The sequence below is a fragment of the Rhodopseudomonas palustris genome (assembly GCF_003591005.1).
Classification (GTDB): domain Bacteria; phylum Pseudomonadota; class Alphaproteobacteria; order Rhizobiales; family Xanthobacteraceae; genus Rhodopseudomonas; species Rhodopseudomonas palustris_K.
The window spans coordinates 112,294-203,882 of sequence record NZ_QYYD01000010.1 but is presented as its reverse complement, the minus strand read 5'-3'; the positions used below and the strand labels follow the sequence as shown (position 1 = coordinate 203,882).

Below are 91,589 nucleotides of genomic sequence, written 5' to 3'. Positions count from 1 at the left end.
GCGGCGGCGCCCCCACACCCCCCGCGCATCTGACGATGCGCGTCGACCTCTCCCCGCGCGCGGGGAGAGGTGACATCCGTGCACGCCGCGTGGGCGATCGGATCATTTCTCCTCCGGCCAATACAACCGCATCGGGTTGTCGACCAGTAGTTTGCGTTGCAGTTCCTCTGTGATCGCGATGTGCGGGATGAAGTCGACCAGGAGGCCGTCGTCGGGCATGTGGTCCTTCAGGTTCGGGTGCGGCCAATCGGTGCCCCATAGCACACGGTCCGGGAAAGTCTCGACGATGCGGCGGGCGAACGGGATGACGTCGCGATAGGCATTCTGCTCGCCGTTCAGCGCCGGCGGGCCGGACACCGACAGCCGCTCCGGGCAGCTGACCTTCGACCAGACATTGCCGTGCTCGCGCATGAACTTCACGAACAGCTCGAACTCGGGGCCGTCGACCGGCTTGGTGACGTCCGGCCGGCCCATATGGTCCACCACCACGGTGGTCGGCAGCGCGGTGAAGAAGTCCCACAGCTCCGGCAGGTCGACCGCCTCGAAATAGATCACCACGTGCCAGCCGAGCTTGGCGATGCGCTCGGCGATCTCGACCAGTTCGTCCTTCGGGGTGAAATCGACCAGGCGCTTGACGAAATTGAAGCGCACGCCGCGGACGCCGGCGTCGTGCATCGCTTTCAACTCGTCGTCGGTGACGCTGCGGCGCACCGTCGCGACGCCGCGAGCCTTGCCGTTCGAGTTCACCAGCGCATCGACCATCGCGCGGTTGTCGGCGCCGTGGCAGGTCGCCTGCACCACGACGTTACGGGCGAAGCCGAGATGATCGCGCAGCGCATACAGCTGCTGCTTCGACGCGTCACACGGCGTGTATTTGCGCTCCGGCGCGAACGGAAACTCGTCGCCCGGCCCGAACACATGGCAATGCGCATCGACGGCGCCGGCGGGCACCTTGAAGGTCGGCTTCGACGGGCCTTGGTACCAGTCGAGCCAGCCGGGGGTCTTTTCGAATTTCATTCCGTTACTCGTCTCAAGTCAGCGCCCGTTCAAGGCGCTCGTTGAAGTCATCGTATTTGACTCGCCTCGGCCTCTCGCTCCCCTCCCCCTTGCGGGGAGGGGTCGGGGGTGGGGGTCCCCAGGCACAGTGCCCGTGAACGCCCACCCCGGCCTCCGCTTCGCTCGGCCGACCCTCCCCGCAAGGGGGTGGGGGACCAACAGCGCTTCGGGTCAAAATTCGGATCAGGGCTTTCGCTCTTGGTCGGCCTTCACCCTCACCAGAATCCGATCAGCCTCTGTCCGCCAGTCCGCACTCCGCGCAAACGCCTTGTCGCCGCGCGTCCCGAACAGCCCCTCATCCGCCAGATCCGCCACCCACGCCTGCCGCTCCGCCGTGCCTTGCGCCGACCACGGCTTGAGCCCCACGTCGCGCACCGTTTCGGCGACTTCGCGGACTTCCTCGGCGCGGCGGCGGCCGTGTTCGATCACGCGCTGGAAGAAGTAGGCGCCTTGCTTCTCCCAATCGATCGACGGAAACGTCTCCTGCAGCGAGGCGATCACCGCGTCCTCGACGCCATAGGCGCGGGCGGTGGTGAAGCTCTCGATCACCATCGCCTCGAGGCCCTTGATCATGATGCTGCGGCACATCTTGGTGGCGGAAGCGACGCCGAGCTGATCGCTGGCCGGCTTGGCGGCAAAGCCGAGCGCATTGATCAGAGGCGCAAGCTCGGCCGCGTGCGGCCCGCCAAGCAGCAGCGGCACCTTGATGCGATAGGGCGGCACCGAGGTCATCACCGCGCCCTCGACATAGCGGCCCTGTTCGCCGTCAATCAAAGCTGCGGCGCGCTGCTTGGCGCCAGGTGAGGCCGAGTTGAAGTCGAGAAACCAGGTGCCTTGATTCAGCGCCGCGGCGCAGGCTTCCGCCACCGCGACGGTCTGGCTCGCCGTCACGGCGGAGATCAGGAAGTCGCTACGCGCCGCCAGATTGGCGTGCGACGACGTCAGCGTCACGCTGTGGCGAGCGGCGTGCTCGCGCAGCGGTCCGCCGCGGTCGTCGCTGAGCTTGACGTCATAGGCCGCCACCTTGACGCCCTGCGCGCGCAGATCCTCGGCGAGAATCTTGCCGACCTCGCCATAGCCGACGATCCCGACCAGCCACTGTTTCGGGTCGCTGCTCATCAGTCGATGTACTTCAGGCCGGCTTTTTCCAGCGGCTCGCGCATCTTGTACATGTCGAGGCCGAGCACGCCGGACGCCAGCTTGGCGCGCTTGTCGGCTTCGTTGGCCTCGCGGGCTTCGGCGGCGTCGGCCGCCATCTGTGCCACCGCAGCCGGCACGATCACCACGCCGTCGTCGTCGGCGATCACCACGTCGCCGGGCGTCACATGCGCGCCGGCGGCCACCACCGGAATGTTGACCGAGCCGAGCGTCGCCTTGACGGTGCCCTTGGCGTGGATCGCCTTCGACCATACCGGAAACTTCATCTGCGTGAGATCGCGGACGTCGCGGACGCCGGCGTCGATGATCAGGCCGAGCGCGCCGCGGGCGTGGAAGCTGGTGGCCAAGAGATCACCGAAGAAGCCGTCGGTCGAATCCGCCGTGCAGGCCGCCACCACGACGTCGCCGGGCTGCAGCTGTTCGGCGACCACATGCATCATCCAGTTGTCGCCGGGCTGCAGCAGCACGGTAACGGCGGTGCCGCAGATCTGCGCGCCCGGATAGATCGGCCGCATGTAAGGATGCATCAGGCCGACGCGGCCCATCGCCTCGTGCACGGTGGCGACGCCGAAGCGCGACAATTTCTCGACCGCCGCCTTGTCGGCGCGGCTGATGTTGCGCTTGACGATGCCGAGATCGTTCATCCGCACGGTCATTGTTACTTACCCTTCGCTTTCAGCGCCGCATCGAGCCGCGGATAGACGCGGCGCGCGTTGCCTTCATAGATCTGCTGCTTCTCGTCCGGCGTCAGAATCTTGGAGGCCTCGATGTAGCGCTTGGTGTCGTCGTAGTAGAAGCCGGTCTGCGGATCGATGCCGCGCACCGCGCCGATCATCTCCGAGGCAAACAGCACATTGTCGACCGGGATCACGGTGTTGAGGAGATCGATGCCGGGCTGGTGATACACGCAGGTGTCGAAGAAGATGTTGTTGAGGACGTGATCCTCGAGCAGCGGCTTCTTCATCTCCTGCGCCAGACCGCGGAAGCGGCCCCAGTGATACGGCACCGCGCCGCCGCCGTGCGGAATGACGAATTTCAGCTCGGGGAAGTCCTTGAACAGATCGCCGGCGACGCACTGCATGAAGGCAGTGGTGTCGGCGTTGAGATAGTGCGCACCGGTGGTGTGGAAGCAGGCGTTGCAGCTGGTCGAGACGTGGATCATCGCCGGGATCTGCAGCTCGACCATCTTCTCGTAGATCGGGTACCACTGCCGGTCGGTGAGCGGCGGCGAGGTCCAGTGGCCGCCGGACGGATCGGGATTGAGGTTGATGGCGACGAAGCCGTACTCCTTGACGCACTTCTCCAGCTCGGGAATGCAGGTCGCAGGGTCAACGCCCGGCGATTGCGGCAGCATCGCGGCGCCGATGAAATTGTCGGGAAACAGCTGCGAGACGCGGTAGCACAGCTCGTTGCAGATCGCCGCCCAGGTCGAGGACACGTTGAAGTCGCCGATGTGGTGCGCCATGAACGAGGCGCGCGGCGAGAACACGGTGAGATCGCTGCCTCGCTCCTGCATCTTCTTGAGCTGGTTGTCGATGATCGAGGCGCGCAGTTCGTCGTCCGAGATCTTCAGCTCGGACACTTTCGGCATCACGGACGGATCCTTGATGCCGGCGATCTGCCGGTTGCGCCAATCCTCCAGCGCCTTCGGCGCGGTGGTGTAGTGGCCGTGAATGTCGATGATCATCGGGTGTCCTCGTCGGTCTATCGGTTCGTCATTGCGAGGAGCGAAGCGACGAAGCAATCCAGCTCAGTGCACGGGGCCCTGGATTGCTTCGCTTCGCTCGCAATGACGGATGTTCATATCTCAGCCCGCCCGCCGCAGCGTTGCATCCGCGGTCTGTTTGCCGCCCCACACCGCCGCCGGCACCATCGCGTCGCCGCGCATCAGCAGCCGGGCGGTGCGCAGCAGTGCGGCGCGGGTGACGTCCTGCGGGTTGGCCGGGTCGACCTCGATCTCGACCGAGAATTCGCCGGTCGGATGCTCGACCGAAATCTGCTTCACTTGGCCGTCCGGCACGATCGCGATGCCTTCGGTGACGCTGCCCTTGAGCACGCAGGCGGTCGCCACCGTCACGGCCGCGAGCACCCCGATGGCGTCGTGGCAGACATGCGGGATGAAGCTGCGGGTGGTGATGCTGCCGCCGGCGCGCGGCGCGGCGATCAGCGTCATCTTCGGATAGTTCTTCTTGGTGACGTCGCCAAGTTGCATCGCATGGCCGCAGGCGATCCGCAGCGTTTCCAGCCGCGCCTTCAGCTCGGTGTCGGCATTGAGTTCTTCGACGCTCTCATAGCCGGTGCGGCCGACGGCTTCGGCCTTGAACATCACCAGCGGCATGCCGTTGTCGATGCAGGTCACTTCGACGCCGTCGATCACGTCGCGGACATTGCCGGTCGGCAGCAGGCTCGGCGCGACCGAGCCGGCGGTGTCGAGGAAGTTGATCTTGATCGGCGCCGAGGTGCCGGGTGCGCCGTCGATGCGCGCGTCGCCGTCATAGGAGACGTGGCCGCCCGGCGTCTGCACCGTGATGTCGCACTGCATGTCGGTGTTGAGCGTCAACACGCGCAATGTCGTGGTGTCGCCCTGCGGCTTGATCATGCCGGTCTCGAGCGCGAACGGCACCACGGCGGCCAGCATATTGCCGCAGTTCGGCGTGGTATCGACCGTGTCCTTGTCGGGCTGCAACTGGGCGAACAGGAAATCGAGATCTACGCCGGGCTTAGAGCCTTTCGACACAATACCGACCTTGCTGGTCAGCGGATGCGCGCCGCCGAGGCCGTCGATCTGGCGCCGGTCGGGCGAACCCATCACCGCGAGCAGCACTTTGTCGCGCGTCGCGATGTCCTGCGGCAGATCGGCAGCGTTGAAGAACGGGCCACGCGAGGTGCCGCCGCGCATGAACAGGCATGGGATCGCGGTTTGCATCCGTTTCCTTCCCGGAATTGTTCTTTGTATTTTGGCCCCGGCGGCCCGCAGGCGCCACCGTGCCGTATCTATAACAGCTATCGGCTTAAGGCATGGCGACAGCATGACGCCATGCCGATTTGGCAGATGAGCGATGCGTCAGTTCGGCAGGCTGCGCGCCAGCTCGGTCAGCAATCCCATCGTGTACTGTGCCAGCGGCGTCGGCCGCTTGGTGGCGGACACTGCCAGGCACAGCGCACTCGTGGCTTCCGGCGATACCAGCCGGCGCAGGCTAAGCTCGGCGCCGCGTGGTGAGGCAGCGACGCCGCTCGCGGTCAGCACCGCGTGGCCGTAGCCGGCACAGACGAGTTCGATGATCGATGGCACGCTGCTGACTTCCCAGGCGATGTCGAGCTTGACGCCCGCCAGCGCCGCCTGGGTCTCCAGCAGCCGGCGCATCGCGTGGACGCGCTCGGGCACAATCAACGGGTAGTTCGCCAGCTCTTTGAACGGCAGCGGTGGTGCCGCCTGGCCGCGCTGCCGCGGCGGCACGTAGCTGACAAGGCCGAGCGGCTCCTGCAGCAATGGCGTGATCTCGATGCCGGACTGCGCATCCGGATTGTACACCAGCCCGACGTCGGCGCGGCCGGTTGTGACCCATTCGACGATGTGGCTCGACAGCCCCTCGACGATCGCCAGCCGCGCGTCCGGCAGTTCGCGCTTGAAGCGGTCGATCAGCGGCAGCGTGAGCTGCCGGCCGATCGAGGGTGGCAGCCCGATGGTCACGCGGCCGACCGGCGCGCCGCGGCTGGCGCCGAGGTCCTCGCGCGCATGCGCCACCATCTGCATGATGCCGACGCTGTGGTCGAACAGCCGGCGTCCGGCCTCGGTCAGCGCGACGCCGCGGCCGTTGCGCAAGAACAGCTGCTGATTGAGTTCGGTCTCCAGGCCGCGAACCTGCCGGCTCAGTGCCGGCTGCGCGATGTCCAGCATCATCGCCGCCTTGCTGAACGAGCCGAGCTCGGCCACGCGCATGAAATATTCGAGCTGCTTCAGATTCATCGGAACGCCCTGGCCAAGCTGGCCGTCACTGTTTCTCGATCCCGGAGGCGTCGATCACGGCTTTCCATTTGTCGATATCCGATTTCAGCCGTACGGCGAGTTGATCCGGTGTCGAGCCGCGGGCGTCGACGCCGAGATCGAGCAGCTGCTTCTTGAGCGCCGGATCGGCGAGGATCTCCTGCAGCGCGCCGTTCAGCGTGCTGATCACCGCGGGCGGCGTGCCGGCCGGCGCGAACAGTGCGTTCCAGGATTCGATGCTGACTTCCAACCCGTTCTCTCGCAGCGTCGGGACGTCGGGCGTGATCTTCGAGCGCAGCGGTCCGGAGGCGGCGAGCGCGCGGATCTTCCTGTCGACGAGACTGCCCTTCAGGGCCGAATAGCTGTCGATCGCCAGGTCGACATTGCCCTGCAGCAGCGACACCAGCACTTCGGGCGTGCCCCGATGCGGGATGGTGACGGCGTCGATCCCGGCCGCGGTCTTGAACATGCCGGCCGCGAGGTTCTGCGTGCTGCCGAGATTGATGGTGCCGATGTTGTAGCGGCCGGGGCTCTGCTTGGCGGCCTTGACGAAGTCTTCCATCGTCTTGAACGGCGCGTCGGCGCGGACCACGAACAGGAAGTCGAACACGCCGAGGCTGGAGATCGGGGTGAAGTCCTTGACCGGATCGAACGGCAGCGTCTTGAACAGCGACACGCTGATCGCGGTGCCGTTGGACAGCAGCGCCAGCGTCGAGCCGTCGGGCTGCGACGAGATCACCGTGCGGGCCGCCGCGATGCCGCCGGCGCCGGGCTGGTTCTCAATGTAGAAGCGGCTGCCGAGCTTGGCTCCAAGCTTTTCTGCCACCAGGCGCGCGGTGATATCGGCGACGCCGCCGGCGGCGAACGGCACCACGATCCGCACCGGCCGCGACGGGTACAGGCTCTGCGCTGCGGCGCTGCGCACCGGCTGAAGTGCGCCGGGCAGGGCGAGAGACGCCGTCAGGGCGGCGAGACGGAGGATGCGGCGTCGGCTGATCATGGGCATCTTCTGACGATAGTCCAAAGCGGGCCGATTTCACAATAACTGCAAGCAATTGGCCGAAGCCGGCGAACGCATGGCGCGGCGCAGCAGCGGCGCCCGGGCTGCGGCGCCCGATTGACGCTATGGCCGGCACAGTGCAGACCCTGATGCCTCTTCGTTCGTCAGGTCATCAGAGCTGTGGAGTGTCCGATGTCGCAGCCGCCGCTGTTTCGCCCGTTCACCCTGCGGGGCATCACCGCCAAGAACCGCATCCTGATCTCGCCGATGTGCCAGTACTCGGCGGTCGACGGCATCGCCAGCGATTGGCACCTGGTGCATCTCGGCAAGTTCGCCCAGGGCGGCGCCGGCATCGTGATGGTGGAAGCGACCGCGGTGACGGCGAACGGCCGCATCACCCATGGCGACCTCGGGCTGTGGCACGACGGCCAGATCAAGCCGCTGGAGCGGATCGCGGCGTTCCTGCGCGATAACGGCGCGGTGCCGGCGATCCAGCTCGCGCATGCCGGCCGCAAGGCCAGCATGCAGCGGCCTTGGTACGGCAACGCCGCGCTGACCGCGGAAGATCGCGCGCGAGGCGACCAGCCGTGGCCGATCGTCGCGCCGAGCCCGATCCCGATGGAGGAGGGCTGGCTGACGCCGCAGGAATTGTCCGAGGACGAGCTCGAGCGGTTGCTGGACGCCTGGCGCGCCGCGACGCTGCGCGCCGTCGAGGCCGGCTTCGAGATGCTCGAAGTGCACTGCGCCCACGGCTATCTGCTGCACTCGTTCTTGTCACCGCTGTCCAACATGCGGACCGACCAATACGGCGGCGACCGCGCCGGCCGGATGCGATTTCCGCTGCAGGTGATCGAGACGGTGCGGGCGGCCTGGCCCGACACGCTACCGCTGTCGGTGCGGGTGTCGTCGGTCGACGGCGTCGAGGGCGGCATCGAACTCGCCGACTCGGTGGCGTTCGCCCGCGAGGCCAAGGCGCGCGGCGCCGATATCATCGATTGCTCTTCGGGCGGGCTGCTCGGCTCGGCGACGGCAGCGCGCATCCCGCGCGGCTACGGCTTCCAGGTGCCGTTCGCCGAATCCATTCGCCGGGAGGCCGACGTTCCGACCATCGCGGTCGGGCTGATCCTGCATCCCGATCAGGCCGAGAAGGTCGTGGAGCAGGGCCAGGCCGATCTGGTCGGCATCGGCCGCGAGGCGCTGTTCGATCCGAACTGGCCGCTGCACGCGCAGCTCGAACTCACCGAAGCCGACGACCAGCTGTTCGCCGATTGGCCCAAGCAATACGGCTGGTGGCTGGAGCGCCGCGAACCCGGCCTGCGCAAGCTCGACGGCTGGAAGCTGCCGTATCGGCGGGGGTGATTTTCGTCATTGCGGGAGAATGACTTATAGCCGCGGCTCGTAGGATGGGTTGAGCGCTCGCGAAACCCATCGCGCCGCGCCGTGACGCCTGATGGGTTTCGCTACGCTCAACCCATCCTACAAGTCGTGGTGCTCGCTCATTCGTAGGATGGGTTGAGCCCTTGCGAAACCCATCGCGCCGCGCTGTGACGCCTGATGGGTTTCGCTGGCGCTCAACCCATCCTACGACTCGTTACTTACCAGCCGCAGCTGTTGCAGCGCGGGCGGACTGGGGCGTAAGTGGTGTAGCCCGGCGAGACCATTTCGACGCGCTCGCGGGTGGCGTATTGCGGCGGGACGCGCTCGTACTCGACGCCGCCGGGCGAGACCATCACGGTCTTCGGCACCATCACGGTGCGGTACTCTGGCGGCGTTCGATGCGCGACGACGCGGCCGGGCGCGACCATCACGGTTTCCTGCACCGACTGATACTGCGGCGGCACATATTGCTGCTGATAACACGTCTGGCACGGCGGCGGCGTGTAGCAGCCGTAACAGGCGGATGCGGCGGTCGGCGCCAAAACGGCCGCGGTTGCGGCGGAAGCGATCAAGGCGAGTGCAGTGCGGGTCATCATGAGCGTCCTCGTGGGCGTGGATAATTCGGACGCGATCATTGGGTTCGCGGCTTCGCGCCGTCAACGACTGAGCAAAATCAACCTTTACGGAGATCATTAACGGCCGCTTGTCACGAGGCGTGAGGTCGTCACGATGCCGTTGGCGAGTTGTTAGTAATCAGTCGGCGCAGCGGCTGTCCGTTGACTACGCCAGGGCCTTCGCGGCGGCGCGGCCGGCGCTGCGTCCCGAGAACAGGCAGCCGCCCAGGAACGTGCCCTCCAGCGAACGATAGCCGTGCATGCCGCCGCCGCCGAAGCCGGCGGCCTCGCCGGCCGCGTAGAGCCCGGGAATGATCACGCCGGCGGTGCCGAACACGCGGCCGTCGAGATCGGTCTCGAAGCCGCCGAGCGTCTTGCGGGTCAGGATGTTGAGGCGCACGGCGATCAGCGGACCGTAAGCGGGATCGAGGATCTTGTGCGGGTTGGCGGTGCGGATCAGCCGGTCGCCGATGTAGCGGCGCGCATTGTGGATGTTCATCACCTGCGCATCCTTGACGAACGGATTGTCGATCTCGCGGTCGCGCGCCTCGATCTGCGTGCGCAGGTCGTCGAGCCTCAGCAGGTTGTCGCCGCTGAGTTCGTTCATGGCGCTCACCAGATTGGGCAGGTTGTCGCGCACCACGAAGTCGGCGCCCTGCGCCTTGAAGGCCTCGACCGGCGCGGGCGCACCCTTGTTGGTGGCGCGGCGCGCGGTCATCAGCCAGCTCTTGCCGGTCAGGTCCGGGTTCTGCTCGGAGCCCGACAGCGCGAACTCCTTCTTGATGATCGCCTGGGTCAGCACGAACCAGGAGTAATCGTAACCGGTCGCCATGATGGCGTGGAGCTGGCCGAGCGTGTCGGAGCCGGGGAACAGCGGGGCCGGCAGCCGCCTGCCGGTGGCGTCGAACCACATCGACGACGGGCCGGGCAGGATGCGGATGCCGTGGCGCGGCCAGATCGGCGCGAAGTTCTGCAGGCCTTCGACATAGTGCCACATCCGGTCGCGGTTGATCAGCCGCGCGCCGGCCGCTTCGGTGATACCGATCATGCGGCCGTCGACGTGTTCGGGCACGCCCGAGATCATTCGGCGCGGCGGCTTGCCGAGCCGCGGCGGCCAGTTCTGCCGCACCAGCTCGTGATTGCCGCCGATCCCGCCCGACGCCACGATCACCGCCTGCGCCCGCAGGCTGAACGCGCCGACGATTTTGCGCGAACTGCTGGCGCCGCGCTCGACCTGCGTCGGCTCCAATATGGCGCCGCTGACGCCTCCGATCACGCCGTTGGTCACCGTCAGCGCGTCGACCCGGTGGCGGAAGCGGAAGCTTAGCCGGCCGGCCGCCTGCGCGGCGTAAGCGCGGCGCACGAACGGTTCGATCAGGCCGGGGCCGGTGCCCCAGGTGACGTGAAAGCGCGGCACCGAATTGCCGTGGCTCATCGCGTCGTAGCCGCCGCGTTCGGCCCAGCCGACCACGGGGAAGATGCGATGCCCCATCGCGCGCAACCAGCCACGCTTCTCGCCGGCCGCGAACCCCAGATAGGCTTCGGCCCAGCGCCGCGGCCAGCGGTCCTCGTCGCGATCGAAGCCGGCGGCGCCGAGCCAGTCCTGCAGCGCCAGGTCGTAACTGTCGCGGATGCCGAGCCGGCGCTGCTCCGGCGAATCGACCAGGAACAGTCCGCCGAACGACCAGAATGCCTGGCCGCCGCAATTCTGTTCGCCTTCCTGATCGAGCACGATCACCTTGCGACCGGCGTCGGCGATTTCGGTTGGGCGACGAGGCCGGCCAGACCGGCGCCGACCACGATCACATCGGCATCTGTTGGCATCAGCGTTCCCCCGGCACCGATTGAAGCGTGCGCGATGAGCAACGGTCAATTGCTTTCGGCGTCGCGCATGTTTCAGTTTGGGACCTCGCCGCCGAACGGGTGCAGCCCGCCGGCAACACTCGATTTGAATTTAAGTCGAGCCGTCGTTGCGATCTGGACAAAAACCCGATCCGAAATCACGCTGACGATGTGCTGAATCAGCGACGCTGCATCACCGGGCTGATCGGACGCGGGACGCGATTTGGAAGCGAACTAATCGGGGCGGGCCATGAGATTGCTGACGGGGTTGATTGCGGCTGTGCTCCTGGTCGCGGGCGTGGGGTCGAGCCACGCGGTGGTGCGGATCGCCGACGATCGCGGCGGCCGGATCGGAACCTACGTCGACAAGTATCAGGGCCTGCGCAGCTCGGGCGAGACCGTGGTGATCGACGGGCTGTGCGCCTCGGCCTGCACCATCGTGCTCGGTGCCGTGCCGCACGACAAGATCTGCGTGACCTCGCGGGCCAATCTCGGCTTCCACGCCGCCTGGGACATGGGCCAGAACGGCCGGGCGATCACCAATCCCGAAGCCACCCACATGTTGTACACGATGTATCCGGCGGAAATCCGCCGCTGGATCGCCAAGCGCGGCGGTCTGACGCGGCAGATGATCTTCCTGCGCGGCAAGCAGCTGATGTCGATGTATCGCCCGTGCTATATGGACGCCCGCGCTTCAGCGGACCGCTGAAGCCCGCGGTCTTCGCCACGCTCCGCATGACGTGATCTGCCGCGGCGGCGTGGCGCTTGCCGCCCGCGGCGCCGCACTCTATGGCTGCGGCATTCGCGGCCGCGCGCCGCGTGCCCTGCCGGGCGCGAACGTCTCGCTTCGTCGACCGGTGTCCGACGCGAGGATCCTGCCATGGCCGCTGAAGCCCGATCGACCCGCCCGCTCGTCATCATCGCGGCGTTCGCCGGCAGTCTGGTGGTCGGCCTCGTGGTGGTGCTGTGGCTGCTCGGCGGCCTGAACAAGGTCGCGGCGCCGTCGTCGATCGGCGGCCCGTTCCAGCTCACCGACCAGAACGGCCAGACCGTCACCGAACAAAGCCTGAAGGGCAAGCCGACGCTGATGTTCTTCGGCTTCACCCATTGCCCCGACGTCTGCCCGACCGCGCTGTTCGAGATCTCGCAGGTGCTGCAGGCGATGGGTAAGGACGCCGACCGGGTCAACGCCTATTTCATCTCGGTCGATCCGGAGCGCGACACCCCGGCGGCCATGAAGGATTATCTGTCGAGCTTCGATCCGCATTTGAAGGGCCTGACCGGCACGCGCGAAGCCACCGACAAGATCGAGAAGTCCTACCGGGTCTACGCCAAGAAGGTCGAGACCAAGGACGGCGACTACACCATGGACCACACCGCGCTGATCTATCTGATGGACAAGGACGGCAACTTCGTCGCGCCGTTCAATCTCAAACGGAAGTCCGACGAGGCCGTCGCCGATCTGAAGCGCTATCTGTAGCCGACGCTTGACGCGACCCCGGCGATTGGGCTCGCCGGGCAACCCCATGGGTGGTCTTTTCCCAGTAGTGCGGCGACCACACGAATTGCCAGACCGCGCGCCAGGCCGCGGCCGACAGGCACAGCCAATACAGCGGCGTCAACAGCAGCACCGGCGCCAGCCGCAGCCGCCGACGGCGTGCCAGACCGGCGAGGCCGACCACGATGGTGGCGACGTAGCCGGTCAGGAATGCGAGATGGTGCAGCGCTGCTGGTCGTTCCGGTTGCAGCCAGTCCGGCAGCGGCACGACCTGTCCCGCGGCGGCGATAGCCACGATGCCCAGCAGCACCGGATAGGCCAACGCCGTGACCACATTGCCGGCGACCAGCAGATTGAGCGTCGCAATGCCACGGCCGCCGATCTCGCGCCACAGCCGCAGCGGATGCCGCATGTGCACCAGCCAGGTCTGGATGAAGCCCTTCATCCATCGGGTCCGCTGCGGCAGCCAGTTGCGCAGCGTGATCGGCGCCTCTTCGAAGGTGGTCGACGCGAACGCCGCCGCGCCATAGCCGAACCGGGCCAGACGAAAGCCGAGGTCGGCGTCCTCGGTGACGTTGAACGGATCCCATCCACCGACCGCGCGCAGTACGGACACCCGGAAATGATTCGAAGTGCCGCCAAGCGGCAGCGGCATGCGCAGCGCGGTCATCCCGCGCAGCACCAGGTCGAACTGCCCGGCATATTCGGCCAGGAAGGTGCGCGACAGCCAGCTGTGGGTGAGGTTGTCGATGCTGAGGCTGGCCTGCACGCAGCCGGTGGCCGGGCCGTGCTGATCGAAGGCGTCGAGCGCGGCGCGCAGCTGCCCCGGTTCCGGCCGATCCTCGGCGTCATAGACCGCCAGAATCTCGCCGCGCGCGAAGGCAAGTGCGTAGTTCAGTGCCTTCGGCTTGGTCTGCGGGCCGAACGGCGGCGCGATCAGCACGCGCAGATGCGGCCGCGGCTTCAGCCGCGCCAAGGCGGCGCGGGTGGCGAGATCGTTCGGCTCCAGAACCAGGATGATGTCGAGCTTTTCGTGCGGATAGTCGAGCGCCTCCAGCGCCGCGACCAGGTCGGCGACCGTCCCGGCTTCGCGGTAGAGCGCCGCCACCAGCGTGTAGACCGGCAGCGTCTCGTCGAGACGGCGCAGCCGGCGGCGCGGTGGTCGGATCGGCCACAAGCCTGCGATGAGCCGTAGCCCCGCGAAGCCGATGAACCACAGCGCCAGCAGCGTAGCGGTCGCCGCAGGCGCAAACCACGGTACGCCGGCCAGCCCTCCAGTCACCAGCGCACAGCGCAGCAGACGCTGTCGCCACAACGTCGCCGAGCGCTCGCCTGTGCTCGCCGAAAGCATCGGCCAGCGCCGCCGCAGACCAAATGCCGCCGACCGTCCGATGGCGACCCGGCCGTGCTGCTCGAGAAAATGTTGCAGCGCCGCCGCGGATGTCAGCCGCAGCGGCGCCGTCGGCCATTTCGCCCGCCGTCGGCATAATGCCCGCGCCGGGAACCGAACCGTCGGCGCGACGACGTGGCTCAGCTCGCCGTGCTGCCGCAGCGGGATCACGCCGGCCCTCGCAGCGGCTGCGATCTGGTGGTCGGGCAGCGGGCAGTCCGCACGCGGTATCAGTGTCAGATCGATCAGCGGAATGCCGAGATGGCCGGCCAGCCGCGACAGATACGCATCCTCGTCGATCACGCCCCATTGGATCAGGACCCGCTCGGCGCTGATGCCGAGATCCTCGGCCCGGCGAGCCGCGGCGTTCAGCAGCCCCGCCGCAAGCACGCCGCGCAGGCAGGCCAGCTCGGGAGCTGCATCATCATCAATCCGTCGGCCGCAATCACCACGCTGATGCTCTGACTTGCCGACGGTCGGCGGGGCCGGCATCCAGTAGCGCAAGAAGCGTGGCCGCTCGACCCAGCGTGCCGCCGCACCGTCGGCAACCTGATCGTCTTCGGGCCGGTCGCGATCGACCATGGGGCGCTCTTACGCAAACACAACGTGCGGCCAGAGTAGTCACAGCAGATCGAGGAGAATGATACTAAGCAATCACGGATCGAGCTGATCGACAATTCCGGGTGTGCCCGGACGCGGCGTGCTGAGCTACGCCGGCCGCCAAAGCATGTTCAGCACCGGCCGGCCGGAGCTGTTCGTCTCTTCGCCGGTCACTGCGAAGCCATGCCGGCGGTAGAATTTGATAGCGCGGTAATTATCGGCGTTGACCTTCAGGGTGATTTCATCCGGCGAGCGTAGTTTCACTTCGTCGACCAGCGCCTCGGCGACGCCCCAACCCCAATGCTCCGGTTCGACGACCAGCTGATCGAGATACCCGGCCTTGTCGATCGTCACGAATCCGATCATGCCGCCGCTGGTCTCGGCAACGATGATCTCTGCGCTGGGCACGAGCTCGCCGCGCCAGCGTTCGCGCCACCAGTCGACGCGTTTGTCGAAGTCGATCGCCGGATAGGCCAGCCGCCAAGTCCGCAGCCACAGCCCGATCGCGGCGTCTTCGTCGTCGGCACGGTAGGGGCGGAGGGTGAAGGCCGTGGTCATGTGGCTGCTCCACTCCTCACCGGAGTCACTCCGGGGCGGGCGCAGCGCAGCTGCGTACGCACCCGGAATCTGAGAACGGCACAGCATTCGAGATTCCGGGTTCGCGCTTCGCGCGCCGCGGAATGACGACCGTGGGAGCTGGGTGCAGCCATCATCACCGCTCCGTCAGCTTCAGCTCGATGCGCCGGTTGCGTTTGAAGGCGTCTTCGGTGTTGGCGGTGTCGAGCGGCTGGAATTCGGCGAAGCCGGCGGCGAGCAGACGCTGCGCGGGCACGCCGAGCGTGATCATGTATTGCACAACCGCAATGGCACGCGCGCTCGCCAATTCCCAATTCGACTTGAAGGCGCCGGTGATCGGCCGTTTGTCGGTGTGGCCGTCGACGCGGATCACCCACGGGATTTCGTCCGGGATCTTCTTGCCGATATCGAGCAGCGCCTGCGCCACTTTGTCGAGTTCGGCGCGGCCCTTGGGCAGCAGCACTGCCTGGCCGGTGTCGAAGAAGACTTCGGACTGGAACACGAAGCGGTCGCCGACGATGCGGATGTCGGGCCGATCGCCAAGAATGGCGCGTAGCCGCCCGAAGAATTCCGAGCGGTAGCGCGACAGCTCCTGCACCCGCTGCGCCAGCGCGACGTTGAGCCGCGTGCCGAGATCGGCGATGCGGCCCTGGGATTCCTTGTCGCGCTTCTCCGAAGCGTCGAGCGCCTCCTCAAGCGCCGCGAGCTGCCGGCGCAGCGCGGCGATCTGCTGGTTCAGCACCTCGACCTGTGCCAGCGCGCGCGCCGAAATCTGCTTCTCCGAATCCAGCGCCTTGCCGAGTTCGCCGGCGCGTCCGGCGGCGTCGCTGCCGGCGCCGGCGAGGCCGTCATACAGGCTCTTGACCCGGTCGCGCTCGCCTTCCGCGGCGGTGAGGCCGGCGCGAACCTGCGAGAGCTGATCCTCCAGGTTCAGCTTGCCGAGCTTCTCCAGCGACAACAGTTCGTTGAGCTGGGAGATCCTGGCGTTGAGCTCCTGCAGCGCCTTGTCCTTGCCGGTGACCTCCTGCGACAGGAAGAACTGCACCACCAGGAACACCGACAGCAGAAACACGATGCCGAGGATCAGCGTCGACAGCGCGTCGACAAATCCCGGCCAGTAGTTGAACCCGACCTCCTGCCGCCGCCCGCGTCCGAGCGCCATCAGCGCTCTCCTGCTGATCGCAGCGCCGCCGCAGGCAGCGCGCGCTCCCTCGCCCCGCTCTTGCGGGGAGAGGGGTGGGGTGAGGGGCGACGCGGGCACGGAGTCTCTTCGGCGCGGAGGCGCCCCCTCACCCGGATCGCTGACGCGATCCGACCTCTCCCCGCGCGCGGGGAGAGGTTGCGCAGTGCTTGGGGCTGATGCAGTGAGAAGACCATCAGCTCTTCTCCCGCTGGCGCACCATGATGGTCAGCAGTTCCTTGATCTCGCGGTTCTGCTCGCCCTGGGCATCGGCCCATTCGCGGATCATCTGCTGCTCGTTGCGCATATGGGCGACGAGGTTCTGGATCGCGTCGGCGAGGTTGGCCATCGCGGCCGTGGTGGCGCGGTTGGCGCCGCCGTCTTCCATGGTCAGCCGCAGCCGTTCGATCGCGGTCTGCAGTTCGGCACTGCCGGTCATCCCGCCCTCGGGCGCGGCGCCGCGCACCGTCGAGGCCAGCCAGTCTTCGAGATCGGTGTAGAAGCGATTCTGCGCCTGGCTCGACTGCAGGTCGAGAAAGCCGAGGATCAGCGAGCCGGCAAGGCCGAACAGCGACGACGAAAACGAGATGCCCATGCCGCCGAGCGGCGCGGCGAGGCCTTCCTTCAGCGTATCGAACAACGAGCCGGCGTCGCCCGTCACCTTCAGCCCGCTGATCACGCCGCCGATCGAGCCGACGGTTTCGATCAGGCCCCAGAACGTGCCGAGCAGGCCGAGGAACACCAGCAGGCCGGTCATGTAGCGTGAGATGTCGCGCGCTTCGTCGAGCCGGGTTGCGATCGAATCGAGCAGATGCCGCATGATCTGCGGCGAGACCGAGATGCGGCCGTTGCGCTCGCCGCCGAGCATCGCCGCCATCGGGGCCAGCAGCGTCGGCCGGCGGTCGAGCGCGAGGCCCGGATCGCTACGGCGGAAATTGTTGACCCAGGCGACTTCGGGATACAGCCGGATCACCTGCCGGAACGCCAGAACGATGCCGATCGCCAGCACTGCGAGAATCAGTGCGTTGAGCCCGGGATTGGCCAGGAACGCCGCCAGCGCCTGCTTGTACAGCACCACCGCGATCAGCCCGCACAGCACCAGAAAGACCAGCATCCGCACCAGGAAAATCCGCGGCGACGACAGCTTGGTGAGTTCGATCTCCATCGTCGAGCGGGAAGAGGGGCTAGATGCCATCGCGCGTTCGTTCTCCGGTTTGCCGGAAGCGGCTGTTTCAACCAATATGGCACAGTGCGACGCGGAAGGAAGTGTCAGCAGAGGTTTTCCGCTACTGCTCACCCGTCACCAGACGCTGGGTCCGACCGGTGAAACTCGCCGTTCCGCGCGACCGTATGTCGGCTGCATGGCGCGGGCATGAAGGACTGACGATGACGGTTTTGTATCTCGAAGCTCTGGTGGCGATCGCGATCGCGCTGGGCCTGCTGATGGCGGGCGCCTGGCTGGTGCAACAAAAGACCGGAAATTCAGGCTGGGTCGACACCATCTGGACATTCTCGCTCGGCCTTACTGGCGCCGCCGCGGCGCTGTGGCCGGTGGCTGGCGCAGCGCCGAATGCGCGACAATGGCTGGTCGCGGCGCTGGTGGTCGCCTGGTCGGTGCGGCTCGGCTCGCACATCGCGGCGCGCACCCGGCACATCACCGACGATCCGCGCTACGCCGCCTTCGCCAAGGATTGGGGCGCAGATGCGCCCAAGAAGATGTTCGTGTTCCTGCAGCAGCAGGCCTACGGCTCGGTGCCGCTGGTGTTCGCGATTTTCGTCGCCGCTCGCGCGCCGGCTGGGGAGTTGCGGCTGCAGGACTGGCTCGGGCTCCTGATCCTCGCGATCGGCATCGCCGGCGAGGGGCTGGCCGATTCGCAGCTCAAGGCGTTCCGGGAGAATCCCGCCAACAAGGGCAAGGTCTGCGACGCAGGTCTGTGGCGCTGGTCGCGGCATCCCAACTACTTCTTCCAGTGGTTCGGCTGGCTGAGCTATCCGGTGATTGCGATACCGTTCAGCGATCCGTTGTCCTATCCATGGGGCTACGCGGCGCTGCTGGCGCCGCTGTTCATGTACTGGATCCTGGTCCACGTCACCGGCATTCCGCCGCTGGAAGAGCAGATGCTCAAATCACGTGGCGAGCGCTATAAAGCGTATCAGGCGCGAACCAGCAAGTTCTTCCCGCTGCCGCCCGGAGGCTGAGCCGGACTATGAGCTTTGTATCTTCGATCATCGGCGTCGCCGAGCGCGTAGCACTGCCGGACGCGGTGATCCGCGCCGGCATCAACCGGCTGTGCGCCCGCACCGCCGCGAAGCTGGCCCACGGCAACGAGGCCGCCGACGCCGCCTTCGCCCGCGAGATGGCGTCGCGCGCGGTCGCCGAACACACCGACGAGGCGAACGCCCAGCACTACGAAGTGCCGGCCGCGTTCTTCGGCAAGGTGCTGGGGCCGAACCGCAAGTATTCGTCCTGCTTCTATCGCGAGGCCGACACCAGGCTGGCGCAGGCCGAAGACGAAGCGCTGCGCATCACCATGGAACACGCCGATCTGCGCGACGGCCACTCGATCCTCGAACTCGGCTGCGGCTGGGGCTCACTGTCGCTGGCGATGGCGCGGCATCTGCCGAACTCGCGCATCGTCGCGGTGTCGAACTCGGCGTCGCAGCGGCTCTACATCGAGAGCGAAGCCGCGGCGCGCGGGCTGCTGAACCTGCGCGTCGTGACGTGTGACATGAACGCGTTCGATCCGGGCGAAAAATTCGACCGCGTGGTTTCGGTCGAGATGTTCGAGCACATGATGAACTGGCGCGCGCTGCTCGGCCGCATCCGTGGCTGGCTCGCTCCGGGCGGATCGCTCTTCATCCACATCTTCACGCACCGCAGCGGCGCCTATCTGTTCGATCGCGCCGACCGCGACGATTGGATCGCGCAGCATTTCTTCACCGGCGGCGTGATGCCGAGCCACAAGCTGATCCGGCAATACGCCGATGTTTTCCGCATCGACGAGCAATGGCGCTGGAGCGGCCGGCACTATCAGCGAACTGCCGAAGACTGGCTGGCGAATTTTGACAAGCACGAGACCGAGATCGAGTCGATCCTGCGCCCGGTCTATGGCGACGACACCGCTCTGTGGATGCGGCGCTGGCGCTGGTTCTTCCTCGCGACCTCGGGACTGTTCGGCTATGCCGACGGCGACGAATGGGGCGTCAGTCACTATCGACTGAAGCCGGTGTGACGAGCCTGACCAGAAATCTCACTTGATTTGCTAACACACTCCGTCATGGCCGGGCTTGTCCCGACCATCCACGCCTTTTCGGCGTCACCGTCAGCAAGGCGTGGATGCCCGGCACAAGGCCGGGCATGACGCGTGGAGACGGAGGCGCCCAAACTAGAGGGTGGTGTGAACTCGACCTCGATTTTGCGGTCAGCCCTAAGGAGCGCGCTGGGTTGGCGTATGTTAGCGCTCCGGTTCACTTTCACGACTTGTTGAAGGGCGGCTAAGCGGCCGCGCCGCCCGCGGAAATTGTTTAACGATCAGATAACTACACAAGACTAATGATGCGGAACCGGCTAGTATGCCGGTTTGGAATTGATCCGGCGCAATGCAGCCGGCGGTACTCGCGTCTAGTTTTCCGGCTCAACAACAGCAGGAGATTGGCGTGTATTTAGCTTCGCTTGGTTCACTTGTGTTGTTCCTGGCCTGTGCGGTTCCAGCCGCCCTGATCGCGTATCTGGTTCTCGACGACATCCGGCAGAGAGTATTCCGGCGCGCGCAGGTGCGGCATCCGGAGCCCGTGATTGTGACTGCTCCGGTGCAGTCGTCCAGGTCCGGCTGGTTCGCCTGGGCGAACTCCTGATCTCGCACAACGCGGCGCACCCGCCGCGCTCCAACGGGTGCATTCGATCAACCACCACAGTGAGGATGAAGCCTTGACCATTGTTGTATTGATCGCTGCGATCTACGTGCTGGTCGGCCTGATCGGCCTCGTTGCGCTGGTCTATGGCGGACGCGAAATGGTGTCCGAGACCGCGCGCTGGAAGCGCTTCGACGAAGCGCACTATTGGGACGACGCCGCCGAAGACTGGCGCCCGCACGACCATCTCGCGGGCCATGCGCGCTGAGGCAGCGCGTCCGGCTGCTGCTCGATCTGCTCCGCTCAAGATCTGCCGGCATCCACCTGATCGGGTGGGTGCCGGCTTTTTATTGGGCGGCGTCCGGCGACGCGTGAGACTATCGCTTTCGACAACAGCCTCTCCACTGTCATTGCGAGCGAAGCGAAGCAATCCAGCCCGGTGCACGGCGCTGGATTGCTTCGTCGCTCCGCTCCTCGCAATGACGGGGAGGTTCCGTACCCGACCATGACAGCGCAGATACTCAGCCCTACGGACACGTCGGCGGCGTATCGTCCGACCATTCCGGGGCGGCGAGGTCGAGGTCGTCGAGGCCGAGCAGGCCGATGGCGCGCAGCGCGAGGTGGTCGATCATCTCGGTGATCGAACGCGGCCGCTGATAGAACGCCGGTGAGATCGGGGCGACGATGCCGCCGATCTCGGTAACCTGCGCCATGCTGCGGATATGGCCCAAATGCAGCGGCGTCTCGCGGAGCATCAGCACCAGCCGTCGTCGCTCCTTGAGTTGTACATCGGCGGCGCGGACCAAGAGATTGTCGAGATTGCCGGTGGCGATCGCCGACAGGGTGCGGATCGAACACGGCGCCACGATCATGCCGGCGGTGCGGAACGAGCCCGAGGCGATGCTGGCGCCGACGTCATTGATCTCGTGATGGCGATCGACGATCTCGATGGTGTGCTCGAGCGCCTTCGGCCCGACCTCATAGGCGATGGTGCGCTCCGCCGCCGACGACACCACGAGGTGGATCTCGCAGTCGGTGGTCGCGAGCAGTTCGACGATTCGCAGGCCGACCGCGGCACCTGACGCGCCGCTGATGCCGACGATGATGCGGCGCGGCGCGCTCATCGCAGCAGCCGGCGCGGCGCCGCGCCAGGTGTCGGCGCCGGGCTCAGCCCGAGGCTGGTCCACATCGCGTCGACCCGCGCGATCACGTCCTTGTCCATTTCAAGCACCTTGCCCCACTCGCGCTCGGTCTCGGTGCCGATCTTGTTGGTGGCGTCGATCCCCAATTTGCCGCCGAGGCCGGATTTCGGAGAGGCGAAGTCGAGATAATCGATCGGGGTGTCGCTGATCGACACCATGTCGCGCGAGGTATCGCTGCGAGTCGACACCGCCCACATCACGTCGGCCCAGTCGCGGACGTCGACGTCGTCGTCGACGATGATGAGTAGTTTGGTGTAGCTGAACTGCGGCAGCATCGACCATAGCCCCATCATCAGCCGCCGCGCCTGGCCTGGATAGCGCTTCCTGATCGACGCCACCGCGATCCGGTAGGAGCAGGCCTCCGGCGGCAGCCACAGATCGACGATTTCCGGAAATTGCCGCCGCGCCACCGGCAGGAATACGTCGTTGAACGCTTCGCCCAGCCGCGACGGCTCGTCCGGCGGGCGGCCGGTGTAGGTCGACAGATAGATCGGATTGCGCCGCATGGTGATCGCGGTGATCCGCATCACCGGGAATTCCTCGACCGCATTGTAGTAGCCGGTGTGATCGCCATACGGCCCTTCCGGCGCGGTCTCGGCCGGCGACACATAACCTTCCAGCACGATCTCCGCATCGGCCGGCACGCTCAGCGGGATCGACACGCACGACGTCAGGCTCGGCCGCTCGCCGCTCAAGAGGCCGGCGAACTTGATCTCCGACACCGTCTCCGGCAGCGGCAGCACCGCGGACAGGATCATCGACGGATCGGCGCCGATCACGATCGCCACCGGCATCTCGCGGCCCTCGGTCTTCCATTGATGATGATGCTTAGCGCCGCCGCGATGCGCCAGCCAGCGCATGATTAGGCGATCCTTGCCCAGCACCTGCATCCGGTAGACGCCGACATTGTCGGTGCCGTGCACCCCCGGCGCCGGCTTGGTGAACACCAGCCCCCAGGTGATCAGCGGCGCCGGCTCGCCCGGCCATGGGATCTGCACCGGCAGCCGCCCGAGATCGATCGCGTCGCCGGTCAGCACCACGTCTTGCACGGGTGCGGACTTCGCGGTCTTGGGCCGCATCGCGAGCGCCGCGCGCGCCATCGGCAGTTTGCTCAGCGCATCGGTCAGACTCTGCGGCGGCGCCGGTTCGCGCATTTCGGCGAGCGCCTCGCCGAGCCGCGACAGATTCTCCGGCAAGATGCCGAGCCCCCACGCGACCCGCTCGACGGTGCCGAACAGATTGACCAGCATCGGCATCGCCGACGGCGTGCCGTCGGCCTTGACCGGATGTTCGATCAGCAGCGCCGGCCCGCCGGCGTGCAGCACGCGGCGATGAATTTCGGTGAGGTCGTGGACCACCGACACCGGCTTGTGGATCCGGTGCAACTGCCCGCGGGATTCCAGATAGGCGGTGAAAGCGCGGAGGTCCGGAAAAGGCGGTTTGACGCGGCTGAGCATGGTGTCTCCGTGCGGACACCCTGTGGTCAGCACCTGCGATCGGAGCTGTCTTTGATCAGGCGCAAAGAAGTACCGGCGGGACTCGCTAAACGAATGGTTCCTCATAAGGTGGCTCATGTCGGTATCCAGTTCGTCCGTCTCCAGGATGCCCGCGCCGCTTGCCCTCGCAACGCGGGTTCTGCCGCTGTTGCCCCTGCAGGTGTTGCTCGGCATTTGCCTGCGGGAGATCCGCAGTCGGCATCCCCGCATCTTCGATCGCCTCGGCACCCACACCGGCAAGCGCTACGGCCTGGCGCCGACCGATCTGCCGCTCGCCTTCGTGCTCGAGCCGCGGCGGATGAATCCGCGCGTCACCGTGGTGCGCACGCTGCCGCCCAACATCGACGCCCGGATCGCCGGCCCGCTGTCGGCGCTGATCGGCATGACCGACGGCTCCTATGACGGCGATGCGCTGTTCTTCTCGCGCGACATCGAAATCGATGGCGACATGGAAGCCGTGGTGGCGCTGCGCAACGCGATCGACGACTCCCGCGTCGATTTCCTGAAAGAGTCGGTGGCGTGGTTCGGCCCGCTGGCGGCGCCGATCGAACGGATTCTGCGCAGCCTGGTCGGCGCGCAGCCGAATTATCGTGAAGAGCTGGGCGCCAGCGGCGGAGGTTAGCGCATGGAATTGATCTGTCCGGCCGGCACGCCCGCCGCATTGCACGACGCCGTTGCCGCGGGCGCCGACGCGATCTATTGCGGCTTCAACGACGAAACTAACGCGCGAAATTTTCCGGGGCTGAATTTCAGCCGGCAGGAAATGCGCGAGTCGATCGCCCACGCGCATCGCTACGGCGTCAGCGTGTTGGTGGCGATCAACACCTTCGCGCGCGCCGGCAATGTCGAACTGTGGCAGCGTGCGGTCGACGATGCGGTCGAGGCCGGCGCCGACGCCGTGATCCTCGCCGACGTCGGCGTGATGGATTACTGCGCGCGCAATCATCCGCAGCAGCGCCTGCACGTCTCGGTGCAGGCCGCCGCCGCTAACGCCGATTCGATCAGGTTCTACATCGACAGCTTCAACGCCAAGCGCGTGGTGCTGCCGCGCGTGCTCAGCGTGCAGGAGATCGCGGCGATCACCAAAGAGGTGGATTGCGAGACCGAAGTCTTCATCTTCGGCGGGCTGTGCGTGATGGAGGAGGGCCGCTGCTCGCTGTCGTCCTACGCGACCGGCAAGTCGCCCAATATGGACGGCGTCTGCTCGCCCGCCGGCGCGATCCAGTATCGCGAGGAGAAGGGCGCGCTGGTGTCGCGGCTCGGCGAGTTCACCATCAACAAATTCGCCAAGGGCGAGGCGGCGGCCTATCCGACCCTGTGCAAGGGCCGCTACCAGACCGATGAGGGCTGCGGCTATCTGTTCGAGGATCCGGCCTCGCTCGACGCCACCACGATGCTGCCGGACCTGCGCGCCGCCGGCGTCGCAGCGCTGAAGATCGAGGGCCGCCAGCGCGGCCGCGCCTATATCGAGCGCGTGGTGAAGACCTTCAAGGACGTCCTCGGCGCGATGGACGAAGGCCGTCCGCTGCCGGTCGACGCGCTGCGCGGCCTCACCGAGGGCCAATCCACCACCACCGGCGCTTACAAGAAGACCTGGCGCTGATTCTCGAACGCTGATCGCGTCCCGCGCATCGCGCCGGCGATCGACCACCCGATGCACAACGAGGCGACCCCCATGCAACTCACGCTCGGACCGGTGCTGTATAACTGGAAGCCCGAGGAGTGGCGCGACTTCTACTTCCGCATCGCCGACGAAGCGCCGGTCGACAATGTGGTGGTCGGCGAGGTGGTGTGCTCGAAGCGCCAGCCGTTCCTGGAGCCGCATATCCCGGCGGTGGTCGAACGCCTCGCCGGCGCCGGCAAGACCGTGCTGATGGGCTCGCTGACGCTGATGTCGCTGCCGCGCGAGCGCAAGGCGATGGCCGAGCTTGCGGGCGACGACAGCTTCCCGATGGAAGTCAACGATCTCACCTGCCTGGGCATGCTCGGCGGCAGGCCGCATGCTATCGGCCCGTTCGTTAACATCTACAACGAGGCGACCGCCGGTTACTTCGCAGCACGCGGCGCGACGCGGATCTGCCTGCCGCCGGAGCTGCCGCTGTCGGCGATCCGCGCCATCGCGCGCTCGCAGCCGGAGGTGACGTTCGAGGTGTTCGCATTCGGCCGTGTGCCGCTGGCGATCTCGGCGCGCTGCTATCACGCAAGGCTCAACAAGCTGTCCAAGGACAACTGCAAATTCGTCTGCGACCAGGACCCCGACGGCCTCGCGGTGACGACGCTCGACGACGAGCCGTTTCTGGCGATGAACGGCGTGCAGACGCTGTCCTACACCTGCGCCAGCCTGCTCGGCGACATCGACAAGCTGAAGGACGCCGGCGCCCGCTCTCTACGTCTGTCACCGCAGCAATGCGACATAGTGGCGGTAGCCAGGCTGTTCCACGAGGTGATCGACGGCAAGCTGAGCGCCGCCGACGGCGCGCTCCAGCTGGAGCAGCTCTATCCGCTGCGCAAGTCGAACGGTTTCCTGTTCTCCAAGCCCGGCGCCGCCTTCATCACCGACAGCGGCGATGTGCGCAGGATCGTGCCGGCGGCGTAGCAATGGGTCCTGCGCCAGACGTAGCGCACAGCATCGCACCAACCGCCACCGTCATCCTCCGCGAAAGCGGAGGATCCAGTACGGCGGTGCGCCGATTGTAAAGCAACGCTCTGGAATACTGGGTCGCCCGCCTGCGCAGGCGATGACGGCTTACGATGTTGAGCCGCTCCGTATCATCGCTCTCTATCACCGCTCTCGGCCGTCATGCGCGGGCTTGACCCGCGCATCCATCGCGTGTGAGCGCGTGCCCTCAGCTCAGCGGCTTCAGCACGCGTGCCAGCATCGCGTGGATCACTTCGTTTCCGCAAACGATGTCGCCGGTCTTCAGCACGTCGCCGCCGTTGATGTCACCGACGGTGCCGCCCGCTTCGCGGATCATCACGATGCCGGCCGCAATGTCCCAGGGCGACAGATTGCGCTCCCAGAAGCCATCGAAGCGGCCGGCCGCGACCGCGGCGAGGTCGAGCGAGGCGGTGCCGAAGCGGCGCAGGCCGGCGACCTTGGGCTGCAGCGCCGCCATCTCGCGCTGGTTCTGGCCGAAATCGCCGCGGCCGAGATGCGGCAGGCCGCAGCCGATCACGCAGTCATGAAGCTGGTTACGCCCGGCGACGCGCAGCCGGGTGTCGTTGAGGAACGCGCCCTTGCCGCGCTCGGCGATGTACAGCTCTTCGTTGGCCGGATTGTAGATCACGCCGGCGATCGGCGTGTCGTCGCGTACCAGGCCGATCGAGATGGCGAAATGCGGGATGCCGTGCAGGAAGTTGGTGGTGCCGTCGAGCGGATCGACGATCCAGGTGTGGCTCTTGTCGCTGCCCTCGCGGTTGCCGCCTTCCTCGCCGATGAAGCCGTAGCCGGGCCGGGCCTTGGCGAGGTCGTCATACAGCATCTCCTCGGCGCGCTTGTCGGCGAGCGAGACGAAATTCGCCGGGCCCTTGAGCGACACCTGCAGGTTTTCGATTTCGCCGAAGTCGCGCTTGAGGCTGCGGCCGGCGCGGCGCGCGGCTTTGACCATGACGTTGATGAGAGCGGAAGAAATCATGGCGGTCTCGCGGCGACCTGCGACAGGTCTGACAGAGGGATTTGCGGGGATTTGGTTGGGCCGAAGGGGTGCCCTGCGCAAGTCGCGGCGTCAAGCCTCGATCGGCTGCCGGCGCGCGGCCGTCACTTCGCGCCGAGCCATTTGCGGGCGGCCTCCTGGGCCTTGGCGCGATCCTCGGCGCTGAGTTGCGCCTGCGCCTCGTCCAGCATCAGATCGCCCTTGCCGGACGTCTTGGCGATCAGGTGCCATTTGATCGCCTCGACCGGGTCGCGCGGCGCGCCCTGGCCGTTGAGCAGCACATGGGCCAGCCGGTTCTGGGCGATCGGGTTGTTGGCCCGGGCCGCCTTGCGCAGCAGCGCCACCGCCGCATACTCGTTCTTCGGAGTCCCGGTGCCGTTGTAGAGTGCGATGGCGTATTCGACCTCAGCGGCGACATTGCCGGCGACTGAAGCGCCCTGCAGCAGCCGCACCGATTGCTCGAGATTCTTCTCGACCCCGGTGCCCTCCTTGTAGAAGGTCGCCAGCGCATACTGGGCCTCGGGATTGCCGGCGTCGGCCGCCACCCGCAGCAGCTCCGCGGCGCGCTTGACGTCCTGCGGGAAGGTCTGGCCGTCGAGATATAGCAGCGCCAGATTATACGCCGCCTTCGGCTCGCCGAGCTTGGCGGAGGAGGCCAGCCATTTGGCCGCTTCCTCGCGATTGGCCGGGCCGCCGCCGCGGCCGGCCATGCGGGCCATCGCCAAGGCAAACATCGCTTCGCGATCGCCGAGATCGGCCGCGCGACGATACCACTCGACGGCCTTGTTGTAGTCACGCTTGGTGCCGAGCGCGTTGCCGTAGAGTTCGCCCAGCATGGTCATCGCCTTGGGGTCGCCCTGCTCCTGGGCGCGCTTCATCGCCAGGTCGAACGCGGTCTTGTAGAAGCCGCGCTGATACGCGCCGTACACCAGATCGACATTCGGATCGTCAGGCGCAGCCGCGGCGTCCGGCGCCGGCGTTTCGGTTCCGGCTTTGGCGGTCGGCTTCGCCGCCTTGTCCTTCTCGGCCGGTTTGGCGGCGGCCTTCGGAGTGGGCTTCGGCTTCTCCGGCTCGAGCGGCTTCGGGAACGGATTGGGTGGAGCCGGGGTGAGCGACATCTGCGCCGACGCGCCGGTGGCGAGCAGCAACAGGGCCGCAGCGAGCGAGATCGGGCGCAGCGAAGGCATCGATTATCCTTGGGCCGTAGTCGGCGCGGCGCCGGCGGTGGTGAAGCCGCGCTTCAGGGCCGCTTCGGCTTCGGTCAAAGCGGTCGTCTCTTCGCCGGCCGCCGCCCAGACGAATTCGCCGACCAGCACGAAATCGGCGCCCGCCGCTGCAAAAACCTCGACTTCGTCCAGCGACGTCGCATAGCCGACGCAGGGCGGCTCGAACAGCTCCGCCCACCAGTTCAGCCGCTCGGCGATTGCTTCTGTCGACGGCCGCGTGCCGTCGTCGGCCGGTTCGCCGAACAGTACGTAGTCGGCACCGGCTTCACCGGCGGTCATCGAGTCGTGCCGCGTCTCCAGGCGTCCAACCCCGGCGATGCGGGACGGCTGCAACTGCGGCAGCCATTCCTGCATCTCGGCGATGCCGCCGAGATGCGCCCCGTCGGCGCCGCCGCGTGCGACCAGATCGGCATGGCCGTCCAGCAGCAGCGCGGCGCCGGCCGCTTGCACCACGCCTGCCGCCGCCTTGATCCGGCCGATCAGCGTCCGCGGATCCGACGGCGCCAGCCGCAGCAGCACGGCCGCGACATCGGCGGCTTCGAGCAGACGCGGCAGCACCGCCAGCAGCGGCGCGGGATCATCCAGAACCGGCGTCGCCAGATACAGGCGCGGCGCCGGGCGGGGCGGGGCAGACTTGGCCATTGCGCTTAGGCGGCCTTCTTGCTCTCGAGCGACGAACTCCACTCGCCCTTGCTGGCGAGCGAGTTCATCTTGGCCCGATGGGTGAACGCAGCCTGGCCAGCCGCGACGTTGTCGACCTTGCCGGACCACGCCTTCTGCGGCGCGGCCTGCAGGGCGCGGCCGTAGGAGAAGGTCAGACCCCAGGGCAGGCCGCCGATCTTGTTCATGGCGTCGAGATGCGCGGTGGCTTCCTCGTCGGACTGGCCGCCGGACAGGAACGCGATGCCCGGCACCGCCGACGGCACGCAGGCCTTCAGCAGCTTGACGGTCTTCTCGGCGACTTCCTGCACGGAGGCCTGCTTGGCCGACTTCTTGCCGGGGACCACCATGTTGGGCTTCAGGATCATGCCCTCGAGCGCGACCTTCTGGTAGTACAGCTCCTGGAAGGTCTCCTTGAGCACGAACTCGGTGACCTCGTAGCAGCGGTCGATGTCGTGATCGCCGTCCATCAGCACTTCGGGTTCGACGATCGGCACGATCTGCGCCTGCTGGCACAGCGCCGCGTAGCGCGCCAGCGCATGCGCGTTGGTGCGGACCGCAGTGTAGCTCGGAATGCCGGCGCCAATATCGATCACCGCGCGCCATTTCGCGAAGCGGGCGCCCTGCTTGTAGTATTTGGCCAGCCGCTCGGCGAGCTTGTCGAGGCCGGCGGTGATCAATTCGCCGGGGCAGCCCGGCAGCGGCTGCGTGCCTTCGTCGACCTTGATGCCGGGGATCGAGCCGGCCTGTTCGATCAGCTTGACCAGCGGTGTGCCGTCGGCGGCGTTCTGCCAGATGGTCTCGTCGTACAGGATGACGCCAGAGATGTACTGGCTCATCGCTTCCTGGGAGCGGAACATCATCTCGCGATAATCACGGCGGTTATTCTCGGTGGATTCGACGCCGATCACGTCGAAGCGCTTCTTGATGGTTCCGGAGGATTCGTCGGCCGCGAGGATGCCCTTACCGGGGGCGACCATCGCCCGGGCGATCTTGTTGAGGTCGGCGAGGTTCATCAATGTCTCTCCTTTGGGGTGTTTTTTGGGTTTTGTTCGCGCAGCAAGTTGGTCGCTAGGTCTTAGACAATGCCCAGGAAAATGGCGAGGGCGCGATTAACCGCGGAGATATCTTCGGGAGACAGGCGGCCGATCACGGGGCCCGTCTTCTCCCGCAGAACGGTCGCCGCCTTGTCGACCATAACGAGGGATCGCTCTCGCAAACCATTCGTCGGCGACGGTGCGATCATGACGCGACATGGCTCACTGTCGGTCAGGTGACTGGTGAGCGGCAGCACTGTCACCGAATTCAGATGCGCGTACCTGTTTGACTGAACGATCAAAGCCGGCCGGGGCTTACCATATTCGCCGCGGAGTGCGACCGTTATCAGATCGCCATACATCATTGCCAATCGCTGAAGTCACCGAGTTCCAGCATTCCCTCGAGAACTCGACGGCTCTCTTCGTCGGCATTGATCACCGCAACGGCCCGCGCGATTTGCTCCTTGAATTCCGGGGTGTCGACGTCTGGAACCCAGATGGTCACCGGCTTCAGCCCCAACGCCTTCATCTTGTCGCGGTGGCGGCGAACACGTTCGGCGCTGGCGCTGCGTGGCTTCGCTGCCCTGCCGGCGGCGGCACGCTTGCCCTTGGCGGGCTTGTCGACTTTCCTGTCCACCGGAATGCCTCCGTCCGGAGCGTTACATGTAACGCAACATAAGCTCGGGACGGCGGGGTCGCAAGCCGGCGCGGTTGTGGCGCCGGCCGAGTCGCTTCACTTCGCCCGCAGCACCTCGACGCCCGGTAGCGGCTTGCCTTCCATCCACTCCAGGAAGGCACCGCCGGCGGTCGAGATGTAGGTGAAGTCGCCCGCCACGCCTGCGTGGTTGAGCGCCGCGACGGTGTCGCCGCCGCCCGCCACCGAGATCAGCTTGCCGGCCTTGGTGCGCTTGGCGGCGTGCCTGGCGGCCTCCACCGTACCCTTGTCGAACGGCGTCAGCTCGAACGCCCCGACCGGGCCATTCCAGACCAGTGTGGCGGCGTCGTCGATCGCCGCGTGGATGCGCTCGATCGAGCGCGGGCCGACGTCGAGGATCATGGCGTCCGGCGGAATCGCGTCGAGCCCGTAGGCGAACGACGGCGCGTTGGCCTCGAAGTGATAGGCCACGGTGGCGTCGACCGGCAGGATGATGGCGCAGTTCGCCGCTTCGGCCTTCGCAAGGATGCGTAGCGCGGTGGGGGCGAGATCCTTCTCGCACAGCGACTTGCCGACCTTGACGCCCTGGGCGTGCAGGAAGGTGTTGGCCATGCCGCCGCCGATCACCAGCGCCTGCACCTTGGTGACGAGGTTTTCCAGCAGGTCGATCTTGCTCGACACCTTGGCGCCGCCGACGATCGCGATCACCGGCTTGGTTGGCGCTTCCAACGCCTTCTCGAGCGCGACCAGTTCGGCCTGCATGGTGCGGCCCGCATAGGCCGGCAGCTTGTGGCCCAGGCCTTCAGTCGAAGCATGGGCGCGGTGCGCGGCCGAGAACGCGTCGTTGACCCAGATGTCGCCGAGCTCGGCGAGCTTGGCCACGAAGGCGGGGTCGTTCTTCTCTTCCTCGGGGTGGAAGCGGGTGTTTTCCAGGCACAGGATGTCGCCGTCCTTCATCGCGGCGATCGCCTTCGCAGCGGGCTCGCCGACACAATCCTCGGCGAACGCGACCGGCTTCTTGATCACCTCGGCGAGGGCAGCGGCGACCGGCTTCAGCGAGTTCTTGTCGTCGCGCCCCTTCGGCCGGCCGAAATGCGCCAGCAGGATCACCTTGCCGCCCTTGCCGGCGATCTCGGTGATGGTCGGCGCCACGCGCTCCAGCCGGGTGGCGTCGGTCACCTTGCCGGCTTCCATCGGCACGTTGAGATCGACGCGGAGCAGCACGCGTTTGCCCTTCACATCGACGTCGTCGAGGGTGCGGAATGATTTGGTCATGATGAACCCTTTGCGTGGGGCCCATCCTTCGAGACGCCTCGCTGCGCTCGGCTCCTCAGGATGCGGCTTACGAAAGCGGCGCGGAGAGCAAGCTCCCCGCGCCCTGTCTGGATCCTCATGTTGAAGAACAGGCAAAGCCCGCGTCTCGAACCATGAGGAGACGAGTAGTCAGTTCGTCAGATCAGCTTGCCGATCGCCACAGCGGTGTCGGCCATGCGGTTGGAGAAGCCCCACTCGTTGTCGTACCACGACATCACGCGCACCAGCGTGCCGTTCTGCACCTTGGTCTGGTCCATGTGGAAGGTGGACGAGTGCGGGTCGTGGTTGAAGTCGATCGAGACGTTCGGCGCGTCGGTGAAGCCGAGAATGCCCTTCAGCTCCTGCGAGGCGGCGCGGCGGATCGCGTCGTTGATCTCTTCCTTGGTGGTGGCCTTCTTGGCGACGATCTTGAGGTCGACCACCGAGACATTCGGGGTCGGCACGCGGATCGCGACGCCGTCGAGCTTGCCCTTCAGCTCCGGCAGCACCAGGCCGATCGCCTTGGCGGCGCCGGTCGAGGTCGGGATCATCGACATCGCCGCGGCGCGGCCGCGGTAGAGATCCTTGTGCATGGTGTCCAGCGTCGGCTGGTCGCCGGTGTAGGCGTGGATCGTGGTCATGAAGCCGGTCTCGATGCCGACGGTGTCGTTCAGCACCTTGGCGACCGGGGCCAGGCAGTTCGTGGTGCACGAACCGTTCGACACCACCATGTGGTCCTTGGTCAGCGTGTCGTGGTTGACGCCATAGACGATGGTCGCATCGGCGCCGTCCGATGGAGCCGAAACGAGGACTCGCTTGGCGCCGGCGGTCAGCAGCGCGGCCGCCTTGTCGCGCGCGGTGAAGATGCCGGTGCATTCCAGCGCGATATCGACGCCGATGTCCTTGTAGGGCAGCGCCGACGGGTCCTTGATGGCCGTCACCTTGATCTTGCCGCGGCCGATATCGAGCGCGTCGCCGTCGACCTTGACCTCGTGCGGGAAGCGGCCGTGCACCGAGTCGAAGCGTAGCAGATGGGCATTGGTCTCGACCGGGCCGAGATCGTTGATCGCAACGACTTCGATGTCCTTACGGCCCGACTCGTAGATCGCCCGCAGAACGTTGCGGCCGATACGGCCAAACCCATTGATCGCGACCCGGACTGCCATCCAATTTCTCCTCGGTGCTAATGCTATTCGATTGTTATGGGGAAGGGGATTCCCCGTACTTGCGCGGTGTCATGCCCTGAATGCACTGCGGTTGCAATGCGCTCATTTGTCGAATCTCGCCAGGGCCTTACTTGCCGGCGAGACGGCTGGTCGCGGCCTCGACGACCGCTTCGGCGGTAATGCCGAAATGCTTGTAGAGCTCCTTGGCGGGGGCGCTGGCGCCGAAGCTCGACATGCCGACGAAACCGCCCTCCGGCCCGATCACGGCGTCCCAGCCGAACCGCACCGCGGCCTCGATCGCGACCTTGACCGGCGCGTCGCCGATGATCGCCTTGCGGGTCGCTTCGTCCTGCTGCAGCAGTAGCTCGAGCGACGGTACCGAGACGACGCGGGCCGAGACGCCCTTGTCGGCCAGCAGTTTCTGCGCCGCGACCGCGATCTCGACTTCCGAGCCGGTGGCGAAGATGGTCACCTGAGCCTTGCCGCTTGCGGGGACGAGTTCATAGCCGCCCTTGGCGCAGCGATTGTCGTCGGATTTGGTGGTGCGCACCGGCGTCAGGTTCTGCCGCGACAGCGCCAGCACGGTCGGCCCGTCGGTCCGCTCCAGCGCCAGCTGCCAGCATTCGGCGGTCTCGACCGGGTCGGCCGGGCGGAACACCCGCATGTTCGGCATCGCGCGCAACGAGGCGAGGTGCTCGACCGGCTGATGGGTCGGGCCGTCTTCGCCGAGCCCGATCGAGTCGTGGGTCATGATGTAGACCACCGGCACATGCGACAGCGCGGCGATCCGCATCGACGGTCGCGCGTAGTCGGCGAAGCACATGAAGGTGCCGCCGGCCGGCGCAAAGCCGCCATGCATCGCGATGCCGTTCATGGCCGCCGCCATGCCCATCTCGCGGATGCCGTAGTGAATATACCGCCCGCTGAAATCATCCGGCGTGACGTCCTTGGCATGCTTGGTGCGCGTGTTGTTGGACGGCGTCAGGTCGGCCGAGCCGAGCAGCATCTCGGGCACCACCTCGACGATGGTCTCGAGTGCGACTTCGCTGGCCTTGCGGGTGGCGATGGTCTGCGGCTCGTCGACCAGCCTGTCCTTGAGCTTGCGGATCGCGCTGCCGAGCGCCGACGGGCGCTTGCGGTCGATAACCCGGCGCTTGAATTCACCGCGCTGCTCGGCCGGCAGCGCGTCCAGGCGCTTCTGCCAGTCGGCGTGCGCCTTGGCGCCCTTGCTGCCGACCTCGCGCCAGGCATTCAGCACGTCGTCCGGAATCTCGAACGGGCCGTACTCCCAGCCCAGCGCCTTCTTGGCGCCGGCGAGTTCTTCGGCGCCGAGCGGCTCGCCATGCGCCTTGGAAGTGCCGGCTTTCTTGGGGGCGCCGAAGCCGATCGTGGTCTTGCAGGCGATCATGGTCGGCCGGTCGGAGGCCTGCGCCTTGCGGATCGCGTCGGCGATCGCGATGGGATCGTGGCCGTCGATCCGAAACGAATTCCAGCCATGCGCCTGGAAGCGTGCGACCTGGTCGACATTGTCGGTCAGCGTCAGCGGGCCGTCGATCGAAATGCCGTTGTCGTCGTACAGGAAGATCAGCTTGCTCAGCTTGAGATGGCCGGCCAGCGCGATCGCTTCGTGGCTGACGCCTTCCATCAGGTCGCCGTCGGAGCACAGCACGTAGGTGTAGTGATCGACGATCTCGCTGAATTCGGCGGCGAGCAGCCGCTCGGCCAGCGCGGTGCCGACCGACGACGCCACGCCCTGGCCGAGCGGGCCGGTGGTGGTCTCGACCGAGTCGGTGATCGAGTTTTCCGGATGGCCGGGCGTCCGCGAATCCAGCTGACGGAAGTTCTTGATCTGGTCGAGCGTCATCTCCTTGTTGCCGGTCAGATACAGCAGTGCATAGAGCAGCATCGAGCCGTGGCCGGCCGACAGGATGAAGCGATCGCGGTCCGGCCAATGCGCATCGGCCGCGTCGAACTTAAGAAAGTCGCGCCACAGCACGGTGGCGACGTCGGCGGCGCCCATCGGCAGGCCCGGGTGACCGGATTTGGCCTTCTCGACCGCATCCATCGCCAGCGCCCGGATTGCGTTCGCCATACGGGAATGATCGAGTTTCGCCATGATGTAACCACCTGAAAACGTGTGTGTGCCGGCCCTCCGCGGCGCGGAGCGCAATGTCGCTCCGGCACAGCCAGACACGCAAGGAGGCCAAAATACCGGGTGCCGGGGTGGCATAGCACCATGATCCGGCGAGTCCAAGGCGGCGGCAGTCATGCACGGTGCAGGCACCAAGGTAGGAGCCTCGGATCAACCCGAGGGCCGCGCTTTATGGTGCATAGTCCAGCAGCAGCGTTGCGCTCGGCTGCCTTGCTGCGTAAATTTCGTGCTCTAAGGGCTTGCCCAATCGTGGTTTTTGTTTGGATGCGAGAAGCTGCGAGGGTCGCGCGACCATGACCGATCGTCCTGCCGGTTCCATCAGCGCCGATCAGGCTCCCACCGAGATCGTCGCCGCCGCGCGCCGCCTTGCCGCGGCGCTTGAGGCGTTGGAGGGCGCGGTGGAGCGCCGCGCCGAGGCGGATCGCGACGAGGACGAGCTGGCTTCGCGGATTCAGGCGCTCGGCGCCGACCGCTCGCGGCTCGCGGACGAGCTCGACGGCTCGCTGGTGCGCACCCGCAAGCTGGAGCGCACCAATCGCGAAATCGCGCAGCGGCTCGACTCGGCGATCGGCACCATTCGGGCCGTGCTCGAGACCGAGCCCGCCGAGGAGGAGCCGTCATGAGCGCGAAAGACGCGGCCGGCTCGGCCAACCACGTCAACGTCACCATCAACGGCCGGCAATATCGGATGGCCTGCGAGCCGGGCCAGGAGCCGCAACTGCTCGGCCTCGCTGATAATCTGGAGAGCCGCATCCAGAGCTTGCGCGGCCGCTTCGGCGAGATCGGCGACGCTCGCCTCACCGTGATGGCCGCGCTGATGATGGCCGACGAACTGCTCGACGTGAACGGCCGCCTCGCCGCGCTTCAGCAGGAAATCGACTCGCTACGCGAAGACCGTAGCCAGTCGGTCGAGCGCACCATCACGACAAATCGCGCCGTCGCCGCCGCACTGAACAGCGCCGCCGAACGCATCGAACGCACCACCCAAGTGCTGAACCGCACCATCGGCGGCGGGATCGCGATCGGGTAGTTACTACGCTCCGACCTCTCCACGTCATTGCGAGCGCAGCGAAGCAATCCAGGAGCGCCGAGCACGGCGCTGGATTGCTTCGTCGCTGCGCTCCTCGCAATGACGGGGAGAGGGTGTTGCTTGCGGCCAAGAGCCGTCGTTACTTCCTGAACGCCGCGACTAATTCTACATGCGGCGTATATTTGAATTGATCGACCGGCGTCACCTTCTCCAGCCGGTAACCGCCGTCGATCAGCAGCCTTGCATCTCGCGCGAACGTCTGCGCGTTGCAGGACACCGCGATGATCAGCGGCACTTTGCTCGCCGCGAGCTGCGCGGCCTGGGCCTGTGCGCCCTGGCGCGGCGGGTCGAACAAGACGGCGTCGAAATCGAGAAGCTCCGGCGGCGCCAGCGGGCGGCGAAACAGATCGCGCGGCTCCGCCTTGATGGGCTTCAGGCCCGCGGTCACTTGCGCGGCCTTGTGCAGCGCTGCCACCGCCGGCGCATCGCTGTCGCAGGCGAACACGCGCGCCTTGGTGGCGAGACGCAGCGCGAACGGGCCGACGCCGCAGAACAGGTCGGCGATCAGCTTGGCGCGCTTGATCTCGGCGAGGGCCAGATCGGCCAGCGTCTGCTCGCCGAGCGCGGTGGCCTGCAGGAAGGCGCCGGGCGGCAGCGTGACGCGCGCGGGACCGATCATCACGGTCGGCGGCATCCGCATCAGCACCAGCTCGCCGTGCCGCGTTAGCCGCGCCAGGCGGTGCTGCTCGGCGAGCTTCGACAGGGCCGCAATCATCTTCGACGGCAGCGGGCCGGAGCCGCGCACATCGACATCGAGGCCGTTCTCGGCGGCAGTAACCTGAATATCGAGCGGCTTGCCTACAGGCGTCAGCGCCTCGGCCAGTGCCCATGCCGCCTCGATCGCACCGTTCAGGCCCGGATCCAGGATCGGGCAATGATCGATCGCTACCACGTCGTGACTGGCCGGGGCACTGAATCCGACCTTGAGCACGTCGTGCGTGCCTCGGCGCGCATGCAGCGTGACGCGGCGGCGGCCGGCGCCGTGGGCGTCGATCAGCGGCGCGACCTCGCAGTCGATCCTCGCCTGCGCCAGAGTTTCGACCACCAGATTGCGCTTCCAGGCGCGATACGCATCGTGCTGCCAGTGCTGGATCGCGCAGCCGCCGCAGACGCCGAAATGCGGGCAGAACGGCTCGATCCGCTCCGGGCTGGCGATGTCGACGCGCAGCAGCTTGCGGCGATCGGGATGGCCCGACACCAGCGCCGTCTCGACCGTCTCGCCTCCCAGCGCATAGGGTACATACAGCGTGCCGCTGGCGGCGAGGCTGACGCCGTCGCCGCGGTGGCCGACGTGATCGATCTTGAGAATTTCGGTCATGCCGACGCGATATAGCGCGTCGCGGCCGGCCTCACACCTGTGCGGTTCAACAATTCGCTACGCACTCGGCACCGCGGTCCGGCTCAGGAGATGGAAACGCCACACCAGCAGCGCGGCGTATACCATCAGCCCTATCGCCAGCCCGATCCAGACGCCGAAGGGACCATATCCGGCCGTAAAGCCGAGCAGCCAGCAGCACGGGAACGCGATCACCCAGAAACACAGCACGGCGAACAGCAGCGGTACGCCGGTGTCGTTGCGGCCGCGCAGCGCGCCGTTGGCGACCACCTGCAGGCCGTCGGCGATGAAGAAGCTGGCGCCGACGATCAAGAGCGCCGCGGTCAGCTCCGCGGTGGCGGCCGATTGCGCGCTGTCGCCGAGGAACAGGTTTGGGATCTGGTGCCGCGTCAACGCCACCAGCAGCGTCATCGCCGTCATGAACACCAGGCCGATCGTGATCGCCGCGAAGCCGGCACGCCGTGCCCCCTCCGCATCGGCGCGGCCGATCGCGTGCCCGACCCGCACGGTGGCGGCGATCGAGATGCCCATGGGCACCATGAACATGATGGCGGCGATCTGCAGGGCGATCTGGTGTGCAGCAAGCGCGGTGGTGCCGAATTGGCCCATCAGAAGCGCGGCGGCGCCGAACACGCCGTATTCCAGCAAGGAGGCGCCCGAGATTGGCAAGCCGAGATGCAGCAGCCGGCCCATCAGCGGCCCGTTCAGCCGCCACAATTCGCCGAACACCCGATATTTCCGGAACGGCCGCATGGTGACGCAGACGATCGCGGCGGCCACGCACATGCCGACCGCCACGATCGCGGTGGCGAGGCCGGCGCCGAAGATGCCGAGCTGCGGCAGGCCGTAGCCGCCGTGAATGAGCCGATACGCCAGACCGAGATTGATCGGGATCGCCGCCAGCATGATCCACAGCGCCGGCTCCGGCCGGTTCACCGCGCCCATGAAGCCGCGCAGCGCGATGAAGATCCACGACGGCAGCAGCGACCAGGCGAGGCCGTCGAGATACAGCCCGGCCAGCTTCGCCGTCCCGGCATCCTGGCCGAGCCCGAGCAGCATCTGTTCGCCGAACAATTGCCCGATCGTCAGCGGCACGCCGGCGATCACCGTCGCCCACAGCCCGACCCGCAATGCGGCGCGCACCTGCCGCGGATTGCGCGCGCCGACCGCCTGCGCGGCCAGCGGCGTCACCGCCGAAACCAGGCCGAGACCCATCGTGAAGGTTGCGAACAGCACCGTATGGGCGAGCGCGGCGGCGGCGACGGATTGGTCGCCGAGCCGGCCGATCAGCGCCAGGTCGGTGGTCATCATGGCGATCTGGCCGAGCTGCGTCAGCGCCATCGGCGCTGCGAGCCACAGCGTCTCGATGACTTCCGTCCGCCACGCAGACGATTTCGCCGGCGCAAACGCGCCGGCGCTGAGCTCCGATCCAGGGTGAGTCATGCCGCGCACCATAGCCGAAGTTGCGGCGGGAGTAAGACTGGTGCGACTGCGAAGCTGAGGCGAAGCTCTTAGAAAACTCAAAGCCTGACCGGGAATGCGTTCTTTGAAATTAAACGCTCCCGTCTCCACGCGTCATGCCCGGCCTTGTGCCGGGCATCCACGCCTTGCTGAAAGAAACGCAGCGAAGGCGTGGATGGCCGGGACAAGCCCGGCCATGACGGAGTTTGTGAGCAAATTAGCCGACCGCAAAATGTGGCTGAGAGCTCGGCCCGAGTTTGAGGCAGGCTGTCAGGATGAGGTCGGTACCTGCGCAAAGGACGTCAGCCGCGCCGTGCGGCGAGGAAGAATTCGGTGTTGCCGTCGCCGCCGGCGATCGACGAGGCGAACACCTCGATATCGGTGCAGCCGAGCGAGGCGGCGTAGGCGGTGATGTCGTCGATCACCGCCCGATGCGCCTTGGCGTCGCGGACGATGCCGTGCTTCGACGGCACTTCGAATTGCGGCTTGATCAGCGCCAGCAGACTCATCGGCGCTGCCGCGAGCGACAGCGCGGTGGGTAGCACCAGCTTCAGCGAAATGAAGCTGGCGTCGATCACGACGACATCCGGCCGTTGCGGCAGGCGTTTGCCTTCGAGGCTGCGGATGTCGGTGGCTTCCATCGAGACGATCCTGGGATGGCCGCGCAGCGACGGATGCAACTGATCGCGGCCGACATCGACCGCGAACACCAGCGCCGCGCCCTCGGCCAGCAGCACCTCGGTGAAGCCGCCGGTCGAGGAGCCGACGTCGAGGCAGACGTGGTCCTCGATCTCGATCGGATAGCGCTCGAGCGCGCCGGCAAGTTTGACGCCGCCGCGCGACACCCACGGATGCGCCGGCTCGGCCTGCAAGCTGGCGTCGGGCGCGATCGGCTCGGACACCTTGGTGACTTGCTTGCCGTCCGCGAACACCAGGCCGGCCTCGATCGCCGCCTGCGCCCGTGCGCGGCTCTCGAACAGGCCACGCTCGACAAGGACGACATCGGCGCGCTTGCGGGGCGGGGTGTCGTTTGACTGGGCCATGATTAGTTCGCCTGTCGCAGCAGCCGCTGCGCCGCGATCTGCACGCAGCTTTCGAACGCGGTGAGATCGTGCCAGAGATCAGCCGGTGCGGCCGGCAGCGTGACTAGCGGAGCGCCGTGCAGCTCCAGGCAATGCATCAGCATCAGATTATCGGGCAGGCCGAAATCCTCCACGGCGAGCCCGTCGGCGCCGATCAGTAGGCCGTCGCGGTTGCTGATCGTCTCGAACCGCGCTACGCGGTCGACGTAGCTCGCCGGATCGTTCGAATAGCCGAGCACCAGCTTGCCGCGCCCGGCCATATAGCCGAGCTCGTACACGGTGCCGGCGTCGGCACTCGGCCCGCGGAACGGCGTCAGATTGGCGATGATCGCATCGGCGCGGTCCATCATCGCCTCGTTGCCGCGAAAGATCTGCAGCGACGCATCATGCGCCGCGAGCGCGACGGCGTTGTCGAGCGGGAACAGACCGGTGAGCCCGTAGCGCGCGCAGAGTTCGACCTTGCGCCGGCCAACGTCGAGGGCGTCGAGCAAGAAGACGTCGGGACCGGCGAGATAAATTGTCGTCATCGCAATCGGGGACAGGCTAGCTCCGCGGTACTTCCTGGCCAGGAGAGCCAATAGCACCGCTGTTGGGCTACTTCCGACCCTAAGGAAATCTCTCCGTCATTGCGAGGAGCGTAGCGACGAAGCAATCCAGCTCAGTGCACGGCGCTGGATTGCTTCGCTTCGCTCGCAATGACGTTGATGATGTGCGTCGATCCGGCGGAAGTCGCCTACGCCAGCTTCGACGTCTCGGCCTGAACGTCCTTGCCGAGGGTTTCGAACACCTTCTTGACGATCGCCTTGGCGTCGAGGCCGGCGCGGGCGTACATCGCGGCCGGGGTGTCGTGATCGAGGAAGACGTCGGGCAGCACCATCGAGCGCATCTTCACTTCGCCGTCGAGCTTGCCGTGGTCGGCCAGCGCCTGCATCACGTGGCTGCCGAAGCCGCCGATCGAGCCTTCCTCGATGGTCAGCAGAATCTCGTGGTCGTTGGCGAGTTTCAGGATCATGTCGAGGTCGAGCGGCTTCATGAAGCGCGCGTCGGCCACGGTGGTCGAGAGCCCAAGCGTCGCCAGCTCCTCGGCGGCCTTCTCGCATTCGGCCAGGCGGGTGCCGAACGACAGCAGCGCGACCTTGTTGCCCTGGCGGACGATGCGGCCCTTGCCGATCTCCAGCGGGACGCCGACGTCCGGCATCTCGACGCCGCGGCCTTCGCCGCGCGGGTAGCGCACCGCGCTCGGCCGGTCGTTGATCGCCACCTGGGTCGCCACCATGTGCACCAGCTCGGCCTCGTCGGCCGCCGCCATGATCACCATGTTGGGCAGGCAGCCGAGATAGGCGTTATCGAACGAGCCCGCATGGGTGGCGCCGTCGGCGCCGACCAGGCCGGCGCGGTCGATCGCGAAGCGGACCGGCAGGTTCTGAATGCAGACGTCGTGCACGATCTGGTCATAGGCGCGCTGCAGGAAGGTCGAGTAGATCGCGCAGAACGGCTTATAGCCTTCGGTGGCGAGGCCGGCCGCGAAGGTCACGGCGTGCTGCTCGGCGATGCCGACGTCGAAGGTGCGCTTCGGGAATGCCTTTTCGAAGATGTCGATGCCGGTGCCGGACGGCATCGCGGCGGTGATGCCGACGATCTTGTCGTCCTTCTCGGCTTCCTTGACCAGACTCTGGCCGAACACGTTCTGATACGACGGCGCGTTCGACTTCGCCTTGGACTGCGCGCCGGTCGCGATGTCGAACTTGACCACCGCGTGATACTTGTCGGCCGCGGCCTCGGCCGGGCCGTAGCCCTTACCCTTCTGGGTCACGACGTGGATCAGGAACGGGCCGGCGTCGGCGTCGCGGACGTTCTGCAGGATCGGCAGCAGGTGGTCGAGGTTGTGGCCGTCGATCGGGCCCACATAGTAGAAGCCGAGCTCCTCGAACAGCGTACCGCCGCCCATCATGAAACCGCGGGAATATTCCTCGGCGCGGGCGGCGCGGTCGGCGATCACCTTGGGCAGATGCTTGCCGATCTGCTTGCCGGCCTCGCGCAGCGACCGGTAGGTCTTGCCCGAATACAGCCGCGACAGATACGACGACATCGCGCCGACCGGCGGGGCGATCGACATGTTGTTGTCGTTGAGAATGACGATCAGGCGGGAGTTCATCGCGCCGGCGTTGTTCATCGCCTCATAGGCCATGCCGGCCGAGATCGAGCCGTCGCCGATCACCGCGATGACGTTGTTCTTGATGCCCGACAGCTCGCTGGCCACCGCCATGCCGAGGCCGGCCGAGATCGAGGTCGAGGAATGGCCGGCGCCGAACGGATCGTAATCGCTTTCGGTGCGCTTGGCGAAGCCGGACAGGCCGCCCGGGGTGCGCAGCGTGCGGATGCGGTCGCGGCGGCCGGTCAGGATCTTGTGCGGATAGGCCTGATGGCCGACGTCCCAGATCAGGCGGTCGCGCGGGGTATCGAACACGTAATGGATCGCGGTGGTCAGCTCGACCACGCCGAGGCCGGCGCCGAAATGACCGCCGGTGACCGAGACCGCATCGATGGTTTCTTGCCGCAATTCATCGGCAACCTGTCGAACTTGGTCGATTCGAAGCTTGCGGAGATCTTCCGGAGTGCGGATGGTGTCGAGAAGCGGCGTCTTACTCAATTCGGTCACGGCGATAATCCCAGTCTTGACTATGGGGCTGGTGAGGCCCGCGACGAATGGTCCGAACTATCCTGTCTGCGGAGCCCACCAGGCTTCCGCCTCCTTGTTCAGGAGAAATCAACGATCGAAGCCCGGCAGCGCTCTACCGTCGTGAGTGATCTCGATCATTGAATCTGGATCACGTAAGTACGGCAGCATGCGTCTACCGAACTTGACACTAGCCGTCAGGCAAGTGTCACCCTCGGCGCATAAGCTCATACCCTTACACAAACTTGAATTCAAAGCCAATCAGGGCCTGCCCAACGCTTGGCCGGCCTGCTTAAACTTTTGCCCAAGAGGGACGATCCCGTGACGTTTTCGACCACACTGTTGTGTGTTGGTCACGCCAGCTCCGGTTCGATGTAGGGTGCCTGGGCACCAGATGACACCCGGAAAGCTGTCGATTTGCTGAACAGCCCGATTATTGGACGTCGAGCGGCTCGGTTCCGCTGGGCTGGCCGCTGGCGTCGGTCGTAATCTTGTCCACGCGGGCCTCCGCCTGCCGCAGCAGATCCTCGCAGCGCCGCTTAAGTGCTTCACCGCGCTCGTAAATCGCCACCGACTCCTCAAGCGGAACCTTGCCGTCCTCGAGTCGCTTGACGATGGTTTCGAGTTCCTCCATGGCGCGCTCGAAGCTCAATTTTTTGACATCGGCGGCGGCGTCGGCCATCGGCGGCTCCTGGGGTGCGCCGCGGCGCGGCCGGCGGCAATGATAAGGCGATGAGGCCGAAGCGCTATTCAGCGCCCATCAGGGCGCCGACATGGGCGGCGACCGATTCACTCAGGCCCTGCAGGTCATAACCGCCCTCGAGCACCGAGACAATGCGGCCGCCGGCGGTCTTGTCCGCCACGTCCATCAGCTTCTGGGTCACCCAGGCGAAGTCCTCGGCCTTCAGATTGAGGCTCGCCAGCGGATCGCGGTAGTGCGCGTCGAAGCCGGCTGAGATCACGATCAATTCCGGCGCGAAGCGTTCGAGCTGCGGCAGGATCGCGGCCTCGAAGGCGTGGCGGAATTCCTTGCCGCCATCCTCGGAAGCGAGCGGCGCGTTGACGATGTTGTCGTGCTCGCCGCGTTCTGTGGTCGACCCGGTGCCGGGGAATAGCGGCATCTGGTGGGTCGAGCAGTACATTACGGTGCGGTCGCCCCAGAAGATGTCCTGCGTGCCGTTGCCGTGATGGACGTCGAAGTCCACCACCGCGGCGCGCTCGATGCCGTATTTGCGCTGCGCATAGCGCGCCGCGATCGCGGCATTGCCGAAGAAGCAGAAGCCCATCGGTTTGGTGACTTCGGCATGGTGGCCGGGCGGGCGCGTCGCCACGAAGGCATTGGCGGCCGTCCCCTTCATCACCGCATCGACCGCCGACACCGCGCCGCCGACGCCGCGCAGCGCGGCCTCGAAGGTGCCCGGCGACATCGACGTATCACCGTCGACATAGACGATGCCGCTCGACGGCGACATGTGGCGCATCTCGACGATATGGTGATCGGTGTGACACAGCGCGATGTGTTCGAGCGAGCCGATCGGCGCCTCGCCGCGCGCCAGCGTCGCGAACCGCTCGGCGGTCAGCGTCTTGTTGACGGCGATCAGCCGTTCGGCGCGTTCGGGATGGCCCTCCGGCGTATGATGTTCGAGACACGCAGAATGCGTCAGAAATAACGTGGTCATTCGGGAGCGCCTGAACGTCCGATCAGAGGAAGCAACAACAATATCGATCGATGAACTTAAGTGCCCGCCGCATCCCACGGAAGGGCCGCTTAAGGCTTAGCGCGTCGAAAGCTTAATTCAATCGCAAAATGCGGTCCGCGGCGGCGGGCGTGATCGGGCTGTGTGCCTTGAAATAGCCGAACAGCGCATCGACGTCGTATACGCCGGTGAGCCGCTCGGTGCCTTGCGCAAACGGCGCAAAGCCGTCGCCGCCGGACGCCAGATACTGATTCACGGTCACGCGATAGTTGCGGTCCGGCGCGACCGGCTTGCCGTTCAACATCATGCGATCGGCGAGGATGCGCTGCCCCGGCGCAGCGGTATTGTCCCACGCGTAGCTGAAGCCGCGCGACACCGGCAGGATGCGCGGCCGCGCCGGATCCTGCCACTGCAGCTCCAGTGCTGCTTTCAGCTGCGCGCCGCTCAGCGTCATCGTCACCAGCTGATTGCGGAACGGTTGCGCGGCAAAGACATCGCCGAACGTCACACGGAACGGCGGCTCGCCGTGCGCCGCGCCGTTGATATCGGCGCGCAGGCCGCCCGGGTTGGTGATCGCCAGCTCGGCGCCGCCGGTTTCCGGATCGCGCGTCGCGGCGAGCTGGGCGTCGGCGACCAGATCGCCGAGCGCGCTTTCGCCGGCCGCATTCGGCACCCGCGACAGCGCTGCCGCCACGGCGCCCGCCGGCCGCGCCGCGATCGGCCCGGCGAGCCTGTTGTAGGCCTCGATCAGCGCGGTCTGCGCCGGATCCTTCGCCAGCGAGGTGTGGACGATGACGTTGTCGGCCTTGGCGCTGGCGATATCGCGCGTCGCCGGATCGAGCTGCAGGTCGATCGCGGTGACCAGCGTGCCGTATTTGTCACCGCTGGTGACCAGGCGGCCGTCGATGGTGCAGGTGTAGGCGCGGTGGGTGTGGCCGCTGATCACCAGGTCGACCGCCCTGTCGAACTTCCTGACGATCTCGACGATCGGCCCGGAGATCCCCGGGCACTCATTGATTCCGCCGCTCGGAAAGCCGCCCTCGTGGATCAGCACCACGATCGCCTCGACGCCGCGCGCCTTCAGCTCGGCGACCTGCGCGTTGACGGCGTCGGCTTCGTCGAGAAATTGCAGCCCGGCGACGCCGGGCGGCGACACCATGGTCGGCGTCGCCTTCAGCGTGAGCCCGATAAACGCGATCGGAATACCGCCGAACTCGCGGATCGCATAAGGCGGCAGGATCGGCTTGCCGGTCGCGGTGTCGATGGTCGACGCCGCGAGATACTGGAATTTGGCCCCGGTAAACTTATGCGGCCCCATGCAGCCGTCGACCGGATGGCAGCCGCCGTTCTGCATCCGCAGCAGCTCGGTCTTGCCCTCGTCGAATTCGTGATTGCCGACCGCCGACAGCGCCAGCCCCATCAGCGACATCGACTCGATGGTCGGCTCGTCGTGAAACATCGCCGACAGAAACGGGCTGGCGCCGATCAGATCGCCGGCCGCGACGAAGATGCTGTTGGCGTGTCCCTCGCGGAGGTGCTGGACCAGCGTCGCCATGTGCTCGGCGCCGCCGGCCGGTGTGCTGATCGTCTTGGCCGGGTCGGCGGGATCCGGCGTGACGAGACCGGAGGACGGCGGCTGCAGGTAGCCGTGGAAGTCGTTGATGGCGAGGAGGCGGACCTCGACCGGCGCGGCCGCGGCCGCCGATTGCGGGTCGGCAGCGGCGGGCGTGGCTAGCGCCAGCGCCATCACGGGCGCGAGCAGGGCAAGGCGGGCGAGGGACATCGACGATCCGGCAGCTATGGCCCGGCGGACATGGCGCAGGCCGGCATGGCTGGCAACCGCTTTGTTGCGGCCGGCCGGCGCGGCCAACTGCCGCTGAGCCCGATTCCCGGCGGATGTTGAGCAAGCGCAACGCGGCTTCGCGGCCGAGGTGGTGAGGTCAGCCCATCTCGCCGTGCGATCGGCGGTTCACTCGAAGAGGTGAGTTATGCGCGCAACACCGATCACCTTGGTCGCCATGCTGGTCGCCGCCTCGCTGTCGCTTGCCGCCGCCTTACTCCCTGCGACTGCGCAGCAGGCGGCCGAAGGCGTCCGGCCCGGCAACCCGCGCCTCGCGGATCTGATGGAGGCCGCGCAGGCGCGTCACATCAAGCTGTGGTTCGCCGGCATCACGGGAAACTGGAAACTCGCCGCGTACCAGACCCGCCAGATCAAGACCCGCCTGCAGGACGCCGCCTCGCTCTACCAGAGCCTCCCGGTCAATGACATCACCACCATGGCCAAGCCGATCGACGCGATGACGGCAGCGATCGCCGCGGAGGACAGCAAGGCGTTCGTCAAGGCCTATGGCGAACTGACAACGGGCTGCAATTCCTGCCACCGCGAGCTGAAGCTGGGCTTCATCGAACTGAGGACCCCCGAGATGAACCCGTTCAGCGATCAGGTGTTCGGCGTAAGGAGGAAGTAGTTCGCGCGGCCGCCTCTTCGAACGTGTAGTCCCGCGCACTCTCCTTCGTCATGGCCGGGCTCGTCCCGCCTGCGCGGCCGAAGCCGCTTCGGCGCGGCGAAGGCCCGGCCATCCACGCCTTTTCTGCATCTCCATCAGCAAGGCGTGGATGCCCGGCACGAGGCCGGGCATGACGCGGGGAAACGAACGTACCCGAGTCTGCAGCGCGTATCCCTGCCTGGCTTTCAACGTCGGATCGAAAATTCGATCCGTGAAACGAGGGCATGAACGTCGTCATTGCGAGGAGCGTCTGGATTGCTTCGCTTCGCTCGCAATGACGGCAGTTGCTGCTGTCTTCGTTTTCGGTCGGACTTTCTGCACGAAATGGGCGTGCTCCAATCGGAGTGCGCATCGTCTTCTCGCTTGCCCGCTGCGCCGGCGTGCCCCGTCTCACTTGACATCGCACGCAATCGCCGATTTCATATATGCAATGATAGAATCATATATGGAACGCTCAAGGCTGCCGGTCGCGATCCCGTCCAGGGATGTTGCGCGTTCGATCTGTCTTGCGCGGCCATCGTTCCCTGCAGAGAAAGACCGCCCGTGACCGACGTTGACAACGCCCGCCGGATGTTCGGCGACTACCAGTTGAAGCCGAACAGCGGCGTCAATCCGCCTTATTCGCCGGCCTATCCGGTGGAGTGGGGCTGCACGTTGCGCACTGTCGAGATCATGACGCGGGTCGATCCGGCCAAGCTGCGGACGCTGCTTTCGGACACGCCGTTCGAGCTGGTCAACGACCGGGTCGCGTTCCGCTTCATGACGTCGCCGGGGCATTCGCTGGCGGTGCATTCCGGCGAGATGTTCGATCTCATGGTCAGCGTCGCGGTGCGCTATCAGGATCTGTTCACCGAGACGCACATCTTCATGTATTGCAGCGATCCGATGGGCATCTGCGCCGGGCGCGAAGTGTTCGGCTACACCAAGAAGGACGCCAACTATACGTTCGAGGAGCGCGCCGACGGCTCGATCGCCGGCTCGGTGACGCGGCGCAAGATTCCGCTGGCCGAATTCAGCTTCGCGCCGGATCCGGCGGCTCCGACGGTGCGCATTGTCGATGGCGATCAGTTGCCGGCCGGCGAGATCCATGTCCGCCGCCTGCCGCATCCGGAGCGTCTGGAAACCGCCTATGCGGACGTCGCTTATCGACGCACGCCGCTGAAATACTCCGTGCCGAAGCCGGGCCGCGCGTCGATGACGCTGCATCCGAGCATCTACGATCCGATCGCCGAGCTGCAGCCGGAGATCCTCGGCGCCCACTTCATGGTGTCGGACGTCTATGGCGGCGGCTTCGAGGTCGAGGACCGCCGGTTGCTCGCGCGATTAATTCCGTAAGCGAGGCTGATCCAGCAACGAGACCCGCACGCCAAAGTAGCTGCGGGCCATATCAAGCCGGCGCGGAGCAAGCGCCGGCACAGGGAGGTGAGGATGACCAACGCAGTGTGGCCGATCAGCCGTCGCCGCTTTCTGGCGGGGGCGGGGGGACTAACGCTGGCAGCCGGCGCCGGCCTGAAGGCCGCCGCGGCGGACGACGCGCCGCTGCGGGTCGGCGTGCTGACGGACATGTCGAGCCTCTATGCCGACACGACGGGGCCGGGCTCGGTGCTGGCCGCCAAGCTGGCCGTCGAAGACTTCCTCGCCGGCCCGCGGCAGTCGAAGCGGCCGATCGAAGTGATCAGCGGCGATCATATGAACAAGGCCGATCTCGGCGCCAACATCGCGCGCGAGTGGATCGACCGTAGCGGTGTCGACGTCGTGGTCGATCTGCCGAATTCGGCGGTCGCGCTCGCCGTGCGTAACATCGTGCAGCAGAAGAACAAGGCGATGCTGGTGTCGGCGTCGTCGTCGTCCGACCTCACCGGCAAGAGCTGCTCGCCGAATCTGGTGCATTGGACTTATGACACCTACGGGCTGACGACCGGCTCCGCTCGCGCCGTGGTGGCCGAGGGCGGCAAGAGCTGGTTCGCGCTCACCGCGGACTACGCGTTCGGGCACGCGATGGAGCAGGACATCAGGCGGATCGTCGCGCAGCAGGGCGGCTCGGTGGTCGGCGGCGTGCGCGTGCCGATCAACACGCAGGACTTTTCCTCGTTCCTGCTGCAGGCGCAGGCCTCCAAGGCGCAGGTGATCGCGCTGATCAATGCCGGCGGCGACACCATCACGTCGATCAAGCAGGCGGTCGAATTCGGCATCACCCAGAGCGATCAGCGGGTGGTCGCGATGGTGCTGTATCTCAGCGACGTGCATTCGCTCGGCCTCAGCGTGGCGCAGGGCTTGCAATTCGCCGAATCGTTCTATTGGGATCAGAACGACAGCACCAGGACATGGTCCAAACGCTTCGCCGCTCTCAACAATGGCCGCTACCCGACCGCGCTGCAGGCCGGCGCTTACGGCGCGACGCTGCACTATCTCAAGGCCGTCGATGCGCTCGGCGCTTCGAACGATGGCAAGGCAGTCATCGAGAAGATGAAGGCGCTGCCGACCGACGATCCGCTGTTCGGCAAGGGCAGCATCCGCGCCGATGGCCGCAAGCTGCACAACATGTATCTGTTCGAGGTGAAGAAGCCGGCGGAATCGAAATATCCGTGGGACTATTACAAGCTGGTCAAGACCATCCCGCCCGAGGAAGCCTGGCGGCCGCTGCAGGAAGGCGGCTGTGACTTCGTCAAATCATGACGGTCGCAGCTGAAAATTCCGTCGCGCTTGTCACCGGCGGCGGCGGCGCAATCGGCCGGGCGATCGCGCTGCGCCTCGCTGGGTCGGCGGGCGCCGTGGCGGTGGTCGATCTCGACTTTGCGGCTGCGGAGCAGACCGCCGCCGCTGTCGAGGCCCTCGGCCGCCGGGCGCTGGCGATCCGCGCCGATGTGTCCGACGAGACTGATGCCGCGGGCTATGTCGAAACGGTCGAGCAGCAGCTCGGCCCGATCGGTGTGTTTGCCAACAATGCCGGGATCGAGGGCGTGGTGGCGCCGCTCGGCGAGTATCCGGTCGAGATGTTCGACCGCGTCATGCGGGTCAACGTCCGGGGCATCTTTCTCGGTCTTCACTACGTCCTTCCGCGGATGCGCCAGCGCGGCCACGGCGCGATCATCAACACCGCCTCGACCTCGGCGATCCGTGGCCGTGCCGGGCTCGCCGGCTACGTCGCGTCGAAGCACGCCGTGCTCGGCCTGACGCGAATCGCCGCGCTCGAACTGATCGGCACATCGATCCGCGTCAACGCCGTGCTGCCGGGGCCGATCGAGTCGCGGATGATCCGCGACCTCAACCGCATGGCCGGCAATGACGGCGGCGCGTTGGCGCGCGCCGGGTCGGCGCCCTACGGCCACCCCGACGACGTTGCCGCTGTGGTCGCGCTGCTGGCCTCCGACCAAACTCGCCACGTCAACGGCGCGGCCTGGGTGGTCGATGGCGGGATCACGGTGGCGTAAGGCCTCTTCGAGAGTCGAAGCGATCCGGACTATCCACTGCACTGGCTCCTCATTCTGAGAGCCTGGCCGTAAGCGCGTCCTTTAAAATCAGGCATTTTCCTATCCACGCGTCATGCCCGGCCTTGTGCCGGGCATCCACGCCTTGCTGACGGAAATGCAGAGAAGGCGTGGATGGCCGGGACAAGCCCGGCCATGACGGGACTCATTGCTGATTAGGATGATGGCAGTGACTGCGCGCGATCAAACGACTTTACGCCCCGCCGCCGCCGCCGATCCGTTCCGACAACGTGGCCGCAGCGGCACGGAGTTCGGCGGCGATGGCTGCGGCTTCGGCTTTCGGGATGCGGTCCTGGCGCACCAGCGGCACGGTCAGCGCTGCGACGGCGCGGCCGGTCGAATCGATGATCGGGCAGCAATACGCAAGGATGCGCGTGTAGCCGTCGTCGTTGGAGAAATTGCCACCCTCGGCGGAGATCCGATCGAGCGCGGCGAGCGCCTTGCGCAGGCTGACGTGATCATTGTCGGCGATCACCTGGGCGAGTTCGTCGCGGCGGCCGGGGTGCTGAAAGGCCGCCAGGACCTTGGCGGACGGATATTGCTGCGACAGCGGGAACACCGTGCCGGCCTTGACCGACCAGCCCATCAGCCATTCCGGCTCGATCCGCGCGATCACCATGAACTGCTCGCCGTGCAGCACCGTGATGTGACACGAGAGCTGAACCTTGGCGGCGAGTTGCTCCATCACCGGCAGCGCGGATTTCAGCAGCCGCTCGGTCGGCGGATGTTGCGAGGCGATGCGGAATAGCTTGAGCGTCAGCGCGTATTCGCCGGTGGAGGGATCGCGCGCCACATAGCCGCGCCGCTCCAGCGCCACCAGCATGCGAAAGATCTCGCCCACCGAGCGGCCGACCCGCTCGGCCAATTGCCGCTGGGTGAGGCCGCGCGATTCCGTGGCGAGCGCCTCGAGCAGATCGAGCCCCTTTTCCAGCGCAGGCGCGGTCGGCTGGTTCTTGGCTTCCGGCTTGGTCATGCGGGGTGGGGCGTGGTCCGATGGAGCGATCTAACAAACGACACGAGGCGGCTGACGCGTTGATAGCGGCTCTCAGCCTCGCTTGCGCTGAAAGAACCGCTGAAACGCGCTCACCGCTTCGGCCGACTTCATCCGCTCGCCGAACAAATGGCTCTCCTGATCGATGCGGCGGACGATTTCGTCCGGCGCGGGGCGCAGCAGTTTGCGGGAGAGGGCGACGGCTTCGGCCGGCAGCGCACAGATTTCGCGGGCGGCCTTGCGGGCTTCCTCCTCGGTGTGGCCGGGCGCCACCACGGCGTTGACGAAGCCGGCCTCGCGGGCCTGTTCGGCCGTCACCTTGTGGCCCATCACCAGCATGCCGAAAGCGCGCTGATGGCCCATGGTGCGCGGCGCGAGCAGGCTGGAGGCGCCTTCCGGCACCAGGCCGAGCTGGATGAACGGCGTCGAGAACGTCGCGGTGGTCGAGGCCAGCACGTAGTCGCAGTGAAACAGCAGCGTGGTGCCGATGCCGATGGCGATGCCGTCGACCGCGGCGATGATCGGCTTCACGTTGTGGGCCAACGAGTAGAGAAACTTGGTCGCGGCATTGCCGCGGGCGGCGCCGCTGGTGTCGGTGCCGGCTTTGAGGAAATCGTCGAGATCGTTGCCGGCGGTGAACACGCCCGAGCCACCGGTGATGATCAGGCAGCGGATGTCCGGATTGTTCTGCGCGGTGTCGATGGCGTCGCTCATCGCCCGGTACATGTCCTGCGTCAGGGCGTTCTTCTTCTCAGGCCGGCGCATGGTGACGACGCGCGTGGCGTCCTCATCGGTGACGATCAGATGTTCCGTCATGAACCTTCCCCCAACCCAGTTTGCCTGGCCACCGTCAATGCAGCCGATGTGCCGCGACTGTACACGATCGCCGCGGTCGCCAGAACCGGCGCGACGAACGACCCGGTTTTCAACCGGTTGGCGGACGAGCCGGGCCGCGCAGGCGGCGTGCCCGGGACTGCCACGAGCTCAAAGGCGGCCGCCTCAGGCGGTCAGCACCGCGTCGGCATTCTGCAGCCCGGCGGCGGCGTCGACCACATTGCGCTCCAGCGCGCCGGCCTGCACCGCCACGCTCTCGGCGAAGAACCGCGCCAGCGCGACATAGCGCGCCGGCTCGGCAACGCCCTCGAGATTGCGCGCCGCCAGCGCTTCGGCGGCGAGCGAGCAGCCGCCCAGCGTCGCGCCGAACAGCCGCAGATACGGCGTCGCGCCGGCCAGCGCGTCATTGGTCGACGAGCCGAGCTTGTCGAGCAGATACTTGCTGGCGCGGGTCAGCGCCTCGAGCGCATCGCGCAGCCGCGGACCAGTGGCGCCGAACGCCGGATCATTGCTGGCCTCGACGTCCTTGATGATCAGGTCGAGTTCGCCGAGCAGCGTCCACACCGACTCGCCGCCGTTCACACCGAGCTTGCGGGTGACAAGGTCGATCGCCTGGATGCCGTTGGTGCCTTCGTAGATCGGCGCGATGCGGGCGTCGCGATAATGCTGTGCGGCGCCGGTTTCCTCGATGAAGCCCATGCCGCCGTGGATCTGCACGCCGAGCGAGGCGACCTCGGTGCCAATGTCGGTCGAGAACGCCTTGGCGATCGGCGTCAGCAGCGCGGCGCGCGCGGCGGCGGCGGCACGCACTTTCGCATCGCTGCTACGCGCGGCGATATCCAGCGCCACCGCGGTCGCGTAGCAGATCGTCCGGGCCGCGCCGGTCAGCGCCCGCATCGTCAGCAGCATGCGCTTGACGTCGGGGTGCTTGATAATCGGATCGGAGCCCTTGCTGTCGCTGCCGATGGCGCGGCCCTGCTTGCGCTCCTGCGCATAGGCCAGCGCCTGCTGATAGGCGCGATCGGCGATGCCGACGCCCTCGAGGCCGACGCCGAGCCGGGCCTGATTCATCATCGTGAACATGCACTGCATGCCGCGATTTTCCTCGCCGATCAGATAGCCGATCGCGCCGCCCTGGTCGCCCATTTGCATGGTGCAAGTCGGCGACGCGTGGATGCCGAGCTTGTGCTCGACGCCGCTCGGGAAGATGTCGTTACGCTTGCCCAGCGTGCCGTCACCGTTGACCAAAAACTTCGGCACCAGAAACAGCGAGATGCCCTTGGTGCCGGCGGGCGCGTCGGGCAGGCGGGCGAGCACGAAATGCACGATGTTGTCGGTCATGTCGTGGTCGCCGTAGGTGATGAAGATCTTGCTGCCGAACAGCTTGTAGCTGCCGTCGGCGGCGCGCTCGGCGCGGGTGCGCAGCGCGCCGACGTCGGAGCCGGCCTGCGGCTCGGTCAGCTGCATGGTGCCGGTCCATTCGCCCGACACCAGCTTGCCGAGATAGACCTCTTTCAGCTCGTCGCTGCCATGCGCATGCAGCGCGTCGATCGCCGACAGCGTCAGCAGCGGGCACAGCCCGAACGCCATGTTGGACGACGCCCACAGCTCGGTGCAGACCGCATTGAGCGCCGCCGGCAGGCCCTGGCCGCCGAATTCCTCCGGCCCGGACACCGCGTTCCAGCCCGCCGCGATCCAGCGCTGATAGGCATCCGGCCAGCCCGGCGCGGTGGTGACGGCGTTGTGCTCGAGCTTGATGCCATGCTTGTCGCCGACGCGGTTCAGCGGCGCCAGGATGTCGCCGGCGAATTTGCCGGCCTCTTCCAGCACCTGCGCGGTGATGTCGCCGTCGTAGTCGCCGAGATGCCCGGCCGCCACCGCGGCCTGCAGGCCCGCGCCGTGGTTGAGGGAGAGCAGGATGTCGTCGATCGGAGCGCGATAGGTCATGTGAGGATCCCGGCTGACGGAGCACTGGCCGCCTTCTTCCATGAAAACCGCCCGCTCTCAACCTTTCGTCACGCTGCCGCAGGAGCGGAATTTCGCCGGCCCCTGGCCGGCCGGGGCGGTTGAAAACTCGCCGCCGGCTCTATAGACCGGCGGAGCCGGACCATGATTCCGCCGGCGGCCGCCCCGAAGCGGCCGCTGCGCGTTGGGGCGTAGCCAAGCGGTAAGGCAGGGGATTTTGATTCCCCCATGCGGAGGTTCGATCCCTCCCGCCCCAGCCAATGTTATCAATGACTTATGTTCATCTTCGCGCGCTCCTGCGCAGTGCTTGCCAATTCCGCTGTGCTTGACGAGGAACTGACGCGATCCGCCGATGGTTGCTCGTGCAGCCGGGTGGATGCCGCGTCAGCGCAGCCCGGCGTAGGTTCAAGCGAGCAGGAGTGTGAAGATGGTGGAGCGCAACTCGGGCAAGACAGAGCCGCAGCCAACCCGGGATGGTGGTGCGCCCAGGTCGTCCGCCAGTGGAGGCTCCGACGGGCGGAAGGATCCCAATCCTGCCGGCCCGCACGCCGAGCCCGAATTGACCGACGAGAGCAAGACGCCGGGCAGCGGCATGCTGCCTGAGCCGGAGGATGACGCCACCGAGGCGCCGAGCGGCTAGTCGTTGCCCGTGCCGGTGGTCAGTCCTGCCACTAGCGTCCAGGAGCGGCGGCTGCGAATTCGTCCATGCTTTTGCGCAGCCAATTCAGGAAGCTGCGCGCCTTGCGGTTGAGCGGGCGGCCTTTCGGGCGCACCACGTAGTGCGCCAGCTTGCGCTCGAACGGCGCGTCGAACAGCGGCACCAGCGTTCCGTCGGTGATTTCGTTGCGCAGCAGATGGATCTGGCCGATCGCGACGCCGACGCCCTCGGCGGCGGCCTGATAGGTCAGGATGGACGATGAGAAGCTGATCTCGTTGCTGGTGATGAGATCGGTGCGGTTCACGGCGGCCAGCCAGTCGTGCCAGTCGGTGCGGCGATAATGCGAGTGCAGCATCTGCACATTGCGCAGATCGTCGATTTCCGTGAGCCGCACGCTCTTCAGTAGTTTCGGGCTGCACACCGGCTGAATGAGATCGGTGAACAGCAATTCCGACACGACGCCCGGCCAGTTGCCGTCGCCGAACTGGATCGCGAGATCAACGCGGTCCTTGGCGAAGTCGATCGGGGCGACGACGTTGCTGATGTTCAGCCGGATGTTCGGATGCGCGACGTGAAAGGCCGGCAGCCGCTGGATCAGCCATTTCGACGCGAAGGTCGTGTAGGCGCGGATCTTGAGCGGCTCGACCTTGCGGGTCTCCTTGAGGTTAGCCGCCGCGGTCCGGATGATATGGAACGCCGGCGAGATCTCGCGCTGAAACTGTTCGCCGGCCGGCGTCAGCCGGATGCCCTGCTGGTCGCGCTCGAACAAGCGCACGCCGAGAAAATCTTCGAGCGTGCGCACCTGCCGGCTGATCGCCGGCTGGGTCACGCGCAGCTTCTCGGCCGCCTTGGTGAAGCTGCCGAGCCGGGCCGCGACCTCGAACACGTGCAGCGGATTGAGCGGCGGCAGCCATTCGGACTGCGGGATTTCCTTCTCGGCCATGACCGCAGCGTAGCATTACAAAAAGTAATGATGCAATAACCGATGCACAGTTGCCCGCCCGCGGCTGTGCTGGGAAACAGGGCGCCACCTCAGCTGCGGCGGACCCATGGATTTCGAACTCACAGAAGAACAGCAAGCTTTCGCCACCTCGGTGCGGCGCTTTGCCGAAGCGCATCTGAAAGATGGTGCACTGGCGCGCGCCCACGATCCGCACTTCCCGTTCGAAACCGCCAAGCTGCTCGCCGAGCAGGGGCTGCTCGGCATCCCGTTCGATCCGGAGGATGGCGGCCAGGGCGGCACGTTGATGGACGCGGTGATCGCGATCGAGCAGGTCGCGGCGGTGTGCCCGCGCAGCGCCGATATCGTGCAGGCCGGCAATTTCGGTCCGATCCGCACCTTCGTGGAATACGCGACGCCCGAGCAGAAGGCGCGCTTCCTGCCCGATCTGCTGGCCGGGCGAAGCTGCATCAGCCTCGGCATGAGCGAGCCGGACGCCGGCTCCGCTGCGACCGAGCTGAAGACCACCGCGACCGCCGATGGCGATGATTACCTGATCAACGGCAGCAAGGTGTTCGGTACGCATAGTCCGGATGCTGCGGTCTATCTGGTCTATGTCCGGTTCGGGCCGGGCGTCGGCGGCATCGGCTCGGTGCTGATCGAGCGCGATACACCGGGCTTCACCGTCGGCAAGCCGACGGCTTTCATGAGCGGCGAGCAGTGGAGCCAATTGTACTTCGAGAACTGCCGGATCCCGGCCGCCAACGTGCTGCTCGGGCTCGGCGGCTTCAAGAAGCAGATCTCCGGCTTCAACGTCGAGCGGCTCGGCAATTCGGCGCGGTCGCTGGCGCTCGGCCGCCACGCCTTCAATCTGGCGCGCGAGCATGCGCTGATCCGCAAGCAGTTCGGCCGCCCGCTGTGCGAATTCCAGGGCCTGCAGTGGAAATTCGCCGACATGGCGCTGAAGCTGGAATCGGCGCAGCTGCTGCTGTATCGCGCCGCCAGCATCACCGAGGGGCTGCCGTCGCCGTATCAGACCGCGATCGCCAAGCTCGCCTGCAACCAGGCCGGCTTCGAGGTGGCGAACGAGGCGGTGCAGATCATGGGCGGGCTCGGCTATAGCCAGGAGGCGCTCGCCGAGTACTGCATGCGCCGCACCCGCGGCTGGATGATCGCCGGCGGCTCGACCGAAATCCTCAAGAACCGGATCGCCGAAGACGTGTTCGAGCGCCGCTTCGATCAGCGCGGAGCTGTGGCTCGTGCCGTTGAGTAACGCGCCGACATCGCCGCGATGGGCGCAGGCGCTGCTGGCGCCGCGCAGCATCGCGCTGGTGGGCGCGTCCGACGATCTATCCAAGACCTCGGCGCGGCCGCTGCAATATCTGCGGCGCGCCGGCTACCCGGGCACGATCTATCCGATCAATCCGCGGCGCGCGACGGTGCTCGGCGAGACGGCGTGGCCGTCGCTCGATGCGCTGCCCGCGGTGCCCGATCACGCCTTCATCCTGACGCCGACCGATGACGCCATCGCCGCTGCCGAGGCCTGCGCGCGCCTCGGCATTCCGGTTGCGACTATCCTGGCGTCGAATTTTTCGGAAGGCGGCGACGCCGGGCTCGCGCGGGTCGAGCGGCTGAAGGCGATCTGCGCGGCGAGCGGGCTGCGCATCCTCGGTCCGTCCAGCCTCGGCGCCATCAATCTGCACAGCCACACGATCATCACCGCCAACGCGGCGTTCGCCGAGGGCGACCTGCCGCGCGGCGGCATCTTCGTCGCGTCGCACAGCGGCAGCCTGCTCGGCGGGCTGATCTCGCGCGGCAAAGCACGCAATGTCGGCTTCGCCGGGCTGGTGTCGGTCGGCAACGAGATCGATCTCAGCCTCGGCGAGATCTGCGCCGCGACGCTCGATGATCCGAACGTCACCGGCTACATGCTGTTCCTCGAAAGCATCCGGCGCGCGCAGGATCTGCGCGACTTTGCGCTCGCGGCCGCCGAGCGCGGCAAGCCGGTGATCGCCTACAAGCTCGGGCGTTCTGCTATGGCGGCCGAACTCGCGCTGTCGCACACCGGCGCGCTGGCCGGTGAGGACGACGTCGCCGCCGCGTTCCTGGCCGATTGCGGCATCGCCCGCGTCAACAATTTCGAAACGCTGATCGAGGCGCTGCCGCTGCTGCACAAGCTGCCGCCGCGCGCGGCCGGGCAACGCAGCAAGCGCGTCGGCGTCGTCACCACCACCGGCGGCGGCGCCGCCATGGTGGTCGACGAACTCGGCATCCGCGATATCGAGGTGGTCAAGCCGAGCAATGACACGTTCGATCGCCTCGGCGAGGCCGGCGTTACGGCGCATCACGAGCGCATCATCGACCTGACGCTGGCCGGCACGCGCTACGAAATCATGAAAGCGGCGTTGCAGACCATGCTGGCGGCGCCCGAATTCGATGTCGTCGTCGCCGTCACCGGCTCATCGGCGCGGTTTCAACCGGAGCTCGCCGTCAAGCCGGTGATCGACAGCGCCGGCTCGGCCAAGCCGCTGGTCGCATTCGTGGTGCCCGAGGCGCCCGACGCGCTGGCGATGCTCACCCAAGCCGGCGTGCCGAACTTCCGCACGCCGGACAGCTGCGCGGACGCGATCAGCGCCGCGCTGCTGCGGCGGCAGCCGCGGCGCGAACTGCCGTTGCCGCCCGGGGTAGCAGGCGCGACGCGTCAGCTCGATGAGTTAGAGGCCTATCAGCTGCTCGACCGCCTCGGCATCGCGCATGCGCCGGCTGTCGCGGTTGATGTCGGGGCGCAATCGGTCGACCTGCCGTTCGCCTATCCGGTCGCCGTCAAGCTGCTGTCGGCCGAGATCGCGCATAAGACCGAGGTCGGCGGCGTCGTTCTCAACGTCGGCGATGAGGCCGGCGTCAAGCGGGCTGCAACCAGCATCGCCGCGAATGTCGCGGCGCATCAGCCGGGCGCTGCGCTGAAACGGGTGCTGGTGCAGCCGATGACGTCGGGGCTCGACGAGATGCTGCTCGGCTACCGGGTCGACCCGGAGGCTGGGCCGATCGTGCTGCTCGCGGCCGGCGGCATCTTTACCGAGATCTATCGCGACCGCAGCATCCGGCTCGCGCCGGTCGACCTCGACGGCGCGCGAGACATGATCGATGAGCTGGCGATCAGCCGTGTGTTCCGCGGCTTCCGCAACAAGCCGCACGGCGATCTCGAGGCGCTGGCGCGCGCGATCGTTGCGTTGTCGCGGCTGGCGGTCGATGACAAGGTTCACGTACGCGACGCCGAGATCAACCCGCTGATCATCAACCAGGTGGGGAGCGGCGTCGTCGCGGTCGATGCGCTGGTGGCGCTCGCGGACAAGGAGGACACATGATCGAAAACCTGACATCCAGGGTCAATGCGGACGAGATGCTGGTGAAGCGCGGCCGCTTTCTGTCGACCACGCTGCTGCTCGCGGTCGGTCCGACCGATTGGCTGGTGACGATCGCCGAAGGCCGCATCGTGTCGGTGACGCGCGGGCCGTTCGTGATGCCGTCCTGGTCGTTCGCGCTGCGCGCCTCCGAGGAGGAGTGGGCGCAGTTCTGGGCCGCCAGGCCGCGGCCGGGCTCGCACGACCTGATGGCGCTGATCAAGCGGCGCACCCTGAGGGCCGAGGGCAACCTGCAGATCTTCATGGCCAATCTGCGCTACTTCAAGGAAGCGCTGGCGAAACTGCGTGCGACCGGAGCCTCGGCATGACCGTCTCGTTCGAGCCCGTGATCGGGCGCTATCTCAATCTCGATCTGTTCGGCCGGCCGCACCGCGTCTATGTGGAAGAGGCCGGCACCGGCACGCCGCTGCTCTGCCTGCACACCGCGGGCGCCGACGGCCGGCAGTATCGCGCGCTGATGAATGATGCGCGGGTCACCGCCAAGCATCGCGTCATCGCCTTCGACATGCCGTGGCACGGCAAGTCGTCGCCGCCGGCCGGCTGGCACAACGAAGAGTATCAACTGACCTCGGCGCAATACACCGGCATGATTCTCGAGATCATGAGCGCGCTGGAGCTCGATCGTCCGATCGTGATGGGCTGCTCGATCGGCGGCCGCATCGTGCTGCATCTGGCGCTGGAGCATCCCGAGCGCTTCCGCGCCATCATCGGCTTGCAGGCCGGGGCGCATGTCGATCCGTATTACGACCTCAACTTCCTGCACCGGCCGGACGTGCATGGCGGCGAAGTCTGCGCCGCGATCGTGTCGGGCCTAGTCGGCCCGGATGCGCCCGGCAAGGAGCGGTGGGAAACGCTGTGGCACTACATGCAGGGCGGCCCCGGCGTGTTCAAGGGCGACCTGTATTTCTACAAGCAGGACGGCGACATCCGCGACCGCGTCGCGCAGATCGATACCAGGAAGTGCCCGCTGTTCCTGCTGTCCGGCGAATACGACTACTCGTGCACGCCGGAAGAAACGCTGGCGGTCGCGCGCAGCATTCCGGGCAGCAACGTGACGATCATGAAGGGCCTCGGCCATTTTCCGATGAGCGAGGATCCCGAGGCGTTCCTCGGCCATCTGCTGCCGGTGCTCGCGGCCATCAAGTAAGCGGCGGGCGATCTCGCGCCTGCTGATAAAACACAAGGGAGGAGTTCACTCGTGAAGTTGCAATCCTATCTGGCGACCGCCGCCGTGCTGATGTCGGTGACGTCGGCTTCGGCCGAAATCTCCAACGGCACCGTGAAGATCGGCGTGCTGACCGACATGTCCGGCCCCTATGCCGACAATGTCGGCGCCGGCTCGGTGCTGGCCGCCAAGATGGCGGTCGAGGATTTCGGCGGCAAGGCGGCCGGCATGCCGGTCGAGGTGATCTCCGCCGATCATCAGAACAAGGCGGATATCGGCCTCGCGCTGGCGCGCAAATGGTACGACACCGAGGGCGTCGACACCATCACCGAGGTTGTGTCGTCGGGCGTGGCGCTGGCCGTGCAGCAATTGTCGCGCGACAAGGACAAGGCGTTCCTGGCGACCGGTCCCGGCACGCCAGATCTCACCGGCAAGGCGTGCTCGCCGGTCGGCGTGCATTGGGCCTACGACAACTACGCGCTGGCCAACGTCGCCACCGCGCCGCTGGTCGAGAAGGGCCTCAAGAGCTGGTACTTCCTCACGGCCGATTACAGCTTCGGCCAGGCGCTCGAAGCCGAAGCCAGCAAGGTGATCCTTGCCAAGGGCGGCACCGTGCTGGGTTCGTCCAAGCATCCGCTGAATTCGTCGGACTTCTCGTCCTATCTGCTGCAGGCGCAGGCCTCCAAGGCGCAGGTGATCGGCCTCGCCAATGCCGGTGCCGACATGATGTCGGCGCTGAAGCAGGCCAACGAGTTCGGCATCACCGCGGGCGGCCAGAGCATCGCCGCGCTGCTGGTCAATCTGCCGGATATCCACGCGCTCGGCCTCGCGAGCGCCAAGGATTTGATCTTCGCCGATAGCTTCTATTGGGACGCCAACGACAAGACCCGCGAATGGAGCAAGCGCTTCATGGCGCGGTTCGGCGGCAAGGCGCCGGGCAGCCTGCAGGCCGCGGTGTACGGCGCAGTGACGCATTATCTGAAGGCGGTTGACGCCACCAAGAGCGATGCCGGCTCGGTGGTGGTCGCCGAGATGAAGAAGATGCCGATCAACGACTTCTACACCACAAACGCCATGATCCGCGAGGACGGCCGCGTCATCCGCGACATGTATCTGTTGCAGGTGAAGCAGCCGTCGGAGTCCAAGTATCCGTGGGACTACTACAAGATCCTGTCCACGGTTCCGGGCGACAAGGCGTTCCGTCCGCTCAAGGACGGCGGTTGCCCGCTGGTGAATGCGGCGAAGTAATCGCTTTGCGCGACTGACGTGACGAACCGGCGGGCGCGGATCAGCGCGCCCGCGGGCTAAGGGAGACGGGCCGTGATCGATTATCCTGCGTTGCGCCTTTTGATCGACGGCCGATGGCTGGACGCCGCCGGGCGCACCACGGAGCCGGTGCTCAACCCTGCGACCGGGGCGGTGCTCGGCGAGCTGCCGCACGCCACCGCGGCCGACCTCGACGAAGCGCTGGCGTCGTCGGCGCGCGGTCACGAGGTCTGGCGCAGGATGTCCGCGGTCGACCGCGGCCGCATCCTGCAGCGGGCTGCCGGGTTGATCCAGCAGCGCGGCGAACACCTCGCCAGCCTAATCACGCTCGAACTCGGCAAGCCGCTCGCCGAGGCGCGGATCGAGGTGGAGACCGCGGCCGGCATCTTCGCCTGGAATGCCGAGGAAGGCCGCCGCGCTTATGGGCGCGTGATCCCGCCGCGCAATCGCGCCCTCCAGCAGATCGCGGTACGCGAGCCGCTCGGCCCGATCGCGGCGTTCGCGCCGTGGAATGCGCCGGCGATCACGCCCGCCCGCAAGATCAGCAGCGCGCTCGCGGCCGGCTGCTCGGTGATCATCAAGCCCTCGGAAGAAACGCCGGCGACGGCGCTGGCGATTGCCGAACTATTGCAGGAAGCGGGACTGCCGCCCGGGGTGCTGAACGTGGTGCTCGGCCAGCCGGCGATGATTTCAGAGGCGCTGGTCGGCTCGCCGATCATTCGCGGCATCACCTTCACCGGCTCGACCGCGATCGGCAAGCAGCTCGGCGCGCTCGCCGTGCAGACCATGAAGCGGATGACGCTCGAGCTCGGCGGCCACGCGCCGGTGGTGATCTTCGGCGACGTCGATCCGGAGGCCGCGGCGATCTCGGCGGTGGCGGCGAAGTTTCGCAATTCCGGTCAGGTCTGCACCTCGCCGACGCGCTTCTTCGTGCACGAATCGATCCACGACCGCTTCGCCGCGAAACTGTCGGAGCTCGCCGGTGGCCTCTCGGTCGGCGATGGCTTCGATGCGGCCACCAAGATGGGACCGCTGGCGAATGCGCGGCGGGTCGAGGCGATGGAGCGCTTCGTCGACGACGCGCGCTCGCGCAGCATCGCGGTTTCGGCCGGCGGCGTTCGCTGCGGTGAGCGCGGTTTCTTCTTCCGGCCGACCGTGCTGACCGGGGTCGATCAGGACTGCATGGCGTCGAATGTCGAGCCGTTCGGCCCGCTGGCGGTGACGGCGCCGTTCCGCACGCGCGACGAAGCGCTCGCGCTGGCCAACCGGTTGCCGTTCGGGCTGGCCTCCTATGTGATGACCAACGATCTGCGCAACGCCGCCGCGATGGCCGACGGCATCGCGGCCGGCAACGTGATCATCAATCACTGGCAGGCCTCGCTGCCGGAGACACCGTTCGGCGGCTTCAAGGACAGCGGCGTCGGCAGCGAAGGCGGCATCGAAGGCCTGCAGGACTTCCAGTCGATCAAATACGTCAGCCAATTCGCCGGCTGACAGTGCTCTCCGCGATGGAACTTCGCCCGCGTCGTCGCCATTGATGGGCGCGCCACGGGCGCGTCCGTCGAAAAGGGCCGGCGTGAAGATCGCGACGTTCAACATCAACAACGTCAACAAGCGGCTGCCGAATCTGCTGGCTTGGCTGCGTGCGGCCAAGCCCGATGTCGTCTGTCTGCAGGAGCTGAAGGCGGCGCAGGCCGACTTCCCCGAAGAGGCGCTGCACAAGGCCGGCTACTCGGCCGCCTGGGTCGGCCAGAAGAGCTGGAACGGCGTCGCCATTCTGGCCCGCAAGGCCGAGATCGTGGTGACGCGGAAACGGCTGCCGGGCGATCCCAAGGACACCGAAGCGCGCTACATCGAAGCGGCGGTGTCCGGCATCATCATCGCCTCAATCTACGCGCCGAACGGCAACCCGCAGCCGGGACCGAAATTCGACGCCAAGCTCGCCTGGCTGAAGCGGCTCAACCGCCACGCCGCCAAGCTGCTGAAGAGCGGCGCGCCGGTGGTGCTGGCCGGCGACTACAATGTGGTGCCGACGCCGGACGATATCTATCCGACCAAGTCGTGGAGCAAGGACGCGCTGGTGCAGCCGGCGCCGCGCGCTTTGTTCGCGGCGCTGCTGAAGCAGGGCTGGACCGATGCACTGCGGGCAATGCATCCGGACGACGCGCCCTACACGTTCTGGACGTATTGGCGCAATCGCTTCGAACAGGACAAGGGACTGCGGCTCGATCATCTGCTGCTCGATCCATCGCTCGCGCCGCGGCTCAAGCGCGCCGGCGTCGATCGCAAGGTCCGCGCCGCGGCGGAGGCCAGCGATCACGCGCCGGCGTGGATCGTGCTCGACTGATACGCGTGAAGTATCAGCATAGCCGAAATTGCTGCCTTTAAAACCAAGTCACTTCATCTCAACGCGTCATGCCCGGCCTTGTGCCGGGCATCCACGCCTTGCCGAAGGAGATGCAGTAAAGGCGTGGATGGCCGGGACAAGCCCGGCCATGACGGAAACCCCATGCAAACTTAGCAAAAAAACTGGCTGTTAGCTAACCAGTCGCGCGGGCGAGCGGATCTTGCGCGACGAGTTCGGCGGCGAGTTGCTCGATGGTCTTGCGCTGCTCCATCGCCATCCGCCGCAGCAACGCGAACGCGGCGGGCTCGGCGAGCCCCTGCGCGTGCATGATCTGCACCAGCGCGGCGAGCACGACGCGCCGCGCCCGCATCCGCGCGTCCATCTTGCCGAGCTGCTGCTTCAATTCGTTGGTGCGTGCGACGCGTTCGAACGCCATCACCACGGCCGCATAGATGCCGGCGGAGCGCAGCGGCTTGACCAGGAACGACGCCGGATCGAGCTCGAGCACCAGTTTCAGCCGGCTCGGCGTTTCGGTGCCGAGCAGGACGATGACGGCGCATCCCTCCGGTAGAGGCCGATCCTCGGCACCGGCGATCGGCAGATAATCGTCGTCGATCAGCAGGAGATCGGCGGCGCAGGCCGGCGCTTCGCCGGGGATCCAGCTTGCGATCTCGATGCCGAGCCGCTCGAACTGACGGCGGACGACCGAGGCGTCGCGTTCGTCCTTGATAGCCAAGAGGGCCTTGCGGCCGCGCAGGGAAAACGATGACGGCTTGCTCATTTGACGATCCTCAGGTGAGGCGCATGGGGAGCCCGCCCGTCTTTCGACGGCCGAACCGCGACATCGAGTTGCGACAAATAAGGGTCTGGCTTCACGGGAGCATCCGCTTCCCAGAAGATATCGAACTGGCCGCCGGCGTTGGACACTGCCAGCCGTGGCGTAAGGACGCAGTGATTATTATCGCCGTCGATCCACACCGGACCTTGCGGCGAGTCGTAGCGATGGCCGGCGGCGGCGCGGCGCACCTCGTTGACGTTCGCAGTGCCGGCGCGCTGGATTGCTCGCGCCAGCAGAAACACCGCGACGTAGGCGGACTGGCCGTCCACCGACGGGCTGCTGTCTTCGCCGTAGCGCGCCTTCCACCGCGCCACGAAGGCGCAATTCTCCGGCAGGCGGATACTTTCAAAGTAGGCCGACGAGGTGATGCATCCCGCGCCGGCCGAACCGACGATCATCAGCTCCGGCTCGCACAGGCTGCAGCTCAGCATCGGGATGTCGAGCCCCTCGGTGGCGGCGTGGAAGGCCCGGATGAAATCGTAGCTCGAGCTGCCGACCAAGGTGTTGAAGACGATCGGCGGCCGCTTGCGGACGATCTCGTCGACGATGTGCTCGACCCGGCTTTCGCCGAGCTCGAGCAATCGCTCGGCGACGATGCGGCCGCCCGAGGCCGTCACCAACTCGCGGGTGACGCGGTTGGTCTCCCAGGTCCAGATGTAGTTGGAGCCGACGCAGAACAGCTGACGCGACAGATTATCGAGCACGTAGCGCACCAGCGGCACGACGTTGTGGTTCGGCGAAGCGCCGACATACATCACGTTGTCGGAGCACTCGAAGCCTTCGTAGCGCGCCGGATACCACAGCAACCGCTCGGTGCGCTCGACGATCGGCAGCACCTGCTTGCGCGCCGCGGAGGTGTAGCAGCCGATGATGTGATCGACGCCGACATTGCGGATCAGGTCGTCGCAGGCCACGTGATATTCGCCCAGCACGCCGCCGGGATCACGCACATGCGCCGCGAAGCTGAAGTCGAACTCCGAACTGCCGTTGACCTCGTCGACAGCCATCAGCGCGGATTTCAGGATCTCTCGTCCCATTGCTTGATATGGGCCGGATCTCGACAGCAGAATTCCGATCGGGATCGATGGTCTGGACATGAAAGATGATCACTCGCGCAAGGCGCGCATGAAATCATTAAGCGTGCAAACCGATCAAGAGCCGCCTTGCTGATTTGCTGCGCAGCACTCGTTCAGGATTTGTGCAAGCTCACGCGTTGACATGTTGAACCTCCCCAACTTAGACTTTCGTTGTCGGGTGACAATCGAACCGAGCTTGAATTTGGCCGACGACGTCCAAATTCAAGCATCAAAGTAGCGTTCGACTAAGCACCCACACGACCGACCATAGCCGCGGCATCCGAGCCATTCGCGCCTCGTTTCGAGGAGCGGGTGGCTTTTTTCGTTTGTCGCTCGAGATCAAATTGGCGGCGCAGGCGCGTCGCCAAAACGCTGCTGCACGCCCGGCGAGGGCCGCGCGATGTCGGCACACCGGGAGTGAATGCATTGGGGATGACAGATCTTCATTATCGCGGGCTCGTCGAGGTCGGACAGGACATTCAGGCAAGGAAGCTGTCTGCGGTCGAAGTCACCAAGGCGATGCTGCAGCGCATCGACAAGCTCGATGGCGCGCTGAAGAGCTACGCGCACGTGTCGCCCGAATCCGCGCACGAACAGGCTGTGACCGCGGACAAGGAGATCGCCGCCGGCCAAGTGAAAGGGCCGCTGCACGGCGTGCCGATCGCCGTCAAGGATCTGTGCTGGGTCAAGGGCATGCCGGCGGCGCACGGCATGCCGATCCATCGCGACTTCATGCCGGGCGAGGACGCCACCGTGGTGATGCGGCTCAAAGAGGCCGGCGCGATCATTCTCGGCAAGTTACAGCAAACCGAAGGCGCCTACGCCGATCATCATCCCAAAATCGATCCGCCGAAAAATCCCTGGGATAAGGAGCTATGGTCGGGCGCGTCGTCGAGCGGGTCCGGCTCGGCGACCGCGGCGGGGCTGTGCTTCGGCTCGCTCGGCACCGACACCGGCGGCTCGATCCGGTTTCCGTCGGCCGCGAACGGCATCACCGGGCTGAAGCCGACCTGGGGCCGCGTCAGCCGCTACGGCGCTTACGAACTCGCCGCGACGCTCGATCACATCGGCCCGATGGCGCGCAGCGCCGTGGATTGCGGCGCGATGCTGAGCGTGATCGCCGGCGCCGACCCGCACGACACCACGGCGGTGCCGCTGCCGGTGCCGAACTACACGGGCAATCTGTCCGGCGACCTCAAGGGCGTGGTGATCGGCGTCGATCGACGCTCGACCTCGCAGGGCACCGACGAAGCGGCCGTCAAGGTGCTGGACGATGCGCTGCGCGTCGCCAAGGATCTCGGCGCCACCATCAAGGACATCACTTTCCCGGACGCCCAGGCGGTGACCGACGACTGGTTCCCGCTGTGCGGCATCGAAGCCGCGGTGGCGCACGAGGCGACCTATCCGGCGCGCAAGGATGAATACGGTCCCGGCCTCGCCGGCCTGCTCGATCTCGGTTTGCAGCAATCCGGCACGGATTATCAGAAGATCGTGCTGCGGCGGGAAGCGTTTCGCGGCGCGCTGCGGGCGCTGTTCGAGACGGTGGATCTCATCGCCGTGCCGGCACAGGCCTATGCGGCGCCGACGCTGGCCAAGATGGCGTCGCTTGGCGAGGACCCTTCGCTGATCGGCGGGCTGCTGCGCTTCACCTGTCCGTTCGACATGACCGGAAGTCCGACCATCACGCTGCCGGGCGGCTTCGCGCCCAACGGTGGTCCGGTGGCGTTCCAGTTCGTCGGCCGTCACTTCGACGAAGCGCGTCTGGTCGCCGCCGGCGACGCCTTCCAGCGCGTCACCGACTGGCACAAGCGCCATCCGTCTCTGTGAGATTTTAGGAGTTCACATGTCTTCCGAAGAGTGGCTGAAGAGTTCGATCATGGCGGCGCGCGGCGTCGCCAAGGGCGCGGCCGGCAAGACGCATAGTCTGACCATCGAGCAGCAGGGACAGTTTCACTACGTCTACGGCCCCTATGCGAAGCCGACGCTGACGATCGATCCCGGCTCCGTCGTCGTGGTCGAGACCGAGGACGCGTTCGGCGGCGTCATCACCAGCGAGAGCGACAGCCCGACCGCGAAGCTGAACTTTCCCTATCTCAATCCGCAATGCGGCCCGATCGCCGTCAACGGCGCCAAGAAGGGCGATTGTCTGGCGATCTACATCCGCGACGTCGAGACCCGCGGCGAGCAGCCGGCGGGCACCACCTGCATCATGCCGGAGTTCGGCGGCCTCGTCGGCACCGCCGCGACCGCGCTGCTCAACCCGCCGCTGCCGGAACGCGTCAAAAAGCTGCATGTCGACCGCAGCGGCGTGAAGTGGAGCGACAAGATCACGCTGCCCTACGAGCCGTTCATCGGCACCATCGGCGTGTCGCCGGAAATCGAGGCAATCTCGTCGCTGCAGCCGGACTATCACGGCGGCAACATGGACCTGCCCGACGTCGCGCCCGGCGCGGTGATCTACTTCCCGGTGCACACCGACGGCGGCATGCTTTACGTCGGCGACTGCCACGCCACGCAGGGCGACGGGGAGTTGTCGGGCGTCGCGCTCGAGCAGCGCGCGACGGTGACGCTGCAGGTCGATCTGATCAAGAATTGGAGCTTCGCCTGGCCGCGGCTGGAGACCAAGGACTTCATCATGACGATCGGCAGCGCGCGTCCGCTCGAGGACGCGGCGCGTATCGCCTATCGGGAGCTGACGCGCTGGATGGCGGCCGATTACGGCTTCGACGAAATCGACGCCTACATGCTGCTCAGCCAGGCCGGCCGCATCCGCCTCGGCAATATGGTCGACCCCAAATACACGATGGGGGCGTCGATCCTGAAGAATTACCTGAAGACCTAACTCACCAACTTTCCGACAAGGGGACGATCAGACATGCACAAGAGACATCTGCTCCGCACGGCCTTGCTCGGCCTCGCGCTCGGCGCCGCCGCGCCGTTCGCCGCCCATGCGGCCGATCCGCCGCTCAAGGTCGGCCTGCTCGAAGACATCTCCGGCGACCTCGCCTTCATGGGCATGCCGAAGCTGCACGGTTCGCAGCTCGCCGTCGAGGAGATCAACAAGAGCGGCGGCATCATGGGCCGGCAGATCGAGCTGATCCATCTCGATCCGCAAGGCGACAACGCGCGCTATCAGGAGTTCGCGCGCCGCCTGCTCAACCGCGACAAGGTCGACGTGCTGATCGGCGGCATCACCTCGGCGTCGCGCGAAGCGGTGCGGCCGATCGTCGATCGCACCACGACGCCGTATTTCTACACCAACCAGTATGAGGGCGGCGTCTGCGACGCCAGCATGATCAGCATGGGCGCGGTGCCCGAGCAGCAGTTCTCGACGCTGATCCCCTGGATGGTCGAGAAGTTCGGCAAGAAGGTCTACGTCATCGCCGCGGACTACAATTTCGGCCAGATCTCGGCGGAGTGGAACCGCAAGCTGATGAAGGATCTCGGCGGCGAAGTGGTCGGCGAGGAGTTCATCCCGCTCGGCGTCTCGCAATTCGCCCAGAACATCCAGAACATCCAGAAGGCGAAGCCCGACTGGTTGCTGACCATCAATGTCGGCGCCGCGCAGGATTCGTTCTTCGAGCAGGCCGCCGCAGCCAATCTCAACCTGCCGATGGGCTCGTCGATCAAGGTGATGCTCGGCTTCGAGCACAAGCGCTTCAAGCCGCCGGCGCTCAACAACATGCACGCCACCGCCAACTGGTTCGAGGAGATCGACACGCCCGAAGCCAACGACTTCAAGAAGCGCTGGAAGGCCAAGTTCCCGGACGAGATGTACATCAACGACATGGGCTACAACGCCTACAACGCGCTCTACATGTACAAGACGCTGGTGGAGAAGGCGAAATCGACCAAGCTCGAGGATCTGCGCAAGGTGATCGCCACCGGCGATGCCTGCATCGATGCGCCGGAAGGCAAGGTCTGCATCGATCCGAAGAGCCAGCATACCTCGCACCGCATGCGGCTGATCTCGGTCGGGCCGCAGCACGAGGTCAAGGTCGAGAAGGACTACGGCACGATCCAGCCGTATTGGCTCGGCGAGATCGGCTGCGATCTCACCAAGAAGAACGACAAGGATCAGTACACGCCAAGCCATCTGCCGAAGAAGTCGTGAGCGCGATCTTCATGGCTCCTGCCACGCGCAGCGGCACTGAACTTGCAAGGCATTCGAGGTTGCTCGCGTGACGGATCACCAGCTTATCGGCGCCGCGTTGCGGCGGCGCCGATCCTCTCAACCAGGAGACCTCGATGTCGGCTGAAGTGTTCTCGGTCTTCTATCAGTTCGCCGACGTCTTCGCCTTTCTGATCCTCTCCGCCGCCGGCCTCGCCATCGTGTTCGGCATGATGGGTGTGATCAACATGGCCCACGGCGAGTTCATCATGTGTGGCGCTTACGTCACCGTCGGCCTCGTCAATCTCGGCGTGCCGCTGCCGATCGCGCAGATCGCCGCGGCGATCACGGCGGGTCTGATCGGCGTCGTGGTCGAGTATTTCATCGTCCGTCGCTTCTACAAGCGGCCGCTGGATTCGCTGCTCGCGACCTGGGGCCTCAGCCTGATCGTGACGCAATCGATGCTGCTGATCGTCGGCTCCTCGGTGCGCGGCATCGGCACGCCCGATGGCAATTTCGCGATCGGAGCCTACACGTTCTCGACCTATCGGCTGGTGCTGTTTGCCGCCGCCGTCGCGGTGTTGGCCGGGCTCTACGTGGTATTTATGAAGACGCGGTTCGGCGTGATCGCGCGGGCCACCATGCAGAACGCCGCGATGGCGCGAGCGCTTGGCGCGCGGACGGGGCGGATCTACGCGATCAGCTTCGGCATCGGCGCCGGACTCGCCGGGCTGTGCGGCGCGCTGTATGCGCCGACCATGACGCTAATTCCGACGATGGGCGCGACCTTCGTGGTCGAGAGTTTCGTCACCGTGGTGATCGGCGGCGCCAACGTGCTGCTCGGCACCGCGCCGGCGGCGCTGCTGCTGGCGGCGATCCGGATGACGCTGAACGCGAGCTACGGCCAGATCATCGGCCAGATCGGCATGCTGGTGGCGGTCATTTTGATCATCCGGGTGCTGCCGGAGGGGCTGTCCAGCGTGCTGGCGCGTCGCGGACGCTGAGCGGAGAGGGATGATGTTCAAACTGCTCGAAGGTCCGCAGACGCTGGGACGCGGTCCGAAGTTCTGGGGCTGTTTCGTCGCCGTGCTGGCGGGGGCGCTGATCTATCCGCTGTTCGCCGACTCCTACGACGTCGGCAACTTCTCGTACTTCCTGATCTGGATCTTCATGGCGCTCGGCCTGTGCCTGATGTGGGGCTATGGCGGCATGCTGTCGTTCGGCCAGACGCTGTTCTTCGGCATCGCCGGATACTCGTACGGCGTGCTGGCCATCAACATGGGCGGCGGCACCACGACGATCGCGGCGCTGCTGTTGTCGGTCGTGGTAGCGATGATCGCCGCCGGCATCCTCGGCTATTTCATGATCTGGGGCGGCATCAACGGCATCTTCTTCGGCATCGTCACGCTGTCGGCGACGCTGGTGCTGGCGTTCTTCCTCGGCCAGACCGCCGGGCCGGAATGGCGGATTGGCGACGCCCGCCTGAACGGCTTCAACGGCATGAAGGGGATGGACCCACTGGCGATCGGCGATCTCTACATTGAAGGTTCGGCGCTGTACTATTTGATGGTGGCGCTGATCGTGATCGTCTATCTGGCGCTGCGCATGCTGGTGAATTCCGGCATCGGCAACGTCATCGTCGCCACGCGCGAGAACCCGCAGCGCGCCGAGATGCTCGGCTACGACGTGCGCAAATATCAGCTCTTGACCTTCGTTGTCGGGAGCGGCCTCGCCGGGCTGTCGGGCGCGCTCTACACCTCGTGGGGCCAGTTCATCACGCCGTCGAGCATCGGCCTGCCGGCCGCCGCGATGCCGATCGTCTGGGTGGCGTTCTCCGGCCGCAGCGATCTCACCGCCACTCTGGTCGGTTCGTTCCTGCTGCTGTTCGGCTTCCAGACCATCACGGTCTACAGCCAGCAGGCCGCGCTGGTGCTGATGGGCGCGCTGCTGCTCGCCACCGTGATGGCTGCGCCGCAGGGCTTTGTGCTCGGCATCGGCAAGTTCGTGGCGGATCGGCTGACAGGGCGGGGCAAGCGCGCCGCGGCCGCAGAGTTGCAGCCCCGGCCTAAACTCAAGACGGACGAGGCCTGATCATGTCCCTCGTGGAAGTCAAAGGTGTCACCAAGCGGTTCGGCGGTCTCACCGCGGTGTCCGACGTCGATCTCACCGTGAAGGCCGGCGAGGTGCATTGCCTGATCGGCCCGAATGGCGCCGGCAAGAGCACGCTGTTCAAGCTGATCGTCGGGCTGTTTCCGCCGAGTGCCGGCAGCATCTTGTTCGATCAGGTCGACGTCACCGCCGAGCGGCCGTTCGCCCGCGTTCAGCGCGGCATGAGCATCAAGATGCAGGCGCCGAGCGTGTTCAAGGAACTACCGGTGCGGCAGAACATCCAGATCGCGCTGCAGGACCGCGTCTCCGGCGCCGAGCGCGCCGCCGAGGAGCAGCGGCTGCTCGAACTGCTCGGTCTCGCCGCCGATGCCGGCAAGATGGCCGGCGCGTTGTCGCACGGCCAGCAGCAATGGCTGGAGATCGGCATGGCGCTGGCGCTGCGGCCGCAACTCCTCTTGCTCGACGAGCCGACCGCCGGCATGTCGCCGGAAGAGACCTACAAGACCGGCGAGCTGATCAAGTCGTTCAACGCCGAGGGCATGACGGTGCTGGTGGTCGAGCACGACATGGCGTTCGTGCGGCAGATCGCGCAGCGCGTCACCGTGCTGCATCTCGGCAAGATCTTCGCGCGCGGCAGCCTCGACGAGATCCTCAACGACGAGCAGGTCGCCGAAATCTATCTCGGGAAAACCCATGCCCACTGACCGCGCGCCGGCCGATCGCATCCTCGACGTCAGCGGCCTGTGGGCTGGCTACGGCGCCACGCCGATCCTGCAGGGCGTCGACATGACGGTGTATCGCGGCGAGATCGTCGGCGTGATCGGCCGCAACGGCGTCGGCAAATCGACGCTGATGCGCTGCATCATCGGCCTGCTCGATTCCTGGCGCGGCACGATTACTTTTATGGATCGCGACGTCACGCCGCTGCAGGCCGATGCGCGGGCCCGCGCCGGTTTCGGCTACATCCCGCAAGGCCGCGACGTGTTCCCACAGATGACCGTCGAGGAGAACTTGCAGGTCGGCGAGCTGATCGGCGGCCCCAAGGGCAAGAAGCTGCCGGAGTTGGTCTATGAATACTTCCCGCGGCTGAAAGAGCGGCGCAAACAGGCGGCCGGCACGATGTCCGGCGGTGAGCAGCAGCAGCTCGCGATCGGGCGGGCGTTGATCGGCAACCCGGCGCTGATGATCCTGGACGAGCCGTCCGAAGGCATCCAGCCGTCGATCGTGCAGCACATCTGCGAGGCCCTGCAGTCGTTCCGCACCGAACTCGGCACCACCATCGTGTTCGTCGAGCAGAATCTCGACACCATCCTGGCGATCGCGCAGCGCTGCTACATCATGGAAAAAGGCCGCATCACCCATTCGCTGGTCGGCGACGAGGTCAACGAAGACAAGGTGCGGGCGCAGCTGCTGCTGTGAGCGGCGACCGTGCCGAGACGGTTCAAATGATCGCGCGTACGGCGCGCGCAAGTTGAGGGAGCGTAGAATGGATCTGGGATTGAAGGGCGCCAAGGTGCTGGTCACCGGCGGCACCAAGGGCATCGGCCGCGCGGTGGCCGAGACGTTTGCGGCCGAGGGCGCCGATGTCGGCATCTGCGCCCGCAATGCGGCCGAGGTCGATGCCACCATCACGGCTCTGAAAGCCGAGGGCGTCGCGGCGTTCGGCGGCGCGGTCGATGTGGCGAACGGCTCCGCGCTGAAGGCCTGGGTCGCCGACATGGCCGCCAAGCTCGGCGGCGTCGATGTCATCGTTGCCAACGTCAGCGCGCTGGCGATCGGGCAGGACGAGGAGAGCTGGGAAAAGGAATTCGCCACCGACATGATGGGCACGGTGCGGCTGGTCGATGCGGCGATGCCGTATCTGGAGAAGAGCAGCGCCGGCGCGATCGTCACCATTTCCAGCGTGTCGGGCCGCGAAGTCGATTTCGCCGCCGGGCCCTACGGCACCTTCAAGGCCGCCATCATCCACTACACCCAGGGCCTCGCCTACCAGCTCGCTGCCAAGAACATCCGCGCCAATTCGGTGTCGCCGGGCAACACCTATTTCGAAGGCGGCGTCTGGAATCAGATCAAGGACGGCAATCCGGAGCTGTACAAGGCGGCGCTCGCGCTCAACCCCACCGGCCGCATGGGCACGCCGCAGGAAATGGCCAATGCGGTCGTGTTCCTCGGCAGCAAGGCGGCGAGTTTCATCACCGGGACGAACCTGGTGGTGGACGGCGCGCTCACCAAGGGCGTGCAGTTCTAGCAACGCCATCGCTGCTATCGATTGACCGAAGGCCTCTCCCCGTCATTGCGAGCGTAGCGAAGCAATCCAGCGCACTGCACGGAGCTGGATTGCTTCGTCGCTTCGCTCCTCGCAATGACGGGTGGAGAGGCGGTCGGCCAGCCGTTAGTCCGATCTACTGATAACGCGTCGCGGCCTCGACTCGCGCCGCACGAGGAAACGCATCAACAACAAGGCGTCAACAATGACTGCGGATCTGCACTACAAATCGATCACCGAGCTGTCCGATCTCTATCGCCGCAAGCAGCTGAAGCCCTCGGAGGTGACGCAGGCGACGCTCGATCGTATCGGGCAGTTCGACAAGCGCTTCAACGCCTACATGACGGTGCTGGGCGATCGCGCGCTGCAGCAGGCCAGGCAGGCGGACGACGAGATTGCCAAGGGCATCGACCGCGGCCCGCTGCACGGCGTGCCGATCGGGCTGAAGGACCTTTGCTACACGACGTTCGCGCCGACCGGCGGCGGCACCATGATCCACGCCAAGTTCGTGCCGTCCTACAACGCGACGGTGGTCGACCGGCTCGAACTCGGCGGCGCGATCTCGATCGGCAAGCTGAAGATGACCGAGGGCGCCTACACCAGCCATCATCCGGACGACGCCGCGCCGCTCAATCCGTGGAGCGCCGATCACTGGGTCGGCTCGTCGTCGAGCGGTTCGGGCGTCGCGACCTCGGCGGGACTGTGTTACGGCGCGATCGGCAGCGACACCGGCGGTTCGATCCGGTTTCCGTCGGCCACCTGCGGGCTCACAGGCATCAAGCCGACCTGGGGCCGCGTCAGCCGCTACGGCGTGTTTCCGCTGGCGGATTCGCTCGACCATGTCGGCCCGATGTGCCGCAGCGCGGCGGATGCCGCGGCGATGCTCGGCGTCATTGCGGGCGCCGATGCCAACGACCCGACCGCGCTGCAGGCGCCGGTGCCGAACTATCTGGCGCAGCTCGGCGGCGGCGTGCGCGGTCTGCGCATCGGCGTCGACCGCAGCTACACCCAGGACGGCATCGATCCGCAGGTCGTCAAAGCCTTGCTGGAAGCCGAACGCGCGCTCGCATCGCTCGGCGCCAGCATTCGCGAGGTGAAGTTTCCCGCTTACGAGAAGCTGGTCAGCCAATGGATCCCGATGTGCTCGGTCGAAACTGCCGAGGCGCATCTGGCGACCTACCAGTCGCGCAAGCAGGAGTACGGCCCGGATCTCGCGCAGCTGATCGAGCAGGGTCACAGCATGACCGGCGTCGAGATCGCCGCGATCCATCACGAGCGGCTGAAATTCTCCGGCGCGCTCGCGGCGCTGTTCGAGGATATCGACCTCTTGCTGATACCCACCATGCCGGTGCCGATCCCGACATTGACCAAGATGGGTGAATACGGCGCCGATCCCAATGTGCTGCTCAACATCCTGCGCTTCACCGCGCCGTTCGACTTCAGCGGCAGCCCGACGATCACCATGCCGATGGGGATGTCGGATGACGCGATGCCGCTGAGTTTCCAACTGGTCGGGCCGCATCTGTCCGAACACGTGCTGGCGCGCGCCGGCCATGCGTATCAGTCGATCACAGACTGGCACACGCGGCGACCGCCGATCGGCTGATCAATGGATATCGCTGCCGCGCTCAATCCGGAGCGCGCGCGGCGATGCCCAGCGCCTTGATCCGCGACGCCAGCGTGGTCGGCTTGATGTCGAGCATCACGGCCGCGCCGTCCGGGCCGAATACCTTGCCGTTACAGGCGCGCAGCGCCGCGACGATGTTGGCGCGTTCGAGATCGCGCAGTTCGGCGGCGGTCATCACAACGGGACGCGGCTCGGCCTTTTGCTTGCTGCTCGATGGCGTATGGGCGCTGGAAGGCTCGGGCAGATCGAACCGCAACCGTCCATTCTGCGCCAAAATGGTGGCGCGTTCGATGACGTTCTGCAGTTCGCGGACGTTGCCGGGCCAGTCGTAGCGCATCAGCCGGCGAACGTCGCCCTGCGACAGCCGCAGCCCGGGCTTCTGGTCGCGCCGCTCGCCGTCGAGGAAGTGCTGCGCCAGCAGCGGAATGTCTTCGCGGCGTTCGCGCAACGGCACCGACTCGATCGGGAATACGTTGAGACGGAAGTACAGGTCCTCGCGAAACCGGCCGCGCTGCACCTCCTGCTTGAGATCGCGGTTGGTGGCGGCGATCAGTCGGACGTCGACCTTGCGGGTGCGCTCGTCGCCAACGCGTTCGAAGTGGCCCTCCTGCAGCACGCGTAGCAGCTTGCCCTGCAGCTCCAGCGGAATTTCCCCGACCTCGTCGAGAAACAGCGTGCCGCCGTCGGCGAGTTCGAAGCGGCCGATGCGGTCGCGCAGCGCGCCGGTGAAGGCGCCGCGGGTGTGGCCGAAAAATTCGCTCTCGAACAGTTCGCGCGGGATCGCGGCGCAATTGACGCGGATCAGCGGCCGGCCGCTGCGCGTACTCGCCTCATGGATGGCGCGGGCGATCAGCTCCTTGCCGGTGCCGGATTCGCCGGTGATCAGCACGGCGGCGGCGGTCGGCGCCACCAGCTTGACCTGCCGCAGCGTGGTCTGGATCGCCTCGCTTTGGCCGATGATGCCGCGCGGATTGGTCTCGATCCGAATCTCTTCCTGCAAGTAATCGTTTTCGAGCTGCAGCCGTTCGCGCAGCCGGTCGACCTCGGCGAGTGCCGCGTGCAGCTTCTCGTCGGCTTCGCGGCGCTGGCTGACGTCGCGAAACACCACGACCGCGCCGGCGACGTCGCCTCCGCGGTCGCGGATCGGCGTCGAGGTGTACTCGACCCAGACCGGCTTGCCGTCCTTGCGCCAGAATACTTCGCCGTCGACGGTGTGCACCGCGCCGTCGCGAAACGCCGCGTAGATCGGGCAGTCGTGGTCCGGATACGGCCGGCCGTCGTGATGAGAGTGGTGCATCACCGCGTGGATCGAGCGGCCGACCAACTCTTCGGCCGACCAGCCGAGCATTCGCTCTGCCGCCGGGTTGACGAAGGTGGCCTTGCCCTCGGCGTTGACGCCGTAGATGCCTTCGCCGGCGGCGGTCAGGATCAGCTGGTTCTCACGCTCGATATCCTGAAACATTCGCTCGACGCGCTGCCAGGCCGGCAGGCCGTCGTGGATGTAATCGTCGGCGGCGGCGTCGACATGGCGGCGATGGCGCTGCTCGAGGTCGCTCATCGTCAGCAGGACCAGCGTGCGGCCGTGATGGTCCAGGCGTCGGCCGGCATATTCGACCCGCAGCGCCGCCCCCGAGGCGTGCAGCGGCGTCAGGGCGTGCGACCAATACGCGCCGCGATCCAGCACCGCCTGGGTGAACACGATCAGCGCCGGGAATTGCTTCGCTTCGTGCAGCGCGCTGATCCGCACCGCCAGGAGGTCTGCGCGGTCGTAGCCGAGCAGGGCGCAAGCCGCGGCATTGGCATCGACAATGCGATCGGCCGCCGGATCGAGCAGCAGCGCGGCGTCCGGCAGGCTGCCGAACGCGGCCGCGCGCAAGTCGGCGTCGCCACTGAGGTCTGCTGCATCAATCGCGGCGAGGTCCATCAGCGCTCCGAGATTCCGTAATCGTCCTACGAGATTTCGTATATTACGAAATCTCGTACCCGGCAATTGCCGCCTAGGTTCGCAAAAGCCTGGGTTTGAGCGCTGGCACACTCCTTGCGTTTGCGAAGCGGAATGATCGGCGAGTGCGCGCGCCGATTTCCCGCCGCATCACCGCAGGAGGATCCATGTCCACATTCGACAATCCGTTCGATCCCAATCGCCGCCTCAGCGCCGGCGGCTGTAGCTGCGGCAAACATGCGACCGAGGCCGACCATGCCGCCGACGCGGCGGCGCTGGCGCAGCAGCCGATGTTGGAGAGCGAGGACAAGCGGTTCGAAGGCGTCGTCGCTTCCGCGGTGATGCGCGCGATGTTTCCGCAGGACGCCTCGCGCCGCGCCTTCCTGAAGGCGGTCGGGGCGGGCACCGCGCTGGCGGCGATTTCGCAGTTCTTCCCGCTGGCGACCGCGACCGACCTGTTTGCGCAGGGCGGCCCGCTGGAGAAGAAGGACCTCAAGGTCGGCTTCATCCCGATCACCTGCGCGACGCCGATCATCATGGGCGCGCCGATGGGCTTCTACGCCAAGCACGGCCTCAACGTCGAAGTCGTGAAGACCGCCGGCTGGGCGGTCGTGCGCGACAAGACGATGAACAAGGAATACGACGCCGCTCACATGCTGGCGCCGATGCCGATCGCGATCACGCTCGGGCTCGGCGCCAGCGCCGTGCCGTTCACCGTGCCGGCGATCGAGAACATCAACGGTCAGGGCATCACGCTCGCCACCAAGCACAAGGACAAGCGCGATCCGAAGCTGTGGAAGGGCATGAAACTCGCGGTGCCGTTCGACTATTCAATGCACAATTATCTGCTGCGCTATTACTTGGCCGAGCACGGCCTCGATCCGGATCAGGACGTCCAGATCCGCTCGGTGCCGCCGCCCGAGATGGTCGCCAATCTGCGCGCCGACAATATCGACGGCTTCCTGGCGCCCGACAACATCTGCCAGCGCGCCATCTATGACGGCGTCGGCTTCATGCACATCCTGTCCAAGGAAATCTGGGACGGGCATCCGTGCTGCAGCTTCGCTGCGAGCCGCGAGTTCATCACCACGGCGCCGAATTCGTTCGCGGCGCTGACCCGCGCCATCGTCGATGCCACCGCCTATGCGTCGAAGGCCGAGAATCGCAAATCGATCGCCGAGGCGATCGCGCCGGCCAACTATCTCAACGCGCCGGTCACGGTGGTCGAGCAGGTGCTGACCGGCATCTATGCGGACGGCCTCGGCGAGATCAAGAATGATCCGAAGCGGGTCGATTTCGATCCGTTCCCGTGGCAGTCGTTCGCGGTGTGGATCATGACACAGATGAAGCGCTGGGGTCAGATCAAGGGTGACGTCGACTACAAGGCGGTCGCCGAGCAGGTCTATCTCGCCACCGACACCGCCAAGGTGATGAAGGAGATGGGGCTCACGCCGCCGGCCACGGCGTACAAGTCGTTCACCGTGATGGGCAAGAGCTTCGATCCGGAGAAGCCGGACGATTACTTGGCCAGCGTCAAGATCAAGAAGGCGTCCTGAGCAATGGCCAAGTCTCTCACGCTGCGCGCCGCGCTGGTGTCGATCTTGCTGTTTCTCAGCTTTATCGGCGCCTGGCATCTGGCGACGCGCAGCACCGGCTCCACGGCGGCGATGAATCCCGAATACGCCAAGCTGATGGGACTCACCGCCACGCAGGGCAAATCGGCGATGCCTGGCCCGCTCGATGTCGGGGCCAAGCTGTGGGAGCACCTGCGCCAACCGTTTTACGACAACGGTCCCAATGACAAGGGGCTCGGCATTCAGCTCGGCTATTCGATCGCGCGGGTGATGGCTGGTTACTTGCTGGCCGTCGTGGTGGCGATCCCGCTCGGCTTCCTGATCGGCATGTCGCCGCTGATGAGCAAGGCGCTCGATCCGTTCATCCAGGTGCTGAAGCCGATCTCGCCGCTCGCCTGGATGCCGCTGGCGCTCTACACCATCAAGGACTCCGGGCTGTCGGCGATCTTCGTGATTTTCATCTGTTCGATCTGGCCGATGCTGCTCAACACCGTGTTCGGCGTCGCCTCGGTGCGCAAGGAATGGGTCAACGTCGCCCGCACGCTCGAAGTTGGCACCGTGCGCCGCGCCTTCACGGTGATCCTGCCGGCCGCAGCGCCAACGATCCTCACCGGCATGCGTATTTCGATCGGCATCGCGTGGCTCGTCATCGTCGCAGCCGAGATGCTCGTCGGCGGCACCGGCATCGGTTACTTCGTATGGAACGAGTGGAACAAGTTATCGATCGTGAATGTGATTATCGCGATCCTGTCGATCGGGGTGGTCGGGATGGTGCTCGACCAGATCCTGGCGCGGTTCACTCGGCTCGTGACGTTTCCGGAGTGAGCGCGATGATCGACAAATTCATTTCGATCGAGGGCATTGCCAAGCGCTATCCGGCTGCGGGCGGGGGGCAGACGACGGTCTTCGAGGATTTGTGGCTGTCGTTGCCGCGCGGTGAGTTCGGTTGCGTGATCGGTCACTCGGGCTGCGGCAAGACGACTGTGCTCAACATTCTCGCGGGCCTTGATCAGCCGAGCGAGGGGGCGGTGATTGTCGACGGACAGGCGATCGAGGGCACCAGCCTCGACCGCGCGGTGATCTTCCAGAGCCACGCGCTGCTGCCGTGGCGCACCGTGATGGGCAACGTCGCTTACGCGGTGAGTTCGAAATGGCGCAAGTGGGACAAGGCCAAGGTCCGCGCCCACGCCCAGCAGTTCATCGATCTCGTCGGTCTGACCGGCTCCGAGCACAAGCGGCCGTCGGAGCTGTCGGGCGGCATGAAACAGCGCGTCGGCATCGCACGCGCGCTGAGTATCACGCCGAAAATCATGCTGATGGACGAGCCGTTCTCGGCGCTCGATGCGCTGACCCGAGGCTCGCTGCAGGATGAGGTCCGCCGGATCTGTCTGGAGACCGGGCAGACCACCTTCATGATCACCCACGACGTCGACGAGGCGATGTACCTCGCCGATAAAATCTATCTCATGACCAACGGCCCCGGCGCCGTGGTGGCCGAGATCGTCGAGAACCCGTTGCCGAAGGATCGCGCCCGCATCGATCTGCACCGCCACCCTTATTACTACGCGCTGCGCAACCACATCATCGATTTCCTGGTGACACGCAGCAAGACCTTCGCGGCCGAGAACCCGCAGCACGATCCGCGCAACGTGCCGCTGGTGCGGCCCGGTCTCGCCGAGCCGGCGCTGGTGCCGCAGCCAAGCGGCGTCGCCGTTCCGGGCGCGGCGCAGCTCCGCGTCCGCTGAATCCATCCCCCTCGACCATCGCTTTCTGCCAAGGAGACCCGACCATGAAGCGTGCGCAACTCACCGAAAAGCGGCTCGACCTCAAGCGCGAGAACGGTTGGAGCTGGAAACACATCTGCGAAAAGATCGGCGGCCATTCCGAGGTGCTGGTGGTCGGCGCGATCCTCGGCAACATGAAGCTGACCAAGCCGCAGGCCGCCGCCGCCGGCGAATTGTTCGGCCTCTCCAAAGTTGAGATCGCCATGCTCAACGAGGTCCCGATGCGCGGCGAAAACGTCACGATGCCGCCGACCGATCCCTTGATCTATCGCTTCTACGAACTGGTGATGATCAACGGCCCGGCCTGGAAGGCGCTGATCGAGGAAGAGTTCGGCGACGGCATCATGTCGGCGATCGACTTCGACATGGTGATGGACCGCCTGCCGAACCCGAAGGGCGACCGCGTCAAGATCACGATGTCGGGCAAGTTCCTGCCGTTCAAATACTACGGCGCGACTGGTAATAACCAGGAGTACGGCTTCAAGGAGGAGTGAGCGGGGCGCTGCGTCCCTCTACAAATTGCTGACTCCGTCATGCCCGGGCTTGTCCCGGGCATCCACGCCTTTGAGGCCTTGATGCGCAGCAAGGCGTGGATGGCCGGGACAAGCCCGGCCATGACGCGTCGAGGGGCAATCTTCCTTCCGCGAGTGCCGTGCGCGCTGCTCGGTCCCTCGTGCCCAGCCCAACTCCAACCCTGCAAAAATCACATGCGGATGCGCGGCTGAGCGCACGTCTCATCGGCGGGCCAGCATGTATGGTTGGCGTAGCGCGTGAGCCGCCCGGCTCGCCGATAATCAAGCGTGCGTCTCGGCCGAATAGGCTGGGCCGCGCTGATCGCAGCCGCACGGCTGCGAGGGAGTGAACCGCAAGCATCGCGCAGACGGTGCCGAGCGGACCAGGAGGAGACATGACCTATTTGCAGCGGATGCTCGCCGGCGTCGCCGTGTTGCTTGCGGCCGGCAGCGGCGCGGCGCAGGCCGCCGGCAGCTACGACCCCGGCGCCACCGACAGCACCATCAAGCTCGGCCAGACCATGCCGTATTCCGGGCCGGCCTCGGCCTATTCGGCGATCGGCCGCGCCGAGGCCGCTTACTTCAAGATGCTCAACGACAAAGGCGGCATCAATGGCCGCAAGGTCGAGCTGCTCAGCCTCGATGACGCCTATTCGCCGTCCAAGACGGTCGAGCAGGTGCGCCGGCTCGCCGAGAGCGACGAGGTGCTGGCGATGTTCTCGATCCTCGGCACCGCGCCGAACATCGCGGTGCAGAAATATCTCAACATCAAGAAGATCCCGCAACTGTTCCCGTCGAGCGGCGCCAGCCGCTGGAACGATCCCAAGCATTTTCCGTGGACCACCGGCTCGCAGCCGACCTACAAGACCGAAGGCAAGATCTACGCGAAGTGGATCCTCGCCACCAAGCCGGACGCCAAGATCGCGGTGATCACGCCCAACGAGGATGCCGGCCGCGATTATCTTGCGGGCTTCAAGGAAGGGCTCGGCGAGCACGTCGATCAGATCGTGTCGGAGGCGGTGTACGAGAGCACGGACCCGACGATCGACTCGCAGATCGTCAAGTTCAAGGCCGCCGGCGCCGACGTGTTGTTCAACGAATGCACGCCGAAATTCGCCGCGCAGGCGATCAAGAAGGCGGCCGAGCTCGGCTGGAAGCCGCAGATCATCCTGCCCGCGGTGTCGAATTCGGTCGGCTCGGTGCTGAAGCCGGCCGGCCTCGACAATGCGGTCGGCATCGTCACCGGCGCTTTCCTCAAGGACCCCGGCGATCCGCGCTGGGCCAACGACCCCGGCGTGCAGCAATGGCGCGACTGGATGAAGACCTACAATGCCGGCGCCGATCCGGCCGACATCTTCAACGCCACCGGCTACACCATGGCACAGATGATGGAACTGGTGCTGCAGCGCGCCGGCGACGATCTCACCCGCGCCAATCTGATCAAGCAGGCTGAGTCCCTGAACGCCATCGAGCTGCCGCTGCTGCTGCCCGGTATCAAGCTGGAAATGTCGGCCGATCAGCGCACGCCGATCCGGCAACTGCAAATGGCGCGCTTCAACGGCACCTCGTGGGAGCTGTTCGGCGACGTGCTGAACGAGTAGTCGCACGGTGCGCGAAGAGCAGCGGGCGCGTGCTCGCTGCTGCCCCGCCGACTGGTGTCGCGCACGCGCCGCCGATGATTGTCCTGCAACCTCATCGTGAGTCCATGACCGAACCGACCGGGCCGCTTGCCGGCATCCGTATTCTCGACCTCACCAGCGTGTTGTTCGGCCCCTATGCGGCGGCGATCCTGGGCGACTGGGGCGCCGACGTGATCAAGGTGGAGTCGCTGGCCGGTGACATGTGGCGCTACACCGGCGCGTTCCGCAATCGCGGCATGAGCGGGCAGTTCATGGCGGTGAACCGCAACAAGCGCAGCCTGGCGCTCGACCTCAAGCATCCGGACGGCAAGGCGACGCTGCAGCGGCTGATCCCGACCGCCGACGTGCTACTGACCAATGTGCGCCCCGCCGCGATGGCGCGGCTCGGCTTCGGCTACGACGACTGCCGCGCGCTCAATCCCAAGCTGATCTACGCTGCCGCCACCGGCTTCGGCCAGGAAGGGCCGTGGGCCAAGCGGCCGGCCTTCGACGAGATCATCCAGGCGGCCTCCGGCCTCGCTTCGTCGATCGGCTCGGATGAAGAGCCGCAATTCGTGCCGAGCCTGGTCGGCGACAAGATCTGCGGCCAGGCGCTGGCCGGCGCGGTGTCGGCGGCTTTGTTCGCCCGCGAGCGCAGCGGCAAGGGCCAGCTGGTCGAAGTGCCGATGCTGGAGACGGTCGCTGGCTTCAACAGCATCGAGATGCTGGGCGGCTACGCGTTCGATCCGCCGATCGGCCCGTCGGGCTACAAGCGGATGAAGGAGCGCAAGCCGGTGCGCACCAAGGACGGCTGGATCACCATGCTGCCGTACTCCGGCGACAATTGGTGCGCGTTCTTCGAGGCGGTCGGCCGGCCCGAGCTCACCGACGAATTGCAAGTACGCGATCCGGTAGCGCGTGCCGAGAATATCGACCGCATCTACGCGGCGATGAACGAGATCGCGGCGAGCCGCACCACGGCGCAGTGGCAGGAGTTGCTGCTCCGTCTCGACGTCCCGCACACCGCCTTCGCCCGCATCGACGAAATCACCGAGCAGGAGCACCTCAAGGCGGTCGATTTCTTCGTCGACATCGATCACCCGACCGAAGGCAAAATCCGCCAAGCCCGCCCCGCCACCAAATTCTCCGAAGCCCCGCCCAACCTGCACCGCGTGCCGCCGAGACTCGGCGAGCACTCGCGCGACGTGTTAATGGAGGCGGGCTTCAGCGATGCGGAGGTCGAGACGCTCGTCGCAACCGGGGCAGTCGCACAGATGTGAGAGTTCATCCCTAGCCCGCCGGGCCAGCACAGCGCGCTCCCTCTCCCGCTTGCGGGAGAGGGCTGGGGTGAGGGCGACGCGGGCGGCCGGGCGCGATGATCACCGCAGCCAGTTGGTCTTCGCCAGGTCGATCAGTTCGTCGCCGCGGCCGCTCATGACTGCCTGCAGCGCCCACAGGCCGAAGCCTTTGACCTGCGATCGCTCGATTGTCGGCGGCAGCGCCAGTTCCTGGCTAGCGACGACGACGTCGAGCAGCGCCGGGCCAGGATGGGCCAGCACGTCGCGGATCGCGGCTTCCAGCTCGCCGGGATCCTCGACGCGGATGGCGTGCACGCCGGCGCCGCGCGCCATCGCGGCGAAGTCGGGATTGACGAGGTCGGTGCCGGTTTCGAGGAAGCCGGCGCCCTTCATCTCCAGCGCCACGAAGCCGAGCGAGCCGTTGTTGTAGACCACCACCTTCACCGGCAGCTTCTGCTGATTGAGGGTGAGGAAGTCGCCCATCAGCATGGCGAAGCCGCCGTCGCCCGACAGGCTGATCACCTGCCGCTCTGGGAACGCGGATTGCGCGCCGATCGCCTGCGGCAGCGCGTTGGCCATCGAGCCGTGCGACAGCGAGCCGAGCAGGCGGCGCTTGCCGTTGACCTTGAGATAGCGCGCCGCCCACACCGTCGGGGTGCCGACGTCGAAGCTGAATACCGCATCGTCGGCCGCGTGTTCGCTGAGCAGCTTGGTGAGATATTGCGGATGGATCGGTTTGCCGGGCGTGCCGGTGGCGAGATCGTCGAGCCCCTCGCGGGCCGATTTGTAGTTGGCGAGGCTCTTGGTCAGGAAGGCGTCGTCGCTCTTCTTCTCGAGCCGCGGCAGCAGTGCCGCGATGGTGGCGCGGACGTCGCCGACGATCGCCAGATCGAGCTTGGTGCGGTGGCCGAGATTCTGCGCCCGCAGATCGACCTGCGCGATCTTAGCCTCGGTCGGATAGAACTGCCGATACGGAAAGTCGGTACCGAGCATCAGCAGCGTGTCGCATTCCTTCATCGCCCGGTAGCCGGACGAGAAGCCGAGCATGCCGGTGAGGCCGACATCGAACGGATTGTCGTATTCGACGTGCTCCTTGCCGCCGAGCGCATGGACGATCGGCGCCTTGAGCGCGCCGGCGAGCTGCAGCAGTTCGGCATGCGCGCCCTGGCATCCGCGCCCGCAGAACAGCGTGACGCGCTTGCCGGCATTGAGCAGCGCGGCGAGCGCTTCGATATCCGCCGCAGCTGGAGTCGTGACGGGCGCTCGGATCGCCAGTGCGGCGGGCGCCGAGAACGGCGCCTCGAAATCCTGCAGCGCGACGTCGCCCGGGATCACGATCACCGAGACGCTGCGCCGGCCGATCGCGCTGCGGATCGCGGCTTCGAGCACGCCGGGGAGTTGCGAGGGATGCGACACCAGCTCACAGAAATCACTGCAGCCGCGGAAAAGCTCTTCCGGCTTGGTCTCCTGGAAGTAATTGCGGCCGATCTCTGCCGAGGGAATCTGCGCGGCGATCGCCAGCACCGGCACGCGGGTGCGGTGGCAGTCATACAGGCCGTTGATCAGATGCAGATTGCCGGGACCGCACGAGCCGGCGCAGACCGCGAGCTCACCGGTCAGTGCCGCCTCGGCGCCGGCCGCGAAGGCCGCGACTTCCTCATGGCGGACATGCACCCAATCGATCGGCTGATGCCGCAGCGAGTCGGTCAGCCCGTTGAGGCTGTCGCCGACGACGCCGTAGATGCGGCGCACGCCGGTCGCGTGCAGGATATCAGTGATCAGGTCGGCGACCTTGCGGGCCATGCAGCGTTCCTTGGTAAGTCTTCATCCGCTCGGGGCGGCAAGATGTGCGATGCGGCAAGGCGTCGCGAGTTATACCAAGATGTTACGTGGCGACGGAATCGTCAGGCGCCAGCGCAGGGTTGCTCCACTGTTCGGCTAATCGGCCGGGTATGCAAGCGGAAGACGCATCTCGAACGTCGTACCCTTGCCGAGCGTGGACCAGACCTCGATCGATCCGCCATGCGCTTCGGCGATCGAACGGCAGATCGCCAGCCCGACGCCCATGCCGGCTTGTTTGGTGGTGAAGAACGGCTCGAAGATGCGGGCCTGCACGGCGTCGGGGATGCCGCAGCCGCGATCCTCGACGCAGAGCCGCACCCAGCCGTCCCCAGCGAGTGCGCTTTGAATCACCAGCTGGCGCCTGGCTACGTCGGTGCCGGCCATGGCGTGGATGGCGTTGGTGATCAGATTGAGCACCACCTGCTGCAGCTGCACGCGGTCGGCGCGGACCGTGGCGTTCGTGCAAAGGTGCGTGACGACCTGAATCCGATGGCTGCAGAGATCGTCCGCGACCAGCCGTAGCGTGTCCTGCACGACCTCGTCGAGCGCGACCGGGAGCAGCGTCGCGCGCTTGTGCTTCACCAGAGCGCGCAGCGAGCGGATAATCGCGGCGGCCCGCCGCGCCGCCTCGCGGATGTTGAGCAGACCGGCCCGCGCCTCGGCGACATCCGGCTGGTCTCGTTCGAGCCAGCGCAGGCTGGCGTCGGCATGGGTGATGATCCCGGCCAGCGGCTGATTGATCTCGTGCACGATCGCGGCGGCGAAGTTGCCGGCATTCGATGCCGGAGGCGCCTCGGACGAGATCGTCGCCGCGTCGGCGGCGCCGGCGATCTGCGACGACACGCGGCGCTCCAGCATGGCCGCCTTGCCGGCCGCGCCCCACGCCCGATAGCTCAGCACCGCGGCCTGGAAGCAACCGAGCGCCGGCGTCGGCAAACCGGCTTCCAGGTAGGCGTCGCCGGCGAGCTCGTGGGCGAGCGCGCTCTCGTGCGGCATGCCGGCCTGCGCGGCGGCCCCGGCGGCGCGTTCGTACAGGCTCTGCGCGCGCAGCGTATCTCCGAGCAGCCGGGCCGCTTCGGCCTCGAGCAGCAGGTGCTTGCTGCGGAAATTTACGGGATCGAGCTTGGCCGAAGCCTCGAACCGATCCCGCGCCGACCGGATGTGGGCCGCGCCGCGCGGCGGCAGCGATCCGCGCGCGGTCGAGCGGGAATAAGCCAGCACCAGAAAGTAGCAGAAATTCGCCCGGTCCAGATCGGACGCCGCAAGTTCGGCGAACTTGCCGTCGCGGTCGAGCCGGCGCGCGGTTTCCAGATGGTCGGCGGCGTCGCCGTCCTGATCGAACAGGAACGCCGCCATGCCCGCGTAGTAATGCAGCCAAAAATGCGTCGCCGCCGATGCGCCCGGATCCGTCAGCATCGCGGCCGTCTGGTCGGTGCCGGACAGCAGCGTATCGATCAGGGCCAATTGGGCCGCCGCAATCCGCTCGATGTCGCCGGGCGACCCTGCAGTTTCGGCGGCTGGTCGTGCCGCCAATGCGGCGCGCAGATCGGGAAGCTGTCGTCCCGACATCAGCGGCTGCACGATCGAGGCGCTGCAGTCGCCCGTCGGACGGGTAATCGCGGAGCTGGATGCAGCGTTTCGGGCCGCGGCGAGCAGATCCTCACACCAGCCGATCCGCCGCATCGCCTCGGCGCCCGCCTGCGGGTCTCGGTGGCGACGCAGGGCCGCCAGCGGCGGCGCTGCCTGACTGCGATCGGATTGGCTCTGCTGAGTGGCCACGGTGATTGCCTCAGGGTGCCAGGGGTACGCTGAGCCTAGGCCGCCGGGCAGGGCGCGGTCTTTGCCGAAACACGCATTGTGTTCACCGAAATTGACATCCTTGATCTAGATACCGCCTAGGCTACATTGTCGCACAGCTTTTCGCTGCAGCGCGGCAGCGGACGCCGGAGCATCGACATGACGGCCTTGCAGGTCTTCGGGGATCGCAAATTTCCCACCGCCGAGCTGCTGCTGACCTCCAGCGGCCGGGACTGGACCGGGGCGGCGGCCCAGCTGCGCAATCATCCGGCCTGCGACGTCCCCGCGCCCATCCCCGATCAGATGGAAATCACCTTGGCGATGGCGACATCGCCCGGACGGGTCGAGCGCCGCGCCGCCGGGCAGTTTCAGGATACGGCGGTGTGGACCGGGACGCTGTGGTTCTGCCCGATCGGCGTGCGCGAAGAGTCGATCCGGATCACTTCGCCGCTGGCCAGCATCCTGCACGTGTTTCTCGACCGGACGCAGTTCGAAGGCTTCGCCGAGCTCAGCTCACGAACGCCGTCGCCCGCCAACCTCGCCTATCTGGCCAACGTCGACGACGAACTGGTCCGCCAGCTCTGTCTACGCATCCATCGCGAGCTGAGCGAGGAGACCAGCGGCGGCAAGCTGTTGATCGAATGCCTGACCCAGACGCTGGTGGCGCATCTGATCAGCAGCTATTCGACCGACAGCAGGCCGGGCCTCGATCAGCAGACCGCCGGCGCCCGCCTCGATCAAGCGCGGCTGCGGCGCGTGCTCGACTACATCCACGACCATCTCGAGACCGATCTGACGCTGGCGAAATTGTCCGACGTCGCCTGCCTGAGCAAGCATCACTTCGCCCGCGCGTTCCGCGAAGCCACCGGCGCGCCGCCGCATCGCTTCATCAGCGCGCGCCGGCTCGACCACGCGGTCAGCCTGCTGAAAGCCACCGACACCAGCCTGGCGGAGATCGCCTTCGTCTGCCGGTTCTCGTCGCAAGCCACCTTCACCCGCGCCTTCCGCCGCCAGGTCGGCGTCTCCCCGGGCGAATTCCGCCGAGCGGCCACGAGTTGACGGCGCGGGCCGCGCGGCGGCGTCCCGCTGCTATGCCTTAAGTCGCTGGAGATGCTAGCTGAAATGGTGCTGCCGGGGAGGATCGAACTCACGACCTCTCCCTTACCAAGGGAGTGCTCTACCACTGAGCTACGGCAGCATGGGCCAGCGCGGGAATCAGCCTCGAAGGCTTCCCGTGCGGCGCGGCGATCCTTGCCACAGGGCTTGGCCCGGCGCAAGCGGGTCGCGCCCTGCCCGGGGAAAAAACCGGAACGGCGCGAAACTTCAGCAGTGGACGTCTTGTCAGAGTGACAACGAGCTGCGGGGGCAGTCTGGGGCTGGGTGCTGCCAACAGATCAGGCCCCAAGACCTGGAGCGCTTGGAGGCGCAATTTCCGCTCGGCCTGTTAACCGCCGCCTGGGCCGGCCTTGAGCTTGAGTTCGAGCATCTTGGGGGCAACGCGGTTGCCAACCGCTTCGGCGACGGCGGACAGCGCGCGCAGCGGCCGCATCATCACCTCGAATTCGCAAATCCGGCCGTCGGCATCGAACCGCATCAGGTCGATGCCCTTGAGCTGCAACTGGCCGATCTCGGCGTTGAACTCGAGCGCGGCTTCATACGGGCCGCAGACGAAGGTCCGCCGATAACAGATGCTCTGCAGCACCTCGGCTACGGTGAGCATCACCAGCAGGGTAGCCTCGCGGCCCCGGATGGGCGATTGTACGGCCGGCGAATGGAAGGTAACATCTTCGGCCAGCAGTGCCTTCAGGGCGGCGCTATCGCCGGCCGGCAGCGCTCCAAGCCAGGCGGCGATGCTGTGTTGCGATGTAGCCGCCAACGCATAAGTGTCGTCGGACATACGACTCTCCACCCACTCCGGACCCGCAATGCAGACCAAGCCGCGAGCTCTGACAACCGCGACCATCGCCGTAAGCGGGGTCGCGCCGTGACGGGAGAGCCGCCCCTCAAGGATCCGACCGGCCGGCAGGCGCGGCTGCGCGATGCGCTGCGCGACAATCTGAAACGGCGCAAATTGCAGGCGCGCGGCCGGGCTGGCCTGGCCGGGGCTCGCGAGGATGATGACAGCGCAAACGTTCAAGACAGCCGGCGCGTTGCCGCCGATGACCTCCCAGAGGGAGCTGCGCCGAACGTCGGAGGAACGCGCCGATGAGCATTGATGAGACGGAGCGGACGAGCGCAGCGGCGGCAGGCAATCGCAGCGATCGGCACGACCAGACCTTCCCGGTGCTGACGCCGGCCGAGATCGCGCGGATCCGGCGGTTCGGCGAGATCCGGCGCTACGCCGAGCACGAGCTGTTGTTTGAAACCGGCAAGCTCGGGCCCGGCATGTTCGTGCTGCTGTCCGGCAATGTCGCCGTCACCCAGCGCGACGGGCTGGGCCGCGTCACGCCGGTGGCCGAGCAGGGCCCGGGCCAGTTTCTCGGCGAGATCAGCCAGCTGTCGGGCCGCGTGTCTCTGGTCGACGGCTGCGCCGAGGGCGACGTCGAATGCCTGCTGGTGCCGCCGGAGCGGCTGCGCGCCCTGATGGTCGCCGAGGCCGACCTCGGCGAGCGGATCATGCGGGCGCTGATCCTGCGCCGGGTCAATCTGCTGCAGGGCGGCGTCGGCGGCCCGGTGCTGATCGGCTCGCCGAACTCGTCGGACGTGGTACGGCTGATGGGCTTCCTCACCCGCAACGGCCTGCCGCATCATCTGCTCGACCCCGCGACCGATCGCGACGCCGGCGATCTGGTGGCGCGCTACTCGCCGTCGCCTGGAGATCTGCCGTTGGTGGTGACGCCGGACGGCACCGTGCTGCGCAATCCGCGCGAGGCCGAGCTGGCCCGCGCGGTCGGCATGATCGGCCAGATCGAGCCCGGCAAGGTTTACGACGTCGCTATCGTCGGCGCCGGGCCCGCGGGGCTCGCGACCGCGGTGTATGCGGCGTCAGAGGGGCTGTCGGTCGCGGTGTGCGATCAGCGCGCATTCGGCGGCCAGGCCGGCGCCAGCGCGCGGATCGAAAATTATCTGGGCTTTCCGACCGGCATCTCCGGCCACGCGCTGACGGCGCGCGCCTTCAACCAGGCGCAGAAATTCGGCGCCGACGTGATGATCCCGATCGAGGTCAAGGCGCTCGACTGCAGCCGCGGCGACGGCACCTTCGCGCTGGAGCTCGACGACAGCGAAGCGCTGCGCGCGCGGGCGATCGTGGTCGCCAGCGGCGCGCGCTATCGCCGGCCGGAGATTGCCAATCTGGCGGCGTTCGACGGCCGCGGCGTGTACTACTGGGCGTCGCCGATCGAGGCGCGGCTGTGCAAGGAGCAGGAGGTCATCCTGGTCGGCGGCGGCAACAGCGCCGGGCAGGCGGCGGTGTATCTGTCCACCCATGCGGCGCGCGTTCACATGGTGATCCGCGGCGGCGGGCTCGCCGCCAGCATGTCGCGCTATCTGATCGAGCGGATTGAATCGACGCCGAATATCGAGCTGGTTTTCAACACCGAGGTGGTCGAACTCGGCGGCGAGCCGGACGCCGGCCTCGAACGCGTCACGCTGCGCAGCCGT

At 66.4% G+C, this 91,589-nt stretch carries 81 protein-coding genes, 2 tRNA genes and 1 pseudogene (1 of these 84 running past the window's edge); 41 read left to right on the top strand and 43 right to left on the bottom strand.

Annotation, left to right across the window (positions count from 1 at the left end; translation table 11 throughout):
- Positions 1-102 precede the first annotated feature (102 nt).
- The 7 genes from D4Q52_RS12010 to D4Q52_RS11975 form a co-directional block, all read right to left on the bottom strand.
- Entirely contained in the window at positions 103-1,017 is a 915-nt protein-coding gene (locus D4Q52_RS12010) for an amidohydrolase family protein (RefSeq protein WP_119856778.1), read from the bottom strand.
- Positions 1,018-1,239: 222 nt separating this feature from the next.
- Complete coding sequence (locus tag D4Q52_RS12000) at positions 1,240-2,175, bottom strand: DUF1932 domain-containing protein (protein ID WP_119856776.1); 936 nt, start codon at positions 2,173-2,175, stop codon at positions 1,240-1,242.
- On the bottom strand, positions 2,175-2,870 hold the full coding sequence (gene ligK, locus D4Q52_RS11995; RefSeq protein WP_119856775.1) for a 4-carboxy-4-hydroxy-2-oxoadipate aldolase/oxaloacetate decarboxylase: 696 nt from the start codon (positions 2,868-2,870) through the stop codon (positions 2,175-2,177). Before ligK ends, D4Q52_RS12000 begins: the two co-directional genes overlap by 1 nt.
- Positions 2,871-2,872: 2 nt before the next feature.
- Positions 2,873-3,901, bottom strand: coding sequence for an amidohydrolase family protein (locus tag D4Q52_RS11990; RefSeq protein ID WP_119856774.1), 1,029 nt, complete (start codon positions 3,899-3,901; stop codon positions 2,873-2,875).
- A 120-nt stretch (positions 3,902-4,021) separates the two neighbouring features.
- A complete protein-coding gene (locus tag D4Q52_RS11985) occupies positions 4,022-5,140 on the bottom strand; it encodes a 4-oxalomesaconate tautomerase (RefSeq protein WP_119856773.1) in 1,119 nt (372 codons plus the stop codon).
- A gap of 138 nt (positions 5,141-5,278) precedes the next feature.
- Positions 5,279-6,181: a LysR substrate-binding domain-containing protein gene (locus D4Q52_RS11980; RefSeq protein ID WP_119856772.1), complete on the bottom strand. Its 903-nt coding sequence runs from the start codon at positions 6,179-6,181 to the stop codon at positions 5,279-5,281.
- Positions 6,182-6,206: 25 nt separating this feature from the next.
- Positions 6,207-7,205, bottom strand: a complete 999-nt coding sequence (locus D4Q52_RS11975; RefSeq protein WP_119856807.1) for a Bug family tripartite tricarboxylate transporter substrate binding protein — start codon at positions 7,203-7,205, stop codon at positions 6,207-6,209.
- A 186-nt stretch (positions 7,206-7,391) separates the two neighbouring features.
- Between D4Q52_RS11975 and D4Q52_RS11970 the strand changes: the two genes are divergently transcribed.
- The gene (locus D4Q52_RS11970; protein ID WP_119856771.1) at positions 7,392-8,558 is read left to right on the top strand and encodes an NADH:flavin oxidoreductase/NADH oxidase; all 1,167 of its coding nucleotides are present in this window, start codon (positions 7,392-7,394) and stop codon (positions 8,556-8,558) included.
- A 236-nt stretch (positions 8,559-8,794) separates the two neighbouring features.
- Here D4Q52_RS11970 and D4Q52_RS11965 read toward each other — a convergent pair whose 3' ends face one another.
- Together D4Q52_RS11965 and D4Q52_RS11960 are read right to left on the bottom strand one after the other, a co-directional pair.
- Positions 8,795-9,169, bottom strand: coding sequence for a hypothetical protein (locus D4Q52_RS11965; protein ID WP_119856806.1), 375 nt, complete (start codon positions 9,167-9,169; stop codon positions 8,795-8,797).
- Positions 9,170-9,356: 187 nt separating this feature from the next.
- A pseudogene (locus D4Q52_RS11960) lies at positions 9,357-11,014 on the bottom strand (FAD-binding dehydrogenase).
- A gap of 268 nt (positions 11,015-11,282) precedes the next feature.
- On the opposite strand from D4Q52_RS11960, the gene D4Q52_RS11955 reads away from it, so the two are divergent.
- Together D4Q52_RS11955 and D4Q52_RS11950 are read left to right on the top strand one after the other, a co-directional pair.
- Positions 11,283-11,741 (top strand): hypothetical protein, encoded by a 459-nt coding sequence (locus D4Q52_RS11955; protein ID WP_119856770.1) that lies wholly within the window; start codon positions 11,283-11,285, stop codon positions 11,739-11,741.
- A gap of 171 nt (positions 11,742-11,912) precedes the next feature.
- On the top strand, positions 11,913-12,512 hold the full coding sequence (locus D4Q52_RS11950) for an SCO family protein (protein WP_119856769.1): 600 nt from the start codon (positions 11,913-11,915) through the stop codon (positions 12,510-12,512).
- Here D4Q52_RS11950 and D4Q52_RS11945 read toward each other — a convergent pair.
- From D4Q52_RS11945 to D4Q52_RS11930, 4 genes are all read right to left on the bottom strand, one after another.
- Positions 12,463-14,502, bottom strand: coding sequence for a glycosyltransferase (locus D4Q52_RS11945; RefSeq protein ID WP_119856768.1), 2,040 nt, complete (start codon positions 14,500-14,502; stop codon positions 12,463-12,465). The two genes, D4Q52_RS11950 and D4Q52_RS11945, sit on opposite strands and share 50 nt — an antisense overlap.
- A 126-nt stretch (positions 14,503-14,628) precedes the next feature.
- Complete coding sequence (locus D4Q52_RS11940) at positions 14,629-15,078, bottom strand: GNAT family N-acetyltransferase (RefSeq protein ID WP_119856767.1); 450 nt, start codon at positions 15,076-15,078, stop codon at positions 14,629-14,631.
- A gap of 154 nt (positions 15,079-15,232) precedes the next feature.
- On the bottom strand, positions 15,233-16,258 hold the full coding sequence (locus tag D4Q52_RS11935) for a peptidoglycan -binding protein (protein WP_119856766.1): 1,026 nt from the start codon (positions 16,256-16,258) through the stop codon (positions 15,233-15,235).
- Between the two features lie 214 nt (positions 16,259-16,472).
- On the bottom strand, positions 16,473-17,471 hold the full coding sequence (locus D4Q52_RS11930; protein ID WP_119856765.1) for a flagellar motor protein MotA: 999 nt from the start codon (positions 17,469-17,471) through the stop codon (positions 16,473-16,475).
- 191 nt (positions 17,472-17,662) lie between these two features.
- On the opposite strand from D4Q52_RS11930, the gene D4Q52_RS11925 reads away from it, so the two are divergent.
- The 3 genes from D4Q52_RS11925 to D4Q52_RS11910 all read left to right on the top strand — a co-directional run bounded on the left by D4Q52_RS11925 (position 17,663) and on the right by D4Q52_RS11910 (position 20,396).
- Positions 17,663-18,475, top strand: coding sequence for a DUF1295 domain-containing protein (locus D4Q52_RS11925; protein ID WP_119856764.1), 813 nt, complete (start codon positions 17,663-17,665; stop codon positions 18,473-18,475).
- Positions 18,476-18,483: 8 nt separating this feature from the next.
- Positions 18,484-19,509, top strand: a complete 1,026-nt coding sequence (locus D4Q52_RS11920) for an SAM-dependent methyltransferase (protein ID WP_119856763.1) — start codon at positions 18,484-18,486, stop codon at positions 19,507-19,509.
- A gap of 695 nt (positions 19,510-20,204) precedes the next feature.
- Entirely contained in the window at positions 20,205-20,396 is a 192-nt protein-coding gene (locus D4Q52_RS11910; protein WP_119856804.1) for a hypothetical protein, read from the top strand.
- A 259-nt stretch (positions 20,397-20,655) separates the two neighbouring features.
- Here the strand turns inward: D4Q52_RS11910 and D4Q52_RS11905 are convergent, their stop codons facing one another.
- Positions 20,656-21,252: a UbiX family flavin prenyltransferase gene (locus D4Q52_RS11905; RefSeq protein ID WP_119856803.1), complete on the bottom strand. Its 597-nt coding sequence runs from the start codon at positions 21,250-21,252 to the stop codon at positions 20,656-20,658.
- A complete protein-coding gene (locus tag D4Q52_RS11900; protein ID WP_119856762.1) occupies positions 21,249-22,787 on the bottom strand; it encodes a UbiD family decarboxylase in 1,539 nt (512 codons plus the stop codon). Before D4Q52_RS11900 ends, D4Q52_RS11905 begins: the two co-directional genes overlap by 4 nt.
- A gap of 115 nt (positions 22,788-22,902) precedes the next feature.
- Here D4Q52_RS11900 and ubiT point away from each other — a divergent pair, with 115 nt between their 5' ends.
- The 3 genes from ubiT (at position 22,903) to D4Q52_RS11885 (ending at position 25,422) form a co-directional block, all read left to right on the top strand.
- Positions 22,903-23,448 carry a ubiquinone anaerobic biosynthesis accessory factor UbiT gene (ubiT, locus tag D4Q52_RS11895; protein ID WP_119856761.1) on the top strand — a complete coding sequence of 182 codons (546 nt, stop codon included), beginning with the start codon at positions 22,903-22,905 and terminating at the stop codon, positions 23,446-23,448.
- A gap of 3 nt (positions 23,449-23,451) precedes the next feature.
- Complete coding sequence (ubiU, locus tag D4Q52_RS11890) at positions 23,452-24,429, top strand: ubiquinone anaerobic biosynthesis protein UbiU (protein WP_119856760.1); 978 nt, start codon at positions 23,452-23,454, stop codon at positions 24,427-24,429.
- 72 nt (positions 24,430-24,501) lie between these two features.
- Positions 24,502-25,422, top strand: coding sequence for a U32 family peptidase (locus D4Q52_RS11885; RefSeq protein WP_119856802.1), 921 nt, complete (start codon positions 24,502-24,504; stop codon positions 25,420-25,422).
- Between the two features lie 250 nt (positions 25,423-25,672).
- Here D4Q52_RS11885 and D4Q52_RS11880 read toward each other — a convergent pair whose 3' ends face one another.
- From D4Q52_RS11880 to tkt, 9 genes are all read right to left on the bottom strand, one after another.
- Positions 25,673-26,461 carry an inositol monophosphatase family protein gene (locus D4Q52_RS11880; RefSeq protein WP_119856759.1) on the bottom strand — a complete coding sequence of 263 codons (789 nt, stop codon included), beginning with the start codon at positions 26,459-26,461 and terminating at the stop codon, positions 25,673-25,675.
- Between the two features lie 122 nt (positions 26,462-26,583).
- On the bottom strand, positions 26,584-27,666 hold the full coding sequence (locus tag D4Q52_RS11875; RefSeq protein ID WP_119856758.1) for an SEL1-like repeat protein: 1,083 nt from the start codon (positions 27,664-27,666) through the stop codon (positions 26,584-26,586).
- A 3-nt stretch (positions 27,667-27,669) separates the two neighbouring features.
- Positions 27,670-28,347 carry a thiamine phosphate synthase gene (locus D4Q52_RS11870; RefSeq protein WP_119856757.1) on the bottom strand — a complete coding sequence of 226 codons (678 nt, stop codon included), beginning with the start codon at positions 28,345-28,347 and terminating at the stop codon, positions 27,670-27,672.
- A gap of 5 nt (positions 28,348-28,352) precedes the next feature.
- Positions 28,353-29,381 (bottom strand): class I fructose-bisphosphate aldolase, encoded by a 1,029-nt coding sequence (locus D4Q52_RS11865; RefSeq protein ID WP_119856756.1) that lies wholly within the window; start codon positions 29,379-29,381, stop codon positions 28,353-28,355.
- Between the two features lie 62 nt (positions 29,382-29,443).
- Positions 29,444-29,764, bottom strand: a complete 321-nt coding sequence (locus D4Q52_RS11860) for a type II toxin-antitoxin system PemK/MazF family toxin (protein ID WP_425328477.1) — start codon at positions 29,762-29,764, stop codon at positions 29,444-29,446.
- The gene (locus D4Q52_RS11855; protein WP_119856754.1) at positions 29,764-30,039 is read right to left on the bottom strand and encodes an antitoxin MazE family protein; all 276 of its coding nucleotides are present in this window, start codon (positions 30,037-30,039) and stop codon (positions 29,764-29,766) included. The genes D4Q52_RS11860 and D4Q52_RS11855 overlap by 1 nt, the downstream gene beginning before the upstream one ends.
- Positions 30,040-30,135: 96 nt before the next feature.
- A complete protein-coding gene (locus tag D4Q52_RS11850; protein ID WP_119856753.1) occupies positions 30,136-31,332 on the bottom strand; it encodes a phosphoglycerate kinase in 1,197 nt (398 codons plus the stop codon).
- Positions 31,333-31,508: 176 nt separating this feature from the next.
- On the bottom strand, positions 31,509-32,516 hold the full coding sequence (gene gap, locus D4Q52_RS11845) for a type I glyceraldehyde-3-phosphate dehydrogenase (protein WP_119856752.1): 1,008 nt from the start codon (positions 32,514-32,516) through the stop codon (positions 31,509-31,511).
- 127 nt (positions 32,517-32,643) lie between these two features.
- Positions 32,644-34,632 (bottom strand): transketolase, encoded by a 1,989-nt coding sequence (gene tkt, locus D4Q52_RS11840; RefSeq protein WP_119856751.1) that lies wholly within the window; start codon positions 34,630-34,632, stop codon positions 32,644-32,646.
- A 329-nt stretch (positions 34,633-34,961) separates the two neighbouring features.
- Between tkt and D4Q52_RS11835 the strand changes: the two genes are divergently transcribed.
- Positions 34,962-35,291, top strand: a complete 330-nt coding sequence (locus D4Q52_RS11835) for a DUF4164 domain-containing protein (protein WP_119856750.1) — start codon at positions 34,962-34,964, stop codon at positions 35,289-35,291.
- The gene (locus D4Q52_RS11830) at positions 35,288-35,698 is read left to right on the top strand and encodes a cell division protein ZapA (RefSeq protein ID WP_119856749.1); all 411 of its coding nucleotides are present in this window, start codon (positions 35,288-35,290) and stop codon (positions 35,696-35,698) included. The genes D4Q52_RS11835 and D4Q52_RS11830 overlap by 4 nt, the downstream gene beginning before the upstream one ends.
- Before the next feature lie 139 nt (positions 35,699-35,837).
- Here D4Q52_RS11830 and D4Q52_RS11825 read toward each other — a convergent pair whose 3' ends face one another.
- The 8 genes from D4Q52_RS11825 to D4Q52_RS11790 form a co-directional block, all read right to left on the bottom strand.
- The gene (locus D4Q52_RS11825; protein ID WP_119856748.1) at positions 35,838-37,076 is read right to left on the bottom strand and encodes a class I SAM-dependent RNA methyltransferase; all 1,239 of its coding nucleotides are present in this window, start codon (positions 37,074-37,076) and stop codon (positions 35,838-35,840) included.
- Positions 37,077-37,133: 57 nt separating this feature from the next.
- Complete coding sequence (locus tag D4Q52_RS11820; RefSeq protein ID WP_119856747.1) at positions 37,134-38,549, bottom strand: MATE family efflux transporter; 1,416 nt, start codon at positions 38,547-38,549, stop codon at positions 37,134-37,136.
- A gap of 308 nt (positions 38,550-38,857) precedes the next feature.
- Entirely contained in the window at positions 38,858-39,598 is a 741-nt protein-coding gene (locus tag D4Q52_RS11815; protein WP_119856746.1) for a TlyA family RNA methyltransferase, read from the bottom strand.
- A 2-nt stretch (positions 39,599-39,600) separates the two neighbouring features.
- A complete protein-coding gene (locus D4Q52_RS11810) occupies positions 39,601-40,164 on the bottom strand; it encodes a nucleoside 2-deoxyribosyltransferase (protein WP_119856745.1) in 564 nt (187 codons plus the stop codon).
- 206 nt (positions 40,165-40,370) lie between these two features.
- A complete protein-coding gene (gene dxs / locus D4Q52_RS11805) occupies positions 40,371-42,287 on the bottom strand; it encodes a 1-deoxy-D-xylulose-5-phosphate synthase (protein WP_182915293.1) in 1,917 nt (638 codons plus the stop codon).
- Between the two features lie 460 nt (positions 42,288-42,747).
- Positions 42,748-42,996 (bottom strand): exodeoxyribonuclease VII small subunit, encoded by a 249-nt coding sequence (locus tag D4Q52_RS11800; RefSeq protein WP_119856743.1) that lies wholly within the window; start codon positions 42,994-42,996, stop codon positions 42,748-42,750.
- A gap of 64 nt (positions 42,997-43,060) precedes the next feature.
- Entirely contained in the window at positions 43,061-43,993 is a 933-nt protein-coding gene (locus D4Q52_RS11795; RefSeq protein ID WP_119856742.1) for a histone deacetylase family protein, read from the bottom strand.
- Between the two features lie 112 nt (positions 43,994-44,105).
- On the bottom strand, positions 44,106-45,794 hold the full coding sequence (locus tag D4Q52_RS11790; protein WP_119856801.1) for a bifunctional metallophosphatase/5'-nucleotidase: 1,689 nt from the start codon (positions 45,792-45,794) through the stop codon (positions 44,106-44,108).
- 235 nt (positions 45,795-46,029) lie between these two features.
- Here D4Q52_RS11790 and D4Q52_RS11785 point away from each other — a divergent pair, with 235 nt between their 5' ends.
- The 4 genes from D4Q52_RS11785 to D4Q52_RS11770 all read left to right on the top strand — a co-directional run bounded on the left by D4Q52_RS11785 (position 46,030) and on the right by D4Q52_RS11770 (position 49,949).
- Positions 46,030-46,479, top strand: coding sequence for a hypothetical protein (locus D4Q52_RS11785; RefSeq protein ID WP_234831154.1), 450 nt, complete (start codon positions 46,030-46,032; stop codon positions 46,477-46,479).
- Positions 46,480-47,061: 582 nt separating this feature from the next.
- Positions 47,062-47,853, top strand: a complete 792-nt coding sequence (locus tag D4Q52_RS11780) for an acetoacetate decarboxylase family protein (RefSeq protein ID WP_210210137.1) — start codon at positions 47,062-47,064, stop codon at positions 47,851-47,853.
- Positions 47,854-47,946: 93 nt separating this feature from the next.
- Complete coding sequence (locus D4Q52_RS11775) at positions 47,947-49,194, top strand: ABC transporter substrate-binding protein (protein ID WP_119856740.1); 1,248 nt, start codon at positions 47,947-47,949, stop codon at positions 49,192-49,194.
- On the top strand, positions 49,191-49,949 hold the full coding sequence (locus D4Q52_RS11770; RefSeq protein ID WP_119856739.1) for an SDR family NAD(P)-dependent oxidoreductase: 759 nt from the start codon (positions 49,191-49,193) through the stop codon (positions 49,947-49,949). The genes D4Q52_RS11775 and D4Q52_RS11770 overlap by 4 nt, the downstream gene beginning before the upstream one ends.
- Before the next feature lie 250 nt (positions 49,950-50,199).
- Here the strand turns inward: D4Q52_RS11770 and D4Q52_RS11765 are convergent, their stop codons facing one another.
- The 3 genes from D4Q52_RS11765 to D4Q52_RS11755 all read right to left on the bottom strand — a co-directional run bounded on the left by D4Q52_RS11765 (position 50,200) and on the right by D4Q52_RS11755 (position 53,778).
- Positions 50,200-50,979, bottom strand: a complete 780-nt coding sequence (locus tag D4Q52_RS11765; protein WP_119856738.1) for an IclR family transcriptional regulator — start codon at positions 50,977-50,979, stop codon at positions 50,200-50,202.
- Positions 50,980-51,051: 72 nt separating this feature from the next.
- A complete protein-coding gene (locus tag D4Q52_RS11760; protein WP_119856737.1) occupies positions 51,052-51,813 on the bottom strand; it encodes a crotonase/enoyl-CoA hydratase family protein in 762 nt (253 codons plus the stop codon).
- A gap of 183 nt (positions 51,814-51,996) precedes the next feature.
- Positions 51,997-53,778, bottom strand: a complete 1,782-nt coding sequence (locus tag D4Q52_RS11755; RefSeq protein ID WP_119856736.1) for an acyl-CoA dehydrogenase — start codon at positions 53,776-53,778, stop codon at positions 51,997-51,999.
- 203 nt (positions 53,779-53,981) lie between these two features.
- Between D4Q52_RS11755 and D4Q52_RS11750 the strand changes: the two genes are divergently transcribed.
- Together D4Q52_RS11750 and D4Q52_RS11745 are read left to right on the top strand one after the other, a co-directional pair.
- A tRNA-Gln gene (locus D4Q52_RS11750) sits at positions 53,982-54,056 on the top strand.
- A 167-nt stretch (positions 54,057-54,223) separates the two neighbouring features.
- Positions 54,224-54,436 (top strand): hypothetical protein, encoded by a 213-nt coding sequence (locus D4Q52_RS11745; protein ID WP_119856735.1) that lies wholly within the window; start codon positions 54,224-54,226, stop codon positions 54,434-54,436.
- Between the two features lie 31 nt (positions 54,437-54,467).
- Here D4Q52_RS11745 and D4Q52_RS11740 read toward each other — a convergent pair whose 3' ends face one another.
- Positions 54,468-55,397 (bottom strand): LysR substrate-binding domain-containing protein, encoded by a 930-nt coding sequence (locus tag D4Q52_RS11740; protein ID WP_119856734.1) that lies wholly within the window; start codon positions 55,395-55,397, stop codon positions 54,468-54,470.
- 106 nt (positions 55,398-55,503) lie between these two features.
- On the opposite strand from D4Q52_RS11740, the gene D4Q52_RS11735 reads away from it, so the two are divergent.
- The 7 genes from D4Q52_RS11735 (at position 55,504) to D4Q52_RS11705 (ending at position 63,594) form a co-directional block, all read left to right on the top strand.
- Positions 55,504-56,667, top strand: coding sequence for an acyl-CoA dehydrogenase family protein (locus tag D4Q52_RS11735; protein WP_119856733.1), 1,164 nt, complete (start codon positions 55,504-55,506; stop codon positions 56,665-56,667).
- A complete protein-coding gene (locus tag D4Q52_RS11730; RefSeq protein ID WP_234831153.1) occupies positions 56,654-58,759 on the top strand; it encodes an acetate--CoA ligase family protein in 2,106 nt (701 codons plus the stop codon). Before D4Q52_RS11735 ends, D4Q52_RS11730 begins: the two co-directional genes overlap by 14 nt.
- Positions 58,756-59,124 (top strand): hypothetical protein, encoded by a 369-nt coding sequence (locus tag D4Q52_RS11725; protein ID WP_119856731.1) that lies wholly within the window; start codon positions 58,756-58,758, stop codon positions 59,122-59,124. Before D4Q52_RS11730 ends, D4Q52_RS11725 begins: the two co-directional genes overlap by 4 nt.
- The gene (locus D4Q52_RS11720; RefSeq protein ID WP_119856730.1) at positions 59,121-59,963 is read left to right on the top strand and encodes an alpha/beta fold hydrolase; all 843 of its coding nucleotides are present in this window, start codon (positions 59,121-59,123) and stop codon (positions 59,961-59,963) included. The genes D4Q52_RS11725 and D4Q52_RS11720 overlap by 4 nt, the downstream gene beginning before the upstream one ends.
- 51 nt (positions 59,964-60,014) lie before the next feature.
- Positions 60,015-61,229, top strand: a complete 1,215-nt coding sequence (locus D4Q52_RS11715) for an ABC transporter substrate-binding protein (RefSeq protein ID WP_425328476.1) — start codon at positions 60,015-60,017, stop codon at positions 61,227-61,229.
- Between the two features lie 75 nt (positions 61,230-61,304).
- Entirely contained in the window at positions 61,305-62,741 is a 1,437-nt protein-coding gene (locus D4Q52_RS11710) for an NAD-dependent succinate-semialdehyde dehydrogenase (protein ID WP_425328479.1), read from the top strand.
- 82 nt (positions 62,742-62,823) lie between these two features.
- Positions 62,824-63,594, top strand: coding sequence for an exodeoxyribonuclease III (locus D4Q52_RS11705; RefSeq protein ID WP_119856798.1), 771 nt, complete (start codon positions 62,824-62,826; stop codon positions 63,592-63,594).
- Between the two features lie 193 nt (positions 63,595-63,787).
- Here the strand turns inward: D4Q52_RS11705 and D4Q52_RS11700 are convergent, their stop codons facing one another.
- Positions 63,788-64,375: an ANTAR domain-containing response regulator gene (locus D4Q52_RS11700; RefSeq protein ID WP_119856728.1), complete on the bottom strand. Its 588-nt coding sequence runs from the start codon at positions 64,373-64,375 to the stop codon at positions 63,788-63,790.
- Complete coding sequence (locus tag D4Q52_RS11695) at positions 64,372-65,529, bottom strand: transporter substrate-binding domain-containing protein (RefSeq protein WP_119856727.1); 1,158 nt, start codon at positions 65,527-65,529, stop codon at positions 64,372-64,374. The genes D4Q52_RS11700 and D4Q52_RS11695 overlap by 4 nt, the downstream gene beginning before the upstream one ends.
- Before the next feature lie 405 nt (positions 65,530-65,934).
- Here D4Q52_RS11695 and D4Q52_RS11690 point away from each other — a divergent pair, with 405 nt between their 5' ends.
- The 9 genes from D4Q52_RS11690 to D4Q52_RS11650 all read left to right on the top strand — a co-directional run bounded on the left by D4Q52_RS11690 (position 65,935) and on the right by D4Q52_RS11650 (position 75,600).
- The gene (locus tag D4Q52_RS11690; protein ID WP_119856726.1) at positions 65,935-67,335 is read left to right on the top strand and encodes an amidase; all 1,401 of its coding nucleotides are present in this window, start codon (positions 65,935-65,937) and stop codon (positions 67,333-67,335) included.
- A 16-nt stretch (positions 67,336-67,351) separates the two neighbouring features.
- The gene (locus D4Q52_RS11685) at positions 67,352-68,350 is read left to right on the top strand and encodes an acetamidase/formamidase family protein (RefSeq protein WP_119856725.1); all 999 of its coding nucleotides are present in this window, start codon (positions 67,352-67,354) and stop codon (positions 68,348-68,350) included.
- A 33-nt stretch (positions 68,351-68,383) separates the two neighbouring features.
- Positions 68,384-69,622, top strand: coding sequence for an urea ABC transporter substrate-binding protein (locus tag D4Q52_RS11680; protein WP_234831152.1), 1,239 nt, complete (start codon positions 68,384-68,386; stop codon positions 69,620-69,622).
- Positions 69,623-69,756: 134 nt separating this feature from the next.
- Positions 69,757-70,623: an ABC transporter permease subunit gene (locus tag D4Q52_RS11675; RefSeq protein WP_119856724.1), complete on the top strand. Its 867-nt coding sequence runs from the start codon at positions 69,757-69,759 to the stop codon at positions 70,621-70,623.
- Between the two features lie 13 nt (positions 70,624-70,636).
- Positions 70,637-71,710 carry a branched-chain amino acid ABC transporter permease gene (locus D4Q52_RS11670; RefSeq protein ID WP_119856796.1) on the top strand — a complete coding sequence of 358 codons (1,074 nt, stop codon included), beginning with the start codon at positions 70,637-70,639 and terminating at the stop codon, positions 71,708-71,710.
- A gap of 2 nt (positions 71,711-71,712) precedes the next feature.
- Positions 71,713-72,432: an ABC transporter ATP-binding protein gene (locus D4Q52_RS11665; protein WP_119856723.1), complete on the top strand. Its 720-nt coding sequence runs from the start codon at positions 71,713-71,715 to the stop codon at positions 72,430-72,432.
- The gene (locus D4Q52_RS11660; RefSeq protein ID WP_119856722.1) at positions 72,422-73,147 is read left to right on the top strand and encodes an ABC transporter ATP-binding protein; all 726 of its coding nucleotides are present in this window, start codon (positions 72,422-72,424) and stop codon (positions 73,145-73,147) included. The genes D4Q52_RS11665 and D4Q52_RS11660 overlap by 11 nt, the downstream gene beginning before the upstream one ends.
- 67 nt (positions 73,148-73,214) lie before the next feature.
- Positions 73,215-73,976, top strand: coding sequence for an SDR family NAD(P)-dependent oxidoreductase (locus tag D4Q52_RS11655; protein WP_119856721.1), 762 nt, complete (start codon positions 73,215-73,217; stop codon positions 73,974-73,976).
- Between the two features lie 223 nt (positions 73,977-74,199).
- Entirely contained in the window at positions 74,200-75,600 is a 1,401-nt protein-coding gene (locus tag D4Q52_RS11650; protein WP_119856720.1) for an amidase, read from the top strand.
- A 22-nt stretch (positions 75,601-75,622) separates the two neighbouring features.
- Here the strand turns inward: D4Q52_RS11650 and D4Q52_RS11645 are convergent, their stop codons facing one another.
- Positions 75,623-77,545, bottom strand: coding sequence for a sigma 54-interacting transcriptional regulator (locus D4Q52_RS11645; protein WP_119856719.1), 1,923 nt, complete (start codon positions 77,543-77,545; stop codon positions 75,623-75,625).
- Positions 77,546-77,730: 185 nt separating this feature from the next.
- Here D4Q52_RS11645 and D4Q52_RS11640 point away from each other — a divergent pair, with 185 nt between their 5' ends.
- The 6 genes from D4Q52_RS11640 to D4Q52_RS11615 all read left to right on the top strand — a co-directional run bounded on the left by D4Q52_RS11640 (position 77,731) and on the right by D4Q52_RS11615 (position 84,332).
- Positions 77,731-79,119 (top strand): CmpA/NrtA family ABC transporter substrate-binding protein, encoded by a 1,389-nt coding sequence (locus tag D4Q52_RS11640; RefSeq protein ID WP_119856718.1) that lies wholly within the window; start codon positions 77,731-77,733, stop codon positions 79,117-79,119.
- Positions 79,120-79,122: 3 nt separating this feature from the next.
- Positions 79,123-79,962 carry a nitrate ABC transporter permease gene (gene ntrB, locus D4Q52_RS11635; RefSeq protein ID WP_119856717.1) on the top strand — a complete coding sequence of 280 codons (840 nt, stop codon included), beginning with the start codon at positions 79,123-79,125 and terminating at the stop codon, positions 79,960-79,962.
- Positions 79,963-79,967: 5 nt separating this feature from the next.
- Positions 79,968-80,882, top strand: a complete 915-nt coding sequence (locus tag D4Q52_RS11630) for an ABC transporter ATP-binding protein (RefSeq protein ID WP_119856795.1) — start codon at positions 79,968-79,970, stop codon at positions 80,880-80,882.
- 44 nt (positions 80,883-80,926) lie between these two features.
- The gene (cynS, locus tag D4Q52_RS11625; protein WP_119856716.1) at positions 80,927-81,415 is read left to right on the top strand and encodes a cyanase; all 489 of its coding nucleotides are present in this window, start codon (positions 80,927-80,929) and stop codon (positions 81,413-81,415) included.
- A 413-nt stretch (positions 81,416-81,828) separates the two neighbouring features.
- The gene (locus tag D4Q52_RS11620) at positions 81,829-83,034 is read left to right on the top strand and encodes an ABC transporter substrate-binding protein (protein ID WP_119856715.1); all 1,206 of its coding nucleotides are present in this window, start codon (positions 81,829-81,831) and stop codon (positions 83,032-83,034) included.
- Positions 83,035-83,138: 104 nt separating this feature from the next.
- Complete coding sequence (locus D4Q52_RS11615; RefSeq protein WP_119856714.1) at positions 83,139-84,332, top strand: CaiB/BaiF CoA transferase family protein; 1,194 nt, start codon at positions 83,139-83,141, stop codon at positions 84,330-84,332.
- 99 nt (positions 84,333-84,431) lie between these two features.
- Here D4Q52_RS11615 and poxB read toward each other — a convergent pair whose 3' ends face one another.
- Positions 84,432-86,153 (bottom strand): ubiquinone-dependent pyruvate dehydrogenase, encoded by a 1,722-nt coding sequence (gene poxB / locus D4Q52_RS11610; RefSeq protein ID WP_119856713.1) that lies wholly within the window; start codon positions 86,151-86,153, stop codon positions 84,432-84,434.
- A 135-nt stretch (positions 86,154-86,288) separates the two neighbouring features.
- Positions 86,289-87,971 carry a sensor histidine kinase gene (locus D4Q52_RS11605; protein WP_119856712.1) on the bottom strand — a complete coding sequence of 561 codons (1,683 nt, stop codon included), beginning with the start codon at positions 87,969-87,971 and terminating at the stop codon, positions 86,289-86,291.
- A 177-nt stretch (positions 87,972-88,148) separates the two neighbouring features.
- Here D4Q52_RS11605 and D4Q52_RS11600 point away from each other — a divergent pair, with 177 nt between their 5' ends.
- Positions 88,149-89,048, top strand: coding sequence for a helix-turn-helix domain-containing protein (locus D4Q52_RS11600; RefSeq protein WP_119856794.1), 900 nt, complete (start codon positions 88,149-88,151; stop codon positions 89,046-89,048).
- 64 nt (positions 89,049-89,112) lie between these two features.
- Here D4Q52_RS11600 and D4Q52_RS11595 read toward each other — a convergent pair.
- Together D4Q52_RS11595 and D4Q52_RS11590 are read right to left on the bottom strand one after the other, a co-directional pair.
- A tRNA-Thr gene (locus tag D4Q52_RS11595) sits at positions 89,113-89,187 on the bottom strand.
- Positions 89,188-89,433: 246 nt separating this feature from the next.
- Positions 89,434-90,126 (bottom strand): nuclear transport factor 2 family protein, encoded by a 693-nt coding sequence (locus tag D4Q52_RS11590; RefSeq protein ID WP_234831151.1) that lies wholly within the window; start codon positions 90,124-90,126, stop codon positions 89,434-89,436.
- Positions 90,127-90,194: 68 nt separating this feature from the next.
- Here D4Q52_RS11590 and D4Q52_RS11585 point away from each other — a divergent pair, with 68 nt between their 5' ends.
- Positions 90,195-91,589, top strand: the 5' portion of a protein-coding gene (locus tag D4Q52_RS11585) for an FAD-dependent oxidoreductase (RefSeq protein ID WP_119856710.1). It continues 306 nt past the right edge of the window; the window shows 1,395 of its 1,701 coding nt (coding positions 1-1,395); it begins with the start codon at positions 90,195-90,197; the stop codon falls past the right edge of the window.

What these genes read in the sequence shown, in the direction of transcription:
- D4Q52_RS12010 (WP_119856778.1), bottom strand. Translation starts at nt 1,017, where the DNA reads ATGAAATTCGAAAAGACCCCCGGCTGGCTCGACTGGTACCAAGGCCCG.
- D4Q52_RS12000 (WP_119856776.1), bottom strand. Translation starts at nt 2,175, where the DNA reads ATGAGCAGCGACCCGAAACAGTGGCTGGTCGGGATCGTCGGCTATGGC.
- ligK (WP_119856775.1), bottom strand. Translation starts at nt 2,870, where the DNA reads ATGACCGTGCGGATGAACGATCTCGGCATCGTCAAGCGCAACATCAGC.
- D4Q52_RS11990 (WP_119856774.1), bottom strand. Translation starts at nt 3,901, where the DNA reads ATGATCATCGACATTCACGGCCACTACACCACCGCGCCGAAGGCGCTG.
- D4Q52_RS11985 (WP_119856773.1), bottom strand. Translation starts at nt 5,140, where the DNA reads ATGCAAACCGCGATCCCATGCCTGTTCATGCGCGGCGGCACCTCGCGT.
- D4Q52_RS11980 (WP_119856772.1), bottom strand. Translation starts at nt 6,181, where the DNA reads ATGAATCTGAAGCAGCTCGAATATTTCATGCGCGTGGCCGAGCTCGGC.
- D4Q52_RS11975 (WP_119856807.1), bottom strand. Translation starts at nt 7,205, where the DNA reads ATGCCCATGATCAGCCGACGCCGCATCCTCCGTCTCGCCGCCCTGACG.
- D4Q52_RS11970 (WP_119856771.1), top strand. Translation starts at nt 7,392, where the DNA reads ATGTCGCAGCCGCCGCTGTTTCGCCCGTTCACCCTGCGGGGCATCACC.
- D4Q52_RS11965 (WP_119856806.1), bottom strand. Translation starts at nt 9,169, where the DNA reads ATGACCCGCACTGCACTCGCCTTGATCGCTTCCGCCGCAACCGCGGCC.
- D4Q52_RS11955 (WP_119856770.1), top strand. Translation starts at nt 11,283, where the DNA reads ATGAGATTGCTGACGGGGTTGATTGCGGCTGTGCTCCTGGTCGCGGGC.
- D4Q52_RS11950 (WP_119856769.1), top strand. Translation starts at nt 11,913, where the DNA reads ATGGCCGCTGAAGCCCGATCGACCCGCCCGCTCGTCATCATCGCGGCG.
- D4Q52_RS11945 (WP_119856768.1), bottom strand. Translation starts at nt 14,502, where the DNA reads ATGGTCGATCGCGACCGGCCCGAAGACGATCAGGTTGCCGACGGTGCG.
- D4Q52_RS11940 (WP_119856767.1), bottom strand. Translation starts at nt 15,078, where the DNA reads ATGACCACGGCCTTCACCCTCCGCCCCTACCGTGCCGACGACGAAGAC.
- D4Q52_RS11935 (WP_119856766.1), bottom strand. Translation starts at nt 16,258, where the DNA reads ATGGCGCTCGGACGCGGGCGGCGGCAGGAGGTCGGGTTCAACTACTGG.
- D4Q52_RS11930 (WP_119856765.1), bottom strand. Translation starts at nt 17,471, where the DNA reads ATGGCATCTAGCCCCTCTTCCCGCTCGACGATGGAGATCGAACTCACC.
- D4Q52_RS11925 (WP_119856764.1), top strand. Translation starts at nt 17,663, where the DNA reads ATGACGGTTTTGTATCTCGAAGCTCTGGTGGCGATCGCGATCGCGCTG.
- D4Q52_RS11920 (WP_119856763.1), top strand. Translation starts at nt 18,484, where the DNA reads ATGAGCTTTGTATCTTCGATCATCGGCGTCGCCGAGCGCGTAGCACTG.
- D4Q52_RS11905 (WP_119856803.1), bottom strand. Translation starts at nt 21,252, where the DNA reads ATGAGCGCGCCGCGCCGCATCATCGTCGGCATCAGCGGCGCGTCAGGT.
- D4Q52_RS11900 (WP_119856762.1), bottom strand. Translation starts at nt 22,787, where the DNA reads ATGCTCAGCCGCGTCAAACCGCCTTTTCCGGACCTCCGCGCTTTCACC.
- ubiT (WP_119856761.1), top strand. Translation starts at nt 22,903, where the DNA reads ATGTCGGTATCCAGTTCGTCCGTCTCCAGGATGCCCGCGCCGCTTGCC.
- ubiU (WP_119856760.1), top strand. Translation starts at nt 23,452, where the DNA reads ATGGAATTGATCTGTCCGGCCGGCACGCCCGCCGCATTGCACGACGCC.
- D4Q52_RS11885 (WP_119856802.1), top strand. Translation starts at nt 24,502, where the DNA reads ATGCAACTCACGCTCGGACCGGTGCTGTATAACTGGAAGCCCGAGGAG.
- D4Q52_RS11880 (WP_119856759.1), bottom strand. Translation starts at nt 26,461, where the DNA reads ATGATTTCTTCCGCTCTCATCAACGTCATGGTCAAAGCCGCGCGCCGC.
- D4Q52_RS11875 (WP_119856758.1), bottom strand. Translation starts at nt 27,666, where the DNA reads ATGCCTTCGCTGCGCCCGATCTCGCTCGCTGCGGCCCTGTTGCTGCTC.
- D4Q52_RS11870 (WP_119856757.1), bottom strand. Translation starts at nt 28,347, where the DNA reads ATGGCCAAGTCTGCCCCGCCCCGCCCGGCGCCGCGCCTGTATCTGGCG.
- D4Q52_RS11865 (WP_119856756.1), bottom strand. Translation starts at nt 29,381, where the DNA reads ATGAACCTCGCCGACCTCAACAAGATCGCCCGGGCGATGGTCGCCCCC.
- D4Q52_RS11860 (WP_425328477.1), bottom strand. Translation starts at nt 29,764, where the DNA reads ATGTATGGCGATCTGATAACGGTCGCACTCCGCGGCGAATATGGTAAG.
- D4Q52_RS11850 (WP_119856753.1), bottom strand. Translation starts at nt 31,332, where the DNA reads ATGACCAAATCATTCCGCACCCTCGACGACGTCGATGTGAAGGGCAAA.
- gap (WP_119856752.1), bottom strand. Translation starts at nt 32,516, where the DNA reads ATGGCAGTCCGGGTCGCGATCAATGGGTTTGGCCGTATCGGCCGCAAC.
- tkt (WP_119856751.1), bottom strand. Translation starts at nt 34,632, where the DNA reads ATGGCGAAACTCGATCATTCCCGTATGGCGAACGCAATCCGGGCGCTG.
- D4Q52_RS11835 (WP_119856750.1), top strand. Translation starts at nt 34,962, where the DNA reads ATGACCGATCGTCCTGCCGGTTCCATCAGCGCCGATCAGGCTCCCACC.
- D4Q52_RS11830 (WP_119856749.1), top strand. Translation starts at nt 35,288, where the DNA reads ATGAGCGCGAAAGACGCGGCCGGCTCGGCCAACCACGTCAACGTCACC.
- D4Q52_RS11825 (WP_119856748.1), bottom strand. Translation starts at nt 37,076, where the DNA reads ATGACCGAAATTCTCAAGATCGATCACGTCGGCCACCGCGGCGACGGC.
- D4Q52_RS11820 (WP_119856747.1), bottom strand. Translation starts at nt 38,549, where the DNA reads ATGGTGCGCGGCATGACTCACCCTGGATCGGAGCTCAGCGCCGGCGCG.
- D4Q52_RS11815 (WP_119856746.1), bottom strand. Translation starts at nt 39,598, where the DNA reads ATGGCCCAGTCAAACGACACCCCGCCCCGCAAGCGCGCCGATGTCGTC.
- D4Q52_RS11810 (WP_119856745.1), bottom strand. Translation starts at nt 40,164, where the DNA reads ATGACGACAATTTATCTCGCCGGTCCCGACGTCTTCTTGCTCGACGCC.
- D4Q52_RS11800 (WP_119856743.1), bottom strand. Translation starts at nt 42,996, where the DNA reads ATGGCCGACGCCGCCGCCGATGTCAAAAAATTGAGCTTCGAGCGCGCC.
- D4Q52_RS11795 (WP_119856742.1), bottom strand. Translation starts at nt 43,993, where the DNA reads ATGACCACGTTATTTCTGACGCATTCTGCGTGTCTCGAACATCATACG.
- D4Q52_RS11790 (WP_119856801.1), bottom strand. Translation starts at nt 45,794, where the DNA reads ATGTCCCTCGCCCGCCTTGCCCTGCTCGCGCCCGTGATGGCGCTGGCG.
- D4Q52_RS11785 (WP_234831154.1), top strand. Translation starts at nt 46,030, where the DNA reads ATGCTGGTCGCCGCCTCGCTGTCGCTTGCCGCCGCCTTACTCCCTGCG.
- D4Q52_RS11775 (WP_119856740.1), top strand. Translation starts at nt 47,947, where the DNA reads ATGACCAACGCAGTGTGGCCGATCAGCCGTCGCCGCTTTCTGGCGGGG.
- D4Q52_RS11770 (WP_119856739.1), top strand. Translation starts at nt 49,191, where the DNA reads ATGACGGTCGCAGCTGAAAATTCCGTCGCGCTTGTCACCGGCGGCGGC.
- D4Q52_RS11765 (WP_119856738.1), bottom strand. Translation starts at nt 50,979, where the DNA reads ATGACCAAGCCGGAAGCCAAGAACCAGCCGACCGCGCCTGCGCTGGAA.
- D4Q52_RS11760 (WP_119856737.1), bottom strand. Translation starts at nt 51,813, where the DNA reads ATGACGGAACATCTGATCGTCACCGATGAGGACGCCACGCGCGTCGTC.
- D4Q52_RS11755 (WP_119856736.1), bottom strand. Translation starts at nt 53,778, where the DNA reads ATGACCTATCGCGCTCCGATCGACGACATCCTGCTCTCCCTCAACCAC.
- D4Q52_RS11745 (WP_119856735.1), top strand. Translation starts at nt 54,224, where the DNA reads ATGGTGGAGCGCAACTCGGGCAAGACAGAGCCGCAGCCAACCCGGGAT.
- D4Q52_RS11740 (WP_119856734.1), bottom strand. Translation starts at nt 55,397, where the DNA reads ATGGCCGAGAAGGAAATCCCGCAGTCCGAATGGCTGCCGCCGCTCAAT.
- D4Q52_RS11735 (WP_119856733.1), top strand. Translation starts at nt 55,504, where the DNA reads ATGGATTTCGAACTCACAGAAGAACAGCAAGCTTTCGCCACCTCGGTG.
- D4Q52_RS11725 (WP_119856731.1), top strand. Translation starts at nt 58,756, where the DNA reads ATGATCGAAAACCTGACATCCAGGGTCAATGCGGACGAGATGCTGGTG.
- D4Q52_RS11720 (WP_119856730.1), top strand. Translation starts at nt 59,121, where the DNA reads ATGACCGTCTCGTTCGAGCCCGTGATCGGGCGCTATCTCAATCTCGAT.
- D4Q52_RS11700 (WP_119856728.1), bottom strand. Translation starts at nt 64,375, where the DNA reads ATGAGCAAGCCGTCATCGTTTTCCCTGCGCGGCCGCAAGGCCCTCTTG.
- D4Q52_RS11695 (WP_119856727.1), bottom strand. Translation starts at nt 65,529, where the DNA reads ATGTCCAGACCATCGATCCCGATCGGAATTCTGCTGTCGAGATCCGGC.
- D4Q52_RS11685 (WP_119856725.1), top strand. Translation starts at nt 67,352, where the DNA reads ATGTCTTCCGAAGAGTGGCTGAAGAGTTCGATCATGGCGGCGCGCGGC.
- D4Q52_RS11680 (WP_234831152.1), top strand. Translation starts at nt 68,384, where the DNA reads ATGCACAAGAGACATCTGCTCCGCACGGCCTTGCTCGGCCTCGCGCTC.
- D4Q52_RS11675 (WP_119856724.1), top strand. Translation starts at nt 69,757, where the DNA reads ATGTCGGCTGAAGTGTTCTCGGTCTTCTATCAGTTCGCCGACGTCTTC.
- D4Q52_RS11670 (WP_119856796.1), top strand. Translation starts at nt 70,637, where the DNA reads ATGTTCAAACTGCTCGAAGGTCCGCAGACGCTGGGACGCGGTCCGAAG.
- D4Q52_RS11665 (WP_119856723.1), top strand. Translation starts at nt 71,713, where the DNA reads ATGTCCCTCGTGGAAGTCAAAGGTGTCACCAAGCGGTTCGGCGGTCTC.
- D4Q52_RS11660 (WP_119856722.1), top strand. Translation starts at nt 72,422, where the DNA reads ATGCCCACTGACCGCGCGCCGGCCGATCGCATCCTCGACGTCAGCGGC.
- D4Q52_RS11655 (WP_119856721.1), top strand. Translation starts at nt 73,215, where the DNA reads ATGGATCTGGGATTGAAGGGCGCCAAGGTGCTGGTCACCGGCGGCACC.
- D4Q52_RS11650 (WP_119856720.1), top strand. Translation starts at nt 74,200, where the DNA reads ATGACTGCGGATCTGCACTACAAATCGATCACCGAGCTGTCCGATCTC.
- D4Q52_RS11645 (WP_119856719.1), bottom strand. Translation starts at nt 77,545, where the DNA reads ATGGACCTCGCCGCGATTGATGCAGCAGACCTCAGTGGCGACGCCGAC.
- D4Q52_RS11640 (WP_119856718.1), top strand. Translation starts at nt 77,731, where the DNA reads ATGTCCACATTCGACAATCCGTTCGATCCCAATCGCCGCCTCAGCGCC.
- ntrB (WP_119856717.1), top strand. Translation starts at nt 79,123, where the DNA reads ATGGCCAAGTCTCTCACGCTGCGCGCCGCGCTGGTGTCGATCTTGCTG.
- D4Q52_RS11630 (WP_119856795.1), top strand. Translation starts at nt 79,968, where the DNA reads ATGATCGACAAATTCATTTCGATCGAGGGCATTGCCAAGCGCTATCCG.
- cynS (WP_119856716.1), top strand. Translation starts at nt 80,927, where the DNA reads ATGAAGCGTGCGCAACTCACCGAAAAGCGGCTCGACCTCAAGCGCGAG.
- D4Q52_RS11620 (WP_119856715.1), top strand. Translation starts at nt 81,829, where the DNA reads ATGACCTATTTGCAGCGGATGCTCGCCGGCGTCGCCGTGTTGCTTGCG.
- D4Q52_RS11615 (WP_119856714.1), top strand. Translation starts at nt 83,139, where the DNA reads ATGACCGAACCGACCGGGCCGCTTGCCGGCATCCGTATTCTCGACCTC.
- poxB (WP_119856713.1), bottom strand. Translation starts at nt 86,153, where the DNA reads ATGGCCCGCAAGGTCGCCGACCTGATCACTGATATCCTGCACGCGACC.
- D4Q52_RS11600 (WP_119856794.1), top strand. Translation starts at nt 88,149, where the DNA reads ATGACGGCCTTGCAGGTCTTCGGGGATCGCAAATTTCCCACCGCCGAG.